Here is a 92,552-nt window from a genome sequence, read left to right on the forward strand (position 1 = left end):
GGGCACGGTGAAGTCGCACGTGAAGAACATCCTGCGCAAACTGGGCGCCCCCAACCGGGTGGCCGCCGCGCGGATCTGGCTGGACCGGGAACGCTGAGACCGCTGCGCACCGGCACAGCAAACACACATTTCCCCCGCTCACACTGGGGCGAATGACCCCTTCGAAACGCCTCACGGCCGGCGCGTTCGCGGCGCTGGGCGCGGTGGCCGTGCTGGTCAGCGGGTGCGCCGGCGCGCCCGAGCCCCGCCAGCAGGCCCCCGCGCCGGGCACCCGGCAGCTGTCGATCTGGCTGACCGGCTACTCCTGGCAGGACAACACGCCGCCGGGTTCGTCCACCGTCGGCGAGCCGGTGCTGCACCAGCGGGCGGCGGGCACCGGCACCTTCGCCGACCCGATCACCGTCGCGGTGCCCGGGCACGAGGGCGCGATGGACTGGCCGCCCGGGACCAAGTTCTACCTGCCGACGGTGCGCCGCTACGTGATCGTGGAAGACTCCGGCGCGGCGAAACCACCGGCCGGCGCGGACACCCACCTGGACATGTGGATCGGCGGCCAGGACGGCACCAAAGCCGCCACCGACGCCTGCGAGAACGAGTTCACCGGCAACGTGCCCGCGCAGGTGGACCCACCGGCCGACCAGCCGGTGACCGAAGGCCCGATCTTCGCCGGCGGCCGCTGCAACATCCCGCCCCAGGCCGACGACCTGGGCACCTACCACCCGGCGGACTCCAACTAGCATCCGACGGGTGATCCCGTGGAGCGAGGGCCGCTGGTTGAACCCGCCGCCGGGCGTGCGCCCGGACGGCGACGACCTGCTGGTCACCGCCGCCGAGGGCAGTGACTTCTGGCGGACCACCGGCTACGGGTTCGTGCACGACGACGGGCACGCACTGCTCGCCGGGTTCCCACCGGGATCGGCGCTGGAGGTGGCCTTCGCGCTGGACTACACCGAGCAGTTCGACCAGGCCGGCCTGTTGGTGCGGGTGGACGAGCGGAACTGGGTCAAGGCCGGCGTGGAGCACTCCGACGGGGCGCCACAGCTGGGCGCGGTGGTCACCCGGGATCACTCGGACTGGTCGCTGGCCCCGGTGCCCGAGTGGGCCGGCCGCGAGGTGACGATCCGGGCCAGCCGCTCCGGCGACGCGGTGACCTTCCGGGCGCGCGTGGCCGACGGCCCGTGGCGGATGTTCCGGCTGGCCCCGCTCGCGCCGGACGCGGCGGCCACCGCCGGGCCGTACGTGTGCGCCCCTACCCGGGCCGGGCTCACCGTCCGGTTCACCTCGCTCACGGCGACCGCGCCGGACCAGTCACTGCACTAGATCCCCCCGCATGCGCCTAACTGGGCGCGTGCTCAGCCAGCGCCTTCGGCGCTAGATCAAGAAGGACGGGATGCGGCACTACGCCGAGGAGTTCGCCGCGCGCGTCGCGCGCCGGCCGCCGTACACCCCGGAGCGGTGGGCGCGGGTGGTGTACGAGGACGCGCCGAAGCCGCTGCGGGCGTTCCTGCGGTTCGGCTGGCGGGCCGGGCTCGGCCTGCGGCTGGGTGCGCCGGGCTCGGCGGAGCACGTGCTGGGCTGGCGGATCGCCGAGGTGGACGAGGACGCCATCCGGCTGGCGACCTCCTCGCCGTTGCTGGACGCCGAGCTGATCCTGCACAACACCGCCGAGCACGCGGTGATCACCTCGAAGGTCCGGCTGCACAGGGCACTGGCCCGCCCCCTCTGGGCGGCGGCGCTCCCCCTGCACCGCCGCCTGATCCCGCTCATGCTCCGCCAGGCGGTCCGCCGCGCCGGCGTCGCCGCCTGACACCGCACCGGAAACGTGTCGCCGCCCCCGGCGGGGCCGCCGCAGGCGGGGCCGCCGCGTCCTACGCATGCGGTCAAGATCTACATCAACCCCAGGCCCCTGTTCCGGCTCCACAAGGTGCGTGAGGTTGATGTGGATCTTCCGTTGGGCCGGGCCGGTTTAAGGGGCTGAGGCGGTCTGCTTCCGTGCCTCGGTTACGGACCGTGGTCGGGCAGGGCCGAACGGCGGGCCTCCGAGGTGGGCGGCTTCACCGAGCGCACGCTGAGTCCGGTGCTTTCCATGATCCAAGCGGACTGAGCTTGCGCTCGGCGGACGACGGCAGCTCAGACCCGCGCGAAGGCCGAGCCGGCCGTTACGGTACGTAGCGAGAGGGAGCCGGGTGCCCGACGGCTGCGCAACGGGCCGCACGCAAGCGGCGGGAGACCGCCCAGCCGCGCCGTCCGAGCCGCCTTGAACCGGCACCGCCGACGCCCGGCACCACCGTCCCGGAACGGCGTCAGAGTGAGCCGGATCAGTCGAACCGGAAGCCGCGCCAGTCGTTCTCGACCACCTCGGCGCAGGTGGCGCGGTACTCGGCGGCCGCGCCGACGTACATCATCACCACCCGGGGCTTGCCCGGGATGTTGGCGCCCATGTACCAGGAGGCGGCCCGGGGGAACAGCGTGGCGTGCGCCCGTTCGTTCAGCTCCTCGCGCCACTGGGCCTGGGCCTGGGCGTCCGGCTCCATGGTCCGGTGGCCGTGGTCCAGCACGTACTGGAGCGCCTTGGTGGCCAGGTCCACGTGGTCCTCGATGGCCAGCGGGTTGTTGTAGAGCGCCACGGCCGCGCCCGGGCCGGTGATGGTGAACAGGTTCGGGAACCCGTGGGTCATCAGCCCCAGGTAGGAGACCGGGCCGGCGGCCCACACGTCGTTCAGCTTCTGCCCCTCGCGGCCGACCACGCCCATCCGGGTCAGCGCCCCGGTGAACGCGTCGAACCCGGTGGCCAGCACCAGCACGTCCAGGTCGTACTCGGTGCCGTCGGCCAGCCGCAGCCCGGTCGGCGTGACGGCCTCCACCTGGTTCGGCTTGACGTTCACCAGCGTGACGTTGTCCCGGTTGTAGGTCTCGTAGTAGTCGGTCTCCATGGGCAGCCGCTTGGTGCCGAGGGGGTGGTCGTCCGGGCAGAGCATCTCGGCCACGGCCGGGTCGGCGACCCGCTCCCGGATGCGCTCGCGGGTGAACTCGGCGACCGTGTCGTTGGCCTTCTCGTCGACCAGCAGGTCCCGGTATGACTCCATCAGGATGGCGAACCCGCCGGTCTGCCAGCCCCGGTCGTAGGTCGCCCGGCGGTGCTCCGGGTCGACCTCCAACGCGAGGTGCTCGGGCCGGCGGTACGGCACCCCGAGGAACGAGTCGCGCGCCGCCGCCCGCACCCCCGGGTAGTTCGCCTTGGTCCGCGCCACCTCCTCCGGGTCGGACGGCCGGTTGCGCAGCGGGGTGGCGAAGTTCGGGGTGCGCTGGAAGACCGTGAGGTGCCCGGCCCGTTCGGCCAGCTTCGGGATGGCCTGGATGCCGCTGGCCCCGGTGCCGATGATGCCGACCCGCTTACCGGCCAGGTCCGGCTCGGTGTGCGGCCAGGCGTGCGTGGCGTACACCGGGCCGTTGAACGACTCCAGGCCGTTGAACTCCGGCTCCTTCGGGATGGACACGTTGCCGGTGCCGGCAACCACGAACCGGGTGAGGATCTCGTGTCCGCGGTCGGTACCCACCCGCCAGTGGCGGGCATCGTCGTCCCACTCCATGGAGACGACCTTGACGCCGAACCGGTAGTCGCGGCGCAGGTCGAACCGGTCGGCGACGTGGTTCAGGTAGGCCAGGATCTCCGGCTGCGCGGAGTACCGCTCGCTCCAGGTCCAGTCCTGCTGCAACTGCTCGTCGAAGGAATACGAGTAGTGGATCGACTCGATGTCGCAGCGGGCGCCCGGGTAGCGGTTCCAGTACCAGGTGCCGCCGACGTCGGGCGCCGCTTCCAGCCCGATCACCCGCAGGCCCATCCGGTTACGCAACTCGTGCATCGCGTAAAGGCCGGAGAACCCGGCACCGATGACGACCACGTCGCAATCCGGCTGCTCAGCCATGAGTCACTCCCACCAAGTCGGTTCCTCGCAGTCTGACCGCGTGCCGAGGCCCACGGGTAATACCGTCTCGTTATCCCACGCCTCCCGCGGTGTCTACCGGGCGTTGTCCCCCGCCCGGGTGGCCAGCACGCCGTCCGGGACCATCCCGATGAACCGCCGCGTGACCGACCGGGCCACCGAGGCGAACGAGTCCACCCCGTCGCTGCCGTGGCCGACCCGGTAACCGACCCCGATCACGCTGTGCGGCGCGCCGACCAGCTTCACCGGCCGCAGCATCGGCGCGCCCAGCCCGCCCAGCCGCCACGCGCTCTGGGCCATCGGGCTGACCACGGAGTTGCGCATCACGTCGACCGAGTAGTCGATCAGCCCGACCGCCCGGGACGGGATCGAGCGGGCCCGCTCGTTGCGCAGGTCGGCCAGGCTCCAGAAGTTCCGCCACTGGCGCGGCGTGCGCACCACGTCGATGAACCGCTCCTTCAACGCGGCGTCCACGGGCACCTCGGCGAGCCGGGAGAACGGGTGGTCGGTGCTGGCCACCAACAGGGTCGGCTCGGTGAACAGCGGCTCCATCACCAGCCGCTCGTCCTGGTAGGGCGAGCGGACCACGGCCACGTCCACGCTGCCGTCCAGCACCGCCTCGTACTGCTCGACGAAGTCCAGCTCGCGCACCCGCAGCCGCAGGTCGGGCCGGCTCTTCTGGAAGGCGTCCAGGATCAGGCCGGTCAGCTCGCCGGCGGACACCCGCCCGGACACCAGCCCCACGGTGAACGCCGGCTGGGCCTGCGCCCCCCGCACCTCACGCCGCGCGTCCTCCATCGCCCGCAGAATCTGCCGGGCATGCCCCAGCAGGGCCGCCCCGGCGCCGGTCAGCTCCACCCCGCGCGGGGATCGCTCGAACAGCGGGGCGCCGACGTCGCGTTCCAGCTTCTTCAACGCCACCGAAACCGCCGGCTGCGCCACCATCGCCCGGCGCGCGCCACCGTGGATGCTGCCCTCCTCCGCGACCAGCACGAAGTACTTGAGCGTGCGCACGTCCATGTGTGCCGTCTCCGCCGGTTAACGCCGTGACCTGCCCTGGACTCTACTGTTCAGCCGGGCGGGACGCCGAGTCCCTTGACCGACATCGTCGTCATCGCCGCGAGCATGCGCTCGTGGCTGACCGGCTCGCCCAGGCCCAGCCAGTCGCCGTGCAGCGCCACGGAGAGCGCCATGCCGAACATGGCGCGGACCGAGGCGGCCAGGTCGAAGTCGGTGAACCCGCGCTCCCGCGACTCGTTGGCCACCACTTCCTCGAACAGCTCGAGCAGGTGCGCGAAGGCCTGCCGGACCTGTCGCGACACCTCGTCGAAGGGCTGGTCGGCCGGACGGGCGGACATCAGGGCGATGAGCAGCTCGCGCTGTTCCCGCAGCGCCCCGACCAGCCCTTCGAACAACCGGTGGCCCTCCTCGTCGGCGGTGAGCCGGAGGCGTTCGCGGCTCCGGTAGTCCTGGATGTAGGTGTCCATGAACTCCACGAAGGGCGCGACCGCCGCCTCCTGGAACAGGTTCGCCTTGCTGCCGAAGTGGCGGAACAGCATGGGCTCGCTCACCCCGGCGCGCTCGGCGATGTCCCGGGTCGAGGTGCCGCTGTATCCGCGGTCGGCGAACAGTTCGCGCGCCGAGGCGAGCAACAACCGGCGCCCTTGCCCGTAGACGCTGGACCGAGCGGTCGCCGGCTGGCTCATGGGGCCACGGTAGCCACTTGACAGCTCATGGTGCTCGGCCCCATCCTCGTCCAAGTACAGCAAGCACTAAACATACCTGCCTCGAGGAGGGCCGGCGATGTCCGCGACCGATGTGATCGTGGTTGGGGCCGGCCACAACGGCCTGACCGCCGCCTGTTACCTGGCCCGCGCCGGGCGCAGCGTCCTGGTGGTGGAGTCCGCCGGCCGGGTCGGCGGCATGACCTCGACCAACCCGGTGCTGGCCGGGGCGCCGGAGCACCGCATCAACGAGGGCGCCATGGACTCCTCGCTGTGGCGCACCACCCGCATCCCGCGCGAGTTGGAGCTGCACCGGTTCGGGCTGACCGAGATCGAGGTCGACCCGCCCTACGCGTTCCTCGACCAGGACGGCTCCTCGCTGTGCATCCACCGGGACCCGCGCCGCACCGCCGAGGAGATCGCCCGGTTCTCCCGCCCGGACGCCGCCGCCTACCTGGACCTGGCCAACACGCTGGACGCGGCGATGAACGTCGCGGTGCCGTTCCTGAACACCAACCCGGTGCGGCCGTCACCGGCCGGGATCCTGCGCGGAGCGGCCCGCTCGGCGCTGCGCCCCGGGCGGCTCGGCCCGCTGGCGCACTTCTTCAGCACCTCGCACGCCGAGTTCGTCGAGGAACGCTTCACCGACCGGCGGGTCCGCGCGCTGCTGGCCGCGCTGCCCTGCTTCGCCCCGATGTTCGCCGACGGCACGGCCTGGGTGTTGATCTACTTCGGGCTGATCCACCGGGCCGGGGTGGGCCGGTTCGCCGGCGGAACCGGCGCGGTCACCGACGCGCTGGCCCGCTGCCTGGCCTCCCACGGAGGCCGGATCCGGGTCAACGCAACCGTCGACGGCCTGGTCACCCGGCACGGCCGGGTCACCGGCGTACGCCTGGACGACGGCACCGAGCTGCCGGCCCGGGCGGTGCTCACCACCAACAACGTGCGGATCCCGCTGACCGAGTGGCTGCCCGAGGGCGCGCTGCCGAAGCACCTGGCCCGGCGGGCCGCCCACATTCCCACCGACTCCACCGGCGCGTCCTCGTTCAAGGTCGACGTGGCGCTGCGCGGCCGGGTCGAGGTCTCCGCACACCGGGCCGGCGGTGTCGACCTCCGCACCCCCGCGCTGGTCTGGACCACCTTCGAGGAACACGTCCAGGCCTGGCACGACTGCGCACGCGGCCGGGTGCCCGACCCGCTGCCCGGGGTGGCCATCCTGCCCGCCGGCGCGGACCCGTCGCAGGCCCCGGCCGGCCAGGACACCTTCTGGTTCTGGTCCGGGATCTCCCCGGTGCGCCCCACCGAGCCCTGGTCCGAGCTGGCCGGCCCGACCGCGGAACGCGTGCTGGCCACCGCGTCGAAGTACCTCGGCGGGCTGGCCGAACTGGAGATCGACCGGCAGGTGATGACCCCGCCAGACTTCGAGCGGCGGTTCCGCGCCCCGGACGGCAACGTGTACCACGTCGACCCCACCGCCACCCGGTTCGGGCCGCTGCGCCCGGCCGCCGGGCTGGCCGGCTACCGCTCCCCGGTGGACGGCCTGTTCCTCTCCGGCGGCGGCACCCACCCCAGCGCCGGCATCTGCGGCGTGCCCGGACAGCAGGCCGCGAAAGCGGTGCTGCGGACGCTTCGTTGAGGAGGCCGAACCCATGACCATCGACGCATCCGAAACGGACACCGCCGATACCCCGAAGACCGCGCTCGCCGCCCGGATCGCCCATCGGGACGCCATCAACCACCGCGTACGGCTGGCCGCCATCTGGTCCTGGCCGGTGTGCGTGGTGACCTTCGGCGCGGCGTTCCTGTTCGTGGTCGGATTCGTGCCGCCGCCGTCGCCGGCGCTGGACGCGCGACAGATCGCCGAGGTCTACGCGGCCAACACCACCGGGATCCGGGTCGGAGTGCTGGTCGCCATGTTCGCCTCCGCGTTGCTGCTGCCGTTCCTCACCTCGGTGTCCGCCGAGATCAAGAAGATCGAGGGCCCGCTCGGCCTGCTCGCGCCCATCCAGTTCGGCGGCGCGGTCGCGCTGACCATGATCTTCCAGATCATCGGCCTGTGCTGGCTGGCCGCCAGCTACCGGCCGGAGGCCAGCCCGGAGATCATCCGCGCGTTCAACGACTACACCTGGTTCGCCTGGAGCAGCTTCATCGCCACCTACTCGCTGCAGTTCATCTGCATGGGCATCGCCGGCCTGATGGACTTCCGGGAGCGCCCGGCGTGGCCGCGCTGGGCCGCCTACCTGAACCTCTGGGTCGCGGTCACCGGCGCCGGCGGGGTGCTCGCGGTGTTCTTCAAGACCGGCCCGTTCGCCTGGAACGGGGTCGTCGGCTACTGGATCCCGGTCATCCTGTTCGTGGTCGGCCTGAGCGTCACCACCTGGGCGCTGCACCGCCGCGCACGCCACGAGGCCGCCCGGTGAACCGGGGGCAGGTGGCCTGCGCGTGGTGCGGGCCGGTGATGACCGCCGGGTTCTTCGTCGGGCTGCTGCTGCTCGCCCGCTTCATCCCGCCGCCCTCACCGGCGGCGGGCGCCGACCAGATCGCCGCGATGTTCCGGGAGAACACCACCGGCATCCGGATCGGGCTGTTCATCGCCATGCTGGCCACCGGGCTGCTCTGCCCGTTCTACGCCGCCATCGCCGTCCAGATGCGAGACATCGAGGGCCGGTGGGGCGCGCTCAGCCTGACCCAGGCCATCGCCTGCCTGCTCCTGCCTGGAGATCGTGCTGCCCCTGATGATCTGGCAGGCGGCCGCGTTCCGGCCCGAGCGCGACCCGGCCACCACCCAGACCCTCAACGACCTGGCCTGGCTGCCCTTCCTCGGCCTCACCACCACGGTGATCATCCAGAACGTGGTGCTCGCCGCGGTGGTGCTGCGCGATCCCCGCCAGCGGCCCCTGCTGCCCCGCTGGTACGGCTACACCAACCTCTGGGTGGCGCTGGGCATCGTCCCGGCCGGCTTCATCGTGTTCTTCAAGACCGGCCCGCTGGCCTGGGACGGCCTGCTCGCCTGGTGGCTACCGGTCGCGGTGTTCTTCTTCTGGATCATCCTCACCGCCGTGCTTCTGCACCGGTCCGCGCGCGCCGGACAGAATGTGCAGGTATAGCCGGGTCGCGATGGCGTCGAACGGCTCGCCGGCGGGGTCCGAGTAGGTCTTCGCCCCCGGAAGTCGTGCCGCGTACCCGCGCGCGGCCTCCGCCAGCGCCTCCATCAGGCCCGAGGAACGCTGGATGGCGTGTTTCCGTTGCCAGGCCAGCGATCGGTGCGGTCCCGGGAGCAGGCGTTCGCAGGCGATGCGCAGGCACAGCTTGTCGTGGTCCCCGAACAGCGCCGGCGGGGCGAGGGTTTCCGCCAGGCGCCAGAAGCGGACCGTCTGGAACACGTGCATGAGCCGGCGGGCGTCGGCGCCGAGCAGCGCGGGATAGAAGTGCGGCACCAGGCGGTGGTGGGTGAAGTTGGCCGAGGACTCCCCGCGGATCACCCGGTCCATCTCCCGCACCGCCCCGGGCGAGTCGACCGGCTGCCCGAGGGTCCGGCCACCGGCGAATATCGCGTCGGCGCCGCTGCCGGTGAGGATCGCCCCGCCGCCGTCGGCGGCGCCGTTGCGGGCGGCGGCGAGGACCGGGATGGCCGCCGTGACCTCCCACAACTCGGCGGTACCCAGCCGCTCGACCACCTCGGCCGCGAGCGCGGCCACGTCGTCGCGGGTGAGGCGGACGACGGTGTGCGGCAGCCCCAGGGCCGCCGCGGCCGCCGCCGCGCTGGTCCCGTCGGTGCTGTGGTCGGTGACCACGGTGAAGGCGCGCGGCTTCACGCCGAGGCTCGCCGCCGCGGCGGCGACCAGGATGGAGTCGACCCCGCCGGAAAGCAGCACGCTCGCGTCGCCAGGGTGCCGGTCGAAGATCGCGGTGAGGCGGTCGCGCGTCTCGTCGGCGACCAGTCCCGCGGCGACTTCCGGGTCGGTCGTCCGCCGGGCCTCGGGGTTTCCGGTCGCGATGTCGTAGAGGTCCGAGACGAACTCCATCGAATCGGCGGTCTGCCGGATCACTACGCCTGCCAGCGGCAGAGCCGGGTCGTGTAGAAGAACTCGGTCCGGTCGGCCGGCAGGATCATGTCCGCCACCTCGACCACGCGGTCGCGGATGTCGATGGACGTCTTGCGCAGCTCGAACACCGGCACCCCGGCCGCCAGCTCGAGGTCGGAGATCTCCTCGGCGCTGGGCGCCCGGGCGGTGATGCGGTCGGTGACCCGGTCGATCTCGATCCCGAGCGTGCCCAGCTGGTGCTGGGTGCCGCCGGGCCACGGCTCGTTGCCCGCGTCGAGCAGCGCCGGGTTCACCGCCACCTGCTCGTACCGCAGGTACGAGCGGACCAGGCTCAGCGGCGTCTCGTCCGCCCGAGCGCCGGTCCGGTAGGTCCGCTTGAGCAGCTTCGCCCCGGTGGGCACGCGGAACGCCGCCGCCAGGCTCTCCGAAGCCGGCTCCGTGTCGTACTCGGCATGGAATACCAGCTCCGGCGCGGTCACGCCGCGCCGCTGCGACTCGGACAGCCGCACACGGTCCTTCTCTCGCTGGTGACGGTCCTGACCACGGAGGATCGGGCGAGGTTTGCCGGCGGTGCGCTCGAACTCGGGCACGGTTGTGCGAGTCCTCTCGAAGGCGCTGGGATCAACCTCTTGACGTTAGCGCACCTGTCGAGCCGGTGCCGCCAACCGAACGACCCTCAGGAGACCGCGCCGCGTGTCATACGGTCCCGCATGCCAGCCATCGTCCCGCCCCGGGTGCCGAAGGTCTGGCCGAGGTGTCGTACTGGGTGCTTCCGGGGGCACGCGGGCACCGCATCGCCGGGCAAGCCCTGGTCGCCGCGACCGCATGGTGCTTCGCCGGCCTCTGGCTGCACCGCATCGAGTTATGCCACTCGACGCCTAAACGCTCACCGTCTGTGGCCGCGTTTGGCCTGGTTCGCGGGAGGTTTCATGGTCAAGTCGCCATGAGAGACCTTCTACTGGTCAGTAACATCTCTCAGGGCGACTTGACCATGAAACGTTCGCGCCGCGCGTAAGACCATGCCGCCCGAGGGTCTGTGGTCGGTCATAGCCCGGCCGGCCGGCGACGACGCCGAAGATCCGGGTCGCCGGCCCGGCGCGACGGGCACGCGGGGCCGTACACCCGATCGTCCGGGCTACCGGGTCTTGAACGCCTTGCGGGCGGCGGCGCGGTCGGCCCAGGAGTCCGTGCCCGGCCCCTTGACCATGTCGGTGAACCAGCTGTCGTGGCGGATCAGGAACTCCTTCCGCTCCTGGTCGGTCAGGCTCCCCAGCTGGCCGATCCCCTCGAAGTAGCCCTCGCGCGCGCCTCCGGGGGCGAACAGCATCAGGAACTCGGTCGGCTCGCCGGAGATGTTGCCGAACGAGTGCAGGCCCCCCGGCGGCACGTAGAGGTAGTCGCCCTGGCCGGCGTCCATCCAGCGCTCACCGTCGAAGACGTGGATCTCCCCGGACAGCACGTAGAACGCCTCGGACATCGTCTTGTGGAAGTGCACGCTGGTGCCGCCGACCGCCGGCCCCATCCGGTTCTGGTACAGCCCGAACAGCCCGTCGGTGGTCAGCCGCGTGGACAGGTAATGGAACTCACCACCGCCGGGGGTGGTGAAGTCCGGCGGAGTCCCGGCCGGGCGAAATGTCGCGCTGACCTCCCCCTCGCCGCTCTCGTAGCGGATCTCCGGGTAGTCATCTGCTAGGAAAGACACCCGTCGACACTAGGGGAAAGATCGCAGGCCCTGAAACGGAAAACGGCCCCCGGTGGCTGGATACCGGGGGCCGTTCCTTACTTAGTAGCGGGGGCAGGATTCGAACCTGCGACCTCTGGGTTATGAGCCCAGCGAGCTACCGAGCTGCTCCACCCCGCGTTGGTAAAACCAAGCTTACACACCGGCGAACGGCCCGCGCACGCGGGGTCCCGTTCGCCGGTGTGCGCTGGTCAGCCGCCCGGAGCCGGTGGTGCGGGCGCCGGTTGCGCCGGGGCCGGGGCGGGCGCGTTGGCCTGCGGAGCGGCGCTGGACGCGGACTGGAAGTCCTTCACCGCCCGGTCCAACTCCGACAGCGCCTGGCCCTGGGCGGCGAAGTCACCGCTCTGCTGGGCCGCGCGCAGCTTGTTCAGCGCGTCGCTGATGCCGCCGACCGCGCCGCGCAGCTCACCGGGCAGGGGCGCGGTATTGCCGCCGGCGGCCTGGGATGGCTGGCCGGGCGAGGCCGGGGTGGTCACGCCGCCACCGGGAACGGCGGTCGCCGCGCCGGGGCCGAACACCTGGTTCAGCGCGTCGTCCAGCCTCGGCGCGTAACCGATCTTCTGCCCGAAGCTCACCATGACCCTGGCCAGCTGCGGGAACGAGGCGGCCGCATTGGACCGCTCGATATAGATCGGCTCCACGTAGAGCAGGCCGCCGGCCACCGGGAGGGTGAGCAGGTTGCCGTAGTCGATCGTGGTCTGGCCACCCTGGCGGAGCAGGTTCAGGTCCTGCGCGGCCTTGGTGTCGTTGCCGAACTGCGCCTGCATCTGCTCCGGGCCGGGCGTCTGCTGCACGTTGTTGGTGGGCAGCTTGAGCACGGTGATCTTCCCGTAGCTGCCCGGATCGGAGGACACCGTGACGTACGCGGACAGGAACGGCCGGTTCAGCGCGACCAGCGCGCTGGTCAGCTGGAACCCGACCTCGTCGGGCCGGGTACCCACCTGCTGGTCACCCCTGGGCACGCCGGCGAGCACGTAGTACGGCGGCTGGGAGTCCCTGGTCTGCGCCGCGCCACCCACCGTCGGGTCGTTGGGCACGTCCCAGAACGCCGTGGTGCTGAAGAAGTCACCGGGCGAGTCCACGTGGTACCGGGTGAGCAGCTCGCGCTGCACCTTGAACTGGTCCTCCGGGTAGCGGAAGTGCGACTCCAGCTCGGGGCTGATCTCGCTCTTCGGCTTCACGCTGCCCGGGAACACCCCGGTCCAGGTCTTCAGCACCGGGTCGTTCTCGTCGAAGGCGTACAGCGTCACGGTGCCGTCGTAGGCGTCCACGGTGGCCTTCACCGAGTTGCGCAGGTAGCTGATCGTCTTGTTGGGCAGCCGGCGGACGCCCTGCAGGGTGTCCTGTGTGGCGTCCTCCAGCGCGGTGCGCGCCGCGTACGGGTAGTTCTCCAGCGTGGTGTAGCCGTCCACGATCCACTGCACCCGGCCGCCCACCACCGCCGGGTAGGGGTCGCCGTCCAGGGTCAGCCACGGCGCGACCTGCTGCACCCGGTCGCTGGGGTCCCGGTTGAACAGGATCTTGGAGTTCTCGTTGATCGAGCCGTTGAACAGGATGTTCCGCTCGCCGTAGTACAGCGCGAACACCGATCGGGTGATCAGGTTGCCGATCGGGACGCCGCCCGTGCCGGCGTAGGTGTGCTGCTCGGTGTCGCTGTCGTACTCCCGGGGCCGCTCGCCGTCCCGGGCACCCACGATGGAGTAGTCGCCGGGGGCCATCTTCTCGCCGTAGTAGACGCGCGGCTGCTGGACCTTGATGTTGGCCTCGCCGGCGGCGAAGTCCGGGATGCCGCCCTGCCCGCCGGCCTCGTCCAGGGTGCCCTTGACGGTGTTGGCCGGCGCGGACACGAAGCCGTTGCCGTGGGTGTAGACCATCCGCCGGTTGATCCAGTCGGTCTGGTTGCCGATGAGGCCGTTGCTGTCCAGCTCGCGGACCGCGACCACGTAGTCCCGCACCTGGCCGTCGCGACCCTTGTACCGGTCGATGTCCAGCTTCTCCGGGAAGCCGTAGAAGTTCTTCCGGCCCTCGAACTGGGTGAACGTCTTGGACAGCCGGCTCGGGTCGAGCAGCCGCAGGTTGGGGATGGTCGCCTGGTCGGACCGCACGGCGGTCGGGTTGGCGTCCGAGCGGCCGGAGTAGTCCTGGTAGGTGACCTGTTGGGGAGTCAGCCCGTAGGCGTCCCGGGTGGCCTCGATATTGCGCTCGATGGGCAGCGCCTCGCGCTCGTTCGCGTTCGGCTTGACCACGAACTGCTCCAGCACCGCCGGCCACGCCGCGCCGACCAGCACCGAGGACAGCACCAGCAGCGCGATCGCGATGGACGGCAGCTGCAGGTTGTGCCGGAACACGGCGGCGAAGAACAGCGCGGCACAGATCAGCGAGATCAGCAGCAGGATGATCTTCGCCGGGAGCACCGCGTTCAGGTCGGTGTAGCTGGCCCCGGAGAACACCCGGTTGGGGTCCGAGGAGAGCAGCAGGGTGTACCGGTCGAGCCAGTAGGCCACCGCCTTGAGCAGCACGAACACCCCGGCGATGACGGCCAGCTGGGCGCGCGCGGCGACCGAGACCTGGCCGGCGCGGCCGGTCAGCCGGACGCCGCCGAAGATGTAGTGGGTGATCAGCGACAGCACGAAGCAGAGCGCCACCGCGACGAACATCAGGTCCAGCGCCCAGCGGTAGAACGGCAGCTGGAAGGCGTAGAAGCCGATGTCCATGCCGAACACCGGGTCGGCGGTGCCGAACGGCGTGGAGTGCAGGAACATCTGGGTGACCTGCCAGTCGCCCTGCGCGGCCAGCCCGGCGATCACACCGACCAGCAGCGGCACCCCGATGGCGAAGGCGCGCAGCCGCTGGATGATCACCGTGCGGTACCGGGCCACCGGGTCCTCCGGCCCGCTGACCGGCACGAACACCGGCCGATTGCGGAACGCGATGGCCAGGGTCAGCGCGACCAGGCCCGCGAAGATCACGGTGACGGCGGCGAACTGCGCGATCCGGGTGAGCACCATGGTGCTGAACACACCTCGGAAGCCCACCTCGCCGAACCACAGCCAGTTGACGTAGTAATCCAACAGGCGGGAACCAGCAAGCAGCGCCACCAGCACGACCGCGCCGAACACCAGCATGATGCGGGTTCGGCGGGTAAGCGCGGGAGCCCCGGCTGGGGGCGTCATCGCCACGAGGCACACTCCATGATCGTCGATGCCGGTGCGCCGCGCCCCCTGGGCGCCGGGGGAGCCTGGCCGTTTGGCACCCTGGAGGCACGGATCACACGTCTGCTGTAATGCCCAACTCTACAAATGGGCTCTCAGGTTCCCACTTGGGATAGGAAGATCTTGCGAATGACGCGCCCCCAAGCGCCAGATGAATGGTCGAATTGGCTGCCGGCGGCCGTCCGCGAGGTGGAGGCCTTTCTCGCCGAGGCCGGCTGGGACCAACCCCCGCAGCTGTTCGCGCTGGTCCCCACGGCCGAACTGGTGCGGCGCGAGCCCGGGCTGGCCGAGCGGCTGCCCTCGGTGGAGGGGCTGACCCCGATCGCCCAGGAACCGCTGGGTGACCAGGTCGACCTGGCCGAGACCCTGGCCGGCATCTGCTGGCCCGACGAGGTGGCCGGTTGTGCGCTGGCCCAGGAGATCATGGTGCTGCCGCCGGACGCCGAGGCCGAGCTGGACTCCGCCGTGGCCGCCAGTGACGGGGCCGACGCCGTCGGGGTGGCCCGGCGGGTGGCCGGTGCGCACCCCGACCGGCGGGACGCCCGGCTGGTCGTCGGGGTGCTGCGCGGCGGCGAACACCGCTGCCTGCTCCGCCTGCGCGGCGCCCCCGACGGCGCCGACCCCCTCGAAGAGCTCGTCGAACACCCCGACCTGGCCCCCAACCTGGTCGCCGCCCTCCTCACCACCCTCACCGACTAATCCCTGATTCAGTGCGTTCAGCAGGGTGAGTCGGTCACTTCAGCAGGGTCAGCGGAGGGCCGCCAGGTACTGGGTGGTGGCGAAGCGTTGCACGGCCCGGCCGGCCGGTCCGGCCATCCGGGTGTACCAGGTCGCCGGGCGGGAGAACGCCAGGATCGTGCCGCGCACCTCGCCTGAGGGGTCGCGCCGCGCCACGAACGCCTCCTCGCCGGACACCGGGTGCCCGGGCAGCGTGCCGTAGCCGAAGCCGACGCGGTCCGGTTCGTCCACCGTCCACACCACCCGGCACGGCACGAGCAGCCGCAGCGGCCCGATGCCCGGTGCGACCAGCACGGTCAGCCCTTCGGCCGGCGGGGTGTCCGGCGGATGGATCACCGCACCGGCGCGCCGCTGCGCGGCCCAGCCCCACAGCCGCTCACGGGCGCGGGCGAACGCCGCGTCGCCGTGCCCGAGCGTGGCCGTGCGGCGCACCAGGTGGTACCCCTCCGGTGCCACCGGCGGGCTGACGTCGCCGAACACCAGGTCCCGGGTCCGGCCGGCGTGCGGGTAGGTGAGCCGCGCTTCCTCGGCCGAGGGGTAACGCCGGCGCAACCGATCGCTCACCGTCAGCAGCCCGGGGCCGGCTTGCCCGCTTTGAGCTCGTTCATCGCGTTGACCGCGTCGGACAGGTTGGCCACCTTGACCAGCTGCAGGCCGTCCGGGGTCGCGCCCCGTGCTTCCTCGCAGTTCTCGGCCGGCACCAGGAAGACCGTCGCCCCAGCGTTGCGGGCGGCCAGCATCTTGAGCGGGATGCCGCCGATCTTGGCCACGTCGCCGTACTGGTTGATCGCGCCCGTGCCCGCGACGAACCGGCCGCCCAGGAGGTCGCCCGGGGTCAGCTTGTCCACCACGGCCAGCGCGAACGGCAGCCCGGCGGACGGCCCGCCGATCTTGCCGAGGCTGATCACGACCTGGTTGGGATCGAACGGCTCGCCCTGCGGGGTGATGCCGAGGAAGCCCTGCGGGCCGCCCGGCCGGACACCGGCGGTCACCGTGCCCTGCCGGACCTCCGCGTCGCCGCGCAGGTAGCTCAGGTGCACCACGTCGCCCGGCTTCGTGGCCCGCATCAGCTCGGTGACCTGGACCGGCGAGGTGACCTTCACGTTGTTCACGGTGAGCAGCTGGTCGCCGGCCCGCAGCACGCCGCCGGCCGGGGCGTTCGCCACCACGTCACCGACCAGCACCTTCACCGGCTCGCGCAGGAAGGCCAGGGCGGCCACCTCGGCGTCGGTCTCCGAGTCCGAGAACAGCTGGTTGTTCTCCTGCTCCACCTGCTCGTGGGTCTTCTCCGGCGGGTAGATGGTGGCGCGCGGCACCACCTCGTAGTCCCGGTCCAGCCAGAACCGCAACGCGTACATCGCGGTGAGGTCGTCGGTCACCGCGACCGTGGTCATGTTCAGGTGCCCGGTGGTCGGGTAGGCCGGCCGGCCGTTCACCGCCACCACCGTCCTGCCCTCGACCTCGCCGAGCGTGTCGAAGGTCGGGCCCGGACCGAGCGCCACCAGCGGAACCGGCACTACGGAGGCCAACACCACGGCGGCGAACATCACCAGCAAGCCGTACACGAGCGTTTGGGTGCGACGGGTCACCGGTTCAGCCTACGGCTGATCTGTCGGAGCCCGATCGGCACGGCCGCGTACGGTGGTGGTGTTGACTCCGGATGCTCTAGGTGGAGATATGAGCGACACCCCGTTCGGCTTCGGCCCGGCCGACCGCGATCGCGACCCCGATCGCGACAAGGACCGGCAGGACAAGCCCGAGCGCGGCGACCAGCCGAAGGACCCGTTCGGCTTCGGCTTCCCCGGAATACCTGGGCTGCCCGGCATGCCGGGAGCGCCCGGCGGGCCCGGCGCGACCGCCGGGCCCGCTGGTTTCGACATGGGCCAGCTCGGCCAGATGCTCAGCCAGCTGGGCCAGATGCTCAGCCAGGCCAGCGCCGGCGGGGGCTCCGGGCCGGTCAACTACGACCTGGCCAAGCAGGTTGCCCTGCAGCAGATCACCGACAAGCGCGCCGCCACCGCCGACCAGCGCACCGCCGTGAACGAGGCGTTCAAGCTGGCCGAGCTGTGGCTGGACCCGGCCACCTCCTACCCCACCGGCACCCGCACGGTGACCGCATGGTCGCCGAGGGAGTGGGTGGAAGCCACCATGCCGACCTGGCGGAAGCTGTGCGACCCGGTGGCCCAGCGGGTGTCCGGCGCCTGGTTGGAGGGGCTGCCCGAGGAGGCGCGGCAGGCCGCCGGGCCGATGTTGGCGATGTTCGGCCAGATGGGCGGGATGGCCTTCGGAAGCCAACTGGGCAGCGGCCTCGCCCAGCTGTCCGCCGAGGTGCTCACCGCGACCGACATCGGCATCCCGCTCGGACCCTCCGGCACCGCCGCGCTGCTGCCCGGCGCGATCGAGCGGTTCACCGCCGGGCTGGACCGGCCGGCCAGCGAGGTGATGGTCTACCTGGCCGCGCGCGAGGCGGCGCACCACCGGCTGTTCGGGCACGTGCCGTGGCTGCTCGGCCGGCTGGTCGGCGCGGTCGAGGAGTACGCGAGCGGCATCCGGGTGGACACCGCGCGGATCGAGGAGATCGCCCGGCAGATCGACCCCAACGACCCCTCGTCGCTGGAAGGGGCGATGCAGTCCGGGCTGTTCGAGCCGCCCAAGACCGAGGCCCAGATCGCCGCGCAGCGCCGGTTGGAGACGCTGCTCGCGCTGGTCGAGGGCTGGGTGGACGTGGTGGTCAGCGATGCGGTCGCCGACCGGCTGCCCGGCGCGGAGGCGCTGCGCGAGACGCTGCGCCGCCGGCGCGCTTCCGGCGGCCCGGCCGAGCAGACCTTCGCCACGCTGGTCGGCCTGGAGCTGCGCCCGCGCAAGCTGCGCGCCGCCGCCGAGCTGTGGCGGGCACTGACCGAGGAGCGGGGCATCGACGAGCGGGACAAGGTGTGGTCCCACCCGGACCTGATGCCGGACGAGGAAGACCTGGACAACCCGAAGGGCTTCGCCTACCGCGTCCAGGCGGATGCGTCCGACCCGATCGCCGAGCTGGAGAAGACCGAGCAGGCCGAGCGCAGAGCCGACGAGGAGAAGCCGGACTCCTGAGGTGGCCGCGCGCGGCGCGCGTGGCTGGCGGCAACCCGGTCGGGTCTGATCTGCCGTTTCGAATGGTGGGCTACCAATGAGTGCCCCATTCTGAGCGCCAGCTGGGTGGTGGCTCCGGGAGGCCGGCGTGCGCGGGCAAATCAGTGGCATGGATCAGTCTCAGCGAGAGTTCACCTTCGCCGACACCCGGGAACGCCTCGCGCGGGCGTTGGACGCCTACCTGCCGGGCGAGGAGTACCGCGCGTACTACCGCTGGGCGTTGTCGGCGGCCAACCCGGACCGCGAGCTGTTCTGCCGGATCAACGCGTTGGACCAGCTGGCCAACCTCACCGCCTCGGTACTGGCCGGCCTGGACGAGGGCACGGACTGGCCCACCCTGGTCGGGCATGCCGCACCGGTGAACCTGTACCAGGTCTTCGAGGTGGTCTCGGACAACCTGGGCATCGGGCTGGCCGCGCCGGGCGCCGACCCGGTGCGGCGGGAGCTGGTGCTGGCCTTCGACGCCGAGGTGGCCGCCGAGCTGCGCTCACCGACCGGCCGCCCGGCCACCGAGCTGCTCGCGGACCTGCGCCGGCCGGCCTCGGTGGTGTCCGCCTTCGAGCAGAGCCTGCGGCCGAAGGAGCACCGGATGGTCGCCCGGCGATACGCCGACGGTCCGGGGCGTCCGACCGTCGACGAGCTGGACGCCACGGTGTGGGACGGCCTGGTGGCGAACGTGGAGTCGGGCCGCGACGTGCTCACGGCGCTCGCCGGCACCCGCACCGAGCCGATCGTGCGGGACCGCACGGTATACCGCTACGCGGCGGTGGACCGCACGCTGGGCGCCTCCGCGCTGTCCCGCGAGGAACTGCTGGAGACCAGCGTGCACACCATCCTGGTCACCCCGACGCTCGGCTACTTCGCCTCGGTGTTCGGCGAGATCCTGTCCAGCGACCCCGGTTACCCCGCCGTGCTGGCGGACGGGTCGCTGGTCGCCGCGTTCGACACGGCCGCCCTGTTGGTGCGCCTGCTCAACGACGTCGGCACCCCGCTGCTGGAGATGTCACGGGCGGAGCGGGCCGCACTGGTGGACGGCCTTCGGCCCCGGTTCGCCGAGAACGGGTCCGACTCGGCGATTCCGCTGCTGGCCGCCGCTTCCGGCGCGGTGCCGGCCCTCAACCGGCTGCGCAAGGACCTGATCCACGGCGAGCTGAACGTGTGCCTCTACGAGGTCCATCGCGCAACCGGGGCGCGGGAGGGCCTGGAGGTGTTCCTGGACGTCCTCGAGCTGTGTGCCGACCGGTACGCGCGGGCGCGGAAGCTGTTCGCCTCTCAGCTGAGCGGCCTGGACACCCGGCTGCGGGAGCGCCGAGGCGTCGAGGTCGCCCGCCGGTTCGTGGCGTTCCACGAGCGCCTCTACTCGCGCCCCTACGACGCCCCCCGCTCCTCCGGCGACTACGCCATCTAACCCCTGACTCAGTCACTTCAGCACGCTGATTCAGTGACTTCAGCGGGGTGATTCAGTCGGTTCAGCAGCGTGATTCAGTCGGTTCAGCAGCGTGATTCAGTGGGTTTGGCACGGTGGTTCAGTCGGTTCCGCACCGTGGTTCAGTGGGTTTGGCAGGGTGATGCCGTTTCAGCGCTGCGTTACACGGGGTCGCGCGTGGCCTTTCGTGGTCAACGGGCCTCACCCGCGCGTCCGCCCGATCCCGGAAACAGCGCCAACCGGCCAAAGTGACTGAATCACCCTGCTGAAGTCACTGAATCAGCGTGCTGAAGTCACTGAATCGGCGTGGTGGGAGGGCTGGATCTGTCAGGATCGGGGGGTGGGGGATATCGCGGGCGGGTTGCCGGCGGTGGTGTGTGCGCGGCCGCATCATGACGTGCACCGGCGCGACGTGGATGCGGTCCAGTTCGGGCTGGTGCCCGGGCGGGCGTTCGAGGTCGCCGGGTTGAGTGGGCCGCTGCGCCGGTGGCTGCTGGAGCTGCACGGGGCCTGGCCGACCGACCGGTTGCTGAGCCGGGCCGCGGAGCTGGGGGCGGACCGGGAGCTGGCCCGGGCGGTGCTGGTCGAGCTCTACTCCAGCGGGGTGCTGGTCGACGCGAGGCGGCCGGCCAGGGTCGCCGAGGCGCGCGGCACCGGGCGAGTGGCGCTGTTCGGGGCCGGCCCGCTGCTCGACCTGGTGGCCGGCGGGTTGACCGAGGCCGGCGTGGGCGCGGTCCGGACGTACGCGCACGGCGAGGCGCCGCGCAGCGGGGCCCGCCCGGACCTGATCGTGCTCACCGACCTGGTCAACCCGAGCGCCGAGCCGCACCGGGCGTGGCTGGCCGCCGGGGTGCCGCTGCTGCCCGCGCGGCTGATGGACGGGGCGGGCCTGGTCGGCCCGCTGGTGCTGCTCGGCCGGTCGGCCTGCCTGCGCTGCCTCGAGCTGCACCGGGCCGACCACGACGAGTGCTGGGGCACGGTGTCGGCCGGGCTGACCGGCCGGATCGGCCGGGCCGATCCGGCGTGCGCCCTCGGCACCGCCGCACTGACCACCGCCCAGGCGCTGCGTGTGTTGGACGCCATGGTCGACCCGGACGACTCGGCCACACCCGGTCCCCCGGTGCTGGACGCGATGCTGGAGTTCCGCCTCGAGCTGGGCGAACTGCACCGGCACCCGTGCCCGCCGCACCCCGGTTGCGACTGCGGGGCCGGCCGGCGCGGGGCCTGAAACGGGTCGGCTCCGGCGAGGGTGAGATGCGTCGCGCCGCGCGTTCGGTGGACAATGGCGGCATGGCCGATATCCCACGAAGTGGTGCCCGGCGCACCGCCAAGCTCGCCAGCCTGCCGCTCGGCGTCGCCGGGCGCGCGGCGGCCGGGTGGGGTCGCCGCATGGTGGGCGGCGACGGCGAGGAGATCTCCGCGCAGTTGTCCGCGCGCAGTGCCGAGCAGCTCTTCGCGGTGCTCGGCGAGCTCAAGGGCGGCGCGATGAAGTTCGGCCAGGCGCTGAGCATCTTCGAGGCGGCGGTACCCGACGAGCTGGCCCAGCCGTACCGCGAGGCGCTCACCAAGCTGCAGAGCGCGGCGCCGCCGATGCCGGCCAAGGACACCCACCGGGTGTTGGCCGAGCAGCTGGGCCGGGGCTGGCGGGAGCGGTTCACCGAGTTCGAGGACGAGCCGGCCGCCGCCGCGAGCATCGGCCAGGTGCACCGGGGCGTGTGGCACGACGGCCGGGAGGTCGCGGTCAAGGTGCAGTACCCGGGCGCGGACGAGGCTCTGCTCGCCGACCTCCGCCAGCTCGGCCGGTTCAGCCGGTTGATCCAGCCGCTGGTTCCGGGCATGGAGGTCAAGCCGCTGATCGCGGAGCTGCGCGACCGGATGGCCGAGGAGCTGGACTACCGGGACGAGGCGGACAAGCAGCGCGCGTTCGCCAAGGCGTTCGCCGACGACCCGGAGATCAAGGTGCCGAGGGTGTTCGCGTCGGCGCCCAAGGTGATGATCACCGAGTGGGTCCGGGGCACCCCGCTGTCCGAGGTCATCCGGGCCGGCGACCAGGCCACCCGGGACCTGGCCGGGATGCGGCTGGCGCAGTTCCAGTACTCCTCGCCGCCGCGCGTCCGGTTGCTGCACGCCGACCCGCACCCGGGCAACTTCCAGCTGATGGACGACGGCCGGCTGCTGGTCTTCGACTACGGGCTGGTCGGCCGGCTGCCCGAGGGCTCGCCGCTGGTGCTGCAGCACATGTGCCGGATGGCGCTGAACGGCGAGTCGGCGCGGCTGATCGAGCTCATGCGCGAGGAGGGGTTCGTGCGGCCCGGCATGCGGCTGACCGCCGAGGAGGTGCTCTCCTACCTGGCCCCGTTCACCGAGCCGCTGCTGTCCGAGACCTTCCGGTTCAGCCGGCGCTGGATCCAGGAGCAGGCGGAACGGGTCGGCGACCTGCGCAGCCCGGACTTCCGCACCGGCCGCGCGCTGAACCTGCCACCCCACCACCTGCTCATCCACCGGGTCACCTTCGGCGTGCTCGCGGTGATGTGCCAGCTCGGCGCCGAGGTGCCGCTGCGCGGCATCGTGGAGCACTGGCAGCCGGCCACGTTCACCGAGCCCGCTTAGGCATCGTGTTGCGTTTAAAGACGGCCGTCCAAGCCGCTCTAGACCTGCACCGAACACAAACGGCCAGCGCCTCGAACACCTCGCCGACAACCTCCGCCGCGCACCCGACCCACCGAGCACGAGTCCGCGACTCACCGAGCACAGACGCCCGACTCGCCGTACCCACATCCCCGACTCACCGTACCCACATCCCCGACTCGCGGGGGGATGTCCCGGGTTGGCGTCCTGTGCCAACCCGGGACATCCAGCGGCGCGCAGGCCGAGGTCAGACCGCCCGGCGGGCGCGCTCGGCGCGCGCGGTGGCGTACTTCGCCAGTCGCGCCCACCGGCGCCCGGCCACCAGTCGACGAGCGACCCGGTAGCGAGCGGCGGCTTCCTCGGCCTCACGCATTCGTGCTCTGGCCAAGGCTTCGTAGAGCAACATCTGCCGAACCCCCTTGTGCATGAGGCGGGTCCCGGTCGGGCCGGCCACCTCGGTCTGGCTGGACGGTCGCTTCTCCAGATCGACGATCTCGAGCAACTTGTTGGTCACCAGGTCTCCTTTCCGCACGCCTCCGCGGCGTACCGATCTCTGCTACAGCGGTGCGCCGGCCTCGGCCAGCGCCCGGTCCCGGGCGAGGGCAGCCTTGCTCGGCCGGCCCTTGGGCCTCTTCCGAGCGATGACGCTGCCCCTTTGGAAGATCTCGCCACCCCAGACGCCCCAGGGCTCTCCCCGGCGCAGCGCCCCGGCGAGGCATTCGGCCTTGATCGGGCAGGAGACGCACTGCGCCTTCGCCCGCTCGAGGTCCTCCGGCGCGTCGGCGAACCACAGGTCCGCGTCCTCGGCCTCCTGACAGGGCAGGGTCGCGTCGGCACTGGTGGTGCCGAGCAACCCGTCCAGACCGATGGCGTCCTGGCTGTTGACCAGGCCCGACACCGGGCTGTGGCTGACCGTCCCGCCTTCTATGGGGACGTTCCGCACTAGCACTTCGATCCCTCCTCCTTGGTCGTGCGGTGAAACTGATTGAACCGAACGGGTCCGACAGAACTGGGCCGAAAAACACGAAGGCCGCGGTCCCGATACGGGTCCGCGGCCTTTGGGCTGCTTCTCGGAGATTTCCTTGATCGGATCAAGGGCATCGCTCCGAGGCGGACACGTATGGCGGCTTGTTCGCCGGGGTGCCGGTCACGTCGACGATCATGAATTCCCACCCACGGGGGCGATCCATGACGATGCTGGCGCCGGACACACCGGTGGCCCCGTACTGGGCCTGGGCATGCCGCATCAGCGGGGACGTGAGCTGGGCAGACTGCGCCTTCGGGTCGGCGAGGTTAGCCAGCAGTGCCACTGTGGCCACCCCCCTCCCGGGCAGACGCGCGGCGCTGAGGAAGCGCGGCGCGAAACGTTTCAACCGGGCCTCGAAGATCCCGGTGAGACTCACCTTAGGAGCAGCTGCGCGAAGCGCGCAACCGACTTTCGTCCACTGTGTTTCAGTCGGCCAGCAGAGCCAGGATGTCCGGGCCGTAGCGCTGCAGCTTGGCCGCGCCGATCCCCGGGATGGCGACCAGCGCGGCGGTGTCCGCCGGGCGCCGCTCGGCGATCGCGGTGAGCGTGGCGTCGGTGAACACCACGTACGGCGGTACGGACTGCAGCTTGGCGGTGGCGCTGCGCCACTCCTTCAGCTGGTCCAGCAGCTCCACGTCGACCGAGGCGGGGCAGTCCGGGCAGCGGACCAGTGCGCCCGAGGCGCCCGGTGCGGCGCCGACGACCGGGGTTCCGCAGATCTGGCAGCGCGGCTTCGACCCGGCTCGGCGGCCGTTCCCCAGCGCGGCCGGGTGGTGGTCCGGGATCACCCCGTGCAGGAACCGGCACCGCCGCCGCCCCCGGCGGCCGCCCGGCGTGCGAGCCAGCGCCCAGGAGAGGGCCAGCTCACGGCGGGCGCGCGTCACCCCGACGTACAGCAGCCGGCGCTCCTCCTCGATCTTGGCCGGGTCGCCGTCGGCGTGCTGGATCGGCACCGTGCCGTCGACCAGGCCGACCAGGAAGACCGCATCCCACTCCAGGCCCTTGGCCGCGTGCAGCGAAGCCAGCGTGACGCCCTGCACGGTCGGCGGGTGGGAGGCGTCCGCGCGGGTTTCCAGTTCGGTGACGAACGCGGCGAGACCGGCGTCCGGGTCCACCTCGGCCAGCTCCTCGGCCAGCACCACCAGGGCGCGCAGCGACTCCCAGCGCTGCCGGGCCGCGCTGTTCTCCGGGCCGGCAATGTGTCCGTCGGGCGCCAAACTGGGCGCCCGACCCAGCCCGCCGGCGATGTGCCGGTCGGTGAGGCCCAACGGCTCGAGCACCGCGCTCACCGCTTCGGCCAGCGGCCTATCGTTTCCGGGTTTCCCCCCGGCGACGCGCAGCGACATCATCGCCTGGCGCACCTCGGGGCGGGCGAAGAACCGCTCGCCGCCCCGTACCTGGTACGGCACGCCCGCCTCGTCCAGCGCGCGTTCGTACACCTGGGACTGGGCGTTCACCCGGAACAGCACGGCGATCTCGCTGGCCGGCGTGCCGTCGTTGATCATGCGCTTGATGGTCGAGGCGACCGCGCCGGCCTCGGCCGGTTCGTCGTCGTACTCGGCGAAGCTGGGCTCCGGGCCGGGCGGGAGCTGGCCCTCCAGGCGCAGGCGGGTGCCGGCGGCCCGGTCCCGCGCGGCGGCGATCACCGTGTTGGCGCACGACACCACCTGCGGGGTGGACCGGTAGTCCCGGCGCAACCGGACCATGGTGGCCTCCGGGAAGCGCCGGGTGAACTCGAGCAGGTAGCGCGGCGTCGCGCCGGCGAAGGTGTAGATCGTCTGGTTGGCGTCGCCGACCACGGTGAGGTCGTCCCGCTCACCCAGCCAGGCGTCCAGGACCCGCTGCTGCAGCGGCGTGACGTCCTGGTACTCGTCCACCACGAAGCAGCGGTAGCGGTCGCGGAACTCCTGGGCCACCTCGGCGTTGGCCTCCAGCGCGGCGGCGGTGTGCAGGAGCAGGTCGTCGAAGTCCAGCACCTGGTGTTCCAGCTTGAGCCGCTCGTAGCCGGCGTACACGGAGGCGATCAGGTTCGCGTCCGTCGGGATCTCCCGGCGCGCACCGGCCACCTCGGCCGGGTAGGCCTCCGGGGTGATCAGGCTGGCCTTGGCCCACTCGATCTCCCCGGCCAGGTCGCGCAGCGACTCCGCGTCGGTGTCCGCGCCGGCCCGGTGGGCCGCCTGGCCCACCGCCCGGATCTTGTGGTCCACCAGCTGCCACGGCCGCTCGCCACCCTGCACCCGGGGCCAGAAGTAGCGCAGCTGGCGCAGTGCGGCGGCGTGGAAGGTGCGCGCCTGCACCCCGCCGACCCCCAGCGAGCGCAACCGGGTGCGCAGCTCGCCGGCGGCGCGGGCGGTGAAGGTCACCGCGAGCACCTGGCCGGGCGCCACCTGGCCGACCTGCACCAGGTGGGCGATCCGGCGGGTGATGGTGCGGGTCTTGCCGGTGCCGGCGCCGGCGAGCACACAGACCGGGCCGCGCGGCGCGGTGACCGCGGCCGCCTGCTCGGGATCCAGTGCGTCAGCAGGGAAGGTCGAGTTCGCGGCCGGCACGGCTGTCATCCTCTCTCACCGGTGCGCGCCTCGCGCGTAGCGGGCCGGCGTGGTGCCCAACATGCGGCCGAAGTGGCGGCTCAGGTGCGCCTGGTCGTAGAACCCGGCGGCGGCCGCCACCTCGGCCGGCGGCTGCCCGGCCAGCAGCAGTCGCCGGGCCAGGTCCACCCGGCGGCCGGTCAGGTAGCGGTGCGGGGGCAGCCCGTGCGCCCGGGTGAACGCGCGGACCAGGTGTGTGGGGTGGGCGTGCAGCAGCTCGGCGGCCCGGTCCAGGGTGACGCCTCCGGTCACGTTGGCGTCCAACAGCTGGCGGAGGCGGTCGGCCAGGTGGTTGGCGTGCTTTCGATCCGGGCGCGGCACGCCGGTTCCCGGCCGCAGGTGCTGGCGCAGCCGCTCGGCCACGAACGCCAGCCGGCTGGCCGCGTGCAGCTCCTCGCCCGGTTGCGCGAGCACGCGGTGCAGCTGGTCGATCCGGTGCCGCAGGACCGGGTCGGCCCAGCCCGGGGCGTCCACCGCCGGCCCGATCAGCCGTTCGCCGAGCAACGGCGTGTCCAGGTAGAGCACCCGCTTGCGGAAGCCGTGCGGCGTGGCCGCGCGGCCGTCGTGCGGCACGTGCGGCGGCAGCAGGGTGACCAGCTCGGCGGCGGCTCCCCGGGGGTGGCGGTCCAGGTCGAACCGCACCGCCCCGTCGTCGACGATCAGCAAGGTCCAGGCGTCGTGGGTGTGGGCCGGGTAGGCGTGCTCGGTGAAACGGGCATGGAACACCTCCGCGACGCCCGGCACCTCCGGCCGCCACGCGGTGACCTGTTCGTTCTCCCGGATGCCAAGAACGTACAAGACCGTCTCGAGCGGGCGGCGGCATCGTGGGGCCGGTGGAGCCCATCCGATTCGACACCAAGATCGCGATCCTGTTGCGGGACGACCTGCCCGGCTGGCAGCGGTTGAACGTCACCGCCTTCCTGGCCAGTGCGCTCGCCGCCCCGGAGCGGATCGGCGAGCCGTATCTGGACGCGGACGACACGCCTTACCTGCCCATGTTCCGCCAGCCGGTGCTGGTGTTCGCCGGCTCGAAGGAGGTGCTCACGGCCGCGCACGCCCGCGCGCTCGGCCGGGGGCTGCCGCTGGCCGTCTTCACCTCCGACCTGTTCAACACCGGCAACGACCGGGACAACCGGGCCGCCGTGCGCGCGGTGCACCGGGACGCGCTGGACCTCGTGGGCATCGGCGTGCACGGCCCGCGCAACAAGATCGACAAGATCCTGAAGGGCGCCCGGTTGCACGACTGACCCTGGTCACATCCGGGAAGCCGGCGGGCGGTCGGCGCGTTGCACGGTGCATGAGCGAACTCACGATGTACTCGACCACGTGGTGCGGCTACTGCCGCCGGCTGAAGCTGCAGCTGGACGAGGCCGGTATCGCGTACAACGAGGTCAACATCGAGCGCGACCCGGAGGCGGCCGCCTTCGTGGAAAGCGTGAACGGCGGCAACCAGACCGTGCCCACCCTGCGCTACCCGGACGGCAGCACCGCCACCAACCCGTCCTTCGCCGAGGTCAAGGCGGCCCTGGCCGCCGCCTGACCCGCCGCTCAGTCCTGGACGGCGGACCAGGAGTCGAGCATGGTGCGGGCGATGGAGATGGACGGGGGGACGAGCAGGCGGCCGTCGCCGGGTTCGGTGGCCCAGTCACGGGTTGCGTCGGCGGCATCGACCAACGCCCGGCGCAGCTCGTCACGGGTCAGCCAGAAGGCCTCGGCGATCTCCCCGTCGGCCGGGCTCAACGGCTGCGACGGATCCGCCACCGCCTCGAACCCGATCATGATGGAACGGGGGAACGGCCAGGCCTGGGAGGCCAGGTAGCGGATGTCGGTGACCGTGACGCCGACCTCCTCCTGGATCTCCCGGGCCACGCAGGCCTCCAGTGACTCGCCCGCCTCGACGAACCCGGCCAGCACGGAGAACCGGCCCGGTGGCCACATCGGCTGGCGGGCCAGCAGCACGCGGGCCGAGCCGCCGGTGCCGCCGTCGTGCACCAGGCAGATGATCGCCGGATCGGTGCGCGGGTACTCCTCCCGCCCACAGCCGGTGCACACCCGCAGCCAGCCGGCCTGGCGCACCTCGGTGCGCGCGCCACAACGCGCGCAGAAGCCGGCGTTGTCGTGCCAGTTGAGCACGGCCACCGCCGACACCATCAGGCCGGCGCTGGTCGCGTCCAGCGCGGCGCCGCACATGCGCAGGTCCTGCCACTGGGACGGGTCGTCGCCGTCCAGCAGGGACGGCTGGCCGCGCACCGCCCAGTAGGGCACGTCGTCCTGTTCGCCGATCAGCACCGCACTGACCGGGAGTTCGGCCGACACCTCGGGGCCGGCCTTGGTGAGCGCTACCGACCCGGTGGAGCCGCCGGGCTCCACCGGGCTGCGCCCCTTCTCGTCCACCACGAGCACGCGTGCCTTGGGCCAGGTCGAGGCCTGCCACGCGGTGTCCAGCCGCAGCTGCTCGTCCCGCCGCACGGTGGCCCGGGACAACCGGGGCGGCTCGGTGATCGGGAAGCTCAAGGCAGCTCAACCCCGCCGAGCGCGCGCAACCGGGCGGCCACCTGGCCGGCGTCGCCGACCACCACGCCGGTGAACGCGGTCGGCGTGAAGAACTCCGCCGCCGCCTCGGCCACCTGTTCCGCGGTGACCGCCTCCAGCCGGGCCGGGTGCCCGCGCAGCCACTCGGCGTCCAGCCCGACCGCGGTCAGCGCGGACAGGGTCGCGGCCAGCCCGGGCTGGCTGTCCAGGGAGATCAGCAGCGAGCCGATGGCGTACCGGCGGGCCGACTCGATCTCCGCCTCGGCCGGCGGCACGGCGGACAGCCGGGCCAGCTCGTACCGGGTCTCCAGCAGCGCGGCGGCGGTGACGTCGGTGGTCACGTCGGTCTCCACCAGCAGCGTCGCGTCCGCCGGGGTGAACTCAAGGTAGGACGAGGCCGAGTAGGTGTAGCCCTTGTCCTCCCGGATGTTCTCCACCAGCCGGGAGGAGAAGAAACCACCGAGCACCAGGTTGGCCAGCTGCACCGCCGGGTAGCGCGGGTCGGTGCGCGGCACCGCTTGCGCGGACAGCCTCAGCTGCGACTGCACCGCACCGGGGCGGTCCACCAGCAGCAGGTCACGGCCGGTCAGCGTGGGCAGCGGCGGCAGCTCGACGGCGGTGCCTCGCTGTGCCCAACCACCCAGCGCCGAAGCCACCGCGTCGATCGCCGCCGCCGGGTCCAGGTCGCCGACCAGGACCAGAGTGGACCCCCGGGGCAACACGGCGGCCCGGTGCAGCTCGCGCACGTCCTCGGGGGTCACGGCGGCCACGTCGTCGGCCTGTGGCATCTCCCGGGCCGCCGGGTGGTCGTTGTAGCGGCGCCGCTGCAGCGCCTCCCGGGCCACGGTGCGCGGCTGCGAGCGGGCCATGGCGATCCGTTCCACCAGCCGCTCGCGTTCGCGCGCGAAGTCCTCGTCCGGGTAGGCGGCCCGGGTGAGCAGCTCGGCGACCACGTCGAGCAGCACCGGCAGCCCGGAGGACAGCGCGCTCCCGGAGACCATCAGCCGCTCCGGGTCGACGGTGGCGGCGACGTCCCCGCCGATCGAGGCGAGCTGGTCGTCCAGCTCCACCCGGCCGCGCTTCGCGGTGCCGGTGAGCAGCGCGGACGCCACCATCTCGGCCCGTGCGCAGTGCAGCGGGTCGGTGCCGGCGAACGGGATGCGCAGCCGCAGCTCCACGGTCGGCACGGTGCGCCGGGCCACCGCGATCACCCGCAGGCCGGAGTCGATCACCCGGTCGGCCAGCTCCAGCTCCGGGCCGCCGCGCACCGGTCCCAGCGGCGGCAGTGGGCGGGGGCCGGCCTCGGTGTGCCCGATGTGCTCGGCGTCCCGGTGGGTCCTCACCGCGGTCACTCGGTTTCTCCCGTCTCGGACTGTGCGGCCGGTTCGATCACCAGTACCGCGTGGTGCTGCTCGCGCAGCCGGGTGGCCGCTTCGGCAACCTGCTTCGGGCCGATCGCGGCCAGCCGGGTGGGCAGCTCGGCGGCCAGCTCGGCCTTCCCGTAGAGCAGTTCCCGGGCGCCCATGGCGAGCATGCGGCTCATCACCCGGTCCTGCTCGTGGTGCAGCGAGGCGGACCAGCGCGCGGCGATCCGGGCCAGCTCCTCCTCGGCGATCGGCTCGCCGGCCAGCCGGTCCAGCTCCTCGTCCACCGCGCCGATCACCCGGTCCGCGGTCACGCCGGCCGGGTGCACGGCGGTGACGGTGAAGGTGTCCGGGTCGCGGGCGTCCAGCGGTGTGCCGAACAGCCCGCAACCGGCGGAGACGTCGGTGACGATGCCCTCGCCGTAGACCAGCCGCTGCTGCAGCCGCGCGGCCTCGCCGTCGGTCAGCACGGAGCCGAGCAGCGTGTGCGCCAGGTAGCCGTCCAGGTCGGTGGCCGGGTCGGGCAGGCGGTAGCCCAGCGCCAGCGCGGGCAGCGGGGCGTGCGCGTCCGGCACGACCTCCCGCTTCTCGGCGGTCGGCGCGGGCTCGGCGAAGCTCGGCCGGGCCGGGACCGGGCGCTCCGGGATGTCCCCGAAGTGCTTCTCCACCAGCGCGGTTGCCTCGTCCACGTTCAGGTCGCCGGCCACGGTGAGCACCGCGTTGCCCGGCGCGTAGTAGCTGTCGAAGAACGCCGCCGCGTCGTCCAGCGTGGCCTGCTCCAGCTCGGAGAAGTCACCGTAGCCGTTGTGCGCGTTGGGGAAGGTGTCGTAGAGCACCGGCGGGAGCAGGATCCACGGGAACCCGCCGTACGGCCGGGACAGCACGTTGAGCCGGATCTCCTCCTTGACCACGTCGACCTGGTTGCGCAGGTTCTCCTCGGTCAGCCGGGGCGCCCGCAGCCGGTCCGCCTCCAGGAACAGCGCGCGCTCCAGCGCGGCGGACGGCAGCACCTCGAAGTAGTCGGTGTAGTCCTGGTGGGTGGAGCCGTTGAACACCCCGCCCGAGCCCTGCACGTGCCGGAAGTGGGCCAGCTTCTCCAGGCTCTCGCTGCCCTGGAACATCAGGTGCTCGAACAGGTGCGCGAAACCGGTGCGGCCCTCCGGCTCGGAGCGGAAACCCACGTCCACGTGCACCGCGACCGCGACCACCGGGGTGGACGCGTCGGGCGCGAGTAACACGCGCAGGCCATTGGGCAGCGTGAAGCGGTGCAGCTCTGGGGTCATCTGGGCGGAGGACACACCCCGACCCTAGTTGTAGGCCGGGTGTAGGGCCGGGGTGGCAGGGTTGGGAGATGCCCCTCGGCGAGTCCGCGCCGCGCATCGACGCCGACGCCGAGCCGCGCGGCACCCACCGCTACCCGTCCGACCTGCGCCCGGACCGGGCACTGTGGGTCGCGCCGGCACCGGTCGACGGATTCAGGCGACCGTCTCGGGGGTGCCGCCGGTGACCTTGACCAGCTCGGCGAAGGTGGTCGGGAACACCGCGTGCGGGATGCCGCCGGCCGCCCACACCTCGTCGTAGGCCTCCAGCGATCGGTCGACCACGGTGCGCAGCGGCGCCGGGTGGCCCACCGGCGCGACGCCGCCGATCACCTGGCCGGTGGCCGCGCGGACGAACTTGGGGTCGGCGCGGGAGATCTTCTCCACGCCCAGCGCGGCGGCCAGCTTCTCGGTGTCCACCCGGTGCGCGCCGGAGGCCAGCACCAGCAGCGGCTCACCGTCGGCGGCGAAGACCAGCGAGTTGGCAATCTGGCCGACCTGGATGCCGAGCGCCTCGGCCGCCGCCTTGGCGGTGCTCACCGCTTCCGGCAGCACCCGCATGCGCTCGACGCTGTCCGGCGCGGCGCCGCCGGCGCGCAGCGCCCCGGTCACCGCGCGGATGTTCGGATGGTCAGGTGGAGGAGTCACCCGACCATCCGAACACAGCCGTGCAAGCGGGTTTCTACCGCGTGGCGATGCGGACGGACTCCGCCTTCACGGTGGCGCCGTTGTCCGCGACGGTTCCCCGGGCCATGATCCGGTCGCCGACCTTGGGCTTGGTGCCCACGGTCGCCAGGTCCACCGCCCGGGTGAGACCGTCCGGGCTGGTCACCGTGGCCCGGTCGCCCTCGAGGGCGGTGACGACCCCGGCCACGTGAGCCGGGGCGACCACCACCGCGCGGGCCGGCTGGCCCTCCTGGCCGAAGACGATCACCCGGTCGCCGGGCTTGAGGTCGGCGACCGCCTTGCGCTGCTCGCCACCCACCCGGGTGCCGGCGTCGGTGGCCACGTTCACCGGGCCGGCGCCGTCACTGTTGACCACGACGGTGGGACCGTTCACCGAGGCCACCGCGCCGACCACCTCGGGGCCGCCGCGTTCGGCGAACCGGAACCCGGGACCGCGCGGCCCGTCCCCGTCGCCGTCGTCGTCTCCCCAGCGCTCGTGCATGCCCCCCGGGCCGCCCGGGCCGAAGCCGGGACCACCCGGACCACCGGGACCGAAGCCCGGCCCGCCGGGGGCACCCGGAGCGCCGGGGCCGTCCGGGCCGAACGGGCCGTGGTGCATCCGGCCGTGCCCGCCGGGGCCGCCGTCCGCCCGGTCGATCCAGGCCATCCGGTCGTGCATCCGGCCCGACATCCGGCCGGCCCCGAAGGCCAGCACCAGTAGCAGGACACCGACCACGGCGGCGGCGGTGACCCAGGCCCAACGGGGTCCGGGCAGCCGCCGCTTCCCGCCGCCCCCGGGCGGAGCGGGCGGCCCGGCGGGATTGCCGGCCGGCTGGTTCTCCTGCGATTCGGAATCCGCCGCGGTGCCGGTCGGTTCGCCGCCGGCCGCCGGCTTCGAGCCTTCCGGCTCGGGCTTCTCTGGCGTGCTCATGTGCTTCTCCTTGGCGTCGTTGGGCCGTTCGGCCGTGCCCCCGACGTTGCCCCGGTCGGCTGTGAGAAGCCTGTGTATACCCACTTCCTTAAGCCGATCTTCAGCCCCGGCCGGGCCGGGTGGCCCGGGTGGGCTGGGCAGAATGGTCGGGTGACCGAGCGGGCGCGGGTGCTGGTGGTGGAGGACGCGGAGGCGATCCGCGCCGCCGTGCTGACCGCGCTGGACGACGCCGGGTTCCACGTGGCCGGCCGGCCGGACGGCACCGGGCTGGAGCGCGAACTGACCACCTTCCGGCCGGACCTGGTGGTGCTGGACATCATGCTCCCCGGCCGGGACGGGTTCACCCTGCTCGAGGTGGTCCGCCGCAACAGCGCCGCCGGGGTGCTGCTGCTCACCGCCCGGGACGGGATCGACGACCGCCTGCGCGGGCTGCACGGAGGCGCCGACGACTACCTGGTCAAGCCGTTCGCGCTGGCCGAGCTGGTGGCCAGGGTGACCGCCGTGCTGCGCCGGCTGGGCCGCACCCCGTCCACCATCCAGATCGGTGACCTGGTGCTGGACAGCACGGCCGGCACGGTGCTGCGCGGCGACCGGCCGATCGAGCTGACCGCCACCGAACGGCGCCTGCTGGAGCATCTCGCGGCCCACCGCGACCGGGTGCTTTCCAAGGCGCAGCTGCTCACCTCGGTGTGGGGTTACGAGGACTTCGACCCGAACCTGGTGGAGGTGCACATCTCCGCACTGCGCCGCAAACTCGGCGAGCCCCGGTTGCTGCACACCGTGCGCGGGGTCGGTTACGTGCTACGAACTGGGCCATGACCGACGAGCGCCTGCACACCGTCTCCCTGCGCCTGCGGGTGGTGCTGTTCAGCCTGGTCGTGTTGGGCGCGGTGATGGTGCTGGTCGGGGGGCTGTCGCTGGTGTTCGTCGGCGCGCAGAGCCGGGCCGAGCTGGGCCGGCGGCTGAACGACGGCGCCGCGCAGGCCGCGTCGCTGGCCTCGCAGCGGGTGCCCCCGGACCGGATCGTGCTGCAGGTGTCCAGTCCTTCGGTGGTGGTCCGGCTGGTCGCGCCGGACGGGGTGGTCTACGGCTCGCGGTTCGGGGTGGCGCCCCGGCCGGCCCGCTGCCCGGGCGGGCGCAACTGCGACACGGACGACGAGGACGGCCCGGACGGGCTGGGCGACCCCGAGGAGGCCGACGAACCGCCGGTGCCGCCGATGCCGCCGGGTCCGCCGATGGTCCCCGGGATGCCGGGCGGTCCGTTCGTGGTTCCCGGAGCGCCGGGCGGTCCGACCGGATCTCCCGGAACGCCGGGCGGTCCCTTCGTATCTCCCACGCCGGGCGGTCCGTTCGTCACTCCCGGGACGCCGGGAGGTCCGCCGGGGGCGTCCGGAACGCCGGGTGAGCCTGGGGTCTCCGGACCACCCGGCCCGCCATGGATGGGACCGCCCGGCCACCGGGATCGCCTGGAGCGCTGGAAGCCCGCGGACCGGGTGGTGCGCCGGGTGCTGCCGGACGGCTCCCGGTTGACCCTGTACGGCGACGTTCGCCAGCTGGTCGGGATCCAGCGGCGCCTGGGCGAGCTGCTGCTCCTGCTCGGCCTCGGCGGGCTGGCCGCCGCCGCGCTCGGGCTGATGGTGAGCACCCGGCTGGCGTTGCGCCCGCTGGACACGATGACCTCGCTGGCCCGTTCCATCGCCGCCGGCGACCGCGGACACCGGCTGGCCCCGACCCGAACCACCACCGAGCTGGGCCGCACCGCCGCCGCGTTCGACGACATGCTGGACGCCCTGGAGGGCGCCGAGCGGGCCGCCCGGGAGGCCGAGGCGGCCGCGCGCGACTCCGAGGCGACCGCCGTGGAGTCCGAGGCGCGCACCCGGCGGTTCGTGGCGGACGCCGCGCACGAGCTGCGCACCCCGATCACCGGGCTGCGCGCCGCCGCCGAGGCCGCGCTGCGCACCGGCGCGACCGGTGAGGACCGGGACCGGCTGCAGCTGCTGCTGATCCGCGAGGCCGGCCGGGCCGGCCGGCTGGTGGAGGATCTGCTGTCCATGGCGCAGATCGACGCCGGCCTGCGGCTCACCCCCGAGCCGGTGGAGCTGCGCGCGCTGGCCGACGCGGAGGCCGAGCGGGTGCGGCTGCTGGCGCCGTCGGTACACGTCGACGTCGCCGGCGACCCGCTGACCGTGCGGGCCGACCCGCAGCGGCTGTCCCAGGTGCTGGCCAACCTGCTGGACAACGCGCGCCGATACACCCCGGAGGACGGCACGATCACCGTGGCGGTGCGCCGGGGTGACGGGCGCGCGCTGGTCACCGTGGCCGACACCGGTCCCGGTGTGCCGGAGGCCGACCGCGAGCGGATCTTCGACCGGCTGGTGCGACTGGACGAGTCGCGGGGCCGGTCCGGCGGCCTGGGCGGTGCCGGGCTGGGGCTGGCCATCGCGCGCGGCATCGCCCGCGCGCACGGCGGCGAGCTGCGCTGCGGGGCGGACTCGGTCTTCGAGCTCACCCTGCCGTTGCACTAGTTCGCGCGGATCACCAGGGTGTGGGCCACTTTGTCGCCCAGGCGCTGGTGCCGGGCGTCCTGCGCCATCACGATCAGGCCGATGAACAGGAAGGTGTCCACCACCAGCATCAACCACCGCACGGTGAGCGCGCCGAGCGTGGGCAGGCCGCCCTCCTCGGTGATGATCCGCAGGCCCAGCCAGCTCATCGCCGGCGTCTGGCCGTGGTGCTTGGCCGGCCACCAGGCCATGACTCCCCAGGCGGCCAACAGGACCAGCGCGAAGGTGAACAGGCCGATGACCAGGCTGATGATGTTGATGGCGTCCGGGTCGGCGCCCGCCGCGCCGAGAACCAGCCCGATCACGAAGGCCACCACGAACAGCACCCCGTAGCCGACGCCGACCAGCACGCCGTCCAACAGGTACTGGCCCACCCGGGTGCCGACCACGTCGGTCGGGTCGGACTGCATCGGGTAGTTGGGATAGCCCGGCTGACCGGGATAGCCCCACTGTGTGGGATACCCTTGGGGGTACTGACCCGGATACGCCTGCCCGGGCTGGCCCGGGTAGGGCTGACCCGGATACGCCTGCCCGGGCTGGCCCGGGTAGGGCTGGCCCGGGTAGGGCTGGCCCGGATACGGCTGACCGGGGTACGGCTGCGCCGGCTGCCCCGGATACGGCTGGCCCGGATACGGCTGCGCCGGCTGGCCCGGGTAGGGCTGACCGGGGTAGGGCTGACCCGGATACGGCGGTTGGCCGCCCTGTCCGGGGTACTGCGGCTGCCCTGGGTACCGCGCCGGCTGTCCGGGGTACCACGGCTGGCCTGGCTGCCCGGGATACGGCGGCTGGCCCGGCTGATCCGGCGGCCCGGGCGGCTGGTTGGTCATGCGGGTGAGGATGTCATGTCGTGGCTCGGTTCCGCGGCGCAACGCCTCGAAGTCTGCTCAGCTCGGCTCGGGCGGCGCGGTGACCTTCTTGACGTAGAGCAGCCGGTCGTGCGGCTCCAGCGCGTCCACCAGCGGAGCGTCGACCCGGTGCAGCTCGTCGGCGCGCACCACGCCGAGCACGATGTCGGTCAGGTGGCGGGGGGAACCGCCCACCTCGTCCGGCTCCACGGGCCGCTCGGCGATGGAGAAACCCTCGTCCGGGGTGAGCAGGTCCTCGATCACGTTCACCACGGCCGGCGTGGCGGTGGCGATGCCGAGCAGCCGGCCGGCGGTCTCCGAGGAGACCACCACCGAGTCCGCGCCGGACTGGCGGACCAGGTGCACGTTCTCCGTCTCCCGCACCGAGGCCACGATCGTCGCGTTCGGCGCCAGCTCGCGCGCGGTCAGCGTGACCAGCACCGCCGTGTCGTCGCGGTTCGGCGCGACCACGATGGACGCCGCGCGGGGCACCCCGGCCGCGCGCAGCGCCTCGGACCGGGTGCCGCTGCCACTCACCGTGACCAGGCCGCGCCCGCCGGCCAGGCGCAGCCGTTCCGGGTCGCTGTCCACCACCACGATGGTGGCCGGGTCGGCGCCGTCGCTCAGCATGGTGTCCACCGCCGCCGCGCCCTTGGTCCCGTAGCCGATCACCACGACGTGGTCGCGCACCTGATCCCTCCATCGCTTGATCCGGAAAACCTGCCGGGAGCGCTCGGTCAGCAGCTCCAGGGTCGTACCGACCAGCACGATCAGGAACAGCAGCCGCAACGGCGTCACCAGCAGCACGTTGATCAGGCGCGCCTTGTCGGAGGCCGGCGTGATGTCCCCGTAGCCGGTGGTGGAGAGCGACACGGTGGCGTAGTAGAAGGCGTCCAGCAACGAGACGCCGTCCTCGTTGACGTCCCGGTAGCCGTCCCGCCCCAGGTAGACCACGAAAACGGTGACGGTCAGCGCGGTCGCCGCGACCAGCAGCCGGAACAGGATCGCGCGCACCGGCCCCGCGCCCCGCTCGGGCATGCGGATGACTCCGGCGAGCCCGTGCAGGTCGGCTTCCAGGCGCGGCGCGGTCACCCGGTTAGCCTAATGCGTGCCTCACCGGGCAGGCGCGCAACCCGGGCCGCCCGCCGGAAGCGACCGAATCACACTGCCAAAGGCACCGAATCACCGTGCTGAAGTCACCGAATCACCGTGCCAAAGGCACTGAATCACACTGCTGAAGGCACTGAATCAGGCTGGGGAGGGGATGGGGACGATGTTGGCTTCGGCGGCGCCGGCGGTGAGGGCTTCCAGGCCGAAGGCGGAGACGGCGTCCAGGGCTCCGGTGCCTTGGACGCCTTGCGTCGACGCGCGGTCGGCGGCCCAGGCGAGCAGGTCGGCGGTGATCGCGTAGCCGTCCGGGGAGGTCAGCAGCACCCGGGCCAGCGGCTGACCGGCCGAGCCGAACGCCTCGCCGACGAAGTAGGAGGTCGCGGAGGCCAGTGCGGCCGCGCTGGGCTCGTCGGACGCCCGTGCGGCCAGCGCGCCGGCGAACCCGGTGAGCGCGTTGGCCAGCACCGGGGTGCGGCCGATCAGCGGCGTGACCCGGGAACCCAGGTGCACCGCCTTGCTGGCCGGCCCGAACCAGCCCAGGTAGACATCCACCTCGCGCAGCCGGGGCGCCACTCCGGTCGCGGCCAGCCGGGGCAGCGCGAACTGCTCGGTGGCGCCGATGCTCACCGCCGGCCGCGCCCGGCCGGCCACGGTGAACGCCCGGTAGCGGCGGCCGGCCGGCTCGTCCAGCAGCGCGCCGTCCCGCCAGGCGTACATCGGCTCGAGGAGGGTGCCGGCCAGGGAGTTCAGCGTGCCCTTGGAGAACGGCTGGCCGCCCTGGCCGCCGGTGATGAAGTAGCCGGTGTGCACGCTCGCGGTGGCCACTCCGGCCTCGGTCAGCGCCAGCGCGCCGGCCAGCGTGCCGGGCACGTAGTCGTTGCCGAACGCGGTGAGCAGCGCCGCGCCGGACCGCTCGGCCTCCGGGCCGTAGCGCTCGAACACCGAGCGGATGAACGGGGGCTCGCCGGTGGAGTCGAAGTAGATCGCCCCCGCGTCCACGGCGGCTTCCACGGCGGCCGCGCCGAACCGGGCGAACGGCCCGACCGTGCTGACCAGCACGTCGCCCCGGTCCACCAACGCCCGCACCGACGCGGGGTCGGAGACGTCGGCGCGCGCGGTCGGCAGCCCGCCCAGGCGCTGGGCCAGGGTTTCCAGGCGTTCCGGGCTCCGCCCGGCCAGCACCGGCCGCAGCCCGCGCCTGGTCATCGCCTCAGCGGTGCGCGCCCCGGTGTAGCCGGTCGCGCCGAACAGCACGATCTTCGCCGTCATGGGCCCAAGCATACTCCCGGTATGTTACTTGAGTGGTCAGGCGTACCACGTCCGAACCGCAACGGGCCGCACCCAAGCCCGGAAGGAGCCCCACCTGCGCCGTCCGAGCCGATCTTTAATCCCCCGCGGAAGGCACGGTTCGCAACAGCCGGCGCAGGCCGTCGGCGTCCAGGAGGTCGGCGGGGCGCAGGGTGACGTCCGCGCGCACGTAGTGGAACGCGGCTCGCACCCGGTCCACCGGGCAGTCCGCCAGCGCCGCCCAGGCCAGCCGGTAGGCGGCCAGCTGCACGGCCAGCGCGGGCAGCCGCGCCTGGTCCGGGACCGAGCCGGTCTTCCAGTCCACCACCGTCCAGCCGCCGTCCGGGTCGGCGAACACCGCGTCCATCCGGCCGCGCAGCACGGTGCCGTCTACCCCCGCGCCGTCCGTTCCCCCGCCGTCGTCGCTCACGTAGAGCACCGTCTCGAACGGCACCTCCACCTCGGTGGGCCGCCGGTCGGCCCAGTCGGACGCCAGAAACGCCGCGCGCAGCTCGTCCAGCTCGGTGTCCGGGGCCGCGCCCTCGTCACCCGCGCCGGGCAGCTCGTCCAGGTCCAGCAGCCGGGTGGCGCCGAAACGCTGTTCCAGCCAGGCGTGGAACGCGGTGCCCCGGCGGGCGTAGGGGTTGGGCGGGAACGGCATCGGCCGGCGCAGCCGCGCGGCCAGCGCCTCCGGGTCGTCGGCCAGCTCCACCAGCTGGCTGACCGAAAGGAACCGGGGCAGCGCGACCTCGGGGCGCGCCGCCAGTGCGGCGGCCCGCTCGGCGAGCAGCATGCTCACGTCGGCGGCCCAGCCCTCCGGGTCGTCCGGGTCGTCCGGGTCGGGTGGCGGTTCGGGCTCCGCCTCCCCGAAAAGCTCGAGCTGGCCGTTGTCCTTGGGCAGCTTGGCCAGCGCGGCGCGGACGAGCTCCGCGCCGGCGTGTACGGCGGCCTGCCGGGCGCCCAGCGGGTCAGCCGGCCAGCGCGCGGTGCGCGGCGCGGCGGTGACCGGGTTCGGCTCGTCCTCGGCCGGTTCCTCGGCCCAGTGCTCGATCACCACTTCCGCGCTGGTCTGGGCTATGTCGTTCAGCTCGGTGAGGAACGCCGACGGGCCACGCGGCCGGTCCCCGCTGGCCGCCCACCAGTGCCCGGACAGCAGCAGGGTGCGCTCCGCGCGGGTGATCGCCACGTACAGCAGCCGGCGCTCCTCGGCCAGGCGCCGGGCGTCCAGCTCCTCCTTGTGCGCCTTGATCGCGTCGATCACCTGCTTGCGGTCGCCGTCCTCGGGCAGGGTCGGGTCCGGCAGGTCGGGGGCGTCGCCGCGCAGCTCGACCGGCAGCTCCGCCGGGTTGGTCAGCCACGAGCCGGTCTTCGCCGCCGCCGGGAAAACCCGGTCCACCAGGTGCGGCACCGCCACCACCTGCCACTCCAGGCCCTTGGCGGCGTGCACGGTGAGGATCTGCACCCGGTCGTCGGCCACCTCCACCTCGCCCGGGCGCAGGCCGTCCTCGGCCTGCTCGGCGGTGGCCAGGTAGTCCAGCAGCGCGGGCAGCGTGGGCACCTCGGCGCCGGCCGCGAACTCGGCGACCACCTCGGCGAACGCGTCCAGCTGGGCCCGGCCGACCGGGCCGGGGCGGGCGGCCGTCTCGGCGTCCAGCAACAACGCCCGCTCGGTGTCCGCCACCAGGTCGGGCAGCCCGGTCCAACCCGAACCGCCGGCCCCGCCGGCCCGCCCGCGCAGGCTCATCAGCTCGGTGGAGAGCCGGCGGATCCGCTGGTACCCGGCCTCGGAGTAGGCCTCGGGCGGGCCGGGGTCGTCCAGCGCGTCGACCAGCCCGGCCTGCTCGGCCAGCTCGCCCGGCAGCGCGTCGGCCACCAGCCCGGCCAGCGCGTCCGGTTTCGCGGAACGCTCCTCGGCGGGCAGGGCAAGTTCCCTCGCCCGCGCCCACAACGCCGCCAGGTCGGCCGCCCCGAGCCGCCAGCGCGCGCCGGTGAGCAGCCGCATCGCGGCCGTTCCGGCCAGCGGGTCGGCGACCAGCCGCAGCGCGCTGACCAGGTCGCGCACCTCGGGCTCGGCCAGCAGCCCGCCCAGCCCGACCACCTCGACCGGCACGTCCCGCTCGCGCAGCGCGGCGGCCATCGGCGCCATGTCCGCCCGCCGGCGCACCAGCACGGCGGCGGTGGGTGGGTCGTCCCCCGCATCGACGGCGGCGTGCCAGCGCGCGGCCAGCGCGTCCGCCGTCCAGGCGATCTCCTCGGTCACGTCGTTGTGCAGCGCGACCCGCACCTGACCCGGCGCCGCCGTCTCCAACGGCCGCAGCTCGTCCACCTCGACAAGCCCCTCCGGCGCGCTATGGCTCTGCGTGGAAATACGCGACGGCGCCGCGGAGTCCGGCGGATGTTGCGTATTTGTGCGCAGAGCCATACTGGGCACGCGCAGGGGTTCGGAGACCGCGTTCGCCAGGGCGAGCACCTCGGCGGGGTTGCGGAAGCTGGTGAGCAGGCCGTAACGCGGCGCCGGTTCCGGACCGGGGTAAACCGGGAAATCGGTGGTGAACCGGGGCAGGTTGGCCGCGCTCGCGCCCCGCCAGCCGTAGATCGACTGGCACGGGTCACCCACGGCGGTCAGCGCCACCGGGTCCTCGCCCGCCCCGGTGCGGAACAGCGAGCGCAGCATGATCCGCTGCGCGTGCCCGGTGTCCTGGTACTCGTCCAGCAGCACCGCGCGGTACCGGGCCCGCTCCCCGGCGCCGACGTCCGGGTGGGACTGGGCGATCCGGGCCGCGATGGCCATCTGGTCGGCGAAGTCGACCACCCGCTCCGCCCGTTTGCGCTCGGTGAACGCCTCCACCAGCGGCAACAGCGTCACCCGCAGCTTTTGCGCGTCCAACCACTTCCGGGTCTCCAACGTGAGCGCGGCCCGCTGTCCCTTCGCCCTCGGCGCGTTCTCCACGCAGGCCACGAACGCCTCGGCGTGCGCGCGCAACGCGTGCGGCTCGACCAGGTGCTCGCCCAGCTCGCCGGCCAGCGCGAGCAGGTACCCGGTCACCGTGGCCGGCACCCGGTCCACGTCCAGGTCGGCGGCCCAGGTGGAAACCACCCGGTGGGCCAGCTGCCAGGCCGCCGTCTCGGAAAGCAGTCGCGCGCCCGGCTCGGCCGGCAGCCGCAACGCGTGCTCGGCGACCAGCCGGCCGGCGTACGCGTGGTAGGTCAGCACAGTCACGGCGCTGCCGTCCCCGTCGAGCAGCGCGGCCTTCCGCTCACCGGTGGGGTCGATGTCGTCCAGCAGCCGGGAACCGGCCAGCCGCCGCAGCCGGGAACGCACCCGGTCGGCCAGCTGCTGCGCCGCCTTCCGGGTGAAGGTCAGGCCGAGCACCTGCTCGGGCAGCACCGCCCCGGTGGCCACCAGCCAGACCACCCGAGCGGCCATCGTCTCCGTCTTGCCCGCCCCGGCGCCGGCCACCACCAGCGCCGGCCGGTGCGGCGCGGAAATCACCGCCGCCTGCTCCGGGGTGGGCGGCGGCACGCCGAGCGCCTGGGCCAGCCGGGCCGGGGTCAGCCACTCGGTCTCGGTCGTTTCGGTGAGCACGCTCATCCGCCCGGCACCCCCCGGCCGTCGGTGCTGACCGGGCAGCTGGTGCGCACCCCGCACCGCTCGCAGTCACCGTTCTCCCGGGCGGTGAACGTGGCCGCACCGGTCTGCGCCGCGCTCTGGTGCAGCACGCCGCGCCACTGCTCCAGCGCCTCCGCGTCCAGCGCCGGCTGCTCGCGTTCCTTGGCCCGCCCGTCCGCGCCCCGGTCGGCCAGGAACAGCAGCCGCGCGCCCCCGGGTGCGCCCGCCGCGCCCGGCCCGCGCAGCGCGTCCCGGAAGCCGCCCAGCGCGGCGGCCAGCTGGTACATGGCCAGCTGCGGGTGCGCGGCGGCGTCGTCCTTGCTGATCGCGGTCTTGCCGGTCTTCACGTCCACGATCACCGGGCGGCCGTCCGCGTCCCGTTCCAGCCGGTCCACCCGGCCGCGCAGCTGCACCTCCGGCTCGCCGGCCAGGGCCAGGTTCATGCCGCGTTCCACGGCGACCTCGGTCATCCCGGCGGCCCTGGTCTCGGCCAGCCAGCCCCGGAACGCGGTGAGCATGCCGCGCACCCGGTCCAGCTCGCGGCGGCTGTACCAGGGCGCTCCGGCGTCCACCGAGGACCAGGCGCGGCGCAGCGCGGTGTCCAGCTCGGCGTCGTCGCTGCCCGCCGCTGCCGCCTGCACCAGCGCGTGCACCAGCGACCCGGTGACCGAGGGCAGCGCGGCGCCGTCGTCCCCGCCGTGCCGCTCCAGCAACCACTTGAGCGGGCACTTCATGATCTTTTCCAGGTCCGAGGGGGACATCGGCACCGGCTGGTCAGGATCGCGCAACGGGTGGTCGGTGCTGACCTTGGCCAGCCCGTACCAGTCGTCCGGGTGTGCGCCCCGCACCCCGGCGGCGGCCAGCCGGGCCAGCTGTTGCGCGGCCCGCTCCCTTCTCGGCGAGTCGGTCTCCGGGTCGCAGGCCGCCTGGCGCAGCTCGCCGACCAGCTCGGCCAGCACCAGGGCCCGTGGCGGCCGGGTCACCGGGCGGGTGGCGTCCGGCTCGTCCCCCTCCACCACGTACGGCTCCAGCTCGTCCAGGAACCGGGACGGCTGCTCGTCCTCGCCCCGCACCCCGGAGACCAGCAGCGCGCGCCGCGCCCGGCTGCACGCCAGGTAGAACAGCCGGCGCTCCTCGGCCACCAGCGGCGCCATCCGGGACAGCCGCTCCGGCCCCGGTTCCGGGGTGGCCGCGTCGGCCGGGCCGACCTCCAGGCCGTCCAGCGCGTCCACCATCCGCTCGACGCCGAGCAGCGTGCCGCGCAGCCGGGGGTCCGGCCAGCTGCCCTCCTGCACCGAGGGGATGGCCACCACCTCCCACTCCCGTCCCCGCGCCGCGTGCGCGGTCAGGACCGCCACCGCGTCCCCGGACGGCGCCCTCGGGGCCAGGGTGTCCCCGGCGATCCGCTGGTCGGTGACGTACTGCAGGAAGCCGCCGATGTCCCCGCCGCCGGGCAGCCGGTCGGTGTAGCGGGCCGCCGCGTCGAACAGCGCGACCACCGCGTCCAGGTCCCGGTCGGCCTGCGCTCCCACCGGGCCGCGCCGGGCGCTCGCCACCGCCCACCGACCGGCCAGCCCGCTGGCCTGCCAGACCCGCCAGAGCGCCTCCTCGGCGCTGACCCCCTCCGCGTCGGCCGCCCGGGCCAGGCCGAGCAGCTCGGCGACCGCGCGCAGCGGCTTGGTGTCCCGGGCCGGCAACATGGACAACGGGTCCACCTCACCGTGCGCGCCCGCGCGCAGGGCCTCCACCAGCAGCGCGTCGCTCATGCCGCCTTCGGCGGCCCGTGAGTGCGGAGTATCGCTATAGCCACACTCGCCACTCACGAGCGGCTCACTGAGCCGCAACAGCCCCCGGCGCAACCGGCGCAGCCGCATCGGGTCGGCCGCACCCAGGGGCGAGGAGAGCAGCGCGACCGCCGCGTCGGCGTCGATCCGCTCCGGGTCGGCCGCGCAGCGCAGCAACAGCAGCAGGGGCAGCACCGCCGGCTGCCGGGCCAGCGGCAGCTCGTCCGCCGGCACCGCCATCGGCACCCCGGCGGCGAGCAACGCCCGGCGCAGCACCGGCAGCGCGCGGTTGGTGGAGCGCACCAGCACCGCCATGTCCGACCACGCCACCCCGTCCCGCAGGTGTGCCCGGCGCAGCCGGTCCGCCACCCACCCGGCTTCCTGGGCGGCGGACGCAAACACCCGGACCGCCAACGTCCCCTCGCCGCCGCTCGACCCGCCCCCCACGCCAACGTCCGGCGTCGCGCCGACGTCCGAGCGGAGCGATTCGGGGCCGATCCGGCGGCGGCCGGAGCCGGAGCCGGGCAACCGCTCGGCCAGGCGAACGGTCGCCCGGCGCAGCGCGGGACGGGCCCGGTGGTCGACGGTGAGCACGACGGTGCGGTCGCCGTCCGGGTCGGCATCGCGCAGCGCACTGGGGTCCGCGCCCCGGAAGCCGAGCACGGTCAGGTCCGGATCGCCGGTCAGCAGGAACGTCTCGGCCGTGTCGCCGAGCATCCGGGCCAGCTGCATCTGCTGCGGGTCCAGGTCGTGCGCATCGTCCACCCAGAGGTGCCGGACGCGGTGGCGTTCCTCGGCGAGCAACCCCGGGTCGGCGGTCAGCACGTCCAGCGCGGCCGCCACCAGCTCGGCGGCGTCCAGCGCGGGCGCGGTCGCGCCGGACCCCGCGGAGGACTGCGACGCCTGTGACGCGGTGGACGCCCCGCGCAGCAGGTTCACCTGCTCGTAGCGCAGGAAGAACCGGCCGGCGGCCACCCACTCCGGCACGTCCGTGCGGGCACCGAGCTCGGCCAGCTCGTACGGACCGAGCCCGCGCTCGGCGGCCCGCAGCAACAGCTCGCGCAGCTCGGTGGCGAACCCGGGCACCCCCAGCGCCGGCAGCAGCCGGTCCGGCCAGCCGGAACCCGGCACGTCCCCGGCCAGCTCGCCGGCCAGAAGCTCGCGCACCACGGCGTCCTGTTCCGGCCCGGCCAGCAGCCTGGGCGGCGGGTCACCCACCCGCGCGGCGTAGCCGCGCAGCAGCCCGAACGCGTACGAGTGGATGGTCCGCACCAACGGCTCCCGCGCTGCCCGCAATCCGCCCTGACCACCGGGAGCGGCGACGAGCAACCCGGCGGTGATGCGTTCCCGCAGTTCACCGGCCGCGCGCCGGCTGCCCACCAGCACCAGCAGGCGCTCCGGGTCCCGCCCGGCACGCAACCGCCGCAGCACCGACTCGACCAGCAGCGTGGTCTTGCCCGTGCCCGGGCCGCCCAGCAGGCGCAGCATGCCGGCCGCCGGGTCGTCCAGGCGTTCCAGGGTCAGCCGCGCGGCCTCGTCCCACCGGGGTTCGGCGCTCGCCGGCGGGGGTCGGCGCACCAGGATCGGACGCGTCACGCTGAGCATGGAACCACTTCCCCATGACCATTCGTCACACCGGTCCCGGTCCGGCCGTAGGCTCACCGAATGGATCCGGAAACCGCCGAGAGGGTTCGCGAGATCATCCTGGCCATCCCGGTGGGGACCGTGCTCAGCTACGGCGAGGTCGCCGCGCTGGCCGGGGTACCCAATGCGCGCCACGTCGGCCGGCTGCTCTCCGAGGACGGCCAGGACCTGCCGTGGCACCGGGTGCTGCGCGCGGACGGCACCCCCACCCCGCACCTGGCCGCCGAGCAGCTGGCCCGGTTGCGCGCCGAGGGCGTCACCGTGGTCAACGGAAGGGTTTCCCGCTCTCAGCCACAGAAGGTCCAGAAGAAGTAGAAGCAGTGCTTCTCGCCGACCGCCGGCGCGTTAGGAACGGGGTCGGCGGGGAAGAACGCCGGCAGGACCAGCGCGGCGGCCAGACAGATCGGCGCGAACACCCGCGCCCGAAGCCGCCGGTTCTCACCCCCGCGCACCCTCGGTCCCCCCTCGATTGCCGGTCGAGACCGAAACCTACGGTGCCCAGCACCGCAACAACATGGGGAGAACCCCACCAACCCACCCGGCCCGGCCCACTCACCGCCTCAGGCTGACCCGCGGCCCACGCAACGGCTCGACAAGAACATGATCGACATCAACTTCATTGCCCTTGCGAAGCGTCTCGAGGGCACTGTGGTTGATGTCGATCACAAGTCTGCCCCGGAACGACCGCTAGCCGGCCCGACGGCCTCAGCGACAACAGCCAACGGGTGCCGCCAGTCGTGAGCGGGCCGACGGTGACGCTCCATCAGCGAGGCCGAACCGCCAGAAGCGACGATCAGCCCGGCCTGATCCGTGCCTCACGCCCCGCGCAGGCGTCAGAGATGGGGTGCGGCCGAAGCGGACGGGGCGCGGGCGTGACGCCGGTGCCGGGTCGCGGGGTTCAGTCGTCGGAGTCGCCGCCGGAGTCGCCGTCCGAGTCGCCGGAGTCGTCGCTGTCGGAGCGGCTCGAGCGATCCGAGTCCTCGGAGTCGCGCGACCGCTCGCGCCGGCTCTCCGAGCGGTCCTCGGGCCGGGACGACCGGTACTTGCTCGGCGACTCGTCGTCATCCTTCTCGGTGCGGTACTTCTCCCGCTTGGGCTCCTGCTTCGCGGCGTCGGAGGAGTGCTTGCGCGGGCTGGCGCCGGCGTCCCCGGCCTGGTACTTGCCCGGCGCCTCACCGGGTTTGGTCGTGTACTTGCCGTTCGGCTCGGTCCGCGTCTCGCCGGCCGGCGCCGACGAACCACCCGGCCGCGCCTCCGGCTCGGGTTGCGGGCGGGCCCCCGGCCCCGTCTCCGGCTGAACCTCCGGCCGGGCTCCCGGCTCGGCACCGGGCCGCACAGCGGGCTCGGCACCCGGACCGGCACCCGGAGACGTTCCCGGCTGAACCTCCGGCCGGGCTCCCAGCTCGGCACCGGGCTCCGTACCAGGCCGCGCCCCGGGCTCAACCTCCGGACGCGCACCCGCCTCTTTCCCAGGCCGCGCTTCCTGCTCCGCACCGGGGCGCGCGGCAGGTTCCGAATCCGGCCGCGAACCCGCCTCCGCCCCCGGGCGCGACCCCGGCTCGGCGCCGGGTCGCACGGCGGGCTTCGCCGCCGGGGCGGTCTGCTTGGCCCGGGAGTCCGCTTCCAGCTTGGTCGCCTGGGCGACCAGCTTCATGCGGGTCTCGTCCTGCGCGGCCTTCTGCTCCGGGGTGAGCGGCGGCAACTGGTCGGCCGGTGGCGCCTCGCCGTTCGGCGGGACCTGCTCGGCCGGGCCCTGTGGCTCGCTCCGCTCGCCGATCTTGGGCGGGGAGGCCGGCGGCGGGGGTTCGGCCGGGGTGATGCCGTGCCCCCCGACCCGCTGCTCCGGCGCCTGCTCGGGGACCGCGTTGGGCTCCCTGAGCTTGGTGCCCTCGGTGGGCCGCGAACGCTCGCCCTGTTCCGGCCGCTGCCCGGAGCCCCACCGCTCACCGGGGGCGCTGTGCGGCCGCCGGGAGAGCTCCCGCCGCGCACGCTCCGGGTCGCCGGTCAGGTCGGCCACCCCGCGCACCACCGAGGCGGTCCGGTCGGCGTTGTCGGAGAGCGGCGTCCGCGCCGCCTCCTGCACGCCGGAGTTCAGCATGCTCAGCTCGCGCAGCTTGGCGTCCCGCTGGCTCCGGACCTCCTCGAGCTGGCGGCGCAGCTCGGCGCTCTCCGACGCATCCGACTTGAGGGTGCGCTCCAGCTCGGAGAGCTGCCGCTGCGCGGTGACCAGGTCCTCGGCCACGGTCCCGGCCGTGTGGTACTCGGCCAGCTGGGTGCGCAGCACGGTACGCTGCTGCTCGAGCGTGGACTTGCGGGCGAGCAACGCCTGCACCTCGACCGGGAGGTGGTTGAAGACGCGGGCCATCGGCGTCTCGGCCCACAGCTGCTCGGTCTGCGAGATCAGGTCCAGCTGGCGGTCGATCGAGTCGAGCAGCGAGCTGGCCTGCGCGGCCCAGGTCACCGGGTCGACGGTGGAGGTGTTCTCCGGCGGGGCGGACGCCACCGGCACGGTCTCCACGCTCGCCGCGTGGCTGGCGATCCAGCTACCACCACCGGCCAGGATGCCGAAGGCGCCGAGCATCGCCACCGCACGCCGCTTCAGCAGCGAGGTGGTCTCGTCCCGGGCGGCCTTGCTCGGCCCGGGGCCGGGCAGCGGCGGCGGGGCGCTGAACGACGGGGAGAGCGGGCGGGCCGGCGCGGTGTCCGGCATCGTCGGCAGGTCGGCGTCCGGCGGGGAGGCCAGCCCGGGGTGAGCCGCGGCATCCAGACCTTGCACGCGCACGCGACGCGCCTCGGCCCGGTGCGCGGCGCAGCAGTAACGGCGTTGTGGGCGGCCGGGCAGGGTCTCGATGTTCCGCGCACAGCCCGGCAGCGCACAGTTGCGCACCGTGACTCCACGCGTTGCGGACATGACCCCTCGATCTCCCCAAACATCAAGCCAACCTTGACGCTACCCAGGCCGTAGCCGGTTTGTCACCGCGCGTGCTACTTCAGAATGCTTTAGGCGCCAATTGTGTAACGGATGTGACACCGCCCCCGATAAAGCGCTGACGCGCTCCTACGGACGGCGGTAGTCGCCGGAAACGCACTGCCCGCCGAGCGGCGCCGGGCCGGAAACCGGGTCGAGGGCCAGCCGGTAGCCCCGCTTCACCACCGTCTGCACCAACTTGGGGGCGCCGAGCGCGGCCCGCAGCCGGGCGATCGCCGTCTCCACCGCGTGTTCGTCGTCGCCGCCCCCGGGCAGCGCCCGCAGCAGCTCGGCCCGGCCGACCACCCGGCCCGGGCGGCGGGTCAGCGCGCGCAGCAGGGCCATGCCGGCCGGCGGCAGCGCGCGCAGCTCGCCGTCCACGAGCGCGGCGTGCCCGCGCAGCTCCAGCCAGTGACCGGCGGCCGGGTAGCCACGGGTGCGGTTGGGCGCCTCGGCCTCCAGCCGGCGCACCATCGCACCCAGCCGCGACCGCCGGGGCTGCACGTTGGGGATGTCCAGCTCCTGCAGCGGCGCGGCGGTCACCGGGCCGACGCACACCGCGAGTACCGGCCCGCGCAGCGCGGCGACCAGCTCGTCGCGCAGGCCCCGCTCGGCGGCCCGGGCCAGCAGGCTGGCCGCCGCCGGTGCGCTGGTGAAGGTCAACGCGTCCACCGAACCGGCGATCACCGCGTCGGTGAGCCGGTCCACCGGGCCGATGTCGTCCGGCGGCACCCAGCGGTAGACCGGCACGGTGACCACGTCCGCTCCGGCGCACTCCAGCGCCTCCACCAGGTCGGGCAGCGGCTCACCGTGCAGCTGCACCGCGATGCGCTTGCCGTCCACGCCGGCGTCCAGCAGGTGTTCCAGCACCTCGGCCGACGACTCGGAGGCCGGCGACCAGGCGTCCACCAGGCCGGCCGCGCGCACCGCGCCGCGCGCCTTCGGCCCCCGGCAGAGCACGGTGGCCGGGCGCAGCGCGTCCAGCAGATCCTCACCCAGACCCCAGCCGTCGGCGGCCTCCACCCAGCCCCGGAAGCCGATGCCGGTGGTGGCGATGACCAGGTCGGGCGGGTTCTGGATGAGCGAGCGGGTGGCGGCGGCCAGCTCGGCGTCGTCCGGCAGCGGCACGATGCGCAGCGCGGGGGCGTGCACGACCACCGCGCCCCGCCGCTCCAGCAGCGCGCCCAGCTCCTCGGCGCGCCGAGCGGCCGTCACCCCGACGGTGAACCCGGCAAGCGGCGGCACGCCGGACCCGGTCTCGGCCACCAGTGTCACCCCCATGGTCATGATGGCGGCCCGATATGTACCCAGCCGTCCAGCACTCGAACCGGGTACACCCGCACGGACCGTCCGGGTTCGTCCAGGCATTGCCCACTGACCAGGCTAAACGCCTGCTTGTAGAGCGGCGACGCGACCACCGGTTCGCCGCCCCGGTCGCCGATGATCCCCCGGGACAGCACCGGGGCGCCACCGCACGGGTCGTAGTTGTCCAGGGCGTACACGCTGTCGTCCGGCAGCCGGAACAACGCTATCTGCTGCCCACCCAGCAGGGCGGCCGCCCCGCGCCCCGGTTGCAGCCGGTCCAGCGGGCAGACGGACCGCCACCCGCTCAGCACCGGGGTCTTCGTCGGTGTTTCCGTCGGGCGCCAAACTGGGCGCCCGACCCTGCCCGCCGGCTCCGCCGTCGGGGTGCTCATCGGGCCGGCTCCAGTTCGATCAGCACCGGCTGGCTGCCCCGGTCGTAACCCACCGGAACGCGCTGCCCCCGGCGATCGACGAACTCGATGGTCGGGTCCGGCATCTCGGGCGCGTTCACGAAGGAGGTGAACCGGGCCAGCTTCTCCGGGTCCTCCAGCACCCCGCGCCACTCGTCGGCGTAGCCGGCCACGTGTGCGGCCATCGCGGCGTCCAGGTCGGAGCAGATGCCCAGCTTGTCGTCCATGATCACCTCTCGCAGGTGGTCCAGGCCGCCTTCCAGGGACTCCAGCCACGGCGCGGTGCGCTGCAGGCGGTCGGCGGTGCGGATGTAGAACATCAGGAACCGGTCGATGGTGCGGATCAGCGCGTCGGTGTCCAGGTCGCTGGCCAGCAGCTCGGCGTGCCGGGGGGTGAAGCCGCCGTTGCCGCCCACGTAGAGGTTCCAGCCGGCGTCGGTGGCGATCACCCCGAAGTCCTTGCCGCGCGCCTCGGCGCACTCCCGGGCGCAGCCGGACACCGCCGACTTCAGCTTGTGCGGGGCCCGTAACCCGCGATACCGCAGCTCCAGGGCGATGGCCAGGCTCACCGAGTCCTGCACCCCGTAGCGGCACCAGTCCGTGCCCACGCAGGACTTCACCGTGCGCAGCGCCTTGCCGTAGGCGTGCCCGGACTCGAATCCGGCGTCCACCAGCCGCCGCCAGATCGCCGGCAGCTGTTCCACCCGGGCGCCGAACAGGTCGATCCGCTGCCCACCGGTGATCTTGGTGTACAGGTCGAAGTCCCGGGCCACCTCGCCGATCACGATCAGCTTCTCCGGGGTGATCTCGCCGCCGGGGATGCGCGGCACCACGCTGTACGTGCCGTTGCGCTGCAGGTTGGCCAGGAAGTGGTCGTTGGTGTCCTGCAGCGCGGCCTGCTCGCCGTCCAGAATGTGCCGGCTGCCCAGGCTGGCGAAGATCGAGGCCACCGCCGGCTTGCAGATGTCACAGCCGGTGCCGGTGCCGTGCCGCGCGACCAGTTCGGCGAACGTCTTGACCCCGGTGCTGGCGACGATCTCGAACAGCTCCTGGCGGCTGTGGGTGAAGTGCTCGCACAGCGCCTTGGACACCTCCACGCCCTCGGCGGCCAGCAGCTTCTTGAGCACCGGCACGCAGGAGCCGCAGCTGGTGCCGGCCCTGGTGCAGGCCTTGAGCGCGGGCACGTCGTGGGCACCGCCGGCGATAGCCGTGCGCAGGTCGCCCTTGGTCACCGCGTTGCACGAGCAGATCTGCGCGCCGTCCGGCAGTGAGTCGGCGCCGACCTCGACGCCGCCGGGAGCGATCATCGCCACCGGGTCGGCGGGAAGTCGCGACCCGACCAGCGGGCGCAGCGTGCCGTACCTGGAGGCGTCCCCGACCAGCACGCCGCCGAGCAGCGTCTTCGCGTCCCCGCTCACCACCAGCTTCTGGTACGAGCCGGCGACCGGGTCGTTGACCACCACCTCCAGCGAGTCCTCGGCGCTCGCGTGCGCGTCGCCGAAACTGGCCACGTCCACGCCGAGCAGCTTCAGCTTGGTGGAGGTGTCCAGGTCCTGGTCCGTGACCGAGGCCGCCGACCGACCGAGCAGTCGCTCGGTCACCACCTCGGCCATCGCGTAACCCGGCGCGACCAGCCCGTACGTGCGCCCGGCCAGGGCGGCGCACTCGCCGATGGCGTAGATCCGTTCCTCGCTGGTCCGGCAGTGGTCGTTGACCAGCACCCCGCCCCGCTCGCCGACCCGCAGCCCGGCCGCCCGGGCCAGCTCGTCGGACGGCCGGATGCCGGCGGAGAACACCACCACGTCGGCGTCCAGCTCCACCCCGTCGGACAGGGAGGCCAGCAGCCGGGTGTCGGTGCCCTCGGTGATCCGGTCGACCGAGACCCCGCAGCGCACCGCGACGCCCAGGTCGGTGACCAGCCGGCGCAGCAGCGCGCCGCCGCCCTCGTCCACCTGCACCGGCATCAACCGGGGCGCGATCTCCACCACCTGCGGGGAAAGCCCGAGCAGGCGCAGTGCACGGGCCGCCTCCAGGCCGAGCAGCCCGCCGCCGACCACCACCCCGGACCGCCTCCCGGCACCCCGGCGCTCCGTCGCCGCGATGGCCGCTTCCTTGATCGCGTCCAGGTCGTCCAGCGTGCGGTAGACGAAACAGCCGGGCAGGTCCCGGCCGGGCACGGGCGGCACGAACGGGTACGAGCCGGTGGCCAGCACCAGCGCGTCATACGGCGTCACCCCGCGCGCGGTGTGCACCGCGCGCGCCGCCGGGTCGATCCGCTCGACCTGCTCGCCCAGCCGCAGCTCCACCAGGGGATCGCCGGCCACCGGGGGTAACCGCAGGCCGTCCTCGTCGGTGCCCTCGAAGTACGACGACAGCGCCACCCGGTCGTAGGCCGGCCGGTGCTCCGCGCCGAACACCACCACCCGCCAACACCCCTCGGTGTCCCGCGCGCGCAGCGTCTCCACCAGCCGGTGCCCGACCATGCCGTGCCCGACGACTACCAACGTCTTGCTCATGCGGCACCTCCTGCCGAAGCGGACAACCAGTCACAGATGCCGGACACCGCCTGCCGGCAGCCGCCGCACCCGGTGCCGGCCCTGGTGGCCCGGCTGAGTGCGGCCACGTCGGTCGCGCCGGACCGCCACGCGGCCACCAGCCGGCCCTTGTCCACCGAGTTGCACCGGCAGATCACCGTGGCCGACGGCAGCAGCGCGGGGGAGCCCAGCTCGCCCTGCGGCTCGCCCGGCCTGGCCCGCCCGAGCAGCAGCGCCAGCCGGTCCTCCGGGGCCGGCGCGCCCGAGTCGAACAGCTGGACCACCGACGCGCCGGCGTCCGGCAGCCCGAGCATGATCGCGCCGACCAGCCGGTCGTCGCGGAGCACGATCTTGGCGTAGCGACCCCGCCGGGCGTCCTCCAGCCGGAGCACCTCGAACTCGGCCGACTCCTCGGTCAGCGCGTCGCCCACCGAGGTCAGGTCGATGTCCCGGGCCTTGAGCCGGGTGACCAGCGGCGAACCGGTGTACCGGGCGGCCGGGTCGGCCCCGGTGAGCAGGTCGGCCAGCACCCGCGCCTGTTCGAACCCGGGCTGGACCAGCCCGGACACGGTGTTGGCGTGGCTGGCGCAGTCGCCGATGGCGTGCACCAGGTCGTCCGAGCTGGCCATCCGGTCGTCCACGGTCACTCCGCCGCTCACCACGATGCCGGCCTCCGCCGCCAGCTCCGAGTTGGCCCGCACCCCGGCCGCGACCACGACCGCGTCCACCGGCAGCACCGCGCCGTCGTCGGTCTCCAGGCCCTCACCCGGGGTCCACCGCTTGGCCAGCACCCCCAGCCGCACGTCCACGCCCAGCCCGCGCATCGCGGCGGCCAGCACCCCGCCGGCCCCGCTGTCCAGCTGCCGTTCCATCAGGTGCTCCACCGGGTGCAGCACGGTCACCCGGGCACCCCGGCCGACCAGCCCCCGGGCCGCCTCCAGCCCGAGCAGCCCGCCGCCCAGCACCGCCACCCGCCCGCCGGCCCCGGTCAGCCGCAGGATCCGCACGCAGTCGTCCATGTCCCGGAAGGTGGCCACGCCCTCGGCCAGCGCGCCGTCCTCGGCCAGCAGCCCGTCGGTCGGCGGCACCCAGGCCCGGCTGCCGGTGGCCAGCACCAGCTCGTCGTACGGCTCGGTGGTGCCGTCGGCCAGGCGCACCCGGCGGGCGGCCCGGTCGATCGCGGTCACCGCCGTCCCGGTGCGCAACGTGACCTGGTGCTCGGCCGCCCAGTCCGGCTCGTGCAGGTGCAGCTGCTCGGGCCTCAACCCACCGCCCAGCACCCCGGACAGCAGCACCCGGTTGTACGCCCGGTGCTGCTCGGCACCGAACACGGTGAGCCGGACGCGGGAGCCGTCCGGGTCACGCCGGCGCACCTCCTCGGCGAACCGCGCGCCAACCATTCCGTACCCGACGAGAACTATGCGGCGAGACACCCAGCCAAGCTAAAAAGCAACCGTTACGTCCGGCGCACCCCACATGACGCCCACGTAACGCTCCCCTCACCCCCACCCCCCACCTGCGGTGACACCCCCCACCCCCCATGTCGTTTCAGTCACTCCAGCACACCGTTTCAGTCACTCCAGCACCTTGGTTCAGTCACTTCAGCACGTTGATTCAGTCACTTCGACCGCTCCATTCGTGATCATCAGGGCATAAGTGTCCGACTAGACCAACTGGTAGTCACAGCAGCGCAGACAGCCGCGCTCGAGCCAGCGGCACCATCGTGAGCGCCAACAGCCGCTACGCCGCGTTACCCTCGTCTACTCCGTGCCGAGGCAAGCCACTCGAACCGAAGGGTGACGCCCGGCCGCGGCCCGGTCCAGGGTGACCAGTTCCAACCCGGCGACCTGAGCAAAGGCGGCCAGGTAGTCATCGGTCCACAGCTGATGACTGGCGTCGTTCCGCGCCGACAGCGCCCGCCACACCTGCTCGAGCCGCACCGGTTCCTCGGCCCAGAGCACCCGCTCGTCTGCCCTGAGCCGATCCAGCACTCGCCAGGCCTCGCTACGCTCGAGCACGTCACCACCCATCACCGCCTTGTTGGACAGCAACCGCAACAGGCTCATCTGGGTGACCCGGCACATGACCAGGCCTTCGCGCTGGCGGTCCATCCAAGTGGCAACGGCGGGATGGTGCACGTGCCGCCCCCAGATCGCCGACAACCAGACCCCCACGTCCAGGAGATACACTGGTCAGCCGTACCTCTCGGCGTCGGCGGCGGCGAGGGCGTCCTCGATGTCGGCGTTGCTCACGTCCACCCGGGGCTCGGCGGCTGACCCGACCAGCGGCAGCTCGACCCGGACGGAGAGGCCGCGCGCCGCCGGCCAGCCGAGCTCGACGGTGAGGGCGCGGATGAAGAGCTCCTTCAGGCTCTCCCCGCGCTCGGCCGCCCTGGACTTGGCGGCCCGGACGACTTCATCGGGCAGCTCCACCGTGGTGCGCATAAAAACATATTACCATCACGCCGACTCCAAGCGCACGGCGCAGGCCTTGAACTCGGGCATCCGGCTGATCGGGTCGAGGGCCGGGTTGGTGACCAGGTTGGCCGCCTGTTCGGCGGCGAAGTGGAAGGGCAGGAAGACCGTGTCCAGCCGGGCCTCGGGCGCGCAGCGGACCACCGCAAGGGCGGCCCCTCGCCGGGAGACCACCCGCGCCGCCTCCCCGTCCGACAACCCGGCCCGCCGCGCGGTGTCCGGGTGCACCTCGACGAACGAACCCGGCGCCACGGCCACCAGCTCGGCCACCCGCCGGGTCTGCGCGCCCGACTGGTAGTGCGCCAGCACCCGCCCGGTGGTGGCCCACAACGGGTACTCCTCGTCCACCGACTCGGCCGGCCCGGCGTACTCCACCGGGACCAGCCGGGCCAGCCCGTCCGGATGGGCGAACCGGTCGGTGAACAACCGGGGCGTGCCGGGGTGGTCCGGCGAAGGGCACGGCCAGTGCAGCGCCTCGCCGGATTCCAGCCGCGGGTAGCTGATCCCCGAATAGTCGGCGAGACCGCCGGCCGAGGCCCGGCGCAGCTCGTCGAACGCCGCCTCCGGCCGCGTCGGAAAGGCGTCCGCCGGAACCGGCACGCCGTCCGGCCGGGGCCCCAGCCGGAGGGCGAGTCCGGCGAGAACCTCCAGGTCGGTGCGCACCCCGGGTGGCGGGGCCAGCGCGCGCCGGCGGCGCAGCACCCGGCCCTCCAGGTTGGTCATGGTGCCGTCCTCCTCGGCCCACTGGGTCACCGGAAGCACCACGTCGGCCAGCCGCGCGGTCTCCGAGGGGAACGGGTCGGCCACCACCAGCAGGTCCAGCGACTTCAGCCGCCGCGCCACGGCGGCCGAGTCCGGCGCGGAGACCACCGGGTTGGCGCCGAACACCAGCAGCGCGCGCGGCCCGTCCGGCCGGCCGAGGGCGCCCAGCAGCTCCACCGCGCTGCGTCCCGGACCGGGCAGCGAGGCCGCCGGCACCCCCCACACCGACGCCACGTGCTCCCGCGCGGCGTCATCGGAGATCGACCGGTAACCGGGCAGCTGGTCGGCCTTCTGCCCGTGTTCCCGCCCGCCCTGGCCGTTGCCCTGCCCGGTGATCGTGCCGAACCCGCTCCCCGGCACCCCCGGCAGGCCCAGTGCCAGCGCCAGGTTGATCCACGCCGACACCGTGTCCACGCCGTGCGCGTGCTGTTCCACCCCGCGCGCGGTCAGCAGGTACCGCCGCGCCGAGGTCGCCAACAGCCGCACCACCTCGCGCTGCTCGGCCACCGAGACGCCGCACACCCGCTCGGCCCGCTCCGGCCACCACGGCGCGGCGGCCCGCCACGCGGCCTCGAAACCGGTGGTCCGGGCGTCCACGTAGGAACGGTCCAGGTACCCCTCGGCGACGGCCACGTGCAGCATGCCCAGCGCCAGCGCCAGGTCGGTGCCCGGTGCCGGGCGCAGGTGCAGCCCGCCGGCCTCCACCGCCTGGCGGGCGGTCGCGCTGTACCGGGGGTCGATCACCACCTGCTTCGCGCCGTGCAGGTGGGACAGCAGCGGCGGCATGGTCTCGGCCACATTCGCGCCGGCCAGCACCACCACGTCGGCCTGGTCCAGGTCGGTGACCGGGAACGGCAGGCCCCGGTCCACGCCGAACGCCCGGTTGCCCGCCGCGGCGGCCGACGACATGCAGAACCGGCCGTTGTAGTCCACCTGCGAGGTGCCCAGCGCCACCCGGGCGAACTTGCCGAGCAGGTAGGCCTTCTCGTTGGTCAGCCCCCCGCCGCCGAAAACGGCCACCGCGTCCGGCCCGTACGCCGCGCGCAGCCCGGTGAGCCGGCGCGCGACATGGTCCAGCGCGTGGTCCCAGGACACCGGCGAACCGTGCAGCAGGGGGGTGGTGAGCCGCTCCGGGTGGTCCAGCAGCGAAGCGGAAGTCCATCCCTTCTGACACAGCCCGCCGGCGTTGGTGGGGAACTCCCTCGGCGCCACGCTCGCCGGGCCCGAGCTCGCTGGGCCCGAGCTCGCCGAGCCCGACACCGTCACGGTCATGCCGCACTGCAGAGCGCAGTACGGGCAGTGCGTATCGGTCCCTACGGTCACCCGAGCATGCTCGCCGCGGTCGATGACGGCGTCGTTACCGCGGCATTGCCGGCATGCTCAGGGACGCTCACCGGGTTTCGGTCGGCGCGGTAAGCGCACGCCGTTCCGGCTCACCGCCGGAACGGCCCTCGAGCTCCCGCGCCCGACGCGCCAGCAGCTCACGCTCCCGGCGCCGCCCCTGTGCCAGCGCCCGCTCCCTACGCTCGAGGTTGTGCTCCTCGAACCGGGCGCCGGCCAGGAAGCCGATCAGCAGGATCACCGCACCCGCAATGACGATCGCAACCAGTCCCATGACCCTCGACCTCCCTTCTTGCCCGCTGTTCCAGCTGGCACCCCAAATACATCACGGGTGGCCGGTGGGGAACTGGGCGAAGGCTGGCAACGCCGGTCGAATGCTGGTCATTTCCTGGGAAGCAGCCGCTGCGCCAGCGCCACCATGGGCTCGCGCAGCTCGCCCAGCGTTTCCACCCGGTCGGTGATGAACCGCGCGGTGACCTGCGTGACCAGCGTCGCCACCAGGGCCTCGCAGGCGAACCGCTGCTCCTGGGTGCCGGCGCCGGCGATCTCGGCCAGCCCGTCCACGTACCGCTGCTGCGAGGCCAGCCGCCGGCGCATCGCCTCCGGGCCGGCCGCGTAGGTCTCGATCAGGAACAGCCGGGTGTTCGGCGGGTCGGCGGCGAGCACCTCCAGGTACGTGCCGATCATCCGGTCCAGCCGCTCCGCCGGGGTCCCCGCCCCGGCCGCCGTCTGGCGCAGCGTCGCCGCGAGATGGTCGGTGGCCGCATCCAGCGCGGCGATGAAGCACTCCTGTTTGGAGCTGAACCGCTGGTAGAACGTCTCCCGGGAGACCCCGGCGCGCTTGATGATGTCGGCGACCACGGTGTCCGCGTAGCCCCGCTCGGTCATCACCTCGGTCATCCCGCGCAGGATGCGGGACCGCTGGATGGCGGCCACCTCGTCGCGGCTGAGCCGGTGGCGGCCCCGGGGCAGCGGCGTCGGGGTCATCGGCGGCTCCGGTCGGGCTGGATGCGCAGCGTGTTGCAGAAGGTGGCCAGCATGTCGTAGTGCCCGGCCAGCATGAGGAACTCGACCGCGGCCGGTTCGTCCAGGTGCTCCCGCAGCGCCGCCCAGGCGTGGTCGTCCAGGTCGCGGGCGGTGTGCAGCAGGTCCGCGGCGGCCAGCAGCGCCCGTTGCCGGGGCGTCCAGCCTTCCGCTTCCGGCCCGGCCTCGACCCGCCGCAGGTCGTCCTCGGTCAGGCCGGTGCGGCGGCCGATCCGGCGGTGGTGCTCCCACTCGTAGGCACAGCCGCACAGGTGGGCCACCCGCAGGATGACCAGCTCGGTGTCCCGGCGGGGCAGGGTGCCGCCGGGCATGAGCCGGCCGGCGAACCGCAGCCAGCCGCGCAGCAGCTTGGGCTGGCGGCCCAGGGTGAGGAACAGCCGGGTGGGTTCGGTCCCGCTGACCCGCCCGCCGACCCGGGCCAGCGTCCAGGCCAGCGGCCCGACCTCGGCGAACCCGCCGGGGGCGATCCGCGCGCTCACGGCGTCACCGGCAGGGCGCGGCGCATCGCCCGGTTCAGCAGGCGCATGGCCACCACGTACAGCGGCGGGCACACCCGCTGGACGAGGTACATCAGCCGGATGTCGGCCGAGGTGTAGACCAGGTACCGGTTCCGGCGCATCCCGGTGATGATCGCATCGGCGGCCCGCTCCGGGGTGACGGCATGCCGCAGGAACCGTTCCCGCAGCCGGGTCAGCTCCGGGTCGCCCCGGTCGACCCCGGCGATCTCCACCGTGTCGGTCAGCCCGGTGCGCACGCCGCCCGGGCAGACCAGACTGACCCCGATCCGGTGTTCGGCCAGGTCGAACCGCAGAACCTCGGAAATCCCCCGCAACCCGAACTTGCTCGCGCTGTACGCGGCGTGCCAGGGCAGCCCGAGCAACCCGGCCGCCGAAGCGACCTGCACCAGGTAGCCACCCCGTCCGGCCCGGATCATCGGCGGCACGAACTCCTCGATCACGTGGATCGGCCCCATCAGGTTGACCTCGATCATCTTGCGCCACTGCTCGTGGCTCAGCCGGTCGACCGTGCCCCAGGTGGAAACGCCGGCGATGTTCATCACCACGTCCACGCTGGTCACCCGGGCATGGACGGCCTCGGCCAGCTGGCGCACCTGCTCCAGGTCGGACACGTCGGCCACGCGGTGGCAACCCACCGCGCCGCCCCCGTCCCGCACCAGCCGCACCGTCTCGGCCAGCCCCGACTCGCTCAGGTCGGTCAGGTACAGCTCGGCGCCCTCGTGCGCCGCGCGCAGCGCCGTGGCCCGCCCGATTCCGCTGGCAGCGCCGGTGATGAGAACCCGTTTCCCGGTCAGAAGCACGGCGGGAGACTATCCACGAACAAATTTGTTCGTCAATCGCGATCCGGCCAACTTGTCGTGCGGTTCCGACTTGGGGAACATCGGGTTATGGCGGACCCCGATGCAGCCGACCACACCGGGCTCTGCACCGAGTTGCGGCAGTTACGGCTGCACGGGTTGCACCGCGCGCGCACACTGGATCTCCCGTGCCTGCTGGGCGCGGCGGGCGCGCTCGGCCACCTGGACGCCGACCCGCCGAGGGACCTCGCGGTGGAGTCCCTGCTGCGCCAGGCCGTGGACCGGCTGGGCGAGAGCCGGGAGGCCACCGCCGCCATCCGCAGCTTCGGCCTGGACCCGGGCCAGAAGCTGTGGAAGGCCGCCGACCGGCGGAAGTCCGCCGCCCGCGCGCAGGGCGTGAGCGTGGAGACCTTCCGCAAGAGCTACGAGCTCACCCTGATCGACCAGCTGGCCAACGAGATCATCGTGCTGCTCGCGCTGTCGTCTTCGAACCCGGCCCAGCCCACCCCCGACCCGTCCCAGCCAACCCCGAACCCGCGCCGGCCCGACTCACCGAACGGCACGCCCGCCGGGGAGAGCCCCGAGCCCCCGGCCGGCCCACCGGTCCCGGAACCGCTGGTGATCACCGAGCAGCAGGTTGCCGACGCGCTCCGCACCGCGCACGCCAGCGCGGACTGGGACCTGGTGGAGGGGGCCTACGGCCAGTGCGTGGCGATCGCCGAGGACCAGGCCCGGTTCATGCCGGAGTCCATTCCGGCCTTCTACGCCGAGGCGCTGGGGCGCGTGTCGGCCTGCTACTACGGCCGGGAGGAGCACTTCATCCTGCACGGCCTGGGCATCCTGGCCAACGCCGAGCACGCCAACAAGATCACTCCGGCGCTGTTCCAGCGGCTCTACGGTGACGACCGGTTCGACCGGTTCGTGCAGTACACCCTGGACGGCGGGCAACGCCGCCGCCGGCGGCCGCACCCGTTCGAGACGCTGGTCGAGACCGCCCGCCGGTTCCGCGACCTGAACCACCTGCAGGCCGTGCTGGAGGACATGCCCACCTCGTGCGTGCTCGGCGGCTCGCTCAACTACGGCCGCTACTTCAGCGTGCGGGGCGGGCTCGGCCGGCACCGGGGCTCCAACGTCGACCTGATGATCGTCATCCCGGACTACCGCTGGCTGGACGAGGTGATCGCCGGCGTCGGCGAGCTGCGCGGCAGCGCCCGGGCCAGCATGAAGGCCCTCGAGCAGCGGGCCAGGGTGTGGCGCGACCACGACCTGGACGACGGCTACTCGCTGTTCAGCCAGCGCATCCAGATGTGGACCGACCAGGACGACCCGATCATGGCCTGGGCGCCCAACCGCGGCGAGTACTCCCTCGACCTGCGCATCGTGTCCTCATCGGTGCTGGACTGGATCCTCATCGCCGACATCCCCAAGCTCACCGCCAACACCGCCGGCAACTCCCGCTCCATCCGGGACTTCTGCCAGCACGACACGCGGGGCAACGAGCACCAGCGCAGCTTCTCCGGCCGCAACCAGCGCCCCACCCTGGAGGTCACCGAGCTGGCCGACAGCCTGCTGCGCACCCACCGCGTCTACTCGATCCACGACGACCGCTACTACCCCGGCTCGGTGCAGAACCTGCTCCTGCCCCGGTTCAACGCCCGGTGGGACAACGTCCCGGTGCTCAGTGCCCTGGAAGCCTTCCGCTGGAAAATCATCGAGCGTCTGCGCTACGAACGCCGCCAGCAGCCCTACGAGCTGCAACGCGTCAGCCTCTCCCATACCCGCCTGGAAGGCTTCGCCCCCCACATCCTGCGCAACATCGACAACGCCGACGCCATCTAACCCCCAACACCCCCAGCCCGATTCAGTGCCTTCAGCACGGTGATTCAGTGCCTTCAGCACGGTGATTCAGTCAGTTCAGCAGCGCTGACCATCCCGCCGGGCGGCCAAACCGACTGAATCACTGTGCTGAACCGACTGAATCAGACGCGGGCGTAGGCGGGGGCGCCGTCCACTCGTACCGGTGTGGCCGCGCCGGCCGGGCGACGCAGGTAGACGGCGTAGGTGATCACCGCGCAGACCAGGTAGAACGCCAGAAAGCCGTAGAACGCCGGCACCCCGCTGTGCGCCGCCGCGAACGACTGCCGGAAGGCCAGGTTGATCAACAGGCCGCCGAGCGCGCCGACCGCCGAGATGATGCCGATCGCCGCGCCGGAGATCCGCCGCGCGCGCAGCATGGCCGCCTCCGGGTCGGCGCCGGCGTCGATCGCGGCCAGCGACTTGGCCCGGAAGATCGCCGGGATCATCTTGTAGGTGGAACCGTTGCCCACGCCGGAGAACACGAACAGCCCGATGAACCCGGCGGTGAACAACACCAGTGAACCCGCGCCGGAAGCGAGCACGCACACCGTGGTGGCCAGGCCCATGGCCAGGAAGTTCCACAGGGTCACCCGCGCACCGCCGACCCGGTCGGCCAGCCAACCGCCCAGCGGCCGGATCAGCGAACCGAGCAGCGGGCCGATGAAGGTCACCGCCGCCGCCTGCAACGGGGTGCGGCCGAACTGGGTCTGCAGCACCAGCCCGAACGCGAAGCTGTAGCCGATGAACGAGCCGAACGTGCCGATGTACAGGAACGACATGATCCAGGTCTGCGTCTGGGCGACCGCCTCCCGCGCCGCCCCGGTGTCGTTGCGCATGGTGGACAGGTTGTCCATGTACAGCGCGGCACACACCGCCGAGATCACGATCAGCGGGATGTACACGGCCAGCAGCAGCCAGGGCCTGGTCGCCCCGGTCAGCGCGATCACCGCCAGCCCGATCAGCTGCACCACCGCCACGCCCAGGTTGCCGCCGCCGGCGTTCAGTCCCAGCGCCAGCCCCTTGCGGCCCTCGGGGAAGAACGCGTTGATGTTCGCCATGGACGAGGCGAAGTTGCCGCCGCCGAACCCGGCGAGCACCGCCATCAGCACGAACACCCCGTAGGGGGTGCCCGGGTGCAGCACGAATGCCGCGGCGACCGTCGGGATGAGCAGCAATAGCGCGCTCACGATGGTCCAGTTCCGGCCGCCGAAGCGGGCCACCGCGAACGTGTACGGGATGCGCAGCATCGCACCGACCAGTGAGGCGGTGGACACCAGGAAGAACTTGCCCGCCGCGTCGATCCCGTACGCCGGCCCCATGAACAGCACGAACACCGACCACAGCGACCACACGGAGAACCCGACGTGCTCCACGAAGATGGAGAACCACAGGTTCCGGTTGGCCACCGACCGCCCGGTGCGCGACCAGAAGTCCGGGTTCTCCGGCTCCCAGTGATCGATCCAACGGCCCGACCGGGCTCCGGCCAGCTTCTCGTCTGCAACCATGCCGCGACGGTAGGAAGCGTCGGTTACGCCGGCGTAACCAGGCATAACGCGCGTGCTAAGTGGTGCTCAAACCGTCGGCCCGCACCACCGTGAGCCCCATCCGCTGGAGGGATACTGGAACGCATGTCCCCCGTGCCGCCGGCGCGCCACCTGCTGCGCGCCAAGGACCTGGCCGACGCCCGCTACTTCGAGCACCTGACGGTGGCGGACTTGGCCCGGGCGGCCGGGCTGTCCCGGGCGCACTTCAGCCAGGAGTTCCGCCGGGCGTTCGGCGAGTCACCGCACGCCTACCTGCTGACCCGCCGGCTGGAACGGGCCGCCGCGCTGCTGCGCACCACCGACCGGCCGGTCACCGAGATCTGCCTCGCCGTCGGCCTGCAGGGCCTCGGCTCGTTCACCACCAGCTTCACCCGAACCTACGGCTGCTCGCCCACCGCCTACCGCGCGCGCTACCCGCCGGCCGCCCAGTACGCGCGGGTCCCCAGCTGCGTGCTGCGCGCCTACGGCCGTCCCCAACACCGGACGTTTCGAGAAGCCGGGCCCGATCCGGCGCCGCTAGCGTTCCGGCCGACCGATTCGGACGACCGGGAGGACAAATGATCAAAATCGGCACCGCTCAGCTGTGGGTGCACGACCAGGACGAGGCGCTCAAGTTCTACACCGAGAAGATCGGCTTCGAGGTGCGCGAGGACGTGACGATGGCCGAGCTGGGGAACTTCCGCTGGCTCACCGTCGGCCCGGCCGGCCAGCCGGACATCGCGATCACCCTGATGGCCATCCCCGGGCCGCCGGTGATGGACAACGACACCGCGAAGCAGGTCAGCGACCTGATGGCCAAGGGGTTCGCCGGCACCATCTTCCTGCTCACCGACGACTGCCGGGGCACCCACCGGGAGCTGGTCGAGCGGGGCGTGGAGTTCGTCGAGGAGCCGGAGGAGCGGCCCTACGGCATCGACGCGGGCTTCCGCGACCCCTCGGGCAACCACCTGCGGCTGACCCAGCTGCCCGACCGCTGAACGACCCTCACTGGCCGGCCATCAGGACCGACATGGCGTGCTCGGCCGCCGCGTGCGCGTTGGTGCACATCCGGGTGTAGCTCTGGCCGTCCACCGGCAGCTCGCTCATGTAGCCGACCCAGAGGCTCTGCTCCGGACCGGTGTCCACGCGAACCACACAACCCTGGTCCCGGGGCAACAGCGGTCCCGGCAGGTCCACCGCGCCGAACCCGGCCACCCCGCTGATCCGGGCGTCCTGGTCGTACAGGTACGGCCGGATCGACCGGTTCAGCACCAACCGCACCGACAGCCGGTAGGGCGGTGACAGCGGGGCGTTGAGCCACTCGCAGATCGGCCCGCGCAGGCCGTCCTGCACCGGTGCACGGTTCATGTCGGTGTTCACCCGCAGCTGCGCGCGCAGCTTGGCCGGCATGAGCGTGCACGGGTCGATGCCGTCCAGCCGCAGGTCCCGGGGCCGGCGGGGCAGCGAAGTGTCGGCGACGCCGGTCGGCGACCACTCCGGCTCCGGCGGCCCGGGCGGCGGACCGGCGGCCGGCTCGTCGGCGGCCGTCGAGCAACCACCCAGCGCACCGGTCAGCAGCGCCCCGACCAGCGCACACACCAGCCAATGCGCGCGCACGAGGTAATACGGTATCGGGTGTCAGAGGCGCGAGGCGATCACTTCGGCGGCGAGTTCCAGGCCGCGCAGCGACTCCGCCGTCGCGCCCGGGTGCTGGGCGTGCAGGGCCAGCCGGAACAGCAGCGCGCGCAGCAGCACCTGCGGCCACCCGTCCAGGTGCGACCAGGCGCCGACCAGCCCGGGGTCGGCGCCGCCCCAGGCCAGCGCGTCGACCACGATCACCGCGGCCGCCCACTCCACCGGGCGCCAGAACGGCACCAGGTCCAGCACGGCGGGCGGCGCGTCGCCGTCGAAGAGCACGGTGCCGAACAGGTCGGCGTGCACCACCTGCGCGGGCAGCCGCAGCTGCCGGCGCATCCCGGCCAGCTCGTCGAACAGCTGCCCGCCGGTGGCCTGGTCCAGGTTGATCGTGCGCTCGCCCCAGGCGGCGGCGTCCGCGCGGCCGGTCAGGTTCTCCCGGTCGTCCAGCAGGCGGGGCCGGCGCACCGAGGCGGTCGCGGCGTGCAGCCGCAGCGACGCGGCCACCAGTTCCTCGTAGCGACCCTCCGGGCTGCCGGAGACGTACTGGCACGCCGACCAGCCGGCCACCACCCAGCGCCCGTCGGACGCCCGCACCGGGCGGGCGATCCGCAGGCCGTCCACCTCCAGGGTGTCCAGCACGCGGGACGACCAGGCGGTCTGCGCGTGGTCGAAGACCGGGCGGATCACCACGTCGCCACAGCGCCAGCAGTCCAGCCCGCCGAATGCGATCGGCCGGCAGTCCCGTTCCCGGACGCCGAACGCGGTGCGCACATGGCTGGGCAGCTCGACACGCTCGAGCGCGCCGATATCAACCGATGCGGTGCTCACAACCACGCACGGTACCGCCGCGATATACCCGTTCCGGGGACGCCACGCCGATACCGGTGAGCCGGCGTGCCGGTTTAAAGATCGACTTGGACGGGCCGAGGCGGTTGGTCTGCCGCTGTTTTGGGTGCCACCTGCTTGCGTATCAATGGGAATGAATTACATGGTCACCATGACATTACGGCCCGCCTGGCGGCCCGGAAACGACCACCATGTCATGGTGATCATGAACTGACCGTTGGCGCTGCCCCATCCGCCACCCTGGTTGCGTGAGGGGCGGAAAATAGGTGATCGCCGTTACTGGCGGTTGAGCCTCGATTTTCGCGGCTGAACCGCCACGGATGGCGATCCTTCCCGGTCACGGCCGCCAACACCGACTCGGACCACCCGAGGGACCGGCCGACGTCACGCCAGTCCCAATTGCCCCACCCGTACCTATTTTCGGATCAGAAGTGACCAACGAGAAACGCAACGGGCCGCACCCACGCCGCGACGGACCAGCAACCGCGGCCCCGTCCAAGCCGATCTTTAAACCGGCACCGCCCTCGCCGAACTGGGCACGCGCTCGGCTCGCGCGTTCCGCTGTGTTGGTCCGCGCGTGCCGAACTGGGCACGCGCTCGGCTCGCGCGTTCCGCGCTATCGTCTCGCCATGACGACTCCCCCGCCGTCGGAGTATCCCAACTACCCAGGTGGCGGCGGCTACCGGCCGCCGTCCGAAGATCCGCTGGTGAGCACCAGCATCGACGGGTGGTTGCGCCGGGTGGTGGCCACCTTCCGGCGCAGCTTCGCCGCCCTGGCGATGATCCAGCTGGCGCAGGCGGCGGTGGTTGCGGTCAGCTCGGTCTGGTTCAACGACCTGATGGAGGGCCTGCTCACCTCCGGACGGGTGCCCGACCCGGAGCGCGACCCGAACGGCTTCAGCCAGGCGCTGCTCCCCGCCCTGGCCGAGCACTGGCTGCTGCTCGGCTTCCTCGCCCTGGCCACGGTGCTGGTCACCGCGCTCGTCCAGGGCGCCGGGATCTACGTGGCCATCCGGGACGCGGCGGGCCAGCCGACCCGGGCGGGCGAAGGCCTGCGGTTCGCGGCCACCCGGATCGGTCCGTTGTTCGGCTGGTCGTTGCTGTGCTGGGCGTTGGTCATGTTCGGGCTGACCCTGTTCATCGTGCCGGGGATCTACTTCGCCGTGGTGTTGATGCCCACGGTGGCCGCCGTCGTGGTGGTCGAGCAGGGGCACATCGGCCGGTGCTTCGCGCTGGTCAACCCCCGGTTCCCGGGGGTGTTCGGGCGGTTGTTGCTGGTGTTCGGGGCCTCGGTGGTCTACTCGGTGCTGCTGCAGGCCATCCTCGCCCCGCTGTCCTCGGTCGGCACGGTGCCGCTCGCCGTGTTGGCCGCGGTGCTGCAGATCCCGGTGGGGGTGGCATTCACCTCGGCCTACGTGGTCACCTACGCGGAGCTGCGGGCGCACGAACGCGGCTCGATCTCCACCCCCTGGCTGGCCGCGCAGCTCACCGGACACACCTGGTAACAGCAGGTAGCGGTACGGCAACGCCGGGCACCGAAAGGCAACGGATCAGCCAAAACGCTCCCCGAAGCACCGGGTAGCCGCTACCGTTCGATCATGTCGACGCCGCCGCCCTACGGCCAGGACCCCGACGGGCAGCCACAGGACCAGCCTCAGCAGCCTCCCACGCCCCCGGGCGGCTACCCACCGCCCCAGGGCTTCCCGCCGCCCCCGGGCTACCCACAGCAGGGCTACCCCCAACAGGGCCAGCCGCCCCCGGGCTACCCCCAGCAGGGCCAACCACAACCCGGCTACCCCCAACAGGGCCAGCAACCGCCGGGCTACCCCCAGCAGGGCCAACCACAACCCGGCTACCCCCAACAGGGCCAGCCGCCCCCGGGCTACCCCCAGCAGGGCCAACCACAACCCGGCTACCCCCAACAGGGCCAGCCGCCCCCGGGCTACCCCCAGTACGGCCAGCCGCAACCGGGCTACCCACCGCCGGGGCACCCGCAGCAGGGTTACCCGCCACCCGGACCGGGTTACCCGGGCTATCCGGGCGCGGGCGCCACCCCGGCGGACGACCCGCTGGTCGCCACCGACTTCGGCGGATGGTTCCGCCGGGGGTTCGCCACCGGACAGCGGAACTTCGTCCGGCTCGTGCTGGTCTTCCTGCCGTACACGCTGGTCAGCGCGGTGATGCTGATCATGCTCGCCGGGCCGCAGGCCGAGATGGAGCAGTTCTCCGCCAGCGTGCAACAGGGTGGCGGGCTACCGCCGGACTTCGCCGGGTTGTTGACCCAGCTGGTGCTGGTGTCGATCGTAGGCGGGCTGGTCAGCATGTTGGTCGTCGCGTTGTGCCAGGCCAGCGGCGTATACCTGATCGTCCGCGACGCGGAGCGGCGACCGGCGGTGATCGGCGACGCGTTCCGGTTCGGTCTCGGCCGCATGCTGCCGCTGTTCGGCTGGAGCCTGCTCAGCGGGATCCTGATCGCCGTCGGCGCGCTGTTCCTCCTGCTGCCCGGGATCTATCTGGCCGTGGTCATCATGTCCACGCTGGTCGGCATCGTGGTCATCGAACGCGGGAACATCGGGCGGTGCTTCACGCTGGTCAACCCCCGGTTCTTCGCCACCCTCGGGCGGGTCCTGGTCACCGGGGTGATCTTCACCGTCTACTACCTGGTGGTGGCCGGCATCGCCAACCTGGTCGGGGGCGGCACCGGCTCGGTGCTCACCGCCGTGCTGACCTCGGTGCTGATGCTCCCGGTGTTGCCGTTCACCGCCGGCTTCCAGATGGCCCTCTACGCCGAGCTGCGCGGGCGTGAGCACCCGGGCACCAGCACCGCGACGTTGGCCGCCGAACTCGCCCGGTAACACAACCGTGAGCACCCCGCCCCCGGACACCTTCCCGCCCTACCCCGGCCCACCGGCGCAGCCCGGTCCCGGCGCCGGGCCGTATCCGGCCTACCCGCCGCCGTGGACGCCACTGCCGGGAGATCCCTTGATCCCGGTCGACCTGGGCGGCTGGTTGGACCGGAGCATCCAGCTGATCCGGCGCAGCTTCTGGCCGCTGACGCTGATCGCGCTGATCGCGCTCGGCGCGATCGTGGTGGCGGCGGGGGTGATCGCCGGTGTGACCCTCGCGGTCGTCCAAGGCGTGCCGAACCTGCCGGAAGCGTTGGTCACGGTACCCATCGGGGTCGGGGCACTGGTCACCATCGGCGTGTTCGCGGTCGGGCAGGGCGCGATGGTGGGCGTCGCGGTGACCGACGCCGCCGGCCGGCGGATGGACATCGGCGAGGCCCTGCGGCTGGGCGCCCGGCGGGCGCTGCCGTTGACCGGCTGGTGGGCGCTGGGCGCGCTGGCGATCGCGGTCGGCGCGGTGCTGCTGATCGTGCCGGGCATGTACCTCGGGGTGGTGCTCGGCGCGTCGCTGACCTGTGTGGTCGTCATCGAACGGGCCGGCATCGGGCGCTGCTTCGAACTGGTCAAGGACCGGTTCTGGGCAACGTTCGGCCGGCTGGTGCTGGCCTGGCTGCTCCAGCAGGCGTACCAGCTGGTGGCCCAGCTGGTACTGATGATCCCGCTGGGCATCGGCTTCGGGCTGATCGGCCTCGGCAATGCCGGCACCAGCCCCGGCGCCCTCGGTTTCGTGCTGTTCGCGCTGGCCGGCGTCCTCCTGCTCGCGGTGATGATCCCGATGCCGGTGATCTCCACCGCGATGACCGTGGTGACCTACGCCGAGCTGCGCGGCCGCCAGCAGCCCGGCGCCACGGCCGGGCTGCTGGCCGAAGAACTCAGTAGGTAGGCAGCGAGGGGTCGACCTGGTTGGCCCAGGCCAGCACGCCGCCCCCGACGTGCACCGCGTCGGAGAAGCCGGCCTTGTGCAGCGCGGCCAGCGCCTCGGCCGAGCGGGCGCCCGACTTGCAGTGCAGCACCACCGGCCTGTCCTGCGGGATCTCGGCGAGTGCCGCGCCGGACAGGATCCGGTCCTTGGGGATGAGCACCGAGCCCGGGATGCGCACGATCTCGAACTCGTTCTGCTCCCGCACGTCGATCAGCGCGAAGTCCTTGCCCGAGTCGATCATGTCCTTGAGCTCGGTCGCGGTGATGGTGTGCCCGGCCGCCGCGTCCTGCGCGTCCTGGGTCACCACGCCGCAGAAGGCCTCGTAGTCGATCAACTCGGTGATCTTCGGGGTGTTCGGGTCCTTGCGGACCTTGATCTTGCGGTAGCTCATCTCCAGGGCGTCGTAGACCATCAGCCGGCCGAGCAGCGGCTCCCCGATACCGGTGATCAGCTTGATCGCCTCGTTCACCATGATCGAGCCGATGGACGCGCACAGCACGCCCAGCACGCCGCCCTCGGCGCACGACGGCACCATGCCGGGGGGCGGGGGCTCGGGGTAGAGGTCGCGGTAGTTCAGGCCCTGCCCGTTCGGCGCGTCCTCCCAGAACACCGAGGCCTGGCCCTCGAACCGGAAGATGGAGCCCCACACGTACGGCTTGCCGAGCAGCACGGCGGCGTCGTTCACCAGGTAGCGGGTGGCGAAGTTGTCCGTGCCGTCCAGGATCAGGTCGTAGTCCCGGAAGATGTCCAACACGTTGGACGACTCCAGCCGGGTGTTGTGCAGGATCACGTTCACCAGCGGGTTGATCTCGGCGATCGACTCCTTGGCCGAGAGCCCCTTGTGCTTGCCGACGTCGGAGACCCCGTGGATGACCTGGCGCTGCAGGTTGGAGCTGTCCACCTCGTCGAACTCGACGATGCCCAGCGTGCCGACCCCGGCGGCGGCCAGGTAGAGCAGCGCGGGCGAACCCAGCCCGCCGGCCCCGACCACCAGCACCTTCGCGTTCTTGAGCCGCTTCTGCCCGTCCATCCCGACGTCCGGGATGATCAGGTGGCGGCTGTACCGCTCGACCTCTTCCTTGGTCAGCTCGGCGGCCGGTTCCACGAGCGGCGGTAGCGACATATCTCTCGTGCTCCCTCGGTTAACCCATCAACTCAACAACTCAACGCCGAACCCACCCGGCATCTTCCCACCCGTCACCCCCACGCCGCACAACAAACCGGGCCGCCGCACGTGGTGCGGGTTGTGCGACGTCACGGTCTCCCTGTGCGGCGTCCGGGTGCGGTCGAGAAGCGGTGCCGGTTCAAAGAGGGCCGGGCTTGGATCGGCCCGTGCGGCCGCCCGAATGATCAATTCATCCTCACAGACGCTACCCACCAGCCAAACGTCTCCCAGGATGAGTTGACCATCAAAAGCCGCCTGGACAGCGGTCATTCGGGCATGATCCCCGGTAGTGGCGGTCCAGCCGCGATTTTCGCTGCTCAACCACCACGAACAGCGATCAAGGTCGATTGCGTCGCGGCCATCGGGCAAGGGGCAAACCGCCCGGCCGCATCGGCTCGGGCGACGGTCACCAGCGGTCGGCGTCGATGGCCTGCCACATGCCCAGGACGGCCTGGGCGACCAGGTCGGGGCGTTCCATCTGGGGGACGTGGCCGACGTCGGGGAGCAGGTGCAGGCGGCCGTTGGGGAGTGCGGCGACGGTCCGCCGCGCCAGCTTCGGGGAGACCAGGCGGTCCCGGCCGCCCCAGAGCACCAGGGTCGGCACGGTGACCCTGGTCGCCACCGACCACAGCGAGGTCCCGGTGAACCAGCCGCGGATCATCCCCCGGGTGGTCTGCCACAGCGCCTCGCCGGCCCAGGGCAGCTCGGCCCGCTCGGCCGCCTCGAGGATCGCCTCCTGGATGCGGTGCTCGGCGACCACCCCCGGGTCGCCGTAACACAGCGAGATCATCTGTTCCACCCGCTGCCGGGGCGTGACCCTGGCCAGCCGGCGGGCGATCCTCGGGCGCAGCCAGGGGATGGCGGCCAGCGCCAGCCACGGGTCGGACGTGCGCCTCGGGTCCGGCCGGCGATCCGGCATGGCCGGCGCGAGCAGGGTCAGGCTGCGCACCAGCTCGGGCCGCCGGGCCGCCACCCGCAGCGCGGTGGCCCCGCCGAGCGAGTTGCCGAGCAGGTGCACCGGGCGGCCCATGCCGGCCAGAAAGCACAGCACCGCGTCGGCGTGCGCGGCCGGGGTGTAGTGGCCCGACTGCAACGGCCGGGAGTGGCCGAACCCGGGCAGGTCCAGCGCCAGGCCGCGCGCGTGCGGGGACAGCTGCGCCGCCAGGTCGGTCCAGTTGGTGCCCGAGCCGGAAAGCCCGTGCACGTAGACCGCCGGGGTCTCCCCGTCCGGCCCCGGCGTCTCGCGCACGTGCAGGGTGACCCCGCCCGAGCTGACCTGGCGGCCCGGCCACGGCGGAACCGACTTGTCCACGGGAGGCAAGAGGGCGGCGTCGGCCAGCGGGGCGAGGCGAGCGTCGTCGACCAGCGTCGAGGTTCCGGCGGAGGAAGGGCGCATACCCCCAGGATGAGGGACGAGGCAAGAGTTGCCCACCCCGGGTGGGCATTTATCAGTTACTGGTCGGCAAACTCACCTTCACCAGCAAGTCATCTGAGGAACGCACGCGCCTCGCGCGTTATCAGCCATTCGGGTTTCCAGCGGGTAGGGTGGCCGGGATGACGGAAATCGCGGGGGCGCCACGGACGGCGGCGACGGCTCAGGATCCGAATCCGGTGCCGCCGCGCGGGGTCCGGCTGTCCCGGGACGCGCGCCGCACGCAGCTGCTCGGCGCGGCGCTGGACGTGTTCGCCGCGCAGGGGTACCACGCGGCCGCGATGGACGACATCGCCGACCGGGCCGGGGTCAGCAAGCCGGTGCTCTACCAGCACTTCCCCAGCAAACTGGAGCTGTACCGGGCGCTGCTGCGCACCTACGCGGAGCGGCTGGTGAGCCTGGTCCGCGGCGCCATGCTTTCCACCACGGACAACTCGCTGCGGGTGCAGGGCGCGGTCACCGCGTACTTCGACTTCGTGGCCAACGAGAGCAAGGCCTACCGGCTGATCTTCGGTTCCGACCTGCGCGGTGAGCCGGAGGCATCGGCCGTGCTGGACACCGCGAACCGGGAGTGCATCGACATGGTGGCCGACGCGGTCACCCAGGACGCCGGGCTGGACCGCGACCGGGCCCGCCTGCTCGCCGTCGGCCTGGTCGGCATCGGCCAGGTCACGGCGCAGTACTGGCTGGACTCCGGTCAGGCGGTACCCAGGCAGGAAGCCGTGGACCTCATGACCCGGCTGGCCTGGCGGGGCCTGGCTCGCTTCCCGATGGTGCACGAGTAACAGGCCGGGTCGAGCGCGCGCCCGGTTCGGCGCGCGCGGAAGACACCAGCTCGGTGAGGCAGCTGCTCACCGAGTCCACCCGCTCCACCGGCAGCATGTGGCCGGCGTCCGGGAGCACGGTCAGCGAGGCGTTCCTGGCGTGCTCGACGATGCGTCGCGACTGGTAGACCGGGGTCAGCTTGTCCCGCGCCCCGGCCAGCACCCGGGTCGGGATGTGCTCGAACGCGGCCAGCGCGGCGTCCCGCCGGTGGTCCTCCAGGGTCGGCCGGAAACCGGTGATCGCGGAGGGCCGGCAGTCCGCGATGCAGCGCATGCTGCGCCGCAGCGCGCCCCGGTCGGCGCCCCGGCCGATGATCAGGTACCGCAGCCCGGGGGCCAGCAGAAGCGGCCACCGGGTCAGCTTGGGCCGGCGGTTGAAGCGCACCGACCCGGCCAGCCGGGCCTCGCCCCGGCGGACCAGGTTGAGCGCCCGCACGGACAGCCCGAACGTGGTGTCCCCGAGCCCGCCGGACGCCGTGGCCACCAGGGCCACCCCGGCCACCCGGCGGGCGAACAGCTCGGGATACCGCTCGGCCAGAGCCATGATGGTCATGCCGCCCATGGAGTGGCCGGCCAGCACCAGCTTCCCGTCCGGGGCCAGCCGGTCGATCAGCTCGGCCAGGTCGTCGGCCAGGGCCGCGATGGTCATCCGGTGCGGCGGCACCGAGTCGCTGCTGCCGTGCCCCCGGTGGTCGTAGCGGACCACCCGGGTGGCCGGCGAGTGGGCCAGCACCGAACGGACCACCGGGTCCCAGATGCGGCTGTCCAGCGTCCACCCGTGCGAGAACACCAGCGTCACCGGCGCATCCGCCGGCCCCTCGACCTCCGCGTACAGCCCGATGCCCGCCGCGGTGCGGACCATCCGACCCTGGCCGGCCATCAGACCAGCGAGGCCTTGCGCCAGAGGATCTCGCTGGGGCCGCCGATGACGCCCTGCTCGCGCAGGAACGGCACGAGCTTGCGGGCCGACCAGCGGATCGTCTCCTGGTAGTGCGGGTTCGCCATGGCCACCTTGCGCGCCTCCTTGGGGTCCAGCCCGACGCTACGGTAGACGTCCGGGTGAATCAGCTCGGTGGCGATGCGGTGGGCGGCCAGCGCGGTGAGCCAGCGGCCGACGGTGCGCTGCAGCCAGTTGGCCTTCGGTGTGATCCGGGCCAGCTCCTCGCGGGCGTACCGGACGTGCCGGGCCTCCTCGGTGACGTGGATCTTGCTCACCATCCGGGTGAGCGGCTGGACGGTGTCGTCCTTCATGCCCTCGCGCTGCAGCTGGTCGGTGATCTCCTCGGCGACCAAGGTGCCGGCGAACATGGCGGTGCCGGAGGCGATGGTCTTGAACAGCCGGCCGCCCAGCATGGCCAGCCGGCGGGGCTGGTAGTCCGGCACGCCGTAGCGCTCGGTCATCTTGGCGAACATCACCGAGTGCCGGCACTCGTCGGCGATCTCCACCAGCGCGTACTGGATGTGCTTGCTGCGCGGGTCGCGGTCGTAGGCGTAGCGCAGCAGCATCTGCATCAGGATGATCTCGAACCACAGGCCGATCCGGGCGATGCTGCACACCTCGTGGATGGACAGCGTGACCCGCTGCTCCTCGGTCAGCTGGTCCCAGAGCTCGGTGCCGTAGAGGGAGACGCGGTGCGCCGGCATGCCGTATGCGCCCTGCTCGCCGACCGGCACCAACGGGGCTTCCCAGTCGATGTCCAGGTCCGGCTCGTAGGAGTGCTGCCGCGAGCTGCGCAAAAGCCGCGTGGCGGTGGCTTCGCGGGCGTTCTCGCGGGTCTCGGTGACGGTCATTGCGGCCCAGCTCCTCTCGTGCGTGCTTGATGTTACCGCCGGTAACTGTTACCAATGGTAACGTGAACGAGCAGGCTGTCAAGGCACGAAAGCAACGCTGGGCCGGTCATCGCGCGAAACGACGCGAGGAACTGGTGGAAGCGGCGCTCACCGCCATCCGCCGGCACGGGCCGGCGGTGTCGGTGGCGGCCATCGCGGCCGAGGCCGGCGTCACCAAGCCGGTGCTCTACCGGCACTTCAGCGACCGGGCGGACCTGCAGCGCGCGGTCAGCGAGCGGGCGGCGAAGATCCTGCTGGAGAAGCTGGTGCCCGAGCTGGGACGGCCGCTGCCCCCGGTGGACCGGATCCGCGCGCTGATCGGCGCATTCCTGGCCGGCGCCGAGGAGGAGCCGGAACTGTGGCACTTCGTGGTGCACAGCCAGGACCCCGGGCCGGCCGGTGCGGCGGCGCCGCAAAGTGACGTGGTGGCCCACAACTTCGAGCTGATCGCGGGCATGCTGACCAGCCTGCTGACCGACAACCTGCGCGCGCTCGGCCAGGACGCCGGCGGCGCCGAGGCGTGGGCCTTCGGCCTGGTCGGCATGGTCTACACGGCGGGCGACTGGTGGCTGCAACGGCGCACCATGAGCCGCGAAGCGCTGGTCGACTACCTCACCCAGCTGATCTGGCAGGGCCTCTCCGGCCCCCTACAGGGCGCCCCGCTCAAGAAGGACGCGCCCGAAGGGTCTTGACGCCCGTTGGGCGGGCCCGCGGTCTCAGCCGACGGAGAAGCCGACCCGACGGGAGTCGGCGGGACCGATCTCCACATAGGCCACCCTGGTGGCCGGCAGCACGAACCGGCGGCCCTTGTCATCGGTGAGCGCGAGCAGCCCGGACGGGTTCTTCAGCGCGTCGCTCACCAGAGCCTCGACCTCGTCCGGCGTCTGTGCACTGGACACCACGAGCTCCCGAGGGGACTCCGCGACGCCGATCTTGACCTCCACGCCCAAACCTCCTGGATCACCGGACGAACGCCGTCAGGCTAGCCGAGGCGACACCGGACCGGTCGCCCGGACTCGCCCGGTTCGCTGAAAGCGGACGCGAATCAGGCCAGGCCGAGGGCGGACATCCGGCGGCTGTGCTGCTTCTGCAGCTGCTTGAACAGCACCGCGATGCCGCTCAGGTCGCCGAAGCCGCTGACGAACAGCTCGGCCAGATCCTCCCGCTCGGCCACCACGTACTGCGCCTGGGTGATCGCGTCGGCGAGCAGCCGCCGGCCCCACAGGGCCAGCCGGTCGCGCACCTGGCGGTTCTCGGCGATCGCGGCGGCCACCTCCCGCTCGGCGAACGCGCTGTGCCCGGTGTCCGCGAGCACCTGGCGCACCAGCGAACCCGACGGCTCGGGCAGGAACCCGGCGACCGCCCGGTAGAAGTCCACCGCCAGCCCGTCGCCCAGGTACACCTTGACCAGGGCCTCCAGCCAGTCGTGCGGCGCGGTGGAGGCGTGGTAGCCGTCCAGCGCCTTCACGAACGGCGCCATCGCCTGCTCCACCGGCACGCCCTCGCCGGTGAGGTACTCCTCGAGCAACCGGAAGTGGCCGATCTCCGCGCCGGCCATCTTGGCCAGCGCCGCCCGGGAGGCCAGCGTGGGCGCGGTCCGCGCGTCCTCGGCCAGCCGGTCGAAGGCGGACAGCTCGCCGTAGGCCAACGCGCCGAGCAGGTCGACCAGCGCGGCGCGACTCACCGTCACGGTTCTCTCCGAGGTCTCCGTCACACCCCCCACCCTAGGCGAAAATCGCGCGGGCAAAACCGGTTCGGCCCTCAGGCTCGCCGGGCGCCGGACCAGCTTCGATCACCCGATGAGGCGCGTCACGCCCCACGCCGGCCGGGCTACCGCTATCATGTGGTCCAACGCTGCGCCACAACATAGGCGCGCGTCGCGCGGCAGCTCGAAATTCCGGCAGTGCCAAATGACTACTGGGTCAAGCACCCACTGGCCGCCGGACAGTGCGAGCCCGCGACACATACTGTGCGCGCGAGCAGCGCTGTCGTTTCGCCTGGCCTTCGCGCGCTGGAGAGAGGCGATTGCTCTGACCGTCAACAACGACAACCCAAGCTCAACCGACGACAACTCAACAGCGTTGGATTCCGCTTCCGAGCTGACCGCGGAGCCGTTGCACGCGGGCGCCCCGGTCCGGCCGGACTCCCCGACCTTCGCCGAGCTGGGCGTGCGCGAAGAGATCGTCCGCGCGCTCACCGAGGTGGGCATCGAGCGCACCTTCGCGATCCAGGAGCTGACCCTGCCGCTGGCGCTGGCCGGCGAGGACGTGATCGGCCAGGCCCGCACCGGCACCGGCAAGACCCTGGGCTTCGGCGTCCCGCTGCTGCAGCGGCTGCGCCACTCCACCGACGAGAAGGCGGTGCCGCAGGCGCTGGTCGTGGTGCCCACCCGCGAGCTGTGCGTGCAGGTCGCCCGCGACCTGGCCGACGCCGGCAAGCACCTCGGCGCGCGGATCACCGCAATCTACGGCGGACGGCCGTACGAGCCGCAGGTGGCCGAGCTGCGCCGGGGCACGGACATCGTGGTCGGCACCCCGGGCCGCCTGCTCGACCTGGCCGAACAGCGCCACCTGGTGCTGGGCCGGATCGAGTCGCTGGTGCTGGACGAGGCCGACGAGATGCTCGACCTCGGCTTCCTGCCCGATGTGGAGCGGATCCTGCGGATGCTGCCGGACAGCCGGCAGACCATGCTCTTCTCCGCCACCATGCCCGGCCCGATCATCACCCTGTCCCGCACCTTCCTGACCCAGCCAACCCACATCCGGGCCGAAGAGGCCGACCAGGGCGCGATCCACGAGCGCACCCGGCAGCTGGTCTACCGGGCGCACGCGCTGGACAAGGTGGAGCTGCTGGCCAAGGTGCTGCAATGCGCCGACCGCGGCCTCACGATGATCTTCACCCGGACCAAGCGGACCGCCCAGCGGGTGGCCGACGACCTCGGCGACCGGGGCTTCGCGGTGGCTGCCGTCCACGGCGATCTGGGCCAGGCCGCCCGCGAGCAGGCGTTGCGCGCGTTCCGCTCGGAGAAGGTGGACGTGCTGGTGGCGACCGACGTCGCCGCCCGGGGCATCGACGTCACCGGCGTCACCCACGTGGTGAACTACCAGTGCCCGGAGGACGAGAAGACCTACATCCACCGGATCGGCCGCACCGGCCGGGCCGGCCGCGAGGGCGTCGCCGTCACCCTGGTCGACTGGGACGAGATGCCCCGCTGGAAGCTGATCAGCGATGGGCTGGCACTGGGCATCGACGAACCGGTGGAGACCTACTCCACCTCCGATCACCTGTTCACCGACCTGGGCATCCCGACCGAGTCCACCGGCCGGCTGCCCCATGCCAAGCGCACCCGCGCCGGGCTGGACGCCGAGCACATCGAGGACGACGGGCCGGGCCGCCGGGGCCGGCGCGGCAACGACCGCAACGACCGCCGCCGGGGACGCCGGAGCGGCACCGGGCGCGGCGGCGACAAGCCGGATTCGGCCCCCGATTCCGGCGCCGACCAGGCTCCCGGCGAGTCCCGGCAGCGCCGCCGCCGCCGGGCGGGTGTCCTGGTGGCCGGTTCCGAGACGGACGGCCCGGGCGACCAGCCCGAGCAGGCCGGAGCGCCGGCCGAGATCGGCCGGAGCGCCGCGTCGGGCGGGGATGTCCGCCGCCGGCCGCGCCGGCGCCGCCGCCGGGGCGGTTCCGACTCCGGCGAGGCCGGCACCCCGGACGCGGCGGCCAGCTAGCCGAACGTGCTCCGAGCAGAACGCCGCCGCCGGGGCGACCTGGCGGCGGCGATGGCGATCGTGGCCGTGCTGGCCGTGCTGGCCTGCCTGATCGCGTTCTACAGCCAGGCCGCGCGGACCACGTCCACCACGGCCCCCGGGCCGGCTCCGGCCGCGCCCGATCCGCCGGTGGACGCGCCGGCCACCGTCACCGAGGCCTGGCGCGCGCCGAGCGCGGCGACCGTCGCGCCGGTGGTGGTCGGGCCGACCCTGGTCACCGGGGACGGCCCCGACACCGTCGGCCGCGACCCGGTCACCGGCGTCCAGCGCTGGGCCTACCGGCGTGACCTGCAGCTGTGCGTGGTCGGTTCCGGCTGGGGCCTGGCGCTGGCCGTCTACCGCAACGGGGCCTACTGCAGCGAGGTCACCGCGCTGCAGGCCGGCAGCGGGGAACGCGGACCCACCCGCACCGCCGACGCGCCGGACGACGCGCAGCTGTTGGACGACGGCTGGATGGTCACCGCGACCGGCCGCAACCACCTGGAGTCATGGCGGTCCGACCTGGTCGAGACGCTGGAGTACGGCGAGGTCCGCTCGCCGGCCCAGCCGAAGACCCAGCCCCGGGCGCACTGCTCGCACGCCTCGGTGGCGATCAGCTACGCCCGGCTCGGGGTGCTGGAGCGCTGCCCCGGCGAACGCGGCGACCGGCTCACCACCTTCCGCCAGAAGGACACCGAGGCCGAACACCCGGACGAGGAGGCCAGCACCCCGCTGTCCGTCGCCGGCACCCGACTGGTCGCGCTGAGCAAGCACCGGACGGCGGTACTGTTCCCCGGCACCGCCGGTGGCGCCGCCAAACTGAGCGTGCGCGACGAGGACGGCCGGGAGGTCGCCGGCTACCCGCTGGACCTCCCCCCGGCCGACCTGGCCGGCGACCCGCCCGGCGGCGTCACCCCGACCGTCACCGCGCACGGCATCGTGCTCTGGTGGACCGGCTCGCGCACCATCGCTCTGAGCGAGACCGAGCTGCGCCCGTTGTGGACGCTGCCCGGCGCGCTCGGCCCCGGCGCGCTGCTGCCGCTGCTCGCACCGGCCGACCCGGCCGGCCCGACCGAACGGCTGCTCATCCCCGTACCCGGCGGCCTGGCCGTCACCGATCCCGCCACCGGACAGGTGATCCGGACGATCCCGGTGGATCGTGGCGGCTACCAGGGTCCGGTGCTGCTGGGGGCGCTGGGGCCGATGATCTTTGAACAGCGCGGGCCGGAACTGGTCGCGTTGCGTTGAGTGCCGGTTCTGGGTTGAAAGACAGCTCGGACGGCGCCGGCTGGGTTTCTGGTCCGGCTGGGTAGCGCCCGTTGCGTCTCGTGGCTGCCCGGGCTTGGTCACGGAGTGCGACGATGAGTCGGGGCCGGTTTCGCCGAGCGCAAGCTCAGTCCGGCGGCCGCCGTCCGCCGACCGGACTCAGCTTGCGCTCGATGCTCGACACCCCTGCCCGCGGCCGAGAACGCGGCTCCACGGCTACGCACCGTAGTGTCGCTCAGCCCCGTTCCCCCGCCGAGCGGTAACCCAGTAGCTGTTGATCTTGAATCTGAGGCGACTGGACTACCACTCGACGAAGCCGGCCGTGGCGACCCGTCCGAGACAGCGACCAACAACCACCGAACGTAAGCACCGAGAAACCGGCCCCGGCACCCAACGCAACGCAACGGCCCTACCCAACCGGACCGGAAACCCAGTCGGCGCCGTCCAAGCTGTCTTTGAACCGGCCCCGGCGCAACGGGCGGCACCACCTGGCTGGCGCCGTCCGAACCGCCCTTACGGCTCCAGGAGGGACCAGGGTTCGCGGTCAGGGGCGGCTTCCCGGCCGGCCGGGCAGTGGCGGCGGAAGTCGCAATAGCTGCAGATCGGCCCGGTGCGCGGCGGGAACAGTAGCTCCGGGTCGCCGCCGGCGGCCAGGGTGTCCGCGGCCAGCGACAGGTCGTCGGCGGCCTCCTCCATGCGGCTCAGGTGGCGAGCCAGGGAGGGCTCGCTGTGCTCCCAGGCGGCCACCTCACCGCTGGGCAGGTGGTGCAGCTCCACCCGGTGGCACGGCCGGCGCAGGGTGCGCCGCACGGCCAGGGCGTACAGCGCGAGCGCCTGGGAGGAGCGGGCGTCGTCCACCGTGGGCGCCCGTCGGCCGGTCTTGTAGTCGACCACCACCAGCTGGTCACCGCGCTGGTCGATGCGGTCCACCCGGCCCTCGGCGACGATGCGCCCGGTGGGCACGGAGACCCAGCGCTCCACGCCGGCCGGCTCCTCGGCCATCTCCTCGTGGTCGTCGATGTAGTCGCTGACCCAGCCGCGGGCGCGCTCCCGGTAGGTGGCGATCTGCGTGTCGTCCCGGAAACCTTCGCCGACCCAGTGCCGGTCCACCAGCTTGGCGCCGGCTTCCGGGGTGCGCGCCTTCGGCGGCAGGTCGAACAGCGCCCGCAGCGCGTTGTGCACCACCGCGCCGAGCGTGTTGTGCGCCCACGCCCCGCCCCGGGACGGCGTCGGCCGGTCCAGGTAGGCCATCCGGTACCGGCGCGGGCAGTCCAGCCAGGTGGACAGCTTCGACGGGGTGACCTTGACCAGCTTGCGGGGCATCCCGTCGAGACTCATCTGGCCGCTCACCCGGTCAGCTTAGAGCGCACCCCCGACAACCTCGCAGCCGCTGGCCTTGGCCACCAGCCGCTCGAACATCTCCGCGTCGGTGCGCTCCGCGCCGATCGGAGTGGTCTTGTTGGTGCCGTGGTAGTCGCTGGAGCCGGTGATCACCAGGCCCAGCGAACCGGCCAGTGAGCGCAGCGCGGCGCGGTCCTCCGGCGCGTGGTCGGGATGGTCCACCTCGATGCCGGCCAGCCCGCGCCCGGCCAGTTCGGCCAGCACCGACAGCTCCACCACCCGCCCCCGGCGCCGGGCCAGCGGATGCGCGAACACGCACACCCCGCCGGCGTCGGCGATCATCTCCAACGCCTGCTCGACCGGGGTGTCCCGGCGGGGCCGGTAGTAGCGGCCCCGGGTGTTGAGCAGCGAGGTGAACGCCTCGTCCACGCTGTTCACCAGGCCCAGGCCGACCAACGCCCGGGCCAGGTGCGGGCGGCCGACCGGCAGGTCCAGGGGCAGCGCGGCCAGCAACGCGTCCGGGTCCAGCGGCACGCCGTCCTCGGCCATCCGGTGCGCCATGTCGGTCAGCCGGGCCCGGCGTTCCACCCGCAGCCGCCGCTGCTCGGCCAGCACCGAGGGGTGCTCCGGGTCGAACAGGTAGGCCAGCAGGTGCACCGGTATCCGCCCGCCCCGCCCGTCCGGGCAGACGCAGGACAGTTCGGCGCCGCGCACCAGCCGGAGGCCCTCCGGACAGGCGGCAACCGCTTCCGCCCAGCCGGCCGTGGTGTCGTGGTCGGTCAGCGCAACCACCCGCAGACCGGCGCGCGCGGCAATGCGAACCAGGTCAGCCGGTTCGTCCGTGCCGTCGGAGGCCGACGAGTGGGTGTGCAGATCGATCAAGGGCGGTCAGCGCTTGGGCTTGGACAGCAGGTGCGAGCGGGTCTGCTTCTTGTCACCGAAGATCAACTCGGCCAGCGCCTCGTAGATCTCCTCCGGCCGAGGCATGAAGTCGATCTGGTTCAGCGCCTGGATCTGACCGGCCGACTCGATCACCATCGTGCCGTAGCCCATCATCCGGCCGGTCAGGGTGCGCCGGAAGGTGAGGTCGGTGACCTTGCCGAGCGGCATCATGCCGATGTTGTGCGTGATGATGCCGGTGGACAGCATCACCCGTTTGTCGGTGATGACGATCCGCTCCACCCACCACAGCATCACGATGATGGTCAACCGCACCACCACGACCAGCCCGGCGTACCAGGTCAGGTTGTCCAGCACCAGGCTGGCCGGCACGTATCGCTGGATCGCCACCAGCAGGCCCAGCGCAAGCGCGGTCTGGGTCATGTCCCACAGCAGCGTCGACCAGTGCACACGCACCCGGATTACCCGGCGCTCGGTGGGCAGGATGTATTCGTCGATTTCCCTGGGTGCAAGCACGGCTACCGCCTATCCGCCAGCACCAAGTCTAGAAGACACCGCCGATGAACGTCACCAGCGATTCGCCCGCGTCCCTCAGGTTGGCGAGGAGGTTGTTCACCGTGCCACTCGCGTTGCCTGGCTGGGAAATGATCCAGAACAACACGAAGATGACCACGAGAAAGCCGACGAGCTTCTTGAGATTCATCTCTAGCCACCATCCGAGTGCCCCACAAAGTGTCGGATCTTGTTGTACAGCACGAACCCCCGACTGGGGAACGTGACTCGCGGGCATACGCCAATGGAGTGAATATGAGATGCTCACCACGGTGAGTGAGCAAATCCCCTGTGTCGGCGCCGTGGTGCACGACCGACACGGCCGACTGCTGCTGATCCGGCGCGCCCAGGAGCCCGGGCTGGGACTGTGGTCGCTGCCCGGCGGCCGGGTGGAGCCCGGCGAGACGGACGAGCAGGCGGTGATTCGTGAGGTACACGAGGAGACCGGCCTGCGGGTTCGCGCCGGGCGGCTGCTCGGCCGGGTGGAGCGGCCGGCCGGGAACGGCGGGGTGTTCGTCATCGCCGACTACTTCTGCGAGGTGGTCGGGCCGGAGGAACCCAGGGGCGCGTCTGACGCGTCGGACGCTCGATGGGTTGATGCGGTCAACTACGCCGCGTTGCCGCTCGTGCCCGGCCTGACGGAGGTCCTGACCGACTGGCGGGTCATGCCAAAGGGCTAATCCACCTAAGGACGTACCTGATCGGACGGCTTGATGGTGACCAGGCCGGCGCGGCCGTCCACGGTGACCGTGGCGCCGTCCGGGATGTCCAGGGAGCCGGTGCCGGTGTTGATCACACAGGTGACCCCGAGCTCCCGGGCGACGATCGCGCCGTGGCTCATCGCGCCGCCGGTGTCGATCACCAACGCGGCGGCGACCAGGAACAACGGCGTCCAGCTGGGATCGGTGGTGCGGCACACCAGCACGTCGCCGGGGTCCAGGTCGGCGTCGGCGGGATCGGTGATCACCCGGGCCCGCCCGGTCACCACGTCCCCGACCACGCCGATCCCGTGCAGCTCGGTGACCTCGGCCGGCGCGGCCGCCACCGCGGGTTCCGAACGTTCCTCCGGCACCGGGTCGCCGGTCCAGGCCGGGGGCAGCCGCAGGCCCTGGAACCGGACGTGGTCGGCGCGCCGGCGCTCGACCAGCTCGTGCGCCGGTTCGCGCAGGCCGGCCAGCAGCTCGTCCAGGGTCAGGAAGAAGACGTCCTCGGCGTCCGCCAGGAGGCCGGCCTCGGCGTACCGCGCGCCGAGGGTCCGGGCCGCGCACCGCGCCCCGTCCAGCGCGTGCAGGAAGCCGGACTTGCCCACCTCCCGCATCGGGATCAGCCGGCGAGCCGCCCAGAGCACCGCCCGCGCGCGCACCCGGTCCACCGCGCCGAGGCCGGCGAACAGCTCCCGCTCGGCCGCCTCCCGCCGGGCCAGCTGACGCGCCTCGTTGGCGCGCGGGTGGTCCACCTCGGCGTCCCGGTAACGCCGGGCCAGCCGGTGCACCGGGGCCGGGTCCTCCCGCCACACCACGCTGGTCAGGTTGCCCTCATCCGGGCCGTGGTAGCCGTGCCTGCCGAGGAACTCGGCCAACTCCAGCCGGCCACCGGCCAGCTCCCACAGATCACCGAGCATGGCCGTCTCCTCGAAGGAGCCGTACCCGGTCATCAGGTCCGAGGCCTGTTCCCGACCGCGCGGCGCCAGCCGTTCCACCTGTTCGGCCAGCGCCTGGCCGACCATGGTCAGCACGGTGTGCGCGGTGCCGACCCGGGCGAACCACCGCACCGAGTCACGCAGCAGCTCGGTGGCCTCCGCCGCCGTGGTCGGCGGGCGGTCGACCACGTTCGCCCGCCACCAGGCGCCCACCCCGCGCCGGGCCGGGCCGAGCGCCCTGGCCTGGCCGACCGTGGCGACCGGCAGCTTGACCAGCACAACCAGCGAACGCAGCCGGCCGCGCAACGGGGTCCGGCTGGGCACCGGAGGACGCCGCTCGCCGAACATCTGCTCCACCAGCGCGTCCGCATCGGTGCCCGGCACCGCGTCGCCGATCCGCCGGAACAACGTCACGTTGCCCGCCGCGTAGCCGTAGAACGCGCCGCTGGTGCGCTCGTCCGGACTGGCCGGCGGCGGCACCTCGCGGCGGCTGAACACGCCGATCTGGAAGAAGGCGCGGCGCAGCGACAGCTCCATGGTGTGCGCCCAGTACGTCCAGCCCAACGGCGACTGCACGCCCTGGATCGCCTCGGCGTAGTTGACCGTCGACCAGCGAGTCCCCGGCGCCGACCGGGTGTGCACCGGACTGTCCATCCCGCACCTCTTAACCGAACAGCGTATGTTTAATGCGCCCAAGGTACACGGCGGGCAGAATCGCCGTCGATGCCCGATTTCCGCCCCGGCCGGGAACTCTCGGCCGAGCTGTACCGCGCGATCCGCCCGCTGCTGCGCCGCCCGCACGCCGCCGCGCTGCTGGGTGAGGGCTCCGAGGTGCTCGGCTACGACTCGCCCCGGTCCACCGACCACAACTGGGCCGCCCGGCTGCTCGTGTTCACCGCCCCGGAACACGTGGCCGAGGTCCGCGCCGCGCTGGAACACGCCCCCGACCGGCTCGACGGCCATCCGGCGCGACTCACCGCACGCACGGTGGCGGACTGGCTGACCGAGCAACTCGGCACCCACCGGGGCGACCCGGGCTGGTGGCTGGCCACCCCGAGCCGCTGCCCGGCCGGCTGCGCGAGGCCGGCGACGAGCGCGGGGCGCGGCTGGTCGCGGCCCGGATGGCCCGGCTGCTGATGGAGCCGACCTTCCTGCGCCGGTGGGCGGCATCTGCTCAGGCCTCTATCTCCCGCACGCGCCTAACTGGGCGCGTGCTCAGCCGACGCCTTCGGCGCCGGGTACCGGCCGGCCGGGCTGCTCGCCGCCGCGCGCGTCGCCGTAGGACCGCTTGGGCACCATCACCTTGCGGCGGAAGGTGCACACCACGGTGCCGTCCTGCTTGTAGCCCCGGCTCTCCACGTAGACGATGCCCCGGTCGTCCTTGGACTTCGACTCCGTCTTGTCCAGGACCTCGGTCTCGGCGTAGATGGTGTCGCCGTGGAAGGTCGGCTTGGTGTGCTTGAGCGACTCGATCTCCAGGTTGGCGATCGCCTTGCCGGAGACGTCCGGCACCGACATGCCGAGCACCAGCGAGTAGATGTAGTTGCCGACCACCACGTTGCGCTTGAAGTCTGTGGTTTCCTCAGCGTAGTGCGCATCCATGTGCAGCGGGTGGTGGTTCATGGTGAGCAGGCAGAACAGGTGGTCGTCGTACTCGGTCACCGTCTTGCCGGGCCAGTGCTTGTACACCGCGCCGACCTCGAACTCCTCGTAGTAACGCCCGAACTGCATGTCACACGCCTCCGTAACGATGCGCACTCTGGTTTCGAGGTACCCTATGCACTCGAGCGGGCTATCTGAGGAGGTGGGGCCGGTGGACACTGCGCCAGGCTGCAGTACCAGCCGGGTCCCCACCGCGGAGTCCGGCTGATCCGGATCCACACGCGGGCGGGGGCCAGGTGCCCATCCGTCGCCGTGAGCCATCCAGCTCCGGCTTGGAGATCCTGGAGGCCTCGTGGCCAACCTCATGTCGCTGCGCGCCCGCGGTGCGCGCATGAAGCTGAATAGTCGTTCCCGGCTTTCCACCGAGCCAAACATCCCCGTTCCGCTTTCCGCGTATGTGGTGGACTGTGCGGTCTACATCGACGGTCACCGGCTGCCCGGCCGGTGGAGCCACGAGCGCGCGGTCCGCGAGGTGCGCGACCGGGGCGGCGACGAGGGGAACGCCTTCGTCTGGATCGGCCTGCACGAGCCGGACGACGAGCAGATCACCGGCATCGCGGAGACCTTCGGGCTGCACGAGCTGGCCGTCGAGGACGCGGTGCACGCGCACAACCGGCCCAAGCTGGAGCGCTATGAGGACATGCTCTTCGCCGTGCTCAAGACGGTCTGTTACGTCGGGCACGCCGAGCCGACCACCTCCGCCGAGCTGGTGGAGACCGGCGAGGTGATGGCCTTCGTCGGCCGCGACTTCGTGGTCACCGTGCGGCACGGCAACCACTCCGGGCTGCACGACGTGCGGCTCAAGCTGGAGGAGGACCCCGAGCAGCTCGCCCTCGGCCCGGCCGCCGTGCTGCACGCGCTGGCCGACCACGTGGTCGACTCCTACCTTGAGGTCACCGATGCGATCGAGGCCGACATCGACCTGATGGAGGTCGAGGTCTTCGAGCCGCGCTCGCAGGTCGGCTCCGAGCAGATCTACGTCATGAAGCGCGAGGTGCTGGAGCTGCGCCGCGCCGTCATGCCGCTGGGGCAGCCGCTGCGCCGGCTGGCCGAGGGCTACAGCTCGCTGATTCCGCACGAGGTGCGCTCCTACTTCCGCGACGTCGACGACCACCTGACCACCGTGGCCGAGCGGGTCAGCGGCTTCGACGAGCTGCTCACCACCCTGGTGGACGCGGTCCTCGCCAAGATCACCATGCAGCAGAACAACGACATGCGGAAGATCACCGCGTACGCCGGCCTGATCTCGGTGCCCACCATGATCGCCGGCATCTACGGGATGAACTTCGACTACATGCCCGAGCTGCACCAACCGTGGGGCTATCCCGCCGTCTGGCTGGTGATCGGCACCGTCTGCACGCTCATGTACCGCACCTTCCGCCGCAACCAGTGGCTTTGAGTTAGAGGTCGGGTTCCAAAGACGGCTCGGGCGGCGAAGGCCGGTCAGCGGGTGATCTTCGTCGAGATGCGGTTCATGGCTGTTTCTCCAAGATCGAACAACCCTCAGCCGCACCTCACCTGGGACAGGCCGCCGAGCAACCCGTAACCCGCCCCACGCTCGGTAACCACGGCAAACCCACGCCCCGTGGGATGCGTCGACCGGTGATCGTCGTCTCTGGTGTTTTAGCGTCGATTTTCGAGGCTGAACCACCACAAACCGCGATCAACCCACACCCTCGAGCCGAGGCTTGCGCCCGCTCACGAGCTCACCGGCCTCCGCCCCAGGAAGGTGTAGACGATGTCCCGGGTCCAGCCGGGCACGGACTGGCTGCGCGGGTCGGTGAAACCGGCGGCGGACAACCGGCGCTCGAAGTCGGCCACCCGGTCGAACCCCCGAACCGAGCGGCACAGCCGCCGGTACACCTCGGTGTGGCCGGTGACCAGTGCGCCGGCCGGGATGACCAGTCCCCAGCTCAGCGCCAGCCAGCGCGCCCGGGCGCCCAGCGAGTCGGCCACCGAGCAGTCGTGCACCGCCAGCGGGGCGCCGGGCCGCAACAGCCCGCACAGCGCGTGCAGCGCGGCATCCACCTCACCCGGTGGCAGGCCGAGCAGCAGAAAGGCGGCCAGGGCGCCGTCGAACGGCCCGCGCGCGGCGCGCGGCAGCCCTTCCGACCCGCCGGCCAGCTGGTCCAGGCCGGCGTGCACGAACCGCACCCCGCGCGGCCAGGACTTGGCCCTCGCCCGCTCGAGCATCGGGGCGGAGGCGTCCACCGCGACGATCTCCGCCTCCGGCAGCACCTGGAGCAGCGCCGCCGTGGACGCGCCGGTGCCGCAGCCCACGTCGAGCAGGCGCAGGCCGGCGCCGCGCGCCGGTAGGCCCATCCGCCGCACGGACAGCCGAAGCTGCTCGTGGTACCCGGCACTGGCGTCGAGGATGCCGACCAGGCGGTCGTAGCCCGGCGCCAGGGGCGAGTAGTCCGCTCGCCAGGACGTCCCCGGCTCGGCCGCCCCGGACTCGGACATCACCGCCCCGGTCACCCGTCAGTCGACGCTCTCCGGCCCGGGACCCATGGCCAGCTTGGCCAGCATGTCCTTGGCCTGCTCCGCGTTGCGGGGCGCGGACAGCACGTCGTACCGGCCGGCGACCAGCTGGCTGGCCGAGGTGAAGTCCCGGCGCCCGCGAGTGAACGAGTAGCTCAGCGCGGCGAACAGCACGCTGAACAGCACACCGCCCACCACGCCGACGATCACCGCGCCGTAGTTGTTCTGGAAGTAGGCCAGCAACAGGCCCACGAACAGACCCATCCACACGCCGGACAGCGCCCCACTGGCCAGCACCCGGCCCCAGGTGAGCCGCCCGATCACCCGCTCGACCAGCATCAGGTCCACGCCCACGATCGTCACGTCGCCGACCGGGAAGTCGTGGTCGGCCAGGTAGTCGACGGCCCGTTGGGCTTCCGCGTAGGTGGCGTACGAGCCCACCGGCCAGCCGGTGGGGGGCGTCGGCAGGTTGGGCAGCCCCGGACTCCTCTGCCCCATGTTCCCGAACGGCGGCGTCGTCACTGGTGCCATCTCCTCGCGGGCGCGCGCTGGATCATTACCGCGAACGGTACTCCCGCAACAGCCCCCGGCTGATGATGGTCTTCTGGATCTCCGAGGTGCCCTCGCCGATGAGCAGGAACGGGGCCTCCCGCATCAGCCGCTCGATCTCGTACTCCTTGGAGTAGCCGTAGCCGCCGTGGATGCGGAAAGCCTCCTGGGTGACCTCCGCGCAGTACTCGCTGGCCAGCAGCTTCGCCATGCCGGCCTCCACGTCGAACCGCTCGCCGGAGTCCTTCAGCCGGGCCGCGTTCACCATCATCAGGTGCGCCGCCTCGACCTTGGTGGCCATCTCGGCCAGCTTGAACGCGATGGCCTGGTGCTGGGCGATCGGTTTACCGAACGTGCTGCGCTGTTGGGCGTAATCCACGGCCAGCTCGAAGGCCCGGATGGCGATGCCGCAGGCCCGCGCGGACACGTTCACCCGGCCGACCTCGACGCCGTCCATCATCTGCGCGAAGCCGCCGCCGCGCCGGTCACCGAGGATCTTCTCGCCCGGGATGCGGAAGCCGTCGAACACCGCCTCGGTGGTGTCCACGCCCTTGTAGCCCATCTTGTCGATCTTGCCGGGGATGGTCAGCCCGGGGGTGACCTCGCCGAACCCGCGCGGCTTGTCCACCAGGAAGCAGGTGAGGTTCTGGTGCGCCCGTTCGGCGCCCTCGTCGGTCTTGACCAGCAGAGCCATCAGGTTGGAGCTGCCGCCGTTGGTCAGCCACATCTTGGCGCCGTCGATGACGAAGTCGTCACCGTCCTGCTTGGCCCGGGTCTTGATCGCGGCCACGTCGGAGCCCAGATCCGGCTCGGACATGGAGAACGAGCCGGTGATCTCCCCGGTGGCCATCTTGGGCAGGTAGTGGGCCTTCTGCTCCGGGGTGCCGTGGTGGGTGATCATGTAGGCGACGATGAAGTGGGTGTTGATCACGCCGGACACGCTCATCCAGCCCCGGGCGATCTGCTCGACCACCAGCGCGTAGGTGAGCAGCGACTCGCCGAGCCCACCGTGCTCCTCCTCGATGGTGAGCCCGAACAGGCCCATCTCCTTCATCCCGTCCACGATGTCCTGTGGATAGGTGTCGGAGTGCTCCAACTCCTGCGCGTGCGGGATGATCTCCTTGTCCACGAACGTCTTGACCGTGGACAGGATCTCCCGCTGCACATCGGTGAGTCCGGCGGTCTGCGCGAGCCGGGCCATAGGTCGCCTCCATACTTGCGGACGTCTTCGTCGTAGCTCGCGATCAGTATGTCGAACACCTATGGCGCGCGCAGCACTGTGTGACGAGTCCAGCCCGGCGGTCACGGCCCCGCAACGGAACCGTCACGCGATGGTGTGCTCTCGTCACGATTTCGCGAGCCGGCTTCGGCCACGATCCCCGGCTCGGAAAAAAACCTTGACGCCCTTGATGTCTCCGCCGTTCTCGAATGCCTAATAAGCTTGGGCCGGCCCGCTGTGCGCAAGTTTATTAAGCAACTATCACGTCGTTTCGGGCGCCAATCAGTTTCGCACAACCGCATTCGCCACGCCGGCCGGCCCCGGCACGCTTTTCGACTTTCCGGAACGGCGGGCCGGAAATACCTGAACCGTCGATAGCGAAATCGCCGCACGGTAATTCACGCCGGCCGCACCCGAACCCCACCGGCCGGCGGGCCGATCGGGCGGCATAACCCAACTGGTGCACCCATCTCGCGTCGTCAGCGGGCCGCACCGGCACAGCGTGCGTCCTGACCACTGATTTTCCGACTATTACGAATACCATACTTTCGTTTCAGAACTGTCACACCTCCCTCAAGCGGCACAGCCGCGCCTCGCGCCACAGGCACGACGGATCGACCACCTTGCTCACAAACTCGGTGAAATGCGCCAGTGGCGTGACAATCGGTAGCCAACACAGAACACGTCCCGATAACGCGCCCAAATACTGACGCCGAGCCTTTCAAATGCCACGCCTCAACGCGTACCCGAAGGCCCGGCCGTACGACTTCGGACCGATGTGATCCTGCCCGCTCAGGCCTTAAGTAGGCAACCCCGCCAATTGGCTCGACAGCACAGCTGGCTCACAGGTAGACCATCCTGAGAAGGCCTAAGTGGAGGGAAGAGTCGATGACGGCACTGGCTGAGTCCGGCCGGGATTACTGGCGGGGAGTGCTCGATGCCGGTGGTTTCACCGCGTTGCCGCGGTGGGTGCGCGAGCCCCGGCCGGGGGTGGCGGAGTGCTTGCTGACGATCCCCGGGGTGGACCGGTCGGCACTCTTGGCGGCACACGCGAAGGTGTTGGCGGTGTTGACCGGTGAGGTGGAGGTCGTCACCGGTTATGTCGCCGAGGGTATGGCGTTGCCGTGCCGGCTGAGTGTGGAGCCGGGGTCTTGGCGGGAGTTGTCGGGCGAGGTGGAGGCGGTCGGTGCGCGGCTGCGGGAGCACGCGGCGGCCGCGCCGGAGGCGGTGCGTTCGGGGGCGCTGTTCGACACGGTTTTCGACCCGGCCGGTGATTTCGCCGGGGACGGGCTGCCCGAGGGCGTGGTGCTGTCGGCAGGGGTGCGCGATCACCGCGACGGGGTTGAGCTGCGGCTGCGTTACCGCACCGACGTGCTGGATGCCGAAGCGGCCGCCCGGATCGCCGGCTACTACCGGGCCGCGGCCGAGTTGATCGCCGCCGACCCGGACGCCGATCACCAGGCCCAGACCTTGCTGGGTGCGGAGGAGCTGCGGTTGCAGTTGGTGGGGATGGCCGGGCCGGTGCGGGAGTTGCCGGATGTGCGGCCGCACCAGTTGTTCGAGCAGCGGGTCCGGCTACACCCCGACGAGGTCGCCGCCCGCCACGCCGGCCACCAGCTGACCTATGCGCAGGTGAACGCGCGGGCCAACCGGGTCGCCCGCGCCCTGCACGCCGCCGGGGTCGGGCGTGAGGACGTGGTGGCGGTGGTCACCGAACGCAACCTGGACTGGCTGGTCGCGGTGCTGGCGGTGTTCAAAGCCGGCGGCGTGTACCTGCCGATCGAGCCGCACTTCCCGGCCGAACGGATCGCCACCACCCTGCGCCGCGCCGACTGCGCCCTGGCCCTGACCGAACCCGACTCCACCACCACCCTCGAGCAAGCACTGGCCCAGCTGCCGGGTGTGCCCACCCTGTTCGTCGCCGACGCCTACACCCAGAACCACCCCGACACCAACCTGGACGTCGAGATCACGCCAGACCAGTTGGCGTACATCTACTTCACCTCCGGCTCGACCGGGGAACCCAAGGGCGCGATGTGTGAACACGCCGGGATGCTCAACCACCTGTTCGCCAAGATCGACGACCTGGACATCACCCACGGCAGCGTCGTCGCCCAGATCGCGCCGCAATGCTTCGACATCTCCCTGTGGCAACTCATCGCCCCCCTCCTCGTCGGCGGACGGACCCTGCTGGTCGAGCAGGAGGTGATCCTGGATGCCGCCCGGTTCGTCGACACCCTCC

At 72.4% G+C, this 92,552-nt stretch carries 88 protein-coding genes and 1 tRNA gene (1 of these 89 cut by a window edge); 31 read left to right on the plus strand and 58 right to left on the minus strand.

The annotated features are described in order from the left end of the window. The 4 genes from ABEB12_RS18990 to ABEB12_RS19005 form a co-directional block, all read left to right on the plus strand. Window positions 1–97: the 3' end of a helix-turn-helix domain-containing protein gene (locus ABEB12_RS18990; RefSeq protein ID WP_345702927.1), read on the plus strand. It extends 1,025 nt beyond the left edge of the window; the window shows 97 of its 1,122 coding nt (coding positions 1,026–1,122); the start codon falls outside the window, past its left edge; its stop codon occupies window positions 95–97. A gap of 55 nt (window positions 98–152) precedes the next feature. Next, a complete protein-coding gene (locus tag ABEB12_RS18995) occupies window positions 153–737 on the plus strand; it encodes a hypothetical protein (protein ID WP_185059090.1) in 585 nt (194 codons plus the stop codon). Window positions 738–747: 10 nt separating this feature from the next. After that, the gene (locus ABEB12_RS19000) at window positions 748–1,320 is read left to right on the plus strand and encodes a DUF1349 domain-containing protein (protein WP_221497553.1); all 573 of its coding nucleotides are present in this window, start codon (window positions 748–750) and stop codon (window positions 1,318–1,320) included. A 70-nt stretch (window positions 1,321–1,390) separates the two neighbouring features. Continuing rightward, a complete protein-coding gene (locus tag ABEB12_RS19005; protein WP_185059089.1) occupies window positions 1,391–1,807 on the plus strand; it encodes a DUF2867 domain-containing protein in 417 nt (138 codons plus the stop codon). Window positions 1,808–2,318: 511 nt separating this feature from the next. On the opposite strand, the gene ABEB12_RS19010 is transcribed toward ABEB12_RS19005, so the two are convergent. The 3 genes from ABEB12_RS19010 to ABEB12_RS19020 all read right to left on the minus strand — a co-directional run bounded on the left by ABEB12_RS19010 (window position 2,319) and on the right by ABEB12_RS19020 (window position 5,650). Next, window positions 2,319–3,926: an NAD(P)-binding domain-containing protein gene (locus ABEB12_RS19010; protein WP_185059088.1), complete on the minus strand. Its 1,608-nt coding sequence runs from the start codon at window positions 3,924–3,926 to the stop codon at window positions 2,319–2,321. A 93-nt stretch (window positions 3,927–4,019) separates the two neighbouring features. Then, window positions 4,020–4,964 carry a LysR substrate-binding domain-containing protein gene (locus tag ABEB12_RS19015; protein WP_185059087.1) on the minus strand — a complete coding sequence of 315 codons (945 nt, stop codon included), beginning with the start codon at window positions 4,962–4,964 and terminating at the stop codon, window positions 4,020–4,022. A gap of 50 nt (window positions 4,965–5,014) precedes the next feature. After that, the gene (locus ABEB12_RS19020) at window positions 5,015–5,650 is read right to left on the minus strand and encodes a TetR family transcriptional regulator (RefSeq protein ID WP_185059086.1); all 636 of its coding nucleotides are present in this window, start codon (window positions 5,648–5,650) and stop codon (window positions 5,015–5,017) included. A gap of 97 nt (window positions 5,651–5,747) precedes the next feature. Between ABEB12_RS19020 and ABEB12_RS19025 the strand changes: the two genes are divergently transcribed. Together ABEB12_RS19025 and ABEB12_RS19030 are read left to right on the plus strand one after the other, a co-directional pair. After that, window positions 5,748–7,304 carry an FAD-dependent oxidoreductase gene (locus tag ABEB12_RS19025; protein ID WP_185059085.1) on the plus strand — a complete coding sequence of 519 codons (1,557 nt, stop codon included), beginning with the start codon at window positions 5,748–5,750 and terminating at the stop codon, window positions 7,302–7,304. Window positions 7,305–7,317: 13 nt separating this feature from the next. Then, complete coding sequence (locus tag ABEB12_RS19030; RefSeq protein WP_185059084.1) at window positions 7,318–8,088, plus strand: hypothetical protein; 771 nt, start codon at window positions 7,318–7,320, stop codon at window positions 8,086–8,088. On the opposite strand, the gene ABEB12_RS19035 is transcribed toward ABEB12_RS19030, so the two are convergent. Then, window positions 8,039–8,266 carry a hypothetical protein gene (locus ABEB12_RS19035; protein ID WP_185059083.1) on the minus strand — a complete coding sequence of 76 codons (228 nt, stop codon included), beginning with the start codon at window positions 8,264–8,266 and terminating at the stop codon, window positions 8,039–8,041. The genes ABEB12_RS19030 and ABEB12_RS19035 overlap by 50 nt on opposite strands. Window positions 8,267–8,391: 125 nt before the next feature. On the opposite strand from ABEB12_RS19035, the gene ABEB12_RS19040 reads away from it, so the two are divergent. After that, window positions 8,392–8,775 carry a hypothetical protein gene (locus ABEB12_RS19040; protein ID WP_185059082.1) on the plus strand — a complete coding sequence of 128 codons (384 nt, stop codon included), beginning with the start codon at window positions 8,392–8,394 and terminating at the stop codon, window positions 8,773–8,775. On the opposite strand, the gene ABEB12_RS19045 is transcribed toward ABEB12_RS19040, so the two are convergent. From ABEB12_RS19045 to ABEB12_RS19065, 5 genes are all read right to left on the minus strand, one after another. Beyond that, on the minus strand, window positions 8,686–9,717 hold the full coding sequence (locus tag ABEB12_RS19045; RefSeq protein WP_185059081.1) for an asparagine synthase-related protein: 1,032 nt from the start codon (window positions 9,715–9,717) through the stop codon (window positions 8,686–8,688). The genes ABEB12_RS19040 and ABEB12_RS19045 overlap by 90 nt on opposite strands. Continuing rightward, the gene (locus tag ABEB12_RS19050) at window positions 9,717–10,223 is read right to left on the minus strand and encodes a UTRA domain-containing protein (RefSeq protein WP_345702928.1); all 507 of its coding nucleotides are present in this window, start codon (window positions 10,221–10,223) and stop codon (window positions 9,717–9,719) included. The genes ABEB12_RS19045 and ABEB12_RS19050 overlap by 1 nt, the downstream gene beginning before the upstream one ends. A 626-nt stretch (window positions 10,224–10,849) precedes the next feature. After that, window positions 10,850–11,416, minus strand: a complete 567-nt coding sequence (locus ABEB12_RS19055) for a cupin domain-containing protein (protein WP_185059079.1) — start codon at window positions 11,414–11,416, stop codon at window positions 10,850–10,852. Window positions 11,417–11,501: 85 nt separating this feature from the next. Beyond that, window positions 11,502–11,575, minus strand: a tRNA-Met gene (locus ABEB12_RS19060). A gap of 71 nt (window positions 11,576–11,646) precedes the next feature. After that, window positions 11,647–14,628: a UPF0182 family protein gene (locus ABEB12_RS19065; RefSeq protein ID WP_185059078.1), complete on the minus strand. Its 2,982-nt coding sequence runs from the start codon at window positions 14,626–14,628 to the stop codon at window positions 11,647–11,649. A gap of 168 nt (window positions 14,629–14,796) precedes the next feature. Between ABEB12_RS19065 and ABEB12_RS19070 the strand changes: the two genes are divergently transcribed. Further along, window positions 14,797–15,366: a PPA1309 family protein gene (locus ABEB12_RS19070; protein WP_185059077.1), complete on the plus strand. Its 570-nt coding sequence runs from the start codon at window positions 14,797–14,799 to the stop codon at window positions 15,364–15,366. 48 nt (window positions 15,367–15,414) lie between these two features. Here the strand turns inward: ABEB12_RS19070 and ABEB12_RS19075 are convergent, their stop codons facing one another. After that, a complete protein-coding gene (locus ABEB12_RS19075; protein ID WP_185059076.1) occupies window positions 15,415–15,969 on the minus strand; it encodes a DUF1990 family protein in 555 nt (184 codons plus the stop codon). A gap of 2 nt (window positions 15,970–15,971) precedes the next feature. Further along, the gene (locus ABEB12_RS19080; RefSeq protein ID WP_185059075.1) at window positions 15,972–16,994 is read right to left on the minus strand and encodes a PDZ domain-containing protein; all 1,023 of its coding nucleotides are present in this window, start codon (window positions 16,992–16,994) and stop codon (window positions 15,972–15,974) included. Window positions 16,995–17,082: 88 nt separating this feature from the next. On the opposite strand from ABEB12_RS19080, the gene ABEB12_RS19085 reads away from it, so the two are divergent. The 4 genes from ABEB12_RS19085 to ABEB12_RS19100 all read left to right on the plus strand — a co-directional run bounded on the left by ABEB12_RS19085 (window position 17,083) and on the right by ABEB12_RS19100 (window position 22,570). Beyond that, complete coding sequence (locus ABEB12_RS19085; protein ID WP_185059074.1) at window positions 17,083–18,495, plus strand: zinc-dependent metalloprotease; 1,413 nt, start codon at window positions 17,083–17,085, stop codon at window positions 18,493–18,495. Between the two features lie 148 nt (window positions 18,496–18,643). Then, window positions 18,644–19,942 carry a hypothetical protein gene (locus tag ABEB12_RS19090; protein ID WP_185059073.1) on the plus strand — a complete coding sequence of 433 codons (1,299 nt, stop codon included), beginning with the start codon at window positions 18,644–18,646 and terminating at the stop codon, window positions 19,940–19,942. A 358-nt stretch (window positions 19,943–20,300) separates the two neighbouring features. Continuing rightward, window positions 20,301–21,188: a hypothetical protein gene (locus ABEB12_RS19095; protein ID WP_185059072.1), complete on the plus strand. Its 888-nt coding sequence runs from the start codon at window positions 20,301–20,303 to the stop codon at window positions 21,186–21,188. Window positions 21,189–21,250: 62 nt separating this feature from the next. Next, window positions 21,251–22,570, plus strand: coding sequence for an AarF/UbiB family protein (locus tag ABEB12_RS19100; RefSeq protein WP_185059071.1), 1,320 nt, complete (start codon window positions 21,251–21,253; stop codon window positions 22,568–22,570). 265 nt (window positions 22,571–22,835) lie between these two features. Here ABEB12_RS19100 and ABEB12_RS19105 read toward each other — a convergent pair whose 3' ends face one another. The 5 genes from ABEB12_RS19105 to ABEB12_RS19125 form a co-directional block, all read right to left on the minus strand. Next, the gene (locus tag ABEB12_RS19105) at window positions 22,836–23,102 is read right to left on the minus strand and encodes a hypothetical protein (RefSeq protein WP_185059070.1); all 267 of its coding nucleotides are present in this window, start codon (window positions 23,100–23,102) and stop codon (window positions 22,836–22,838) included. A gap of 42 nt (window positions 23,103–23,144) precedes the next feature. Then, window positions 23,145–23,537 carry a WhiB family transcriptional regulator gene (locus ABEB12_RS19110; RefSeq protein ID WP_185059069.1) on the minus strand — a complete coding sequence of 131 codons (393 nt, stop codon included), beginning with the start codon at window positions 23,535–23,537 and terminating at the stop codon, window positions 23,145–23,147. Between the two features lie 142 nt (window positions 23,538–23,679). After that, a complete protein-coding gene (locus ABEB12_RS19115) occupies window positions 23,680–23,991 on the minus strand; it encodes a hypothetical protein (RefSeq protein ID WP_185059068.1) in 312 nt (103 codons plus the stop codon). Between the two features lie 49 nt (window positions 23,992–24,040). Continuing rightward, on the minus strand, window positions 24,041–26,173 hold the full coding sequence (locus ABEB12_RS19120; RefSeq protein ID WP_185059067.1) for a UvrD-helicase domain-containing protein: 2,133 nt from the start codon (window positions 26,171–26,173) through the stop codon (window positions 24,041–24,043). A gap of 6 nt (window positions 26,174–26,179) precedes the next feature. After that, on the minus strand, window positions 26,180–27,001 hold the full coding sequence (locus tag ABEB12_RS19125) for a helix-turn-helix domain-containing protein (protein ID WP_221497552.1): 822 nt from the start codon (window positions 26,999–27,001) through the stop codon (window positions 26,180–26,182). 35 nt (window positions 27,002–27,036) lie between these two features. On the opposite strand from ABEB12_RS19125, the gene ABEB12_RS19130 reads away from it, so the two are divergent. Both ABEB12_RS19130 and ABEB12_RS19135 read left to right on the plus strand, forming a co-directional pair. After that, complete coding sequence (locus ABEB12_RS19130) at window positions 27,037–27,450, plus strand: DUF2000 domain-containing protein (protein WP_345702929.1); 414 nt, start codon at window positions 27,037–27,039, stop codon at window positions 27,448–27,450. 50 nt (window positions 27,451–27,500) lie between these two features. After that, window positions 27,501–27,743 carry a mycoredoxin gene (locus ABEB12_RS19135; protein ID WP_185059066.1) on the plus strand — a complete coding sequence of 81 codons (243 nt, stop codon included), beginning with the start codon at window positions 27,501–27,503 and terminating at the stop codon, window positions 27,741–27,743. Between the two features lie 8 nt (window positions 27,744–27,751). Here ABEB12_RS19135 and nudC read toward each other — a convergent pair whose 3' ends face one another. The 5 genes from nudC to ABEB12_RS19160 form a co-directional block, all read right to left on the minus strand. After that, window positions 27,752–28,717 carry an NAD(+) diphosphatase gene (gene nudC, locus ABEB12_RS19140; protein WP_185059065.1) on the minus strand — a complete coding sequence of 322 codons (966 nt, stop codon included), beginning with the start codon at window positions 28,715–28,717 and terminating at the stop codon, window positions 27,752–27,754. Continuing rightward, entirely contained in the window at window positions 28,714–30,087 is a 1,374-nt protein-coding gene (locus tag ABEB12_RS19145; RefSeq protein WP_185059064.1) for an insulinase family protein, read from the minus strand. The genes nudC and ABEB12_RS19145 overlap by 4 nt, the downstream gene beginning before the upstream one ends. Then, window positions 30,084–31,382 carry an insulinase family protein gene (locus tag ABEB12_RS19150; protein WP_185061125.1) on the minus strand — a complete coding sequence of 433 codons (1,299 nt, stop codon included), beginning with the start codon at window positions 31,380–31,382 and terminating at the stop codon, window positions 30,084–30,086. The genes ABEB12_RS19145 and ABEB12_RS19150 overlap by 4 nt, the downstream gene beginning before the upstream one ends. A gap of 192 nt (window positions 31,383–31,574) precedes the next feature. After that, window positions 31,575–32,066 (minus strand): YbaK/EbsC family protein, encoded by a 492-nt coding sequence (locus ABEB12_RS19155; RefSeq protein WP_425572255.1) that lies wholly within the window; start codon window positions 32,064–32,066, stop codon window positions 31,575–31,577. A 34-nt stretch (window positions 32,067–32,100) separates the two neighbouring features. After that, window positions 32,101–33,015 carry a hypothetical protein gene (locus ABEB12_RS19160; protein WP_185061411.1) on the minus strand — a complete coding sequence of 305 codons (915 nt, stop codon included), beginning with the start codon at window positions 33,013–33,015 and terminating at the stop codon, window positions 32,101–32,103. A gap of 150 nt (window positions 33,016–33,165) precedes the next feature. On the opposite strand from ABEB12_RS19160, the gene ABEB12_RS19165 reads away from it, so the two are divergent. Next, complete coding sequence (locus ABEB12_RS19165; RefSeq protein ID WP_185059063.1) at window positions 33,166–33,834, plus strand: winged helix-turn-helix domain-containing protein; 669 nt, start codon at window positions 33,166–33,168, stop codon at window positions 33,832–33,834. Then, a complete protein-coding gene (locus ABEB12_RS19170; RefSeq protein ID WP_345702930.1) occupies window positions 33,831–35,540 on the plus strand; it encodes a HAMP domain-containing sensor histidine kinase in 1,710 nt (569 codons plus the stop codon). Before ABEB12_RS19165 ends, ABEB12_RS19170 begins: the two co-directional genes overlap by 4 nt. Here ABEB12_RS19170 and ABEB12_RS19175 read toward each other — a convergent pair. The 5 genes from ABEB12_RS19175 to ABEB12_RS19195 form a co-directional block, all read right to left on the minus strand. After that, window positions 35,537–36,406, minus strand: a complete 870-nt coding sequence (locus ABEB12_RS19175; RefSeq protein ID WP_185059062.1) for an RDD family protein — start codon at window positions 36,404–36,406, stop codon at window positions 35,537–35,539. The two genes, ABEB12_RS19170 and ABEB12_RS19175, sit on opposite strands and share 4 nt — an antisense overlap. A gap of 57 nt (window positions 36,407–36,463) precedes the next feature. Then, window positions 36,464–37,462 (minus strand): NAD-binding protein, encoded by a 999-nt coding sequence (locus ABEB12_RS19180; protein WP_185061122.1) that lies wholly within the window; start codon window positions 37,460–37,462, stop codon window positions 36,464–36,466. A gap of 210 nt (window positions 37,463–37,672) precedes the next feature. After that, window positions 37,673–38,803: an NAD(P)H-binding protein gene (locus ABEB12_RS19185; RefSeq protein ID WP_185059061.1), complete on the minus strand. Its 1,131-nt coding sequence runs from the start codon at window positions 38,801–38,803 to the stop codon at window positions 37,673–37,675. Window positions 38,804–38,918: 115 nt separating this feature from the next. After that, window positions 38,919–42,413, minus strand: a complete 3,495-nt coding sequence (locus tag ABEB12_RS19190) for a UvrD-helicase domain-containing protein (protein ID WP_185059060.1) — start codon at window positions 42,411–42,413, stop codon at window positions 38,919–38,921. Then, complete coding sequence (locus tag ABEB12_RS19195) at window positions 42,410–45,820, minus strand: PD-(D/E)XK nuclease family protein (protein WP_185059059.1); 3,411 nt, start codon at window positions 45,818–45,820, stop codon at window positions 42,410–42,412. Before ABEB12_RS19195 ends, ABEB12_RS19190 begins: the two co-directional genes overlap by 4 nt. Window positions 45,821–45,880: 60 nt before the next feature. Between ABEB12_RS19195 and ABEB12_RS19200 the strand changes: the two genes are divergently transcribed. Beyond that, on the plus strand, window positions 45,881–46,174 hold the full coding sequence (locus tag ABEB12_RS19200; RefSeq protein ID WP_185059058.1) for an MGMT family protein: 294 nt from the start codon (window positions 45,881–45,883) through the stop codon (window positions 46,172–46,174). Here ABEB12_RS19200 and ABEB12_RS19205 read toward each other — a convergent pair. From ABEB12_RS19205 to ABEB12_RS19265, 13 genes are all read right to left on the minus strand, one after another. Then, window positions 46,147–46,311, minus strand: a complete 165-nt coding sequence (locus ABEB12_RS19205; RefSeq protein WP_185059057.1) for a hypothetical protein — start codon at window positions 46,309–46,311, stop codon at window positions 46,147–46,149. The two genes, ABEB12_RS19200 and ABEB12_RS19205, sit on opposite strands and share 28 nt — an antisense overlap. A 446-nt stretch (window positions 46,312–46,757) precedes the next feature. Then, window positions 46,758–48,770, minus strand: coding sequence for a hypothetical protein (locus tag ABEB12_RS19210; RefSeq protein WP_185059056.1), 2,013 nt, complete (start codon window positions 48,768–48,770; stop codon window positions 46,758–46,760). A gap of 147 nt (window positions 48,771–48,917) precedes the next feature. Beyond that, on the minus strand, window positions 48,918–50,108 hold the full coding sequence (locus ABEB12_RS19215) for a uroporphyrinogen-III synthase (protein WP_185059055.1): 1,191 nt from the start codon (window positions 50,106–50,108) through the stop codon (window positions 48,918–48,920). 2 nt (window positions 50,109–50,110) lie between these two features. After that, window positions 50,111–50,524 carry a nitrite reductase small subunit NirD gene (gene nirD, locus ABEB12_RS19220; RefSeq protein WP_185059054.1) on the minus strand — a complete coding sequence of 138 codons (414 nt, stop codon included), beginning with the start codon at window positions 50,522–50,524 and terminating at the stop codon, window positions 50,111–50,113. After that, window positions 50,521–53,058, minus strand: coding sequence for a nitrite reductase large subunit NirB (gene nirB, locus ABEB12_RS19225; protein ID WP_185059053.1), 2,538 nt, complete (start codon window positions 53,056–53,058; stop codon window positions 50,521–50,523). The genes nirD and nirB overlap by 4 nt, the downstream gene beginning before the upstream one ends. After that, the gene (locus ABEB12_RS19230; RefSeq protein ID WP_185059052.1) at window positions 53,055–54,509 is read right to left on the minus strand and encodes an FAD-dependent oxidoreductase; all 1,455 of its coding nucleotides are present in this window, start codon (window positions 54,507–54,509) and stop codon (window positions 53,055–53,057) included. The genes nirB and ABEB12_RS19230 overlap by 4 nt, the downstream gene beginning before the upstream one ends. 327 nt (window positions 54,510–54,836) lie before the next feature. Continuing rightward, window positions 54,837–55,250: a TA system VapC family ribonuclease toxin gene (locus ABEB12_RS19235; RefSeq protein WP_345702931.1), complete on the minus strand. Its 414-nt coding sequence runs from the start codon at window positions 55,248–55,250 to the stop codon at window positions 54,837–54,839. An 18-nt stretch (window positions 55,251–55,268) separates the two neighbouring features. Further along, window positions 55,269–55,520, minus strand: a complete 252-nt coding sequence (locus ABEB12_RS19240) for a hypothetical protein (RefSeq protein WP_185059050.1) — start codon at window positions 55,518–55,520, stop codon at window positions 55,269–55,271. Window positions 55,521–55,535: 15 nt separating this feature from the next. Continuing rightward, a complete protein-coding gene (locus ABEB12_RS19245; RefSeq protein WP_345702932.1) occupies window positions 55,536–57,635 on the minus strand; it encodes a molybdopterin oxidoreductase family protein in 2,100 nt (699 codons plus the stop codon). A 67-nt stretch (window positions 57,636–57,702) separates the two neighbouring features. Beyond that, the gene (locus ABEB12_RS19250) at window positions 57,703–57,927 is read right to left on the minus strand and encodes a hypothetical protein (RefSeq protein ID WP_185059048.1); all 225 of its coding nucleotides are present in this window, start codon (window positions 57,925–57,927) and stop codon (window positions 57,703–57,705) included. A gap of 107 nt (window positions 57,928–58,034) precedes the next feature. Then, complete coding sequence (locus tag ABEB12_RS19255) at window positions 58,035–58,640, minus strand: TetR family transcriptional regulator (RefSeq protein WP_185059047.1); 606 nt, start codon at window positions 58,638–58,640, stop codon at window positions 58,035–58,037. Then, window positions 58,637–59,176, minus strand: coding sequence for a carboxymuconolactone decarboxylase family protein (locus ABEB12_RS19260; RefSeq protein WP_185059046.1), 540 nt, complete (start codon window positions 59,174–59,176; stop codon window positions 58,637–58,639). Before ABEB12_RS19260 ends, ABEB12_RS19255 begins: the two co-directional genes overlap by 4 nt. Continuing rightward, on the minus strand, window positions 59,173–60,015 hold the full coding sequence (locus ABEB12_RS19265) for an SDR family oxidoreductase (RefSeq protein WP_185059045.1): 843 nt from the start codon (window positions 60,013–60,015) through the stop codon (window positions 59,173–59,175). Before ABEB12_RS19265 ends, ABEB12_RS19260 begins: the two co-directional genes overlap by 4 nt. An 87-nt stretch (window positions 60,016–60,102) precedes the next feature. On the opposite strand from ABEB12_RS19265, the gene ABEB12_RS19270 reads away from it, so the two are divergent. Next, a complete protein-coding gene (locus tag ABEB12_RS19270; protein ID WP_185059044.1) occupies window positions 60,103–61,851 on the plus strand; it encodes a hypothetical protein in 1,749 nt (582 codons plus the stop codon). A gap of 140 nt (window positions 61,852–61,991) precedes the next feature. Here ABEB12_RS19270 and ABEB12_RS19275 read toward each other — a convergent pair whose 3' ends face one another. After that, the gene (locus ABEB12_RS19275; RefSeq protein ID WP_185059043.1) at window positions 61,992–63,374 is read right to left on the minus strand and encodes an MFS transporter; all 1,383 of its coding nucleotides are present in this window, start codon (window positions 63,372–63,374) and stop codon (window positions 61,992–61,994) included. 123 nt (window positions 63,375–63,497) lie between these two features. Between ABEB12_RS19275 and ABEB12_RS19280 the strand changes: the two genes are divergently transcribed. Then, a complete protein-coding gene (locus tag ABEB12_RS19280) occupies window positions 63,498–63,974 on the plus strand; it encodes a helix-turn-helix domain-containing protein (protein WP_185059042.1) in 477 nt (158 codons plus the stop codon). Next, window positions 63,971–64,390, plus strand: a complete 420-nt coding sequence (locus ABEB12_RS19285; protein WP_185059041.1) for a VOC family protein — start codon at window positions 63,971–63,973, stop codon at window positions 64,388–64,390. The genes ABEB12_RS19280 and ABEB12_RS19285 overlap by 4 nt, the downstream gene beginning before the upstream one ends. Window positions 64,391–64,397: 7 nt before the next feature. Here ABEB12_RS19285 and ABEB12_RS19290 read toward each other — a convergent pair whose 3' ends face one another. Both ABEB12_RS19290 and ABEB12_RS19295 read right to left on the minus strand, forming a co-directional pair. Beyond that, the gene (locus ABEB12_RS19290; protein WP_185059040.1) at window positions 64,398–65,009 is read right to left on the minus strand and encodes a DUF3558 family protein; all 612 of its coding nucleotides are present in this window, start codon (window positions 65,007–65,009) and stop codon (window positions 64,398–64,400) included. A 21-nt stretch (window positions 65,010–65,030) separates the two neighbouring features. Then, complete coding sequence (locus tag ABEB12_RS19295; RefSeq protein WP_345702933.1) at window positions 65,031–65,858, minus strand: TIGR02569 family protein; 828 nt, start codon at window positions 65,856–65,858, stop codon at window positions 65,031–65,033. 647 nt (window positions 65,859–66,505) lie between these two features. On the opposite strand from ABEB12_RS19295, the gene ABEB12_RS19300 reads away from it, so the two are divergent. The 3 genes from ABEB12_RS19300 (at window position 66,506) to ABEB12_RS19310 (ending at window position 69,665) form a co-directional block, all read left to right on the plus strand. Further along, a complete protein-coding gene (locus ABEB12_RS19300; RefSeq protein WP_185059039.1) occupies window positions 66,506–67,381 on the plus strand; it encodes a hypothetical protein in 876 nt (291 codons plus the stop codon). A 93-nt stretch (window positions 67,382–67,474) separates the two neighbouring features. After that, window positions 67,475–68,731 carry a hypothetical protein gene (locus tag ABEB12_RS19305; RefSeq protein WP_185059038.1) on the plus strand — a complete coding sequence of 419 codons (1,257 nt, stop codon included), beginning with the start codon at window positions 67,475–67,477 and terminating at the stop codon, window positions 68,729–68,731. 7 nt (window positions 68,732–68,738) lie between these two features. Next, window positions 68,739–69,665, plus strand: a complete 927-nt coding sequence (locus ABEB12_RS19310) for a hypothetical protein (protein ID WP_185059037.1) — start codon at window positions 68,739–68,741, stop codon at window positions 69,663–69,665. On the opposite strand, the gene moeZ is transcribed toward ABEB12_RS19310, so the two are convergent. The 3 genes from moeZ to ABEB12_RS19325 form a co-directional block, all read right to left on the minus strand. Then, a complete protein-coding gene (gene moeZ / locus ABEB12_RS19315) occupies window positions 69,655–70,827 on the minus strand; it encodes an adenylyltransferase/sulfurtransferase MoeZ (protein ID WP_185059036.1) in 1,173 nt (390 codons plus the stop codon). The two genes, ABEB12_RS19310 and moeZ, sit on opposite strands and share 11 nt — an antisense overlap. A gap of 27 nt (window positions 70,828–70,854) precedes the next feature. Continuing rightward, complete coding sequence (locus tag ABEB12_RS19320) at window positions 70,855–71,139, minus strand: hypothetical protein (protein ID WP_185059035.1); 285 nt, start codon at window positions 71,137–71,139, stop codon at window positions 70,855–70,857. Window positions 71,140–71,275: 136 nt separating this feature from the next. Then, window positions 71,276–72,265: an alpha/beta fold hydrolase gene (locus ABEB12_RS19325; RefSeq protein WP_185059034.1), complete on the minus strand. Its 990-nt coding sequence runs from the start codon at window positions 72,263–72,265 to the stop codon at window positions 71,276–71,278. Window positions 72,266–72,423: 158 nt separating this feature from the next. Between ABEB12_RS19325 and ABEB12_RS19330 the strand changes: the two genes are divergently transcribed. Beyond that, window positions 72,424–73,086, plus strand: coding sequence for a TetR family transcriptional regulator (locus ABEB12_RS19330; protein WP_185059033.1), 663 nt, complete (start codon window positions 72,424–72,426; stop codon window positions 73,084–73,086). Here the strand turns inward: ABEB12_RS19330 and ABEB12_RS19335 are convergent. Both ABEB12_RS19335 and ABEB12_RS19340 read right to left on the minus strand, forming a co-directional pair. After that, window positions 73,031–74,005, minus strand: a complete 975-nt coding sequence (locus ABEB12_RS19335) for an alpha/beta fold hydrolase (protein WP_185059032.1) — start codon at window positions 74,003–74,005, stop codon at window positions 73,031–73,033. The two genes, ABEB12_RS19330 and ABEB12_RS19335, sit on opposite strands and share 56 nt — an antisense overlap. Then, window positions 74,005–74,916: a diiron oxygenase gene (locus ABEB12_RS19340; protein ID WP_185059031.1), complete on the minus strand. Its 912-nt coding sequence runs from the start codon at window positions 74,914–74,916 to the stop codon at window positions 74,005–74,007. Before ABEB12_RS19340 ends, ABEB12_RS19335 begins: the two co-directional genes overlap by 1 nt. Before the next feature lie 62 nt (window positions 74,917–74,978). On the opposite strand from ABEB12_RS19340, the gene ABEB12_RS19345 reads away from it, so the two are divergent. Continuing rightward, window positions 74,979–75,647, plus strand: a complete 669-nt coding sequence (locus ABEB12_RS19345; protein ID WP_185059030.1) for a TetR family transcriptional regulator — start codon at window positions 74,979–74,981, stop codon at window positions 75,645–75,647. Between the two features lie 24 nt (window positions 75,648–75,671). Here the strand turns inward: ABEB12_RS19345 and ABEB12_RS19350 are convergent, their stop codons facing one another. Both ABEB12_RS19350 and ABEB12_RS19355 read right to left on the minus strand, forming a co-directional pair. Further along, window positions 75,672–75,899, minus strand: coding sequence for a DUF3107 family protein (locus tag ABEB12_RS19350; RefSeq protein WP_185059029.1), 228 nt, complete (start codon window positions 75,897–75,899; stop codon window positions 75,672–75,674). Between the two features lie 101 nt (window positions 75,900–76,000). After that, window positions 76,001–76,669 carry a ferritin-like fold-containing protein gene (locus ABEB12_RS19355; protein WP_345702934.1) on the minus strand — a complete coding sequence of 223 codons (669 nt, stop codon included), beginning with the start codon at window positions 76,667–76,669 and terminating at the stop codon, window positions 76,001–76,003. Window positions 76,670–76,865: 196 nt separating this feature from the next. Here ABEB12_RS19355 and ABEB12_RS19360 point away from each other — a divergent pair, with 196 nt between their 5' ends. Both ABEB12_RS19360 and ABEB12_RS19365 read left to right on the plus strand, forming a co-directional pair. Then, window positions 76,866–78,683, plus strand: a complete 1,818-nt coding sequence (locus ABEB12_RS19360; RefSeq protein ID WP_185059027.1) for a DEAD/DEAH box helicase — start codon at window positions 76,866–76,868, stop codon at window positions 78,681–78,683. Window positions 78,684–78,689: 6 nt separating this feature from the next. Further along, window positions 78,690–79,949: an Rv3212 family protein gene (locus ABEB12_RS19365; RefSeq protein ID WP_185059026.1), complete on the plus strand. Its 1,260-nt coding sequence runs from the start codon at window positions 78,690–78,692 to the stop codon at window positions 79,947–79,949. Between the two features lie 531 nt (window positions 79,950–80,480). On the opposite strand, the gene ABEB12_RS19370 is transcribed toward ABEB12_RS19365, so the two are convergent. The 4 genes from ABEB12_RS19370 to ABEB12_RS19385 are packed head-to-tail and all read right to left on the minus strand — an operon-like array spanning window position 80,481 to window position 82,911. Then, on the minus strand, window positions 80,481–81,305 hold the full coding sequence (locus ABEB12_RS19370) for a PD-(D/E)XK nuclease family protein (RefSeq protein WP_185061120.1): 825 nt from the start codon (window positions 81,303–81,305) through the stop codon (window positions 80,481–80,483). A gap of 21 nt (window positions 81,306–81,326) precedes the next feature. Beyond that, complete coding sequence (locus ABEB12_RS19375; protein ID WP_185059025.1) at window positions 81,327–82,190, minus strand: PHP domain-containing protein; 864 nt, start codon at window positions 82,188–82,190, stop codon at window positions 81,327–81,329. Between the two features lie 6 nt (window positions 82,191–82,196). After that, window positions 82,197–82,724 (minus strand): PH domain-containing protein, encoded by a 528-nt coding sequence (locus ABEB12_RS19380; protein ID WP_185059024.1) that lies wholly within the window; start codon window positions 82,722–82,724, stop codon window positions 82,197–82,199. 28 nt (window positions 82,725–82,752) lie between these two features. Next, the gene (locus tag ABEB12_RS19385) at window positions 82,753–82,911 is read right to left on the minus strand and encodes a hypothetical protein (RefSeq protein WP_185059023.1); all 159 of its coding nucleotides are present in this window, start codon (window positions 82,909–82,911) and stop codon (window positions 82,753–82,755) included. Window positions 82,912–83,020: 109 nt separating this feature from the next. Between ABEB12_RS19385 and ABEB12_RS19390 the strand changes: the two genes are divergently transcribed. Beyond that, on the plus strand, window positions 83,021–83,440 hold the full coding sequence (locus ABEB12_RS19390) for an NUDIX domain-containing protein (protein ID WP_185059022.1): 420 nt from the start codon (window positions 83,021–83,023) through the stop codon (window positions 83,438–83,440). A 5-nt stretch (window positions 83,441–83,445) separates the two neighbouring features. Here ABEB12_RS19390 and ABEB12_RS19395 read toward each other — a convergent pair whose 3' ends face one another. Beyond that, window positions 83,446–85,053 carry a PEP-utilizing enzyme gene (locus ABEB12_RS19395; RefSeq protein WP_185059021.1) on the minus strand — a complete coding sequence of 536 codons (1,608 nt, stop codon included), beginning with the start codon at window positions 85,051–85,053 and terminating at the stop codon, window positions 83,446–83,448. Window positions 85,054–85,122: 69 nt separating this feature from the next. On the opposite strand from ABEB12_RS19395, the gene ABEB12_RS19400 reads away from it, so the two are divergent. Continuing rightward, the gene (locus ABEB12_RS19400) at window positions 85,123–85,536 is read left to right on the plus strand and encodes a hypothetical protein (RefSeq protein ID WP_185059020.1); all 414 of its coding nucleotides are present in this window, start codon (window positions 85,123–85,125) and stop codon (window positions 85,534–85,536) included. A gap of 78 nt (window positions 85,537–85,614) precedes the next feature. Here ABEB12_RS19400 and ABEB12_RS19405 read toward each other — a convergent pair whose 3' ends face one another. After that, window positions 85,615–86,130: a MaoC/PaaZ C-terminal domain-containing protein gene (locus tag ABEB12_RS19405; protein ID WP_185059019.1), complete on the minus strand. Its 516-nt coding sequence runs from the start codon at window positions 86,128–86,130 to the stop codon at window positions 85,615–85,617. A gap of 262 nt (window positions 86,131–86,392) precedes the next feature. Here ABEB12_RS19405 and ABEB12_RS19410 point away from each other — a divergent pair, with 262 nt between their 5' ends. Further along, window positions 86,393–87,460, plus strand: a complete 1,068-nt coding sequence (locus tag ABEB12_RS19410) for a magnesium and cobalt transport protein CorA (protein ID WP_345702936.1) — start codon at window positions 86,393–86,395, stop codon at window positions 87,458–87,460. 299 nt (window positions 87,461–87,759) lie between these two features. On the opposite strand, the gene ABEB12_RS19415 is transcribed toward ABEB12_RS19410, so the two are convergent. From ABEB12_RS19415 to ABEB12_RS19425, 3 genes are read right to left on the minus strand one after another with little or no spacing between them, the layout of a single operon-like run. After that, complete coding sequence (locus ABEB12_RS19415; protein ID WP_345702937.1) at window positions 87,760–88,539, minus strand: methyltransferase domain-containing protein; 780 nt, start codon at window positions 88,537–88,539, stop codon at window positions 87,760–87,762. Between the two features lie 3 nt (window positions 88,540–88,542). Beyond that, window positions 88,543–89,040, minus strand: coding sequence for a YflT domain-containing protein (locus ABEB12_RS19420; protein WP_345702944.1), 498 nt, complete (start codon window positions 89,038–89,040; stop codon window positions 88,543–88,545). 58 nt (window positions 89,041–89,098) lie between these two features. Further along, window positions 89,099–90,292 (minus strand): acyl-CoA dehydrogenase family protein, encoded by a 1,194-nt coding sequence (locus ABEB12_RS19425; RefSeq protein WP_185059017.1) that lies wholly within the window; start codon window positions 90,290–90,292, stop codon window positions 89,099–89,101. Window positions 90,293–91,198: 906 nt separating this feature from the next. Between ABEB12_RS19425 and ABEB12_RS19430 the strand changes: the two genes are divergently transcribed. Next, the coding region (locus ABEB12_RS19430; RefSeq protein ID WP_345702938.1) for an AMP-binding protein at window positions 91,199–92,552 on the plus strand (1,354 nt) is incomplete at its 3' end.

This window comes from Actinospineispora eucalypti (genome assembly GCF_039543365.1).
In the GTDB taxonomy this organism is placed as follows: Bacteria; Actinomycetota; Actinomycetes; order Mycobacteriales; family Pseudonocardiaceae; genus Pseudonocardia; species Pseudonocardia eucalypti.

Coding starts and splice junctions, on each gene's coding strand:
- ABEB12_RS18995 (WP_185059090.1), top strand. CDS start 153: ATGACCCCTTCGAAACGCCTCACGGCCGGCGCGTTCGCGGCGCTGGGC.
- ABEB12_RS19005 (WP_185059089.1), top strand. CDS start 1,391: ATGCGGCACTACGCCGAGGAGTTCGCCGCGCGCGTCGCGCGCCGGCCG.
- ABEB12_RS19010 (WP_185059088.1), bottom strand. CDS start 3,926: ATGGCTGAGCAGCCGGATTGCGACGTGGTCGTCATCGGTGCCGGGTTC.
- ABEB12_RS19015 (WP_185059087.1), bottom strand. CDS start 4,964: ATGGACGTGCGCACGCTCAAGTACTTCGTGCTGGTCGCGGAGGAGGGC.
- ABEB12_RS19020 (WP_185059086.1), bottom strand. CDS start 5,650: ATGAGCCAGCCGGCGACCGCTCGGTCCAGCGTCTACGGGCAAGGGCGC.
- ABEB12_RS19025 (WP_185059085.1), top strand. CDS start 5,748: ATGTCCGCGACCGATGTGATCGTGGTTGGGGCCGGCCACAACGGCCTG.
- ABEB12_RS19030 (WP_185059084.1), top strand. CDS start 7,318: ATGACCATCGACGCATCCGAAACGGACACCGCCGATACCCCGAAGACC.
- ABEB12_RS19035 (WP_185059083.1), bottom strand. CDS start 8,266: ATGGCGATGAACAGCCCGATCCGGATGCCGGTGGTGTTCTCCCGGAAC.
- ABEB12_RS19065 (WP_185059078.1), bottom strand. CDS start 14,628: ATGACGCCCCCAGCCGGGGCTCCCGCGCTTACCCGCCGAACCCGCATC.
- ABEB12_RS19070 (WP_185059077.1), top strand. CDS start 14,797: ATGACGCGCCCCCAAGCGCCAGATGAATGGTCGAATTGGCTGCCGGCG.
- ABEB12_RS19085 (WP_185059074.1), top strand. CDS start 17,083: ATGAGCGACACCCCGTTCGGCTTCGGCCCGGCCGACCGCGATCGCGAC.
- ABEB12_RS19090 (WP_185059073.1), top strand. CDS start 18,644: ATGGATCAGTCTCAGCGAGAGTTCACCTTCGCCGACACCCGGGAACGC.
- ABEB12_RS19100 (WP_185059071.1), top strand. CDS start 21,251: ATGGCCGATATCCCACGAAGTGGTGCCCGGCGCACCGCCAAGCTCGCC.
- ABEB12_RS19120 (WP_185059067.1), bottom strand. CDS start 26,173: ATGACAGCCGTGCCGGCCGCGAACTCGACCTTCCCTGCTGACGCACTG.
- ABEB12_RS19135 (WP_185059066.1), top strand. CDS start 27,501: ATGAGCGAACTCACGATGTACTCGACCACGTGGTGCGGCTACTGCCGC.
- ABEB12_RS19150 (WP_185061125.1), bottom strand. CDS start 31,382: ATGACCCCAGAGCTGCACCGCTTCACGCTGCCCAATGGCCTGCGCGTG.
- ABEB12_RS19160 (WP_185061411.1), bottom strand. CDS start 33,015: ATGAGCACGCCAGAGAAGCCCGAGCCGGAAGGCTCGAAGCCGGCGGCC.
- ABEB12_RS19170 (WP_345702930.1), top strand. CDS start 33,831: ATGACCGACGAGCGCCTGCACACCGTCTCCCTGCGCCTGCGGGTGGTG.
- ABEB12_RS19175 (WP_185059062.1), bottom strand. CDS start 36,406: ATGACCAACCAGCCGCCCGGGCCGCCGGATCAGCCGGGCCAGCCGCCG.
- ABEB12_RS19180 (WP_185061122.1), bottom strand. CDS start 37,462: ATGCCCGAGCGGGGCGCGGGGCCGGTGCGCGCGATCCTGTTCCGGCTG.
- ABEB12_RS19185 (WP_185059061.1), bottom strand. CDS start 38,803: ATGACGGCGAAGATCGTGCTGTTCGGCGCGACCGGCTACACCGGGGCG.
- ABEB12_RS19190 (WP_185059060.1), bottom strand. CDS start 42,413: ATGAGCGTGCTCACCGAAACGACCGAGACCGAGTGGCTGACCCCGGCC.
- ABEB12_RS19195 (WP_185059059.1), bottom strand. CDS start 45,820: ATGCTCAGCGTGACGCGTCCGATCCTGGTGCGCCGACCCCCGCCGGCG.
- ABEB12_RS19200 (WP_185059058.1), top strand. CDS start 45,881: ATGGATCCGGAAACCGCCGAGAGGGTTCGCGAGATCATCCTGGCCATC.
- ABEB12_RS19210 (WP_185059056.1), bottom strand. CDS start 48,770: ATGTCCGCAACGCGTGGAGTCACGGTGCGCAACTGTGCGCTGCCGGGC.
- ABEB12_RS19215 (WP_185059055.1), bottom strand. CDS start 50,108: ATGGGGGTGACACTGGTGGCCGAGACCGGGTCCGGCGTGCCGCCGCTT.
- nirD (WP_185059054.1), bottom strand. CDS start 50,524: ATGAGCACCCCGACGGCGGAGCCGGCGGGCAGGGTCGGGCGCCCAGTT.
- nirB (WP_185059053.1), bottom strand. CDS start 53,058: ATGAGCAAGACGTTGGTAGTCGTCGGGCACGGCATGGTCGGGCACCGG.
- ABEB12_RS19240 (WP_185059050.1), bottom strand. CDS start 55,520: ATGCGCACCACGGTGGAGCTGCCCGATGAAGTCGTCCGGGCCGCCAAG.
- ABEB12_RS19250 (WP_185059048.1), bottom strand. CDS start 57,927: ATGGGACTGGTTGCGATCGTCATTGCGGGTGCGGTGATCCTGCTGATC.
- ABEB12_RS19255 (WP_185059047.1), bottom strand. CDS start 58,640: ATGACCCCGACGCCGCTGCCCCGGGGCCGCCACCGGCTCAGCCGCGAC.
- ABEB12_RS19270 (WP_185059044.1), top strand. CDS start 60,103: ATGGCGGACCCCGATGCAGCCGACCACACCGGGCTCTGCACCGAGTTG.
- ABEB12_RS19275 (WP_185059043.1), bottom strand. CDS start 63,374: ATGGTTGCAGACGAGAAGCTGGCCGGAGCCCGGTCGGGCCGTTGGATC.
- ABEB12_RS19280 (WP_185059042.1), top strand. CDS start 63,498: ATGTCCCCCGTGCCGCCGGCGCGCCACCTGCTGCGCGCCAAGGACCTG.
- ABEB12_RS19285 (WP_185059041.1), top strand. CDS start 63,971: ATGATCAAAATCGGCACCGCTCAGCTGTGGGTGCACGACCAGGACGAG.
- ABEB12_RS19300 (WP_185059039.1), top strand. CDS start 66,506: ATGACGACTCCCCCGCCGTCGGAGTATCCCAACTACCCAGGTGGCGGC.
- ABEB12_RS19305 (WP_185059038.1), top strand. CDS start 67,475: ATGTCGACGCCGCCGCCCTACGGCCAGGACCCCGACGGGCAGCCACAG.
- moeZ (WP_185059036.1), bottom strand. CDS start 70,827: ATGTCGCTACCGCCGCTCGTGGAACCGGCCGCCGAGCTGACCAAGGAA.
- ABEB12_RS19320 (WP_185059035.1), bottom strand. CDS start 71,139: ATGACCGCTGTCCAGGCGGCTTTTGATGGTCAACTCATCCTGGGAGAC.
- ABEB12_RS19325 (WP_185059034.1), bottom strand. CDS start 72,265: ATGCGCCCTTCCTCCGCCGGAACCTCGACGCTGGTCGACGACGCTCGC.
- ABEB12_RS19330 (WP_185059033.1), top strand. CDS start 72,424: ATGACGGAAATCGCGGGGGCGCCACGGACGGCGGCGACGGCTCAGGAT.
- ABEB12_RS19335 (WP_185059032.1), bottom strand. CDS start 74,005: ATGGCCGGCCAGGGTCGGATGGTCCGCACCGCGGCGGGCATCGGGCTG.
- ABEB12_RS19340 (WP_185059031.1), bottom strand. CDS start 74,916: ATGACCGTCACCGAGACCCGCGAGAACGCCCGCGAAGCCACCGCCACG.
- ABEB12_RS19360 (WP_185059027.1), top strand. CDS start 76,866: ATGACTACTGGGTCAAGCACCCACTGGCCGCCGGACAGTGCGAGCCCG.
- ABEB12_RS19370 (WP_185061120.1), bottom strand. CDS start 81,305: ATGAGTCTCGACGGGATGCCCCGCAAGCTGGTCAAGGTCACCCCGTCG.
- ABEB12_RS19385 (WP_185059023.1), bottom strand. CDS start 82,911: ATGAATCTCAAGAAGCTCGTCGGCTTTCTCGTGGTCATCTTCGTGTTG.
- ABEB12_RS19390 (WP_185059022.1), top strand. CDS start 83,021: ATGCTCACCACGGTGAGTGAGCAAATCCCCTGTGTCGGCGCCGTGGTG.
- ABEB12_RS19395 (WP_185059021.1), bottom strand. CDS start 85,053: ATGGACAGTCCGGTGCACACCCGGTCGGCGCCGGGGACTCGCTGGTCG.
- ABEB12_RS19400 (WP_185059020.1), top strand. CDS start 85,123: ATGCCCGATTTCCGCCCCGGCCGGGAACTCTCGGCCGAGCTGTACCGC.
- ABEB12_RS19405 (WP_185059019.1), bottom strand. CDS start 86,130: ATGCAGTTCGGGCGTTACTACGAGGAGTTCGAGGTCGGCGCGGTGTAC.
- ABEB12_RS19410 (WP_345702936.1), top strand. CDS start 86,393: ATGAAGCTGAATAGTCGTTCCCGGCTTTCCACCGAGCCAAACATCCCC.
- ABEB12_RS19420 (WP_345702944.1), bottom strand. CDS start 89,040: ATGGGGCAGAGGAGTCCGGGGCTGCCCAACCTGCCGACGCCCCCCACC.
- ABEB12_RS19425 (WP_185059017.1), bottom strand. CDS start 90,292: ATGGCCCGGCTCGCGCAGACCGCCGGACTCACCGATGTGCAGCGGGAG.